Here is a 113303-nt window from a genome sequence, read left to right on the forward strand (position 1 = left end):
TCTCTCTCGCCGTTTGAAGAACCCAACAAAAAAGACCTTCTCCCTCGGGGCCTCCCCCCCCCCCCCCCCCCCCCCCCCAACCCCCGGCGAGGCTGGATTCGCGCCGGCCCAGGTACGTGGGACCGCCTCAACGCCGGCGAGGGGCCCGCGCCGGGCGGGGAAATACACCCGAACCGGTGAGCCCCGCGCCGCGCCCCGGCTCAGGCCTCGACTTCGGCGGCCAGATTGGCGAGCAGGGTGTCATAGATCCGCCCGAGGCCCTTCGGCGCGAAGGTGCGCTCGAAGAAGCCCCCGATCCCGCCGGCCCCGTTCCAGACGGTGGTGACCACGGCCCTGGACTTGCCCTCACCGGCAGGGGTGACCACCCAGGTGGTGACCATGGAGGAGTTGCGGTCCTTCTCCACCAGCTGCCCGTCGGTGGGCTCGGTCACCTCCAGCAGGCAGTCGCGCACGCGCTTGCTGGTGGCCTGGAGCTTCCAGTGCACCAGGGTGCCCTCGCCGTCGCCGCCCTCGCGCACCTCGTACTCGCTGAAGTGCTCGGGCAGCAGCTTCCCGCGGGTCCCGGTGTAGTCCGCCAGCGCGTCGAACACGGTCTCCGCGTCGGCCGCGATGATCCGCTCCGTGGTGGCCTCGACCTGCGCCATAGCTGTTCCTCCAGCAGTTGTGTCCGCTCGTCACGGCGAAGCCAACCACCTCCGGCCCGGCCGCCCAAATCGGCCCCCGCGGCGGGCTGCGGGCGGGCGGGCCGCGAGCGCGTTCAGCCGGCGAGATATCCACCGCGCACGATCATGGGAACGTTTGTTCTATTCTCGGGCCAGAGCTACCGAGGGAGGCGCTCATGCGCTGGGACAACCTGACCGAGGGCCCCACGGGGCCGGCCGCGCTCTTCGGGGCCGACGCCGTCGTGACGCGGACCTTCGACACTCCCGAGTTCCGTGGGATCACCTTCCACGAGGTGCGGGCCCGGTCGATCGTCAACCGGGTGCCCGGCGCCTCGCGCATGCCGTTCGAATGGACCGTCAACCCCTACCGGGGCTGCAGTCACGCCTGCGTGTACTGCTTCGCCCGCAAGACCCACAGCTACCTGGACCTCGACACCGGCCTCGGCTTCGACTCGCAGATCGTCGTCAAGACCAACGCCCCCGAGCTGCTGCGCCGCGAGCTCGGCTCCCCCCGCTGGACCGGCGCGCACATCGCCATGGGCACCAACGTCGACTGCTACCAGCGCGCCGAGGGCCGCTACCGGCTGATGCCCGGGATCATCGAGGCGCTGCGCGACCGCGCCAACCCCTTCTCCATCCTCACCAAGGGCACGCTGATCCTGCGCGACCTCCCGCTCCTGAAGGAGGCCGCCGAGGTCACCGAGGTCGGGATCTCCGTCTCCGTGGGCTTCACCGACACCGCGCTCTGGCGCACCGTCGAGCCCGGCACCCCCTCCCCCGCAGCCCGGCTGAGCGCCGTACGGGACCTCACCGACGCCGGCATCGAGTGCGGGGTGCTGATGGCCCCGGTGATCCCCTTCCTGGGGGACGCGCCGGAGCAGCTGCGGGCGACCGTACGCGCCGTCGCGGAGTCCGGTGCGACCTCCGTGACACCCCTGGTACTCCATCTGCGGCCCGGGGCGCGCGAGTGGTTCATGGCCTGGCTGGGCGCACACCATCCCCACCTGGTCCCGCGGTACGAGCGGATGTACGCGGGCGGGTCGTACGCGCCCACCTGGTACCAGCGCCGGATCACCCGCCAAGTCCACGAACTGGCGGCGGAATTCGGCATCGGCCCCTCCCGGCGGGGCGCGGCACGCAAGATCGTCACCCCCGAGCGCCCGGCCGCCTCCGCGCCCGCCGGGGCGACACAGCTCAGCCTGCTCTGACGTCCGACTCCCCCTGAACGGTCATCACATCGGGCCAAAAAGCAGCCCAATCCCGTCTTCCAGCCGCGGTTTCCGGGACGATTCCGCCCAGAACCCTCGGCTGGGAGGCCCCATGCTGCACCCCTTGAAGAAGCGCACCGCTGTCCTGCTGTCGATCTCCACCGTCGCCGCCACCGTCGCCGCGGCCCTCGCGAGCCCGGTCACGGCCGCCCCGGCCGCCGCGGCGCCCGGGCAGGCCCCGCTGCGCTGGACCGGCTGCGCCACCCCGCGGTACCCCACGCTGCAGTGCGCGTCCCTCAAGGTGCCCCTCGACCACGCCCGGCCGGGCGGCCGGCAGATCACGCTCGCCCTGACCCGGGTCCCCCACACCGCCGCCACCTCCGCCGGCCCGCTGCTGGTCAATCCCGGCGGCCCGGGCGGCAGCGGCCGCGGCCTGGCCGGGTTCGTCGCCTCCGCCCTGCCCAAGGACGTGGCCGCCCAGTACGACGTGATCGGCTTCGATCCCCGGGGCGTCGGCAAGAGCGAGCCCGCCCTCGACTGCGGGGCCGGTCACTTCACGCCCGTCCGGCCGGACTCCGTACCCCGCGACGCGGCGACCGAGCGGGCCAACCTGGACCGGGTGCGCTCCTTCGCCGAGTCCTGCCGGTCCCGGCACGGGGACGTGCTTCCGCACATCGGCACCGTCTCGGCCGCCCGTGACATCGAGGTGCTGCGCGGCGCCCTCGGCGCGGAGCGGATCAGCTACTTCGGCTACTCGTACGGGACCTACCTGGGCGCGGTGTACGCCAAGCTCCACCCGGGCCGGGTGCACCGGCTCGTCCTGGACTCCGTGGTCGACCCGGGCGGGGTCTGGTACGAGGACAACCTCGCCCAGGACCGCGCCTTCGACGCCCGCCACAAGGCGTTCACGGCCTGGGTCGCGACGCACGACGCCACCTACAAGCTGGGCACCGTCCCGGAGGCGGTCGAGGAGCGCTGGTACGCGATGCGCGAGGCGCTGCGCGAGACCCCCGCGGGCGGCAAGGTGGGCCCGTCGGAGCTGGAGGACACCTTCATGCCGGGCGCCTACTACAACGGCTACTGGCCGAACCTCGCCGAAGCCTTCGCGGCGTACGCGGTGCGCAAGGACCCGAAGCCGCTGGTGTCGGCCTACGAGCGGTTCGGCGCGGTGGAACCCTCCGCGGGCAACGGCTACAGCGTCTACACGGCGGTGCAGTGCCGGGACTCGGCCTGGCCGAAGGACTGGAACCAGTGGCGCGCGGACATGTGGCGGACGCATGCCGCGGCGCCGTTCATGACCTGGAACAACGCCTGGTACAACGCCCCGTGCGCGTTCTGGCCGACGAAGCCGCTCCAGGCCCCGGACGTGACCAACGCGGACCTCCCGCCCGCCCTCCTCCTGCAGTCGACGGAGGACGCGGCGACCCCCTTCGCGGGGGCGCTCAGCATGCGGGACAAGCTGAAGGGCGCGGCCCTGGTGGTCGAGGAGGGCGGCGGCAACCACGGCATCTCGCTGAGCGGCAACAAGTGCCTGGACGAGAAGGTGTCGGCGTACCTGAGGACGGGCAAGGCCGCGGACGCCACCTGCCCCGCCCAGGCGGCCCCGAAGCCGACCACGGCGACCCGCGCCGTCCCGCCCTCGGCGGGCGGCGCGGCCCTGCACGGCCTGCTGGGCTTCCGGGGCTGAGCGGGCGCGGGCCGGCCGGGCCCGCGCCGGGAAGCCGGGAAGCCGGGAAGCCGGAAGCAGGGAAGCCGGGAAGCCGGGAAGTTCACGCTCTTCCCACCCCCGAGCCGGTCCCGCTGTCAGCCGAGGCTGCGCAGCGCGGCCGTCGCAGCCACCGCGAGGCGGGGGTGGGACTGGGCGCGGGTGAGCAGTTCCCGCGCGCGGGGGTCGGCGAGGGCGCCGAGGCCCTCGACGCAGGCCAGGGCCACCCGCCAGTACGGGTCGTTCGGCGACAGGAGCCGCGACAGGGTGGTCAGCAGCGCCGGTACGGACTCGGGGGCGCGCAGGGCCGTGAGCAGCCGCACGGGCTGGAGGGCGTAGGCGGTGCGCAAGCCGTTGGTGGCGAGGGCCGCCGCCGCCCGGGCGGTGCGCGGGTCGCCCAGGACGGCCAGTGCCTCGGCCGCGGCCGCGCAGCGGGGCGGGTCGCGGTGGTTGAGCAGCAGCACCAGAGACTCGAAGGCGCGGCGGTCTCCGGCGAGGCCCAGCCGGTACGCGGCCAGTTCACGGGCCCATAGGGGCAGCCCGGCCGAGGTCAGGGAGGCCGCCAGGTCATCGGGGCCGGCCGCGAGCAGCACTTCGTAGTCGGGTGACTGCCCCGCTTCCGCCCGCAGGCGTTCCAGCACGTCGTTCACCCGGCCACCCTAGTGCTGTGGCCGGGAAGGTTTGCCGGGTCGCGGCGTTCGGTGCGGTGCATCGCAAGGCGGAGGATCGCGGCTCGTACTGGACGTACTTGCGCGGTCCGACAACGCGGCGAGGTGCCGTGCCGGGCGTCGCGACCCGGTGAACCTTCCCGGTCACAGCACTAGGGCGACGGGGCGGTCGGCACGCCGCGTTCGAGGAGATGCGTAGGCCGCTTGATCGATGATCGATGATCGGTACATTTGGGCGGTACAGGTCACATCTCCCTGCTCTGGCGGAGGAGTTACCGCCGAGTTACTGTCCTTACAACACGTACGAGGGCGGCCTGGTGACGCAGCCGCCTCGTGCCGGTCGGTTCGTTCGTATGCACGGCGTGACCCCGGGACAGGGTTCCGCCGCTTGCGCCCTGTGGGTTCGTTCCCGGGGGTTCTTCCCTCGGGACTCACTTCCCTCTGAGCTCGTTCCCTCAGGGCTTTCTTCCCCTCGGGCCCTCACGCTCCCTCCGGGCCCTTCACCGCACGGCTCTCCCGTACGGCAGCCGCGCGCGCTGTGCGCCGCGCGCCCCCTCAGTCGTCACCCTCTTCCACTGGAGTCCCTCGATGGACCGTCAGTCCAGTCAGCCCACCCTCCAGACCATCGCCGTCGTCGGCCTCGGCACGATGGGCACCGGCATCGCCGAGGTCCTCGCCCGGGCCGGCCGCGAGGTCATCGGCATCGACATCAGCGAGGCCGCCGCCCGCCGGGCCGCGGCCGCCCTCGCCGCGGCCACGGCGCGCTCCGTCGCCCGGGAGCGCCTCACCGAGCAGGAGCGGGCGGACGTGCTCGCCCGCTTCCGCACCTTCACCGACCTCGCGGCCGCCGCCGAGGCCGATCTCGTCATCGAGGTCGTGCCCGAGTCGTACGAGGTCAAGCAGCAGGTGTTCCGCGAGCTCGACGCGGTCGTCCGCCCCGACACCATCCTGGCCACGGGCACCAACGCCCTTTCGGTGACCCGGCTCGCCGCCGAGTCCCAGCGCCCGGAGCGTGTGCTGGGCCTGCACTTCTTCAACCCGGCCCCGGCGATGAAGCTGGTCGAGATCGTCTCCTGCGTCCTCACCGCCCCGCCGGCCGTGGAGGCGGTCACCGAGCTGGCCCGCGAGCTCGGCAAGGAGCCCGTCTCGGTCGGCGACCGGCCCGGTTTCGTCGCCGACGGCCTGCTCTTCGGCTACCTCAACCAGGCCGCCGCCATGTACGAGGCGAAGTACGCCTCCCGCGAAGACATCGACGCGGCGATGCGGCTCGGCTGCGGTCTGCCCATGGGCCCGCTCGCGCTGCTCGACCTGATCGGCGTGGACACCGCCCGCACCGTCCTGGAGGCCATGTACGCCTCCTCCGGCGACCGGCTGCACGCCCCGGCCCCGATCCTGGGGCAGCTCGCCCAGGCCGGCCTGACCGGTCAGAAGTCCGGCCGCGGCTTCTACACGTACGAGGCACCCGGCAGCTCGACCGTCGTCCGTGACGCGCAGACCCCGCCGGACGGCGCCCGGCTCGGCGAGGGCCGCCCCGTCAGCTCCGTCGGCGTGGCCGGCTCCGGCACCATGGCGAGCGGGATCGCGCAGGTCTTCGCGCAGGCCGGCTTCGACGTGGTGCTGGCGGCCCGCAGCCAGGAGAAGGCGGAGGCCGCGAAGGCCGCGATCGGGAAGTCCTTGGGCCGTGCGGTGTCCAAGGGCCGCCTGACCGAGGAGGGCGCCGCGCAGACCCTGGAGCGGATCACACCGGCCGGTTCGCTGGACGCCTTCGCCGAGGTGGACCTGGCCGTGGAGGCGGTCGCCGAGGACCTGGGGGTCAAGCAGGAGCTGTTCGCGGCCCTGGACAAGGTCTGCAAGCCGGGCGCGGTGCTGGCCACCACCACCTCCTCGCTGCCGGTGATCGCGGTGGCCCGCGTGACCTCGCGCCCGCAGGACGTGATCGGCATGCACTTCTTCAACCCGGCCCCGGCGATGAAGCTGGTCGAGGTGGTCCGGACCGTCCTGACGGCCGACGACGTGCACGCCACGGTCCGCGAGATCTGCGTCAAGGTGCGCAAGCACCCGGTGGACTGCGGGGACCGGGCCGGCTTCATCGTGAACGCGCTGCTGTTCCCGTACCTCAACAACGCGATCAAGATGGTCGAGCAGCATTACGCCAGTCTCGACCAGATCGACGCGGCGATGAAGCTGGGCGGCGGCTACCCGATGGGGCCGTTCGAACTCCTCGACGTGGTCGGCCTCGATGTGTCGCTGGCCATCGAGAAGGTCCTCCACGAGGAGTTCCGCGACCCGGGCCTGGCCCCGTCCCCGCTGCTGGAGCACCTGGTGGCGGCGGGCTGCCTGGGCCGGAAGACCGGCCGCGGATTCCGTGAGTACGCCGCCCGCCGGTAACCGGTCGGGCCACGAGCCGGATGCGTGGGGAGGGCTGCTCGGGTCCGCCGGACCCTCACGGCGGACTGACCCTCCCGAGCCCAGTGCGGGCTCTCCCCCGCATCCACCCCTCTCCCACCCCCCGCAGGCGCGCTCCCCTGCACGAATGAAGTACTTTCGCTCTATGTCCCAGCCCGCCAAGACCTCGCCCCGCGCCTCCTCGGCCCCCGACGCCCCGGAGAGCGCGGCCGGCACGCGGGCGGCCGCCCAGCGGCTCAAAATGCGCCGTGAGCTCGCCGCCGCGGCCATGGAGCTCTTCGCGACCAAGGGGTACGAGGCGACGACGGTCGACGAGATCGCCGCGACCGCCGGAGTGGCGCGCCGGACCTTCTTCCGGCACTTCCGGTCCAAGGAAGAGGCGATCTTCCCGGACCACGACGACACCCTGACCCGCGCGGAAGCGGTGCTCGACGTGGCCCCGGCGCACGAGCACCCGCTCGACACGGTGTGCCGCGGGATCAAGGAAGTCATGAAGATGTACGCCGCCTCGCCGGCGGTATCGGTGGAGCGCTACCGGCTGACCCGCGAGGTGCCGGCCCTGCGGGAGCGGGAGATCGCCTCGGTGGCCCGGTACGAGCGGCTGTTCACGCGCTACCTGCTGGCCCACTTCGACGAGCACGAGCCGCACGACGGCAACGACGACCCGCTGCTGGCCGAGGTGGCCGCCTCCGCGGTGGTGACCGCCCACAACCACGTACTGCGGCGCTGGCTGCGGGCGGGCGGCCAGGGGGACGTGGAGGCGCAGCTGGACCACGCCTTCTCGATCGTCCGGAAGACCTTCGGCACGGGGATCGGCGCGGGCCGCACCCTGAGCAGCACGGCGCCGGCCGCGCCGGCGGCGGTCCGCACGCAGGGCGAGGTGCTGGTGGCGGTGGCCCGCACGGACGCCCCGCTGGACGAGGTCATGCGGACCATCGAAGAGGCACTGAAGAACAAGTAGGCGACCCTCGTCACAGTGGCCGCCCCCGTTTCGGGGGCGGCCGCTTTCGTTTGTCCGGCTTGCCCCTACTCGCCGGTAACTCTGATCGATCATCGCTCATCGGTGCAGGTCAATCGGCAAATGAGAGAAAGTTTTGGCACGCGGTGCCTTGCCGGGTGACACGGGGTGCCATACGTTGAATCTGTCCGGATGTCCCCGCGACCCACGCCCACACGGCACGGAACGCGCCCCGGATGCCTGCGTCACCAGGCACCGCACGCCCCACCACGGGCGTCGCCCCGCACCACCGCACCAGCCGGACCGACGGCACACCACAGCTGCTCCACGCACCCCTTTACCTCAGCGCACCCTCATCAGCGCTAGCCGGAGGCTCTACCGTGAAGGACATCCTGGACGCGATTCAGTCGCAGTCCGCCACCGCCGCAGACTTCGCGGCCCTGCCGCTGCCCGACTCGTACCGCGCGATCACCGTGCACAAGGACGAGACGGAGATGTTCGCGGGGCTGACGACACGCGAGAAGGACCCGCGCAAGTCCCTTCACCTGGACCAGGTCCCGGTGCCGGAACTGGGCCCGGGCGAGGCCCTCGTGGCCGTCATGGCCTCCTCGGTCAACTACAACTCCGTGTGGACCTCGATCTTCGAGCCCGTGTCCACCTTCAGCTTCCTGGAGCGCTACGGGCGCCTGTCGGAGCTCACCAAGCGCCACGACCTCCCGTACCACATCATCGGCTCCGACCTCGCGGGCGTCGTGCTGCGCACCGGCCCCGGCGTGAACGCCTGGAAGCCGGGCGACGAGGTCGTCGCGCACTGCCTGTCGGTCGAACTGGAGTCCTCCGACGGCCACAACGACACGATGCTGGACCCCGAGCAGCGCATCTGGGGCTTCGAGACCAACTTCGGCGGCCTGGCGGAGATCGCCCTCGTCAAGTCGAACCAGCTGATGCCCAAGCCCGGCCACCTGAGCTGGGAGGAGGCCGCCTCCCCCGGCCTGGTGAACTCCACCGCCTACCGCCAGCTCGTCTCCCGCAACGGCGCCGGCATGAAGCAGGGCGACAACGTCCTGATCTGGGGCGCGAGCGGCGGCCTGGGCTCGTACGCCACCCAGTTCGCCCTCGCCGGCGGCGCCAACCCGATCTGCGTGGTCTCCAGCCCCGAGAAGGCCGACATCTGCCGCGCCATGGGCGCCGAGGCGGTCATCGACCGCAACGCCGAGGGCTACAAGTTCTGGAAGGACGAGCACACCCAGGACCCCAAGGAGTGGAAGCGCTTCGGCAAGCGCATCCGCGAGCTGACCGGCGGCGAGGACATCGACATCGTCTTCGAGCACCCGGGCCGCGAGACCTTCGGCGCCTCGGTCTACGTCACCCGCAAGGGCGGCACGATCACCACCTGCGCCTCCACCTCGGGCTACATGCACGAGTACGACAACCGCTACCTGTGGATGTCCCTCAAGCGCATCATCGGCTCGCACTTCGCCAACTACCGCGAGGCGTGGGAGGCCAACCGCCTGATCGCCAAGGGCAAGATCCACCCCACCCTGTCGAAGGTCTACTCCCTGGAGGAGACCGGCCAGGCGGCCTACGACGTCCACCGCAACCTCCACCAGGGCAAGGTCGGCGTCCTCGCGCTGGCCCCCGAGGAGGGCCTGGGTGTGCGTGACCACGAGCTGCGTGCGACGCACCTCGACGCCATCAACCGCTTCCGCAACGTCTGAGACGCCTCAAAGGCCAAAGGGACAGCCTGAGATGACAGAGCGCCAGAAGGACCGTCCGTGGCTCATGCGGACGTACGCCGGCCACTCCACGGCCGAGGCGTCCAACGAGCTGTACCGCCGCAACCTCGCCAAGGGCCAGACCGGCCTGTCGGTCGCGTTCGACCTGCCGACCCAGACCGGCTACGACCCCGACCACATCCTCGCCCGCGGCGAGGTCGGCCGGGTCGGGGTCCCGGTCTCCCATCTGGGCGACATGCGGCGGCTGTTCCAGGACATACCCCTGGAGCAGATGAACACCTCGATGACGATCAACGCCACCGCCATGTGGCTGCTGGCGCTCTACCAGGTGGCCGCCGAGGAGCAGGGCGCGGACGTCTCCCAGCTCCAGGGCACCACCCAGAACGACATCGTCAAGGAGTACCTCTCGCGCGGGACGCACGTCTTCCCGCCGGGGCCGTCCCTGCGGCTGACGACGGACATGATCGCGTACACGGTCAACCACATCCCGAAGTGGAACCCGATCAACATCTGCTCGTACCACCTCCAGGAGGCCGGGGCCACCCCGGTCCAGGAGATCTCGTACGCGATGTCCACGGCGATCGCGGTCCTCGACTCGGTGCGCGACTCGGGGCAGGTGCCCGAGGAGCGCTTCGGCGAGGTCGTCGCCCGGATCTCGTTCTTCGTGAACGCGGGCGTCCGCTTCATCGAGGAGATGTGCAAGATGCGCGCCTTCGGCCGCATCTGGGACAAGGTCACCCGCGAGCGCTACGGCATCGAGAACGAAAAGCAGCGCCGCTTCCGGTACGGGGTCCAGGTCAACTCCCTGGGCCTGACCGAGGCGCAGCCGGAGAACAACGTCCAGCGCATCGTGCTGGAGATGCTCGCGGTCACCCTCTCCAAGGACGCCCGCGCCCGCGCGGTGCAGCTGCCCGCCTGGAACGAGGCGCTGGGCCTGCCCCGGCCCTGGGACCAGCAGTGGTCGCTGCGCATCCAGCAGGTCCTCGCCCACGAGAGCGACCTGCTGGAGTACGAGGACATCTTCGCCGGGTCCCACGTCATCGAGGCCAAAGTCGACTCCCTGGTCGCCGACTGCCTGGCCGAGATCGACCGGATCCAGGAGATGGGCGGCGCCATGGCCGCCGTCGAGTCCGGGTACCTGAAGTCCCAGCTGGTCTCCTCGCACGCCGAGCGGCGGGCCCGGATCGAGGCCGGCGAGGACAAGATCGTCGGCGTCAACTGCTTCCAGCAGACCGAGGAGAACCCGCTCACCGCCGACCTGGACGGCGCCATCATGACGGTGGACCCGGCGGTGGAGGCGCTCACCGTCGAGCGCATCGGCCGCTGGCGGGCCGAACGGCAGGAGGCCTCCGACCGTCAGGGCGGCGGCGACCCGTTCGTCTTCCCGTCCGTCGGGCAGGCCCTGGACCGCCTCAAGGAAGCGGCGGCCGGGACCGAGAACCTGATGGAGGCCACCCTGGAGTGCGCCCGGGCCGGTGTCACCACCGGCGAGTGGTCGAGCGCGCTGCGCGAGGTGTTCGGCGAGTTCCGCGCCCCGACCGGGGTCTCCTCGGCCCCGGTGGCCGTCACCGCCGAGCCGGGCACGCCGATGCACGAGGTACGCGAGAAGGTGGCCCGTACGGCCGAGGAGCTCGGCTCGGGCCGGCTGCGCCTGCTGGTCGGCAAGCCCGGCCTGGACGGGCACTCCAACGGCGCCGAGCAGATCGCCGTCCGGGCCCGTGACGCGGGCTTCGAGGTGGTCTACCAGGGCATCAGGCTGACGCCGGAGGAGATCTCCTCGGCGGCGCTGGCCGAGGACGTGCACTGCGTGGGACTGTCCATCCTGTCCGGCTCGCACAGCGCTCTCGTCCCGGACGTCCTGGAGCGGCTGCGCGCGGCGGGGGCGGGTGACATTCCCGTCATCGTCGGAGGCATCATTCCGAACGCGGATGCCGTGACACTCAAGGCGGCCGGGGTCGCGGCCGTCTTCACGCCGAAGGACTTCGGCATCACGGAGATCATCGGACGTATCGTCGACGAGATCCGCAAGGCCAACAAGCTCCAGCCCGTCACCACCACTGACACCATCGCAAACGTTGCAAGCACGGAGGTCCCCGCATGACCACGCCAGTCCACCCGGTGAACCGCCTTCGCCCGCGTCGCTCCTGCCTCGCGGTGCCGGGCTCCAACCCGCGGTTCCTGGAGAAGGCCCAGGGCCTGCCGGCCGACCAGGTCTTCCTGGACCTGGAGGACGCCTGCGCGCCGCTCGCCAAGGAAGGCGCCCGCCACACGATCGTGGACGCGCTGAACAACGGTGACTGGACCGGCAAGACCCGGGTCGTGCGCGTCAACGACTGGACCACGCACTGGACGTACCGCGACGTCATCACGGTGGTCGAGGGCGCCGGCCAGAACCTCGACTGCATCATGCTGCCGAAGGTCCAGGACGCCCAGCAGGTCGTGGCCCTGGACCTGCTGCTGACCCAGATCGAGAAGACGATGGGCTTCGAGGTCGGCAAGATCGGCATCGAGGCGCAGATCGAGAACGCCAAAGGCCTGGTGAACGTCGACGAGATCGCCGCCGCCTCGCCGCGCCTGGAGACCATCATCTTCGGCCCGGCGGACTTCATGGCCTCCATCAACATGAAGTCGCTGGTCGTGGGCATGCAGCCGCCCGGCTACGGCGCGGACGCCTACCACTACATCCTGATGCGGATCCTGATGGCGGCCCGCATGCACAACCTCCAGGCGATCGACGGCCCCTTCCTCCAGATCCGCGACGTGGACGCCTACCGCGAGGTCGCCGGCCGGGCGGCGGCGCTGGGCTTCGACGGCAAGTGGGTGCTGCACCCGGGCCAGGTCGACGCGGCCAACGAGGTCTTCTCCCCCTCGCAGGAGGACTACGACCACGCCGAGCTGATCCTCGACGCGTACGACTGGTGCACCTCCGAGGCGGGCGGCAAGAAGGGCTCGGCGATGCTCGGCGACGAGATGATCGACGAGGCCAGCCGCAAGATGGCCCTGGTCATCGCCGGCAAGGGCCGGGCGGCAGGCATGCAGCGCACCAGCAAGTTCGAGATCCCCGCCAACTAGAAAGGTCCTGATCCCGATGCAGTTCGGACGCACGTACGAAGAGTTCGAGGTCGGGGCGGTCTACAAGCACTGGCCCGGGAAGACGGTCACCGAGTACGACGACCACCTCTTCTGTCTGCTGACCATGAACCACCACCCGCTGCACATGGACAGCAACTACGCCGAGAACACGACCGACTTCGGCAAGAACGTGGTCGTGGGCAACTACATCTACTCGCTGCTGCTCGGCATGTCCGTGCCGGACGTCTCCGGGAAGGCCATCGCCAACCTGGAGATCGAGTCCCTGCGGCACGTGGCGCCGACCTTCCACGGCGACACGATCTACGGCGAGACCACGGTCCTCGACAAGACCCCGTCGAAGTCGAAGAACGACCGCGGCATCGTCTACGTCGAGACCAAGGGCTACAAGCAGGACGGAACCCTCGTCTGCGTCTTCCGGCGCAAGGTGATGGTCCCGACCGAGACGTACATCAAGGAGCGCGGCGGCGAGCAGCCCGGCCGCCCCCAGCTGAAGACCCAGGAGAAGTAGCCATGGCCCGACTCGCCCAGACCGCCGGGCTCACGGACGTCCAGCGGGAGATCCTCAAGACCGTCCGCGAGTTCGTCGACAAGGAGATCATCCCGGTCGCGACCGAGCTGGAGCACCGCGACGAGTACCCGCAAGCGATCGTCGACGGCCTCAAGGAGCTCGGCCTCTTCGGGCTGATGATCCCGGAGGAGTACGGCGGCCTGGGTGAGTCGCTCCTCACCTACGCCCTGTGCGTCGAGGAGATCGCGCGGGGCTGGATGTCCGTCTCGGGCATCATCAACACGCACTTCATCGTGGCGTACATGCTCAAGCAGCACGGCACGCAGGAGCAGAAGGACCACTTCCTGCCGCGCATGGCGCTGGGCGAGGTGCGCGGCGCGTTCTCGATGTCCGAGCCGGCGCTGGGCTCCGATGTGTCGGCCATCACCTCCAAGGCGGTGAAGGACGGCGACGAGTACGTCCTGAACGGCCAGAAGATGTGGCTGACGAACGGCGGCAGCTCCACCCTGGTGGCCGTTCTCGTCCGAAGTGACGAAGGACACCCCGAGGGAACGGCGCCCCACAAGTCGATGACGACCTTCCTCGTCGAGAAGGAGCCGGGCTTCGGTGAGGTCCGTCCGGGCCTGACCATCCCCGGCAAGATCGACAAGATGGGCTACAAGGGCGTCGACACGACCGAGCTCATCATGGACGGACTGCGCATTCCGGCCAATCGGGTGCTCGGCGGCCAGACCGGCCGAGGGTTTTACCAAATGATGGACGGGGTCGAGGTCGGCCGCGTGAACGTGGCGGCGCGTGGCTGCGGCGTCGCTCAGCGTGCGTTCGAACTGGGTGTCTCTTATGCCCAGCAACGTCACACTTTCGGCAAGCCGATCGCCGAACACCAGGCGATCCAGTTCAAGCTCGCCGAGATGGCTACCAAGGTCGAAGCCGCCCATGCGATGATGGTCAACGCAGCACGCAAAAAGGACTCAGGGGAACGAAACGACCTCGAAGCAGGGATGGCGAAGTACCTCGCCTCCGAGTACTGCAAGGAGGTGGTCGAGGACGCCTTCCGCATTCACGGCGGATACGGGTTCTCGAAGGAGTACGAGATCGAGCGCCTCTACCGCGAGGCTCCGATGTTGCTGATCGGTGAAGGTACCGCCGAGATCCAGAAAATGATCATTGGGCGACGCCTGCTCGAGGAGTACCGACTCCAGGGCTGAAAGTCCCTTTTGCGGCGAATCATCCATGGGTTCGTCGCGAAAGGATCACTACCAGTCACTGGCCGACGGTCATCGACTCGGCTTCTGGCTTGCCCAGTTGTTGCGCGCAACCGATAGCATTCCAGTAAAGCCGCCGTCCCGTCCCCCTGTTTGCGGCGCGGCAATCACCCGCTACGAAGGTCATCCATGCCCCACAGCCAAACCTCTGCACCTCGCGACAGCCTCCTTGGCGTACGCCTCGCGCGCGGAGCATCGCCGTGGCTTCTGCCGACCGTCGCCACCGCGGCGCTCAGCCTCACCCGGGCCCGCAAGTCCGGACGCTGGGCCGCGGCGGCCGTGCCCGCCACCGCGCTCGCCGCGGGCATGCTGTGGTTCTTCCGCGACCCCGAGCGTGAGATCGCTCAGGGCCGTGTCATCTCGCCCGCCGACGGTGTGGTGCAGAGCATCATGCCGTGGAAGGACGGAAGGACCCGGGTCGCGATCTTCATGAGCCCGCTGAACGTCCACGTCAACCGCGCGCCCCTGGCGGGCACGGTGACGTCCGTGGAGCACATCCCCGGCGGATTCGTCCCGGCGTTCAACAAGGAGAGCGAGAACAACGAGCGCGTTGTCTGGCACTTCGACACCGAGCTCGGTGACATCGAGATGGTGCAGATCGCCGGCGCCGTCGCCCGTCGCATCGTCCCGTACCTGCCGGCCGGCACCAAGGTGGAGCAGGGCGAACGCATCGGTCTGATCCGCTTCGGTTCCCGCGTCGACATCTACCTCCCCGAGGGTGTCGAGGTCGCGGTCGAGGTCGGTCAGGCCACCACCGCGGGGGTGACACGAATTGACCGTGACTGACCCTGAGACTCCGGCAGCCGGCTGGGTGCCCGAGTCCGTCGAGGAGGAGTCCGCCGAGGACGACATGCCGCTCTCGCTGCGGCTGTCGATAGCGGACACCCTCACCCTCGGCAACGCCACGTGCGGATTCATGGCGGTGTACTTCACCACCACCGGGATCCTCATCCCGCACCTCACCGGCAGTGGCGAATCGGGCATGGCCCGCAACAGCGCCGCGACGGCAGTGATACTGATGCTGCTCGCCGCGGTCTTCGACCTCTTCGACGGCATCGTGGCCCGCAAGCTGCGCAGCTCGCCGATGGGTGCCGAGCTGGACAACCTGTCCGACCTGATCAGCTTCGGGCTGGCTCCGGCGTACTTCGTGCTCGTCTACGGCATGGTCGCCGTCGACGCGATCCAGAAGATGTCGGCGCTGGCCGCGATCGTGGTGCTGCTCGCCGTGGTGCTCAGACTCGCGAGATTCAGCTGCGTGACGATGAAGGACGGCATGTTCCAGGGCATGCCGAGCCCCTTCGGCGCGCTGACGGTCGTCTCGATCGTGCTGCTGGAGCTGCCGTTCATCCCGACGCTGCTGGCGATCATCGGGGTGGCGTGGCTGATGGTGAGCCGGGTCGAGTACCCGAAGCCGCGGGGCGTTCTCGCGGTGGCGATGCTCTGCTGGATCATCGGCGCGATGGGGCTGCTGGCGGCTTGGGCGTTCGACGCTCCGGGCGGTCAGCTGCTGCTCCAGACGGGTTGCGCGCTGCAGATCGCGATGGCGGCGACCATTCCGCTGTTCGCGACGACGCGGAGGGCGAACACGTTCCGGCACAATCGCCGGGAGGCGCGAGCCGCGACGCTGCGCTAGCTGTGCGTGAGAGAGGGCCCCGGATGCCTTGGCATCCGGGGCCCTCTCGTCGTTTCGGCTGCCGGCCCGGCCTCCTGTGGCTCCGCCCCAGACCCCGCGCCTCAAACGCCGGCGAGGCTGGATTGGCTTCGGCGGGGCTGGATTGATGGGGCTCAGTGAGGGGTGTAGGTCTCGGCCGCCGGGGTGGTGGAGGCTTCCTTGATCACCTTCAGGCCGCCGGGGGTCTGCTCGTCCGGCTTCATGATCACGCTCTGCCGGGTGGAGGGGGACTTCGGGTCGGAGAAGTCGTGCGTGATCCCGAAGCCGCTGTCGTAGGCCTTCAGGGTGAGCAGGGCCTTGCCGACGCCCTCGCGGGTGAGGTCCTTGTCGGCGCAGGCCTTCTTCAGGGCCTCCCCGTAGACCGCCGCGGCCGTGTAACCGGCCACCACGCCGTTGTCGAGCCCGGCGCCCGGGTACGCGGCCTTGTAGGCGGTGGCCAGGGCCGCCGGGCCGGGCGCGGTGGAGCCGATGGGCAGGGTGGACGCGGCGACGTAGTAGTCCTTCTGCAGGGCAGCGCCCGCCGGGGTGGCGAGCAGCTGGGGTGCGAAGGCGGAGTTGTTGCCGACCACGGGGACGTTCCAGCCGCCGGCCGCGGCGACCCCGACCAGCGAGGCCGCCTGCTTGGGCCCGGCGCTGATCACCACGGCCTTGACCCCCGCCTGCTTGAGGGCCGCGACCTGCGCCGACATATCGCTGTCGGTGGGCTTGATCTTCTGCTCGACGACCGTGAGCCCGGCCTCCTTGGCCGCGTGCTTCGCCCCGGCGAGGGCGTTCTCGCCGTAGTCCCCCTCGAAGTACACGTGCCCGATCTTGTCGCCGGAGGCGATGCGCTTCTGGTCGAGGAGGTAACCGACGGCGTTGACCGTCTCGATGTCGTACGTCGCCCCCACCGTACGGATGGACGCGCTGCCCAGCAGCGAGGCCGACCAGGCCTGCGGAATGACCAGGCCCTTGTCCTGGCCGTCGATGCGGTCCTTGGCCGCGGCGACGAACGGGGAGCCGATGAACTGGGCGAAGCCCAGCACGTCGGGCTCCAGCTCGGTGTAGCCAGCGAGGGCCTTCTGCGGGTCGTAGCCGTGGTCGCGGACGGTCAGCTCGAGCTGGCGGCCGCAGATGCCGCCCGCGTCGTTCGTCTGCTTGATCCAGAGCTGCTGGGCCTGGGTGACGCTCTTGCCGAGCGAGGCGTAGACGCCGGTCATGTCGGTGAGGGCGCCGAGCCGGATGGCCGTGGCGCTGACCCCTTTGCCGGTCTTGACCCCGCCTTCGGCCTGCTTGTCCTCGGCGCCGCCGCCCGCCTTCGCACTGCAGCCGGCGGCGCCGGTGAGGACGAGCGCGGCGGCGAGGGCCGCCGTACCGATGCGCGCGCTCTTGTTCGCACTGGGTCTGATCACGCTGGCTCCTTCGGGGGACGGATCCGGGCGAGGCCGCCCGGGAGGAACAGGACGACGGCGACGACGGCCGCGCCGTACAGGTAGCGGGACGCCTCGCCCGGGGAGACCCCGCCGGTGCCCGGGGCGGAGACGAGCGGGAGGGCGTCGCTGTAACGGGTGAGCAGCTGGGGCAGCAGGGAGACGAAGGCGGCGCCGATGACGGAGCCCGCGACCGTGCCCAGGCCGCCGATCACGATCATGGCGAGGTATTCGAGGGACAGGACCATGCCGAAGTAGTCGGGCACGGTGCGCTGGAAGACGAGGGCGAGCAGGACCCCGGCCAGGCCCGCGTACATGGAGGACAGGACGAAGACGGCGGCGCGGTAGCGGGCGACCGGGACGCCCATGACGCCGGCGGCGATGTTGTGGTCGCGGATGGCGTTCATGGCACGGCCGGGACGCCCGCGCAGGATGCCGCGGGCGAGGAGGGCGCCGGCCAGGAGGGCGGCGAGGGCGACGTACCAGAGCTTCTCGGCGGACTGGAAGGGGACGGCTGCGATCACGGTCTCGGTGTCGTCGAAGGTGATGCCGAAGAGGGAGAGCGGTTCGACGGCGCGTCCGTTGAAGCCGCCGGTGAGCGGGGTGGCGTTGAACAGGACGTGCTGCCCGATGAAGATCAGCGCGAGGGTGGCGATGCCGAGGTACGCGCCGCGCAGGCGGCCGGCGATCGGGCTGAAGAGCCCGCCGGCCGCTCCCGCGAGGGCGACGGCGAGGACAGCCGCGAGCCAGCTGGGCAGGCCGAGCCCGAAGAGCTCCCCCGTGCCGTCCCCGGCGAGCGCGCAGTACCCGTACGCCCCGACGGCGAGGAAGAAGGCGTGCCCCATGGACAGCTGCCCGGTGGCCCCGGTGAGCAGGTTCAGCCCGATGGCCCCGATGCCGGCGGCGATCGCGAACAGCCCGGCCTGGAGCCAGAACCGCTCCAGGTAGAAGGGCAGCGCCAGGAGCAGCACGGCGGCGGCGGTCCATGCCGCGTAGCGCAGCCGGAAGCGGGCGGGCCGGCCTGCGCCGGGCTCGGCGGGCGCGGGCGCGGGCGATTCCAGCCTCGCCTGCGTTTGAGGCGCGGGCGCGGAGCGCCGTGGGGGTCGGGGCGGAGCCCCGGTCTTCGGCGGGCGCCCCGCAGGGGAGACGTCAGACACGGGCGAGCTCCTTCGTGCCGAAGAGACCCGCCGGGCGCAGGAGCAGGACCACGACCATCACCACGTACGGGGCGAGGTCGCCGATGCCGCGGCCGAGGAAGGCGAGCTGGCTCTGGTAACCGGTGGCCATGGCCTCGGTGACGCCGACGATCAGGCCGCCCGCCAGCGCTCCGGTGGTGGAGTCGAGGCCGCCGAGGATGGCCGCCGGGAAGGCCTTGAGGGCGGCCAGCGAGGTGGCCCGTTCCAGTCCGGGGGTGGGGAAGACGGTGAGGAAGAGCGCCGCCACCGCGGCGAGGGCTCCGGCGACCGCCCACGCGGCCAGCGACACCCGGCCCAGCCGGACGCCCATCAGCGCGGCGGTCTCCGGTTTCTCGGCGGCGGCCCGCATGGCCACGCCCCAGGCGGTGTACCGGAAGGCGAGGAGGAAGGCCGTGATCAGCAGGGTGGCGGCGATCAGGGCCGCGATCCGGGTCTGCGGCACGGTGACCGGCCCGAGGTGGAGCACGGCCGCGCCCCACGGGTCGCCGAGCGCGAGTACGTCCGTACCGATGCGACGGGTGAGGTCGGTGATGAGCAGGATGTCCACGCCGATGGTGACGATGGCGAGGACGCTCGGGTCCTGACCCCGGTAGCGCCGCATCACGAGGAACTCCACCCCCGCTCCCACCGCGACGGCCGCGCCGGTGCCCACCGCCAGGGCGGGCCAGAATCCGATGTCGTCGTGCAGGACGGCGGTGACGTACCCGCCCGCCAGGAGGAGGGAGGCGTGGGCGAAGTTGACGACCTCCGTGGCCTTGAAGATGACCACGAAGCCGAGGGCGATCAGCGCGTACACGGAGCCCATGGAGAGGCCGCCGAGCAGGAGTTCCAGGAAGGTGGTCACGCGGCCGGGTCCTCCTCGCCGAGATAGGCGCGGACGACCGCGGGGTCGCTCTGCACCTGGGCGGGGGTCCCGCCGCCGATCCGTTTTCCGAAGTCGAGTACGGTCACCGCGTCCGCGAGCCGCATCACCACCCCCATGTCGTGTTCGACCAGCACGATCGAGATGCCGAGGCCGTCGCGCACGCCCGCGATGACGGCCGCGGTGCGCCGGCGTTCGTCGGCGGTCATTCCGGCGACGGGTTCGTCGAGGAGCAGCAGCCGCGGCTCCATGCACAGGGCCCGGGCCAGCTCGACGAGTTTCTGCTTGCCGTACGGGAGGGAGCCCGCGGGGGCCGCCAGGTCGGCCTCCAGACCGACGAAGGCGGCGATCTCCCGGACCCGTTCGCGGTGCAGCCGTTCCTCGCGGACGGCGGCCGGCAGCCGGAGCCCGGTGGAGAGGAAGCCGGACCGCATCAGCCGGTGGCGGCCGAGCAGCAGGCTGTCGGCGACCGTGGTGTGCGGGGGCAGCGCCAGGTTCTGGAAGGTGCGGGCGATGCCGAGGGCGGCGACGGCGTGCGGGGCGAGCCCGGTGAGCTCGGTGGCGCCGAAACGCACGCTGCCGGAAGCGGCCCGGTAGACCCCGGAGAGCACGTTGAAGCAGGTGGACTTACCGGCTCCGTTGGGCCCGATGACGGCGTGCACGCTGCCGGGTTCGACGGTGAGGGAGACGGAGTCGAGGGCGGTGAGGCCGGCGAAGCGGACGGTGACGTCGGTGACGGTGAGCGCCGGGGGACCGTCGTGGCCGTGGTGGCCGTCGTGGCCGTGGTGGCCGTCGTGGCCGGTGGTGTTCCGACTGGTGGTGTTCCGGCTGGTGGTGTTCGGGCCACGGGTGTTCAGGCGGACCACCTCCCCAGGGTGCGCGTCGCCCGCGGGGCGGGCGCGTCCTCGTCGGTGATGCCGAGGTAGCGGCGGCGTACCTCGTCGGAGGCCGCCAGCTCGGCGGCCGGGCCCGACAGGGTGAGCTCGCCGACTTCCAGGACGTACGCGTACGAGGCCAGCCGCAGGGCGAGCGCCGCGTTCTGTTCCACCAGCAGCACCGAGGTGCCCGAGGCGTTGATCTCGGTGATCGTCTCGGCGATGGTGGCGGCCATCTTCGGCGCCAGGCCCAGCGAGGGTTCGTCCAGGAGCAGCAGCCGGGGGCGGGCCATCAGCGCCCGGCCCAGCGCCAGCATCTGCTGTTCGCCGCCGGAGAGCAGGCCCGCCCGCTGCCGCGCCCGGCGGGCCAGGACCGGGAACAGCTCGTGGACGCGGGCCAGCGAGCGGGCGGTGTCGGCGCGGGAGCCGGCGCGGGCGCCGAGGGCGCCGGCCCGCAGGTTGTCCGCGACGGTCATCCGGGCGAACACCTGCCGGCCCTCGGGGACCTGGACCACCCCGGCGGCGACCGCCCGGGCCGGGCCGAGTCCGTCCAGCGACCGGCCGTCGAAGCTGACGGTCCCGCCGGTGGCGGCGCCCCGGTGGAAGGCGAGCGTCCGGGACACCGCCCGCAGCAGGGTCGTTTTTCCTGCGCCGTTCCCGCCGAGTACGACGACCACGGCGCCGGCGGGTACGTCGAGCGAGACGGCGCGCAGTGCCCGTACCGGCCCGTAGCCGACGGACAGCGCGCGCACCTGGAGCGAGGCCACATCCCCTCCCACTGGTAGGCCCTTTCGGGGCGTTGTGCTGGCGCACAGACCAGCACCGGGCGGGGCGGGCGTCCACGGCCCGAAGCGGAATCGCTGCCGATGACCAGCCCGGGGTGGGGTGCGGTTGTGCAGCGGCACAGACCTGCCGACGGGGCCTCTTACGCCGACCGGCCACGGATGACATCCTCTGCGGCCATGGGCGGACGCAGGGCGCGGACGGAAGCGGAATGGTCGGTGCTGCTGACGGCGGCCGAGGTGCTGATGGAGCGCGTCCCCGCGCTCACGGAGCAGCTGATCGTCGATCTGGCGAAGCACTCGCCGCTGTTCGACCTGGCGGTACCGCGGGACGAGCACTGGCAGCAGGTCAGCGAGGCGATGCGGTACGGCATCGAGGCCTTCGCCGCGCGCCGCTCGGACCTGCGCAAGGATCTGGCGTACGCGGAGGAGCTGGGGCGGCGCAGGGCCGAACAGGGTCTGCCGCTGGACCTGTTGCTCTACGCCTACCGGCGGGCGGGGCGGCTGACGTGGGACGCGCTGCTGGACATCGTCACGGAGGAGGACCCGGACGCCCTGCCGGTCCTGGCCCGGACGGCGGGCGCGATGTGGGCCGGGATCGAACAGCAGGCCGCCGCGACGGCCGAGGCCTATCGGGCGGGCGAGCGGGAGATGCGCCGGCGCAGCGACGAGCGGGTGCAGGCGCTGCTGGACGCGCTGCTGGAGGGGGACGCGGCGCCGGGCCTGGCGGCGCGGGCGGCGGCGGGCCTGGACCTGCCGGAGCAGGGGCGGTACGCGGTGGTCGTGCTCCCGGTGGACCGGCGGGACTCGGTGCACCGGGTGACGTCGGCGGGCGGGATGCGGCTGTTCTGGCGGATGCGGGCGGAGCAGGAACTGGCGGTGGTGGCCCTCGGTTCGTCCTCGCTGGACGAGCTGGTGGCGGAGCTGGCCGACCGCTGCCCCGGCCCGGGCGGGATCGGCCCGGTGGTGGACGGGCTGGCGGAGCTGGGCCGGGCGCGGCGGCTGGCGGAGACGGCGCTGGCCACGTGCGGTGCGGAGGAGCGTTCGCTGGTCCGCCTCTCGCAGCGGCTGCCCACGGCCCTGGTCGTACGCCAGCCCGAGCTCGCCGCGGAGCTGGTCCAGGCGGTCCTGGGCCCCCTCCTGGAACTGGACCCGGCGGACCGGGCGGTGCTGCTGGAGACCCTGGACGCGTGGCTCACGTCGGAGGGCTCCGCCGGGCGGGCGGCGACGCGTCTCTACTGTCACCGGAACACGGTCTTCAACCGGCTGCGGCGGCTGGAGCACCTGACGGCGCGCTCCTTGTCCCGCCCGCGCGACCTGATCGCCCTGACCCTGGCGCTGGACGCCCACCGCCTGGCCGGCGCACCGGGCGCGGCGACCTGAGCGGGGGCGGTCGCGCTGGGTACGGGGCTACGCCCGGCGTCCCAAGTCCCCGCCTGTTGGCTGGCCGGAAGGTGGGGCGTGCAGGCCCCGAGGTGGCGGTCGGGGGCCGACCTGGGCGGCGTGGGCTCACTTAGTTCCTTGAGTACCCGTAGCGGCCGTGTGTGTTCTCGTCATGGTGTTCACGCTGCCTGGGTGTCGGATGTGGGTTCGCGGGTCGAATGGGTGACCTTTCATCGGCGGTGTCGTTGATCGGATGACAGCACCGGTAGCAGGGGAGGGTGGACGTTGAGGCGGAAGTTGCCGCTCGCCGAGGGCGAGACCACCCGGACCGTCTGTGCCCGTGGCCTGCTGCGGACGGGTGTGGATGAGAAGACCGGTGAACTGCTGGCGGTCTCGGTGCTGGCGGAGCGTGTCGGCTGGGCTGCCGATCTTGTGCACGGCATGGCCATTGGGCTGCTGGCCGCCCAGTGGAACGGCGCCGATGTGGACGTGCTCGCCTCCGGGGAGGACGGCGGGGGCAGGAAGCTACCGTCGAATGCGTGGATGGCGCTGCGGCGTCTGGGCTGGACTACCGCGCCACCCGAAGGAATCCGTGTCAATGACCGAATCGTTCGGATGGCGCAGGAGCAGGCCGGGCGCGTCCTGCGCTCGGTGAAGTGGCGTGCCGATCTGACCGCCGGAGTCCTCGCGACCTGGCCCGCCGACCCCGCCAAGCGCGGTGTGCAGGAGTGGGATGCGGTGCGTTCCGCGGTACCGGGAGGGCAGCATCTGCCCTCCAGCGTCATCGCAGCCCGCACCAGGCAGATCTCCGCGTTCATCAGAGAGCATGACCGGATGCCCGCTGATCTGTTCGCGCTGGAGAGTGCGCCCAGGGTGGCGCGGATGCTGCTGTTGTCGGCGTGTGACGGGCAGCAGGCCACCATCGAACGGGCGGATGAGCCGGGCCGGGCGCTGTTGCGCTTGCAGCTCCCTACCCGGCCCGACCCGCAGTCGTACCACGACTGGGCGTGGGTGGCCTGCCCCATCAAGCTGCCCCCTACGATCCCCGCCGGTGCGGTGCTGCACCTGCCCACGCTCCGCCCGCACCAGGGCCGCGTCCGCACCGACCTCGCCTACACCCACCCGGTGCCGAAACCGGCTCGCATTGGGCACACGGTCGCGCTCGGTGTGGACTGGGGCCTGAACACCCTGCTGAGCGCAGGCGCGACCCGGCTCCATGACGACGGGCGGATCACCGCCCTCGGGGCCGGGGCCATGTTCCGGGCGGCCGGCGTCCTCGCCAAGCAGCACCGGCTGCGCCGACTCTCCGAGTATCTGCACAGCAAGATCAGCCAGTACCAGCGGCTCATCGCCGGAGACGAACAGCACTCCCTGACCGCCAAACACACCCTCCTGGGCGGCGAGATGCGCCGAGTCTGCACACGCCGGTCGAACCTCAACGAGGCATTGGCCTGGGCCGCCGCCCGCTGGGCGGTCGATCAGGCCATCATGGCCGGGGCGAGCGTCATCTACGTCGAAGACCTCCGCTCCATGGAAGCCCGCGGCATGGGCCGCACCACCAACACCCGCCTCTCCCAGCAGGTACGTGGGCAGATCGTGGACCGCATGCGTCATCTGGCGGCCGAGACGGGCATCGCCCTCGTCACCGTCCCGGCGCGCAACACCTCCAAGCACTGCCCGCAATGCCTCACCCCGCTACAGCACCGCAAAGCCCCAGACCGGCCCACCACACCAGGCTGGAAATGGGCCGTCTGCCCCACCTGTTCCTGGCAGGGCGACCGCGACCAGGGCGCCTGGCAGCGCATCGCATCCCGCGGTCTCGCCCACCAGACCAAGACCGTTGTCGACCGCACCACCGGCGCCATGGCCATCCAAAAATACGGTCGTGAACACACTCGAAGCGGCCGCGGTCATCACACCGACCGAACAAAAGACCAGCCAGCGGGACCGGTCCAAGACCGGACCCACCCGGCACAAGACAACACGTCCGACGCCCAGGCGACGCCGGACACCCTCCCCTGCCAGACCCTCGGGCCCAGCAGGCCAGCGTCCGGAGGGACACGCTCACACGGACCGGCACCGACTGCCCCGCGCAGTACACCGGCACCAGGACGTGACAACGATCAGCAAACCCACCACCAGCCGACACCGGCCACGAGGAGCAGCACTGGGCGCGGGGTTCCACCTCCACGTCCACGCGACGCCTCCACGATGGGCGCCCGTCCACGAACCGGACACAGTCCGGCTCGGGATCACCGGGCTGATCTGAGACGCTTGATGTCGGAAAACCGCCAGCCGTGGTGGGTTCCGACCCGGATCCTGGAGCCATGCACACCGACACCGAGCGCTGCGTAAGGGCCGTGCAGTCGAAGGACGCCCGCTTCGACGGCTGGTTCTTCACCGCGGTGCTGACCACCCGGATCTACTGCCGGCCCAGCTGCCCCGCCGTGCCCCCGAAGGTCGAGAACATGACCTTCCTGCCCAGCGCCGCCGCCTGCCAGCAGGCCGGGTTCCGGGCGTGCAAGCGGTGCCGGCCCGATACGAGCCCCGGTTCGCCCGAGTGGAACGCCCGGGCCGACGCCGTCGCACGGGCGATGCGGCTGATCCGGGACGGGGTGGTGGACCGGGAGGGGGTCCCCGGCCTGGCCGTCCGCCTGGGCTACTCCACCCGCCAGGTGGAGCGGCAGCTCAACGCCGAGCTCGGGGCCGGCCCGCTCGCCCTCGCGAGGGCCCAGCGCGCCCAGACCGCCCGGCTCCTCATCGAGACCTCCGAGCTGCCGATGGGCGACGTGGCCTTCGCCGCCGGGTTCGCCTCCATCCGAACCTTCAACGACACGGTCCGCGAGGTCTTCGCCGTGTCCCCGAGCGAGCTGCGGGAGCGGGCCGTCAGGGCCAGCCACCACAAGAACGCCCCGCCCAGGATCCCCGGGACGATCAGCCTGCGACTGCCGTTCCGGACCCCCCTCAACCCCGACAACCTCTTCGGGCACCTCGCCGCGACCGCCGTCCCCGGCGTCGAGGAGTGGCGGGACGGCGCCTACCGCCGCACCCTGCGCCTCCCCTACGGCACCGGTGTCGTCGCCCTGACCCCGCAGCCCGACCACATCGGCTGCCGCCTCGCCCTGACCGACCTGCGCGACCTCACCATCGCCATCAGCCGCTGCCGCTGGATGCTCGACCTCGACGCCGACCCGGAGGCGATCGACGAGCAGCTGCGCTCCGACCCGCTGCTGGCCCCGCTCGTGGACAAGGCTCCCGGGCGCCGGGTTCCCCGTACGGTCGACGCGGCGGAGTTCGCCGTACGGGCGGTCCTGGGCCAGCAGGTCTCCACCGCGGCCGCGCGCACGCACGCGGCCCGGCTGGTCACCGCGTACGGCGAGCGGATCGAGGACCCCCTGGGCGGGCTGACGCACCTCTTCCCCTCGCCGCAGGCGCTCGCCGGGCTGGACCCGGAGTCCCTGGCCCTGCCGCGCAGCCGGCGCGGCACGCTCGCCACGCTGGTCGCGGCGCTCGCCGACGGTTCGCTGCCGCTCGGCATCGACAGTGACTGGGACGCGGCGCGGGCGCAGCTCACGGCGCTGCCCGGCTTCGGCCCCTGGACCACCGAGGTGATCGCGATGCGGGCGCTCGGCGATCCGGACGCGTTCCTGCCGTCCGATCTGGGGGTCCGGCGGGCGGCGCGGGGGCTGGGTCTGCCGTCCACCCCCTCGGCGCTGACGGCGCGGGCGGCCGGGTGGCGGCCCTGGCGCGCGTACGCCGTCCAGTACTTGTGGGCCACGGACGCCCACCCCATCAACCACCTGCCCGTCTGAGGAGCACCAGCCATGCGAGACATCGTGAGCAGCGGCAAGCAGCACGCCGTCGTCGAGAGCCCCTGCGGTCCGCTGACCCTGGTCGCCACGGACGGCGTCCTCAGCGGCCTCTACATGACCGGGCAGCGCCACCGGCCCGCCGAGGAGTCCTTCGGGGAGCGGGTCGCCGCCACCGAGGAGCCCTTCCCCGAAGTGGTGCGCCAGCTGACCGCGTACTTCGCCGGGGAACTCACCGAGTTCGACCTCCCCCTCCGGCTGGAGGGCACCGACTTCCAGCGCAGCGTCTGGGACCAGCTCGTACGCATCCCGTACGGCGAGACGTGGTCGTACGGTGAGCTCGCGGCCCGGCTGGGCAAGCCGAACGCCTCGCGCGCGGTGGGTCTGGCGAACGGGAAGAACCCGGTCGGCATCATCGTCCCGTGCCACCGGGTGATCGGCGCCTCGGGCGGCATGACCGGATACGGCGGCGGGCTCGAACGCAAGGAGCGGCTGCTGACCTTCGAGTCCGGGAACCGTCCCGGGGGTCAGACGACGAGGAGCGGGACGAGCAGGGCGAAGGCCGCGCCCGCCTCCACGGCGTAGCCGTAGAGCGAGGGGTGCTGGACGGGCGCGGCGAGCAGGACCACGCTCTGCTGGGTGGCGGCCGCCGTCACCCAGTCGGCGTCGGCGCCGAGGTTGCCCTGGTACCAGCCTTCGCAGGTGCCCGGACCGGTGACGGCGAGGAGGTCGTCCTCGCGGCGGTAGAAGGCCTGCCAGCCGGCGGCGGGCGCGGACCAGCCCTCGAAATCGGTGAACTGGGCCCAGCCGCCCTCGCGTATCGCGGTGTCGAACAGCCAGACCGGTGTCCCCTCGGGCGTGACCTCACCACCGGCCTGCTGGTCGGTGGTGAAGTGGACCATGGGAAGGGCATCGGGCCCGTCGGCGGTGCTGGGCCAGGCGTACATCGTGATCATCTGCTGATTCTGTCCTGATCGGAGTAAGCCCGGCGTCACGAGCCCGGCGTCGCGAGCCCGGCGTCACGAGCCCGGCGTCGCGAGCCCGGCGTCGCGAGCCCGGCGTCGCGAGCCCGGCGTCGCGAGCGCGGTGGTACGAGCCCGGTGGTACGAGCCCGTGTTACGAGGAGACCGCGCGCCGGCCGTTCTCCAGTTCCACGGCTCCCTCGCCCGACTGCAGGACCCGGTACGCCTCCTGGGTGCGCAGCCCGAGCGATCCGGGCAGGTACGCGGCGAGTTCGGCGGGCTCGACCAGCCGCCACGAGAGCAGTTCCTCCTCCTGGAGCGTGATCGAGGCGAGCTGGCCGGCGTCGAGCACCCCGCCGTCGTAGACGTACGCGACGATCGGCGGCCGCTCAGTGCCGAGGACCCAGTCGACGGCGAGCAGCCGGCCGAGCGGGACGTCGATGCCGATCTCCTCGGCGCTCTCGCGGCGGGCGGCGATGCGCGGCGACTCGCCCTGGTCCGACTCGATGGTGCCGCCCGGCAGGGCCCATCCCTCGCGGTAGTTGGGCTCGACGAGCAGGACCCTGCCCCCGGCGTCCCGGTAGAGGGCGGCCGCGCCGGCCAGCACCCGGGGCAGGCTCGCGATGTACGTGGCGTAGTCATCCGTGGTGGTCACCCGGCCACCCTACCCAGGGGGTGCCGGGGGCCCGTCCGGCCCGTGCTCGCGGTCTCGGCCCTTGGACCGCGCGACGCGCCGCAGCCGGGGGTGGCGGGCCCGTTCCTGTTCGGGGACGGCGTCGCCGACCAGGGCCCGGACCGCGTCCCGCATCCCGTGCGGGGCGTGCCGGGCGGGTCCGGCGCCGGGGTCCTCGCGCAGTTCCTTCACCAGGGCCCAGCAGAGCAGCAGCATGACGATGACGAAGGGCAGCGCGACCAGGATGGTGGCGGTCTGCAGGGACTTCAGGCCGCCCGCGACGAGCAGCACGGCGGCGACGGCGGCCATCAGCACGCCCCAGGTGACGACGAGCCAGGTGGGCGGGTGCAGGGAGCCGCGGCTGGTGAGGGAGCCCATGACCAAGGAGGCGGAGTCGGCGCTGGTGACGAAGTAGGTCATGACCAGGACCATGGCGACCCACGAGGTGAGCGTGGACAGCGGCAGCGCGTCCAGCATCGCGAAGAGCGAGGCCTCCGTACCGTCCTTGAGCGTGGCGGCGAAGTCCACGGCGCCGGTGGAGTCGAGGCGGATGGCGGTGCCGCCCATCACGCAGAACCAGATGACGGTGGCTCCGCTGGGGACGAGCAGCACGCCGATGAGGAACTCGCGGATGGTGCGGCCGCGCGAGATGCGGGCGATGAAGGTGCCGACGAAGGGGGCCCAGGAGAGCCACCACGCCCAGTAGAAGATCGTCCACGCGCCGAGCCAGGCGCTGTCGGTGAAGGCCCCGGTGCGACTGGCCATGGGCAGCAGCTCGTGCAGGTAGCCGCCGACGCTGGAGGGGATCACGTCGAGGACGTAGACGGTGGGTCCGAGTACGAAGACGAAGAGCATCAGGGTGGCGGCGAGCACGATGTTGATGGTGCTGAGCCACTTCACCCCCTTGTGCAGGCCGGAGAAGGCGGAGAGCACGAAGGCCGCCGAGAGGGAGCCGATGATGATCAGCTCGACGGTGATGGAGTCCTCTACCCCGGTGGTGAGGTTCAGCCCCTTGGCCACCTGGAGCGCGCCGAGCCCGAGGCTGGTCGCGGTGCCGAAGACGGTGGCGAAAACGGCGAGCAGATCGATGGCCTTGCCGGCCCGTCCGTTGGCGCGCGCTTCGCCCATCAGGGGGACGAAGGCGGAGCTGAGGCGGTTGCCGCGGCCCTTGCGGAAGGTCGCGTAGGCGAGGGCGAGGCCGGCGATGCCGTAGATGGCCCAGGGGGTGAGGGTCCAGTGGAAGAAGGAGTACTCCATGGCCACGAGGGCGGCGCCACCCGTACCGGGGGCCGCCCCGGAGGCCGGGGGCGGGTTCAGGTAGTGGGTGAGCGGCTCCCCCACTCCGAAGAACATCAGGCCGATGCCCATGCCGGCGCTGAACATCATCGCGATCCACGCCAGGTTGGTGAACTCGGGCTCGGAGTCGTCGGCGCCGAGGCGGATCCGGCCGAAGCGGCTGATCGCGAGCACGACGCACAGCACGAGGAAGAGGTCGGCGGCGATCACGAAGAGCCAGGCGAAGTTGTTCAGCACCCAGGCGAGCGCGGCGCTCGACGCGGTGTCGAAGGAGTCCTTGGCGAGGGCCGCCCAAGCGACGACGGCCAGCACGGCGATCACGCCCACGGCGACGACGGCGTGGTCGGGGGCGTGGTCGGGGGCGCCGTCCGCGGGGCCGCCGGAACCCCCGCCCGGGGGGCCCGGACCGGCCTCTTCCAGCGAATCCGTGCTCATGCGGCCACACTATGCAGGCATATATCCCCATTTAGGGTCATGGCACGCCGCATGTGGCCCAGGCCACTCATGGGCATAGGAGGATCCTCCGGATAAGCTCATGGCGGCGCGACTGCACTGTTCGATAGCAAGGGAATAGCAAGGTGACGGACGGAGCAGTAACTGAGGCCGCGCGCGTGCTCATCGCCGCGGACAAATTCAAGGGCTCGCTCACGGCCGTTCAGGTCGCGGAGCGGGTGACGGCCGGCCTTCGCAAGGCCGTCCCGGGCGTGGAGATCGAGACCCTCCCCGTCGCGGACGGCGGCGACGGTACGGTCGCGGCCGCCGTCGCGGCCGGTTTCGAACGCCGGGAGGTACGGGTCACCGGACCCCTCGGCGACCAGGTCACGGCCGCCTTCGCGCTGCGCGACGGCACCGCGGTGGTCGAGATGGCGGAGGCCTCCGGGCTCCAGCTCCTGCCGGCGGGCACCTTCGCCCCGCTGACCGCGACCACGTACGGCTCGGGCGAGCTGCTGAAGGCCGCGCTGGACGCGGGCGCGCGCTCCATCGTCTTCGGTGTGGGCGGCAGCGCCACCACCGACGGCGGCGCCGGCATGCTGGCCGCGCTGGGCGCGGTGTTCCTGGACGCGAACGGCGAACCGGTCGGTCCGGGCGGCGGCGCGCTGGCCGACCTGGCCTCGGCCGACCTGTCCGGCGTCGACCCGCGCTTCGCGGACGTGGAGTTCGTCCTGGCGAGCGACGTGGACAACCCGCTGACCGGCCCGAAGGGCGCCCCGGCGGTCTACGGGCCGCAGAAGGGGGCGTCGCCCGAGGACGTGGCCACGCTGGACGCGGCGCTGGCGCACTTCGCGGTGGTGCTGGAGAAGTCGATCGGCGCGAAGGCCGCCGAGTGCGCGGTGCTCCCGGGTGCGGGCGGCGCGGGCGGCATCGGCTACGGGGCCCTGCTGCTCGGCGCGACGTTCCGTCCCGGCATCGAGCTGATGCTGGAGGTGCTCGGCTTCGCCCCGGCGCTGGAGCGGGCCACGCTGGTCATCACCGGTGAGGGCTCGCTGGACGAGCAGACCCTGCACGGCAAGGCCCCGGCGGGTGTCGCGGCCGCGGCGCGTGCGGCGGGCAAGCCGGTCGTGGCGGTCTGCGGCCGTCTGCTGCTGAGCCAGGAGGCCCTGGAGGCGGCCGGCATCCGCAAGGCGTACCCGCTCACGGACCTGGAGCCCGACCCGGCCAAGTCCATCCCGAACGCGGGTCCCCTGCTGGAGCGGGTCGCGGCCAACATCGCCGCCGACGTTCTCTGACCCCGCCAGACCCGTGAGGCCCGGAGCCCCTCGGGGCTCCGGGCCTGCGTACTTCCAGCCCGGCCGGGCTGGAAAACGCCGTGCGCGTGGGTGGGCGGCCGGAGCACGGCGCGAGCGCGGTGGACGGCGGCGCCGACCGGGAGAGCCTCGCCTCCCACCGGGTCATGGCCGCGGCCGGGATGCGGTTCGCCGGGGAGGACGAGCGGCTGCGGTACTACGCGGTGAGCTGGGCTCCGCAGGCCCCGAGCGGCTGAGCCGTCGGGACGGCGCGGGCGCAGCCGCCGCCCTGGAGGTTCACGGCGGTGGCGGTGGCGAGGTCGTCCGCCGTCAGGCTCGGGCGCGGCCCCCTGGCGTACCGTGCGGCCGCAGTGGCCCCGGCAGCCACCGCCAAACGCCCCGGACAGTGTTAGAAAGGGCTCATGACCGGACGTTTTGGTCGCCAGCCGACCGGGTGGGGCTCGCGCCTGTTCGCACGCCTGTCCCGGTGGGGGCACAGCGTCGCCGGTCAGGTCTTCGCCCTCCAGGCGGTGATCGTGGTGCTGCTGATCAGCGCTGCCGTGGTGGCCCTGGTGGTCCAGGCCCGGTACGACAGCCAACGCGACGCGCGCAACCGCTCGCTCGCGGCCGCCGAGGCCTTCGCGCACGCCCCCGGTCTCCCGGAGGCGCTGAAGTCGGCGGATCCGACCGCCGAGCTCCAACCCCTGGCCGAGGCCGCCCGCCAGGCCTCGGGCGTCGACTTCATCGCCGTCATGACCACCGACGGGATCCGCTACACCGACTCGCGGCCCGAGCTGATCGGACAGCGGGCCACCGGGAACCTCTCCCGCGCCGCCGCCGGGGAGTCCTTCACCGAGACCTTCACGGGCGAGCCGAGCGACGCCGTCCGGGCCATCGTCCCCGTACGGGACGCCGACGGCGCGGTCGTCGGCCTGGTCGGCACCGGCATCGACGTGCAGAACGTCGCGAAGGTCGTCGAGGGCCAGCTCCCGCTGCTCCTCGGCGCCGCGGCGGGCGCCCTGCTGCTCGGCACCGGCGGCGCCGCCCTGGTCAGCCACCGCCTGCGGCTCCAGACCCGCGGCCTGGGCGCCGCCGAGATGACCCGGATGAACGAGCACCACGAGGCCGTCCTGCACGCCGTGCGCGAGGGCGTGCTCATCATCGGCGCCGACCAGCGGCTCGTGCTGGCCAACGACGAGGCCCGCCGGCTCCTCGACCTGCCGCCCGAGGCGGAGGGGCGCCGCGTCGCCGACCTCGGCCTCGACCCGCGCACCACGGAGCTGCTGGGCTCCGGCCGGGTCGTCACGGACCACGTGCACCTGGCGGGGGACCGGCTGCTCGCGGTCAACGTACGGCCCACCAAGCCGTACGACGGCCTGGTCACGGGCCACGTCGTGACCCTGCGCGACTCCACCGAGCTCGCCGCGCTCTCCGGCCGGGCCGAGGTGGCCCGCAGCCGGCTCCAGCTGCTGTACGACGCCGGGGTGCGGATCGGTACGACCCTGGACGTGGTGCGGACCGCCGAGGAGCTGTCGGAGGTCGCCGTCCCCCGCTTCGCGGACTTCGTGACGGTGGAGCTGCTGGAGCCGGTGCTGCACGGTGAGGAGCCCGCGCTGGCCGCCGGCATGTACACCGAGATGCGCAGGGCGGCCATCAGCGGGGTCCGCACCGACTCGCCACTCCAGCCGGTCGGCGACATCATCCGGTTCGACGTGCCCACGGCCCCAATGGCGGCGGCCCTGGACGCCGGGCGCGCGGTGCTCGCGGCCGATCTGAACGCGGCCATGGGCTGGCGGGCCCAGGACGGGACCGCGACCCGCGAGGCCCTCGACTACGGGCTCCACTCGCTGATCTCGGCACCGCTCCAGGCGCGGGGCGTGGTCCTGGGCATGGCCAACTTCTGGCGGGCAGACACCCCGGAGCCCTTCGGTGAGGAGGACCTCTCCTTCGCCGAGGAGCTCGCGGCGCGCGCGGCCGTCTCCATCGACAACGCCCGCCGCTTCACCCGCGAGCACGCGGTGGCCGTAACGCTCCAGCGCAGCCTGCTGCCCCGGGTGCTGCCCGACCAGAGCGCCGTGGACGTGGCCTTCCGCTACCTGCCCGCGATGGCGGGGGTGGGCGGGGACTGGTTCGACGTGATCCCGCTGCCGGGCGCCCGGGTGGCGCTGGTCGTCGGCGATGTCGTCGGGCACGGGGTGCACGCCGCGGCCACCATGGGCCGGCTGCGGACCGCCGTGCACAACTTCTCCACCCTGGACCTGCCGCCCGACGAACTGCTCGGACACCTCGACGAGCTGATCAACCGGATCGACCAGGACGAGAGCGGGGGCGGGGAGGTCGAGGACGACGGCGACGGTGTGGGGAAGCCGGCCGCAATCACGGGTGCCACGTGCCTCTACGCGGTCTACGACCCGGTCTCCGGACGGTGTGTGATGGCCAGCGCGGGGCACCCCGGGCCCGCGCTGATCCGCCCCGACGGGCACGTGGAGTTCCCCGAACTGCCGACCGGGCTCCCGCTCGGTGTGGGCGGCATGCCCTTCGAGGCCACCGAGTTCCGGCTTCCGGAGGGGAGCCGGCTCGTGCTGTTCACCGACGGCCTGGTGGAGGACCGGGACCGGGACTTCGACACCGGCCTGCGCCTGCTGGGCGACACGCTGTCGGTGCCCGGCCGCAGCCCCGAGCAGGCCTGTGCGGACGTGCTCGCCGCGATGCTGTTCCCGGTGCCGAGCGACGACATCGCCCTGCTGATCGCCGACACCCGCCGGCTGGAGGCGGACCAGATCGCGGAATGGGAGGTACCGGTCGACCCCTCGGCCGTCTCGCGGGTGCGCAACGCGGGCTCGGCGCAGCTCGCCGAGTGGGGCCTGGAGGAGGTCGCCTTCACCACCGAGCTGATCCTCAGCGAGCTGATCACCAACGCCATCCGGTACGGCAGCCCGCCCGTCCGGGTCCGTCTGCTGCGCGACCGCAGCCTGATCTGCGAGGTCGCCGACGGCAGCAGCACCTCCCCGCACCTGCGGTACGCGGCCACCACCGACGAGGGCGGGCGCGGGCTGTTCCTCGTCGCGCAGTACGCCGACCGGTGGGGCACCCGCTACACCGAGCGCGGCAAGGTCATCTGGGCCGAGCTGCCACTGACCGGGGGTGCCGAGCCGCAGCCGCCGGCCCCGCTGGACCTGGACGCGCTGGAGGACATGGCCTGGTGACCCCCGAGGGGGGAACGGTCGTACGGGTACCGGCCGAGCGACCGGTCGTACGGGTTCCGGCCGGGCGGCCGGTCGTACGGGTTCCGGCCGGGCGCCCGCTCACACGGCCCGGGCCCGGGCCAGCAGCACCGCGACGTCGTCCTGCTGGGCGCGCGGCAGCAGCCGCCGCAGGATCCCGTCGCACAGTTCCTCCAGCGGCTCTCCCACCCTCAGCAGTGCCTGCGCCAGCTGCTCCATGCCCTGGTCGAGGTCCCGGTCCCGGGCCTCGATGAGGCCGTCGGTGTAGAGCACGAGCAGGCCTCCCGGGGACAGCCGTACCTCCTCGGTGCGGAAGTCCCGCCCGCCCGCGCCCAGCGGAGTCCCCGGGGGCCCGTCGAGGAAGGTGATGGTCCCTTCGGGGGTGACCACGGCCGGCGGCGGGTGGCCGGCGCGGGCGATCACACAGCCGCCGGAGGCCGGGTCGTGCACGGCGTACACGCAGGTCGCCATCTCGTCCTCGCCCAGGTCGGCCACCACGGCATCGAGCGAGCGGAGCATCTGCGCCGGGGGCACGTCGTGGCGCGCGAGGGTCCGTACGGCCGTACGCAGCTGCCCCATGACGGCCGCCGCGTGGACCCCGTGGCCCATGACGTCCCCGATGACCAGCCCGGTGCGGCCGCCGGGCAGCGGGATGGCGTCGAACCAGTCCCCGCCGACGTCGTGGTCGCTGGCGGGCAGGTAGCGGCCGGTGAGTTCCAGGCCGGGGACCTCGGGCAGCGCGCTGTTGGTGAGGCTGCGCTGGAGCGTCAGGGCGGCCTGGCGCTGGCGGGTGTACATCCGGGCGTTGTCGATGTTGAGGGCGGCGCGGGCGACCAGCTCGTCGACGAGTACGCAGTCCTGCTCGTCGAAGGGCTCCCGGTCGCGGGTCCGCGTCACGGCGACCGCGCCGAGCACCGTGCCGCGCGCGACCAGCGGGACCAGGCGCGCCGAGCCCAGTGTGGCGAGGTAGGTGCGCAGCTCGTCGGCGCGCGGGGAGGTGATCAGTGCCGGGATGTCGGAGACGTAGAGGTTCATGGGCCGCCCCTCGGCGATGACCTGCTCGTAGACGGTGCCCACCGGGATCTGGAAGGTCTGGCCGGCGACGAGTCGCGCGGTGGGCGCGGTCGGGTCGGGGAACTGGGCCGCCAGACGGCGCAGGACACCGCGCGTGGAGGCCGCCGGCAGCGCGGCCTCGTCGGGGCCGAGTACCGCTTCGAGCACCTGTACGTCGGCGGAGTCCGCGAGCTGCGGTACCAGTACCTCCACGATCTCCCGGGCGGTCTGGTGGAGGTCCAGGGTGGTGCCGATGCGGGTGCCCGCCTCCGCCAGCAGGGCGAACCGGTGCTGGGCCCGTTCGGCATCGGCCTGGGCCTGCTGGCCTTCGGTGATGTCGATGAGGGAGGCGATCAGGCCGAGGGGCCGCCCGGAGCCGTCCAGCAGCGGGGCGTACGAGCACGACCAGGTCCGGTCGTGCTCGGGGTCCGCGGGGGTCCGCCCGGTGCGGCGGACGTCGACGACGGCGGCGCCCTGGTCGAGGACCTGGCGCATCGTCGCCTCCAGCGCGACGGCGTTGACCCCGGGCACCACCTCGGTGAGCCGTTTGCCGAGGTGCTCGGCGGCGGAGACGCCGTTCATCCGGGCCAGCGCGTCGTTGACCCGGAGGAACCGCAGGTCGGGGCCGAGGGTGGCGAGGCCGATGGGCGACTGTGTGAAGAGGCTCTGGAGGGCGGCGAGCGAGTCCCGCATGTGGAGGACCTCGGAGGTCTCCACGGCGATGAGCATGGCCCCCGTCCGGCCCTGCGGGTCGACGGCGGGGACGATCCACATCTCCATCGGGACGCGGTGGCCGTCGCGGTGGCGCACGGGCAGGGTGCCGACGACGGTCTCGCCGGCCTGGACGCGCCGGGTCAGCTGATCGGCGAGCTCCCGGTTGGCCTCGGGCACGAGCACGGCGGTGCCGGGAAGGCCGATGATGTCCTCGGGACGGTGCCCGAGCAGGTCCTGGGCTGCCAGCGACCACTCCACGACGCGCCCGTCGGCGTCCTCCCGCCACAGGGCGATCGGCAGCAGCTCGCGGAGCACGCCCGCGTACCCGACAGCCGCCACGGGCGGGTCCGGCACCTCGCTCGTCGACTGGTAAGTGTCCAATGCACCGACCTCACCCCGGGGGGCCTGATTCCTACCGATTCACCCTATCCGAGGCCTGGACGCGGGGCTCTGTGTCCGGCACAACGCCCGACGCTCCGCAGGCCGAGCAGGCCCGCCGCCACGCTCGCCCGCGGCGCAGATCGAGTCGGGCAGGTGGGCCGCGGCGAAGGCCGCCCGGTCGCGCCCGTCGACGATCTGCGGGCCGCCGTCCTCGTTCTGGGCGGCGGTCAGCGCGGGATCGCGGCGCCGTTCGGTGCCGACGGTGGTGGTGCGCTCCCCCGGCACCGGCCCGGCCGCGCGGGAATGCGTCCGGAACGGGGCCCGGGCGAGTCGCTCCGTACGGTCGCCGCCGGACAGGTCGGGCCGGCCGGCGTTGGCGACGAGGAGACCGCCCCCGGTGAGGACGGCCGACGGCTCTCCTGGCGCGGGCCGTCGAAGACGCGGTCCGCGCGCGGGGTCAGGCCCCCACGCGCTCGTCCGCACGCGCCGCGTCCGGCCGCCGCGGCGCGCCGGGCGCGCCGAGGACCGCCGCGATGCCCTGCGCGAGGCAGGGGATCCGGTGCGCCGGGATGCCCGCGATGTTGATCCGCCCCGAGGTCGTGCCGTAGATGGCGAACTCCCTGCGCAGGCGGAGCATCTGGGGCGAGGTCAGCGGCAGCATCGAGAACATCCCCTTCTGCCGTGCGAGCGACCGCGCCTGCTCGGCACAGCCCAGGGTGCTCAAGTGCGCGGTCAGGTCGGCCCGGTTGGCCATGATCCGGCCCCGCATGACGTCCAGCTCCGCCCGCCAGGCGGCCCGCAGACCCGCGTCCTCCAGGATCGTGGTCACGACGGCCGCGCCGTGCTCGGGCGGCATCGAGTACAGCGTCCGGGCGGCGTTCTGCAAGGCCGTCTCGGCGTGCCGCACGGCCTGGCCCGAGGCGCCGAGGACGATGGCGCAGCCCACGCGGTCGCTGTAGAGGCCGAAGTTCTTCGAGCAGCTGACGGCGATCAGCATCTCCGGAACGCGCGCCGCCAGCATCCGCGTGGCCAGCAGGTCGGCCTCCAGACCGTCGCCGAGCCCGTGATAGGCCAGGTCGACGAAGGGCACCCAGCCGCCGCGCAGGGCCGACTCGGCCAGCGCCTCCCAGTCGTCCAGCAGGGGGTCCACGCCCGTGGGGTTGTGGCAGCAGCCCTGGAGCAGGACGACGTCGTCGCGCCGCGCCTCGCGCAGTTCCCGCAGCACCCCGGCCGTGTCGAAGCCGCCCTCGGCGTCGCGCCAGCCGTACGTGCGCACCTTCAGACCGGCGGCCTCCAGGATGGGCCGGTGGTTGACGTAGGCCGGATCGCTGATCCACACCGTGGTGCCCGGGCGGGTCCGGCAGATCAGATCGGCCAGCAGCCGCAGCGCGCCCGAGCCCGCGACGGTCTGGACGGCCGCGGCCCGGTCGGCCGGTCCGTCGGGGCCCAGGACCAGGTTCAGCAGGGACCGGTTGAAGGCGGCGTTGCCGGAGAGCCCGCGGTACTCCTTGGACTCGGAGCGCTCCGCCAGGCGGATCTCGGCCTCGCGGACGGCGGCCATGACGGGCGTGGTTCCCGTCTGGTCCCGGTAGACGCCGAGGACGAGGTTCAGGCGTTCGGGCCGCTCGTCACTGCCGTACTCGTAGGTGAGGTCCCACAGCGGGTCGGTGGGCGGCGGGGGGAGGAGCTCAAGCATCTGCGGAAACCTTGGGTCGTGGGCGGCGGTTGGCGAGGACGACGCCGGCGGTGATGAGGGGGACGCCGACGAGCACGGCGAGGGTCGGTGACTCACCGAGCAGGGGGATGGCGAGCAGGACGACGGCGACGGGACTGAGGCTGCCGACGACCGAACTGCGCTCGGCGCCCAGCCTGCGGATGGCGAAGGCGTACAGCAGGCCGGCGCACAGTCCGACTCCGAGCCCCTGCACCACCAGGAACAGCGCGATGTCGCTTCCGGCCGCGTGCGCGATGCCCGTGGGGAGCACCCCGGTCAGGACCAGCAGCCCGATCACCGCGAAGGAGGGCAGGCAGAGCAGGCCGATCGATCCGACGGGATCGAGGTCGACCTCCCGCAGGCCCACGGTGTAGAGGGCCCACAGCCCGCTGGCCACCAGGAGCGTGCCGGCGCCGGCGAGCACGTCCGTGTCCACCGGGACGACGTGGCGCCAGACGAGGGCGACCACACCGGCCGCGATCAGCGCGAGCCCGGCCGCCTGCGTCCCCCGGGGCGCGCCGTGGCCGCGGCCGACCATGATCGCGGAGACGAAGAGCGGGACCATGCCGGGGACGATCGAGCCGACGAAGGCCGCGGACGTCAGCGCGCCGCCGTGCATCGCCGCCAGGAAGAAGGGCACCCCCGCACCGCAGATGATCTTGGCCGCGGCGCCCGGTCGCACCGCGGCGATACGGCGGCGGCGGCGCCACAGGGCGGGGAACAGGACGACGAGGGGCACACCGAAGCGCAGCAGGGCCGCGTCGGCGGGCAGGAGGGAGGAGGCGCTCAGGGCGCGGGCGCTGAGCGCGAAGGCCGCCCAGATCGCCACGGTCACCAGCAGGGCCAGCATGCCCTGGGCCTGCGGGGAGAGCCCGCGCCGGCCGGGGTGTCCGGCACGCGGGCCCGCCGCATCAGCAGGCAGGGTCGCCCGGGTGGTGTGCGTCGCGACCAAGGAAATTGCTCCAGCCTCTGGGTCCCGGACCGATCCGGTCCGTCTCTGGCAACGCTAGGGCTTCCGGCGGGGCAGCCGATTGCCAGTTCTGCCTCTCGGACATACGTTTGGGGCAGAATCTGCCAAGGAGTGACCATGGACGCAGTCGATCTGCAGATCATCCGGGAATTGCAGGCCGATGGCCGCCTGTCCAACCAGGACCTCGCCGACCGCGTCCGGCTGTCCCCGTCACCCTGCCTGCGCCGGGTCCGGCGGCTGGAGGAGGCCGGCCTCATCCGCGGCTACACGGCCATGGTCGACCAGGTCGCCTTCGGCCTCCCGGTCACCGTCTTCGTCCGGATCCGCCTGGAACGCCACACCGCGCAGGCGGTGAGGCTGTTCGAAGAACACGTCGCGGTCATCGAGCACATCCAGGACTGCTACCTGATGGCGGGCAGCAGCGACTACCTGCTCCGGGTCGTGATCGAGGACCTGGAAGCCTACGAAGCCCTGGTGCGCCACCGGATCCACGCCATCCCCGGCATCGCCTCGATCGAATCGAGCTTCGCGTACGGCAGCGTCAAGCAGTCCAGGACGTACCCGCGGCCCGCCCCGGGCGGATCGAAGCGGCGGCTGTGACGGAGCCCCGTACGGCCTGACGCCCCGTACGGCCCAAAAGGGCCCCGTACGGCCTACCGGGAGGCTTCCACCGCCGCCTCGAAGGCCGCGAAGGCGGCGGCGTCGAAGAGGACGAACCGCACCTCCTGAACCTCGGTCCGGGCCGCCCGCACCGTCTCCACCGCGATCCGCGCCCCGTCGTCCATCGGCCAGCCGTAGACGCCGGTGGAGATGGCCGGGAAGGCGACCGTACGGGCCCCCAGGTCGTCGGCGACCCGCAGCGATTCGCGGTAACAGGAGGCCAGCAGCTCCGACCGGTCCTCATCGCGCGACCAGACCGGGCCCACCGTGTGGATGACGTGCCCGGCGGGGAGCCGGCCGGCCGTGGTGGCGACGGCCCGGCCCGTCGGCAGGCCCTTGCCGTAGTGCGAACGCCGCAGGTCCTCGCAGGCCGCGAGGATCTCCGGCCCGCCGCGCCGGTGGATGGCGCCGTCGACCCCGCCGCCGCCGAGCAGCGAGGAGTTCGCCGCGTTGACGATGGCGTCGGCCTTCTCGGCGGTGATGTCGCCGAGGACCAGGGTGATGCGCACCATCAGGAGTCCTTTCTCAGGTGGCGCCAGACCGCCTTGGCGGCGTTGTGGCCGGACATGCCGTGCACGCCCGGGCCCGGCGGGGTCGCCGAGGAGCACAGGAAGACCGCGGGGTGCGCCGTCGTGTACGGGGAGAGGGAGAGCTTGGGGCGCAGCAGGAGCTGGAGTCCCGAGGCGGCTCCGCAGGCGATGTCCCCTCCGACGTAGTTGGGGTTGCGGGCGGCGAGCTGGGGCGGGCCGGCCGTGGCGCGGGCCAGGACCAGGTCGCGGAAGCCCGGGGCGAAGCGCTCCAGTTGGCGTTCGACGGCGTCGGTGAGATCGCCGTCCCAGCCCGCGGGGACGTGTCCGTACGCCCAGAACACGTGCTTGCCCCCGGGGGCCCGGCCGGGGTCGACCAGGCTGGGCTGCGCCGTGATGAGGAAGGGGTTGCGGGGGGCCCGGCCGCCCGAGGCGAGCTGGAGGGCGGCGTCGATGTCGCGGGCGCGCGGGCCGATCTGGACGGTGCCGGCGCGGCGCGGCTCCTCGGCGGTCCACGGGACCGGGCCGTCCAGCGCGTAGTCGATCTTGAACACGGAGGCGCCGTACCGGTAGCCCTCGTACGCGCGCCCCAGGCGGGCGATCCGGGCCAGCGCGGTCGGCGAGGTGTCGAAGACGTAGGCGCGGGCCGGAGGGAGGTCGTCGAGCCGCTTGACCTCGAAGCCGGTGTGGACGGCGGCGCCGAGGTCGCGCAGGTACGCGGCGAGCGCGTTGGAGACGGACTGCGAGCCGCCCCGCGGCATCGGCCAGCCGTTCGCGTGCGCGGCCAGGGCGAAGACCAGGCCGACGGCGCCGGTGGCGATCCCGTCGAGCGGTGCGATCACGTGCGCGACGAGCCCCGCGAACAGCGCCCGTGCCCGTTCGTCACGGAAGCGGCGCAGGAGCCAGGTGGCGGGCGGCAGCCCGGTGAGCCCGAAGCGGGCGAGGGTGACGGGATCCCGGGGCAGAGCGGTGTTCGGCAGGGACATGAAGTCCCGGGCCAGGGTGTCCCACTTGCCGAGGAACGGCCCGACCAGGCGCCGGTACGCACCCGCGTCACGCGGCCCGAAGGACGCCGCCGTCTCCGCGACCGACCGGGAGAGGACGGCGGCCGTGCCGTCGTCGAAGGGGTGCGCCATGGGCAGCGGGGGGTGCAGCCATTCCAGCCCGTAGCGCTTCAGCGGCATCGTGGCGAAGACCGGGGAGCCGGCGCCGAGCGGATGCACCGCCGAGCAGGGGTCGTGCCGGAAGCCGGGGAGGGTGAGCTCCTCGGTCCGGGCTCCGCCGCCGACCGTGTCGGCGGCTTCGAAGACGGCCACCGAGAAGCCGCGCCGGGCCAGTTCGACGGCGGCCGTCAGCCCGTTGGGCCCGGCCCCCACCACGACCACATCGAGAATCGACGGCACTTGCGACTCCTTCGTTTCCGGCGGGCCTGCGCCCCCAGGATATTGCGCCGCACGCGGCGGGCCGGATACCCCCGGACACCCCCTGAGGCTCAGGCGCCCCGGAGCAGGTCCCGGATGCGTACGGCCGTGGCCTCGTCCCGCCCGACGGCGAACGGCAGCGCGTTGTCCCGGTCCACCCGGAAGGGGACCCCGTCGACCGTGCTCTGGGCCCCGCCGGCCTCGGCGACCAGCAGCAGCCCGGCCGCGTGGTCCCAGGCCGAGGGCCAGGTGAAGGCCAGGCCGTCCATCTCGCCGCGGGCCACCTTCAGGTACTCCAGGCCCGCCGAACCGCAGGGCCTGGCCGCGACCCCGGGCACGTCCAGCCGGGCCAGCGTCCGCTTGTTCTCGTCGGAGGTGTAGAGCGGGTGGGCGATGGCGACCCGCAGCGGCGCGCCGCGCTCCGGCGAACCGCTGTGGATGCGCTCGCCGTTGACGTACGAGCCCTGCCCGCGCACGGCGGTCGCCAGTTCCTCCAGCGCGGGGGCGAAGGTCCAGGAGGCGAGGATCTCCCCGCGCACGGCCAGCGCGACCAGGGTGCAGAAGGCCGGATCGCCGTTCACGAACTGGCGGGTGCCGTCGACCGGGTCGACGATCCACACCGGGGCGTCCGCGCGCAGCGCCGCGTACACCGTGGGATCGGCGTGCACGGCCTCCTCGCCGACCACGGCCGAGCCGGGCAGCAGCCGCGTCAGTGCGGCCGTGAGGTGCTCCTCGGCCCTGCGGTCGGCGACGGTCACGAGGTCGTGGGGGCCGGTCTTCTCGTCGACCTCGTGCTCGGCGAGCTGCCTGAATCTCGGCATGATCTCGATCGCCGCCGCCTTGCGGACGGCCTCTTCCACCTCGGACAGGCCATGGGCCAGGAACTCATCGATCATGCCCCCAGCAAAGCACGCCCGACCGGCAAACCCCACCGCCAATCCCGGACGGACGCCCGGACACCGGGTGGCCGCCGGGTGAACCGCCCGCGGGGCCCGGCCCGGCCGCCCGGCGACAGCGCGTTAGCCGCAGCCGTACGCGGGCAGGTGCCGGGGGTGAGCTACGTGACCCCCGGCAAGGAATACTCCCGCGACAGCCGGTACATCACCACGCGGATCACCGCTGACGGGCGGGACGGCTACGAGGTGCGGCCGGGCCGCTACCGCCTGGTGGTGAGCCGGGCCTGTCCGTGGGCGAGCCGGGCCGTGATCGTGCGGCGGCTGCTCGGGCTGGAGCAGGCCCTGCCGATGGCCATCGCCGGGCCCGTGCACGACGAGCGCAGCTGGACCTTCGACCTCGATCCGGGCGGCCGTGACCCGGTCCTCGGCATCGAGCGGCTCCAGGAGGCCTACCTCGCCCGCGACCCCGGCTACGACCGGGGCATCACGGTGCCGGCGATCGTGGACGTCCCGACCGGCCGGGTCGTGACCAACGACTTCGCGCAGATCACGATCGACATGTCGCTGGAGTGGGCCGCCCACCACCGCGACGGAGCACCCGCGCTCTACCCGCCCGCGCTGCGGCCGCAGATCGACGCGGTGAACGACATGGTCTACCGGGACGTGAACAACGGCGTCTACCGGGCCGGCTTCGCCGGGTCCCAGGAGGCGTACGCCGACGCGTACGCGCGGTTGTTCACCCGGCTCGACTGGCTCTGCGCCCGGCTCGCGCGGTCCCGTTACCTCGTCGGCGACACGATCACCGAGGCGGACGTGCGGCTGTTCACCACGCTCGTGCGCTTCGACGCGGTGTACCACGGCCACTTCAAATGCAACCGGAACAAGCTCACCGAGATGCCGGTGCTGTGGGCGTACGCGCGGGACCTGTTCCAGACACCCGGTTTCGGCGACACCGTCGACTTCACGCACATCAAGCGGCACTACTACCTGGTGCACTCGGACATCAACCCCAGCGGGATCGTGCCGACGGGACCCGACCTGTCGGGATGGCTCGCACCGCACGACCGCGCCGCCCTGGGCGGCCGGCCCTTCGGCCACGGCACCCCGCCCGGACCGGTTCCCGCGGACGAAGCGGTACCGGCCGACCACACCCCACTCTCGCCACGTCACCCGACCGCTCGGTAACGGTCGCGTGCGATGATCCCGAACGTCGTCCTCAGGCCCAGCTTCTCGCCCGCCTGCTGCAGGAGGGGATTCTGCGTCGACCAGTAGCGCTCCACGTCAACGGTCCGGAACACCGGTCGTAGGGTCGCCTGGAGGGCCTGCTCGTCCACGCCTTGGCGTACCACGTGGTACTCGACCATGTCGGACGGGCGGGCCTCGTCGTAGATGCCGCGCATGCGTCGCGCCCTCGTGCCCAGGCCCCGACGCCATTCTCCCTGCCTGGCCCGCCAGCAGAAGTACGCGCCCCTGTCCACGGCGAGCGAGAGGGCGGAGCGACGGGGGTACCACAGGGGGTCCTGCATGCTCAGGAACACGCCGCCAGGGGCGACACGACAGAGAAGATGCCTGATGCCGTCCAGGTAGTCGGGGATGTGGTGCAGGACGGAGATGCAGACCACCGCGTCGACCGGGTCGCCCGTGAAGGGTGCTTCGCCGGTCGGATCGTGGGTTACGGTCACTTTCTTGTTGTGCCGGAAGCGGTATCGGAGGAAATCCGCACTCGGCGCGCTCATCTCGGTGACCTCGACGTCCGCCCCGGCGGCCACCAGATGATCGGTGAACGTCCCGTGTCCCGCACCGATTTCAATGACACGGCAGGCACCTTTACGGTCGGCGATCTCTCCGACCAACTGGTGAATGTGACCCACGATGCGGCCTCGGATGCCATGGTGGAGGATGTGCGGCGACCCTTTGGCGTAATCGTGGCTGATGTCGTGGCCGCGCTGCTGGAGTTCACCCATGGAAGGCCTGTCGGTGATACTGGTCATCAGCCGAAGGTAGGTGGTGGGCACATATCCTGATGGAACGTCACCGCCGTCCAATCGGGTGGGTTTCGTGTGGAACGACCGGCGGCACTGACCTTCTGCCATAGTTGGTTTCCCGACTGCGCTCTCCATGGCGAGGTGAGATGTCAGATCTTTCTGACGCGTTCCGGTGCTTGGCCACTGCCCAGAAATCCCCGAAAGGGGTGTCCCTTTACAGTCGGTTCGTCAATCGGCCCGCGGGCAGAATGCTCGCGACCGTGGCCTACCGGACGGGTGTCACTCCGAACCAGGTGACCGTGCTGGGCGCTCTCTTCACCTTCTCGGGAATGACGGTCGTGGCCTTGCTGCCGCCCGGACCGGTGATGGCGTGCTGCGTGTTCGCGGCGCTGGCACTGGGCTTCGCACTGGACTCGGCGGATGGGCAACTGGCACGGATCCAGGGCAGGGCGAGCGCTTCCGGTGAGTTGCTGGACCACGCGATCGACGCCGCCAAGATCATGGGCGTCCACACGGTGGTCCTGGTGTCGTTCTACCGTTTCTTCGACCTGCCCAGCGAGGGGTTCCTCCTGGCGCCGTTGGTCTTCCAGCTCGCGGCCACTGTCATTCTCTTCGCGGGGATGCTGACCGAGCAGCTGAAGCGGCAGGCGGGGAGGGGCGCCGGCTCGGCGCCACCCTCCGGTCCGAGATCCGTCGCCCTCCTCTCCGTCGACTACGGGACGATCTGCGCGAGCTTTCTGCTCCTACCGCGCGAGGACCTCTTCCTCGGCGTGTACTCGGCGCTGCTGGTGGCCCACGTCCTCTTCATGGTCGCCTTCCTCGTGAAGTGGTTCCGCGAGCTCTCCTGAAGCGGCCGTCAGCAGACCTCGAACCACAAGGACGAGGGGAAGTGTCCGTCACCCGCACGAAGACCGTCCTCGTGGCGAGCCGGCCGGTAGTCGGGGAACACCGCGCGCAGCCGGTCGGTCCGCTCGTAGTGGAGATGGGACAGGCACGCGAGCACCCGCGCCCGGTCGTTGTGCGTCAGGAAGGCACGGACGAGCGAGGTTTCCGCCCAGTGCAGCACGCTGTCCAGCAGATCACACTGGTAGTCGTACGGCAGGTACATGTCGTGGAGATGGACGATGACCCCGGGCGCCAGCCGCGGAAACACCTCCAGGACGAGGAAGTTCACGTCCGAGCCGGGCTTGACCACGTGGGACGAGTCGATGAACAGGACGTCCCCCGCGGCGAGAGAGGTGAACGTCTCCATCTCGACGGCCTGAACCGGCATGCGGTGCAGGGTGACGCGGGCGTCAGAGGTCAGCCAGTCGCGCGGGTACGGTTCGATGCAGGTCACCGTGCCCGGCCGGCCGTCCTCGGCATTGCGCGCGAGCGCCCGCAACGCGATGTGAGTGGAGACGCCGCTGCCCACTTCAAGATAGCGTCGCGGCGCCGTGGAGCGAAGAATTCCGTGCAGGGCCTGGGCTTCGATGTAGCCGTATCCGGGACCGAGCGGACCCGATTCCTCGAAGACCGCGTTCCCGCGATATTCGTCGACGAAGGGATGGCATTTCTCTTCGAGCCAGGCAATCTGCTCATCGAGTTCGACCCGCATGCCGGGAAGCCGGGAAGGGGCGCGCCACAGGTCGCTGGTCTCCGCGAGACCGCGCAGATCCGGAGCGGAGGAGTAATAGTGGCGCGGGGCCACCAGGATCCCCACTCGGGAGAACAGCTTGTTCGCGACGACCGCCTGCCGCTTGACCGCGCGCTTCACGTGCCGCTGAAGGACTGAGGTGACCCGATCATTTCCCATGGCCACCAGGGTATTTCGTTTCGGAGAATGCCGCCGGAAACGGGCGCAGGACACGCCGAATTCTGGGCCTGATGTCCGGCCTCGGCGTGCCCTGCGACAACGGAGGTGTCAACTCCGCCCGGGAGCGGGTGTCGTCACCCCGAACCACCGCTCCACGGCGGCTCCGGCTCAGCCCCTGGGCTTCGCCTGCTTGATCTGCTTCATGTGGTTGACCGGCTTCGCCTGCTTGATCGTCTTGGCCGGCTTGGCCTGCTTGGCCGGCTTGGCCGGCTTCGCGGTGGAGGTGGGCGGGACGTAGCCGTTCTCACCGATGCAGAAGGTGATGTGGCTGATGCCGAAGAAGTCCCCGGTGTTGTCGTTGACCGGCGCGTGCAGCTGGTTGTCGGCCGCGACGCCATCGGGCGTGTAGATGTAGGCGTTGCCCGGCTGGCCGCCCTTCACGATGGCGGCGAGCACGACGAACTCGCTGTCCTCGGGGTCGACGTTGAAGTCGACCAGCTGGCCCTGGGGGTCCGGCGGCGGGAAGACGGTGTCGTAGATCTCGAACTCGATCTCGGAGTCGCCGGGCAGGTCGACGGCACCCTCGCCCTCGAAGTCGTCCGGGAAGTCGTCCGTGTCGACCTGGAAGTCGAACTCGATGCCGAGGTCGTCGCAGTTGGGGTTGACGATGGGGTCGCCTCCGCCGTCGACCGGGATCACGGGCGCCACCTCCGCTCCGTACTGCGGCCCCGGGGTCTGCGCGAAGGCGGGGGTGGCGAAGGCGATCGCCAGCGCCGACGTCAGGCCGATACCGACGACCTGCACTCCGATGCGCTTTCGCAGCTTCGACGACTTGCGTTGAGTGGTGACTCGCATGAAGAGTTTTCTCCTTGTGTGGGGTGGGCCGAACTCCGCGCCGGCAGACCGTTGTGTGGCGTATGCGACTGCTCCACCTGTTCGGTGTCGTCCGCCGCCGAGCGACCTCATCGTTTGCCCGGCCGACCGCGAGCCACACTCCACCCCTCCGTTCCTAGGCCATCCGGACTGCGTTTAGCACTGGAAAGGCCCAGCGGCGGTGCACCGCGCGAGGTGCGTTCCCGCCGTCCCGCAGGGGTCGTGGGCGGTCCCCCGGCGAAGGCGCACACGGATGGCAGAGCACCGTCGTCAACACGCACGGATGTCCCGCATTGCAGAGAAGTTGTGAACACACTGATATTCGGACATTTCACACACCTCAGGAAGGATCACGCCATGGAGCGTGCCCTGCGGGGTTTCACCGGAGCCGGTTACGACAAGGGACGTCCTCTGCTTGTGCAGGCGACGTGGTTCGCCGTCCTCAATCTCGCCTTCGCCAGATGGTGGTTCCCGGCCCGCTGGCGGCCTGCCGTGTTGCGAGCCTTCGGGGCACGCATCGGACAGCGTGTCCTCATCCGACACAGGGTGCGCGTGCACTGGCCCTGGCGGCTGGAAGTCGGCGACGACGTGTGGATCGGAGAAGGCGCCTGGCTGCTGAACCTGGAGCCGATCACGATCGGCAGCGATGTGTGCGTCTCCCAGGACGCGCTGCTCTGCACCGGGAGCCATCAACGGCGCAGCAGGACCATGGAGTTCGACAACGGGCCCATCCGGCTGGAGCCCGGGGCCTGGGTCGCGGCGCGGGCCGTTGTGCTGCGTGGTGTGACCGTCGGCCGCGGAGCGGTGGTCGGCGCCTCGGCGGTCGCGCACCGCGACGTCGCTCCGGGTCAGGTCGTCACGACGGGGGTCGCGGCATGAGACTGGTGCACGTGGTGACGCTCGTCAGTGACGACGGAGCGTACGGCGGCCCGACGAGCGTCGCCGTCGGCCAACTCCAGGAGTGCGCCGCACGCGGGCACGAGGTCATGTTGCTGTCGCTCTGGCGGGGCAGGACGCATGCGCCCGCGCGGATGGGGCCGGTGCCGTTGCGTACGCGCCCTGCCCGCTCCATGCTGCCGGGGCGCTTCGCGGGGCTCATGCACCCGCTGCTCGCCCGGGACATGTGGCACTCCATGGGCCGGGCGGACGTGGTGCACGTCCACGCCGGCCGTGACCTGGTCTCCCTTGTCGCCCTCGGCGTGGCCGTGCTGCGGCGCAAGCCGTTCTTCGCGCAGACGCACGGGATGGTGGAGCCCCGGCGCAGAGCCGTCGTCAGGTTGTTCGACCGCGTGTACGTGCCGCTCCTGCGCCGCGCGCGCGCCTGCCTGGTCCTCACCGAACGGGAGCGGCGTGCCGTGGCGCAGGTCGTGGGCCCGGAAGGTCCACCGCTGCTGGTGCTGCCCAACGGGGTGCGGCCGGAGGGTGTCGACGCCGCCGGCGGCGGGCGAAAGGACCGGGAGGTGCTGTTCCTCGCCCGGCTGCACCCGCGCAAGCGCCCCGACGCGTTCGTGGAGATGGCCGCGCTAGTCCACGCGAAGATGCCCGAGGCGCGGTTCAGGATGTACGGCGCGGACGAGGGGACGCTGGCGGGAGTACGCCGGCTCATCGCCTCCCACGGTTTGGAAGAGGTCGTCACCTACGGCGGGGCCCTGGACTACTCGGACGCGGTACGGACCTACGCGACGGCGGCCGTATACGTGCTGCCCAGCAGGGACGAGCCGTTCGGCATGACCGTGATCGAGGCCCTGGCGGCAGGGACCCCGGTGGTGTGCACCGACACCTGCGGCCTGGCGGAGGAACTGGCGCGCCGCGGGGCGGCGGTCGTCACCGACGGCACTCCGCGGGCCATGGCCGATGCGGTATGCGCACTGCTGACCGACGAGGCGCGGCGGGGGAAACTGGTCGAGGCCGGCCGGCTCGCGGTCGAAGAGGCCTTCTCCATCCATGCCGTGGGGGAGCGGCTGGAAGAGATCTACCGCTCACTCAATACCGAGGCTGCGGGCGCCCATAGGGAGGCACTAGAGGTATAGAACATAAGAAACACGAGAAATATCGGACAAAATTAGACAAACGACGATTACCCTACCAGGCGAGTCCCTGTGATGCAGATGTTCGGCGGCGAGCAGAGCTGCTGACTCCACATCGGACCCCAGACCCTGGAGGAGCTGTCATGAGCAAACAGGTCGACGTCATTGTTGCTGGAGGAGGGGGCTTCATCGGTGGGCACCTCGTGGCCGACCTGCTGTCCCAGGGACTGACGGTCCGCAGTGTCGACATCAAGCCGAAGCGCGAGTGGCAGCAGGTGCACCCGGCCGCCGAGAACGTCGTCGCCGACCTGTCGCTGCGCGAGAACGCCCGCGCCGCCGTACGCGATGCCGCTCAGGTCTACATGCTGGCAGCCGACATGGGCGGCATGGGCTTCATCGAGAACAACAAGGCCGCCTGCATGCTCACGGTGCTCACCAGCACCCACATGCTCCAAGCCGCACACGAAGCCCGAGTGGAGCGCTACTTCTACTCCTCGTCCGCCTGCGTGTACGCCGCCGGCAAGCAGACCGACCCGAACGTCACCGCGCTCAAGGAGGAGGACGCGTACCCCGCCCAAGCCGAGGACGGCTACGGCTGGGAGAAGCTCTTCTCGGAGCGCATGTGCCGCCACTTCGAGGAGGACTTCGGCTTCACCACCCGTGTCGCCCGCTACCACAACGTATACGGCCCCGAGGGGACCTGGACCGGCGGACGCGAGAAGGCTCCCGCCGCCGTGTGCCGCAAGATCGCGGAGGCGGCCCTCTCCGGTGATCACCGGATCGACATCTGGGGTGATGGCCTGCAGACACGTTCCTTCATGTACATCGACGACTGCCTCCACGGCACGCAGATGATCATGAGGGGCGGCAGCAGCCTGCCGGTGAACCTGGGTTCCTCGGAGCTGGTCACCATCAACCAACTGGTCGACATCGTCGAGGAGATCGCGGGCATCCGCTGCCGGCGCACGTACCAGCCTGACGCGCCACAGGGTGTGCGGGGCCGCAACTCCGACAACCGCCTGATCCGGGAGCTCTACGACTGGGAGCCGTCGGTGGAACTGGGTGATGGCCTGGAGAAGACCTATGCCTGGGTCTACGACCAGGTCAAGCGCGCCCAGTACTGACCCGCGACCCGGTCGGGAGAGCAGCCATGAAGATCCTCGTCCATGACTACAGCGGCCACCCGTTCCAGGCCCAGCTCAGTCGTGAGCTCGCGGGCCGCGGTCACGAGGTCGTGCATTCCACGTGTGAGGCCTACGTCTCCGGGAAAGGCAACCTTGCCGGAGAGGCGGCAGGCGGCCTCCGATTCGTCACCATCGGCGACGGCATCGCGCTGAAGAAGAACGCGTTCGTCCGCCGCCTCTTCACCGAGACACGGCTCGGTTTCCAGCTGGCCCGTCAGGTACACCGGCACCGTCCCGATGTGGTCATGCTGGCGAACATGCCGATCCCGGCCCTGGTCGTGGCCTCGCTGACACTGAAAGCGCTGGGCATTCCGTGGGTGCTGTGGCATCAGGACGTCACCGCTGTCGCACTCAAGGGCTTTGCTGCCGCAGGCGTGTCGAAGTTGATGGGCGTCGCCGCCAGAGTGATCGAACGAGGCGAGAAGTGGTCGGCACGGTGCGCCTCGGCGATCGTGGTGATCGCCGACTCCTTCGTGGAGGTCCATCGGGAGTGGGGCACCGCCGACAAGGTCACCGTCATCCCGAACTGGGCACCCCTGGACGAGATCTTCCCCGTGGACCGTGCCAACGCATGGTCCGCCGAGCACGGCCTCACCGGCGTCACGACCTTGTTGTACTCCGGCACCCTGGGCCTCAAGCACAACCCCGTCCTGCTTGTGCAGCTCGCCGAACGGCTGCGCGAGCAGGGCGAGAACGTCCGCCTCGTCGTCGTCAACGAGGGCCCGGCCGTGCCCGTCGTCAGGCAGGCCGCCGCCGACCGCGGCGTCGACCTGACCCTGCTGCCCTTCCAGCCCTACGACAGGCTCCCCGAGGTGCTGAGCGCGGGCGATGTGCTCGTCGTACTCCTGACATCGGACGCCGGGGCATTCTCCGTGCCCTCCAAGACCCTTTCCTATCTCTGCGCCGGACGGCCCGTCCTGGGCCTGATGCCGGCGGAGAACCTCGCCGCGAAACTGCTCCGTCAGGCCGGCTCGGCGGTGTTCCCACCGGAGGAATCGTCGCTGGACAGTGCGGCCGGATGGGTCCGCGAGATCCTGGCCGATCCGGCACGCGCCGAATCGCTGGGCAAGGAGAGCCGGGCGCTGGCCGAGCGGGAATTCGCCCTGGAAGGGTGCGCCTCGCGGTTCGAGGACATTCTCAGGACCGCGGGCCGCGCCCGCGCCGGCCGCTGATCGGTCTCTTCTGCCGAGTGAGCCCGGATGGTGGGGGCCATTCGGCGAAACACCCCCTCGTGAGTCCGTTGAGTACCCATCATGTCTCGAATGCGGGCTATAACTCATTAGCGCACATTAGTCCCGTTTTACTCACCTCCATGAGGGAGTGCAGGTGCAGGGCAGTCAGAACCGCTCCGCGGCCGCGGTCTGCGGCTGGGTCATCGTCCTCGTCGGCGTGCTGCCGGCCCTGCTCCTGCAGATCTCCGACGTACGCCTCAGTGCGGCGCTCGTCCTCCAGGCTGTCGTGGTGGCCCACGCCGGTGGCGCGTTGGGCCGGGTGCTCACCGGCACGTCGGTGCGGCTCGTCGCCCTCGGTTTCTGGCTCTTCACCTATGTGTGGCTCGGTCTGGCCCCGCTGGCCATGCTCACGGCGGACGTCTACCCGCTCTCCTACCACGCCAGTGACTCCACGGCTTTCGCCGCCGCGGCCGTGACCGAGATCGGGCTGATCGCCTACAGCGTCGGGGCGGCTTTCGCCGCACGGCGCGCGGAGCGCCCGTCGGCCGTCCTCGAACCGGTCCTGTCCCGCAGGCTCGCGCCCGTGCCCGTCCTGCTGTTGTGCGGGCTGTCGCTGGCCATCGCCGTCGTACTCATCCCCCAGCAAGGTGACCTCGGCGACTACTTCACGAGCAGGCAGGCGGTGCGGGCGACGGGCCACGCGGCGGACACCGAGCGGGCACTGCAGACCTGGCTCCTCGCGGTCCCTGCCTTCTGGGCGCTGGTGGCGCTGGTCCACTTGCCACGCCGAGCGGGCGGCGACCGGCTGGTGCGGCGCATCGCCTGGTTGCTCCTGCCCCTCCTGCTCGCGCTCAACGTGGTGGTCAACAACCCCATCAGCAAACCGCGGTTCTGGGCGGGAACCGTCCTGCTGGTCCTGCTCTTCTCCTGGCGTCGGCTCACCCGCCCTCGCGCGTTCCGCCTGGCCGCCGCGGCACTGGTGGTCACGGTTCTGCTGGTCTTCCCCTACGCCGACTACTTCCGTTACGACAAACGGGAGGACCTCGACATGGTGACCCTGAGCGAACAGTTCTCCACGAGCATGGACTACGACGCGTTCCAGCAGATGCAGACAGGCATCGACTACGCGGAGGAGAAGGGCTTCTCTCCCTCACTCGCGCTGGGTCCGGCGCTGTTCATGGTGCCGCGTGCGGTGTGGCCCGAGAAACCGGAAGCCACGGGCATCACCTTCGCCCGGTTCGCGGGCTATCAGTTCAAGAACCTCTCGGCGCCCCTGTGGATCGAGAGCTACCTGTGGGCCGGCCCGACCTCCGTGGTCGCCGTGTTCTTCCTGCTGGGTGCCGCCGGTCGCCGCATGGACGACATCCGCCGACGGCTGGGGGACGCGAAGGCCACGCTGGCGCTGCTGCTGGTCCCGGCCTTCGCCTTTTACCAGATGATCCTCCTGCGCGGCAGCCTGATGGCGATCGCGGGGCCGTTGCTGCTGCTGATCGTCATTCCGCTGTTCATCACCGCCCCCGCCGCCCGGTCATCCCGGTCCCCCTCACCGGCCCCGTGGGCCCCGCCCTCCGGACATGCACCGACCCCCTCGACAGGAGGCTTCCGTGACCAGCTCCACCAGCTTCGATGACCGGTACGACGAACGTGACCAGCTCCGCGACCAGCTGCGGCGCTTGCTGAGGTACCGGGGGACCATCGCGCTGGGCATCCTCCTGGGCCTGCTGGGCGGTCTGCTGCTGGTGCTGCTGCGCGCCGGCAACTACACCTCCACCGGTGAAGTCCTCGTCCGCTCGACAACGGATCCGTTCAGCCCGTTCGGCGTGTCCGTCGACCATCAGGTGAGCATGGGCACGGAGCGGCAGATCTCGTTGAGCGCCACTGTCGCCGCCCGTGCGGCGCGGGCCCTGGGCGAGCCGTCCCGTGCCGACGGGCTGCTGGAGGGCCTGCGCGTCTCCAACCCGGCGGACACCCAGGTCCTCAGGTTCGAGTACACCGCCGGCACCGCCAAGCGGGCCGCCCGGGTGACCAACGCGTTCGTGGACGCCTACCTCGCCGACCGCAAGGAGCGGACGGACGGTGTGGTGACCAGGATGACAAGAGCGCTGGAGCAGCAGGTGGCCCTGTTGGGCAAGCAGGCCGCGGCCATGCCGCAAACGCCCCAGAGTGCGGCTCTCGGGGACCAGATCAACGTGCTGCAGAAGCGGATCTCGGACATCAAGGCCCGTGACACCACCGGTGGTGAGGCGGTCCGCAGGGGTGAGCCCCCGGCGCACCCCTCGGGGCCGGGGGCGGCCGCGCTGATCGCCCTCGGCCTGATGACCGGCCTGGCCTCGGGCATCGTGCTCGCGTGGCTGCGCTCGGCCCTGGACCTGCGGGTCCACTCGGTCGGCGACGTCCAGGCCGCCCTGGGGGTACCGGTGCTCGGGATCCTGCCCAAGGCCAGCGGTGTCGACGACGCGCTGCTGGAGCTCGGCCGAGGCGGCGGCAGCCGCGCCGAGGCGTACCGGGCACTCGCCTTCCGCCTGCGCAACAGCGAGGCCGCCGCCCCCGGCGGCAGCCTGCTGGTCGTGGCGCCGAAGCAGGACGGCGACGCCGCGGTCACCGCGGTCAACCTCGCTGCCGCGTTGGCCGAGTCCGGTGAGCAGGTGCTGCTGGTGGATGCCACCGCCGGCACACCGGGCCTCGCCGGGAGGCTGCCGCTGGTGACCGACGACGGCGTCGACGACGACGTACTGCCCGCACTCATCGACGGCAGGGTCGTCATCGACGCGGGCTCGGCGGGGCGGTTCCTGCTCGCCCCCGACAGGCGCGGCGCCACCACCGGCGACACCCCGGCCTCCCCCATGGTGACGCGCGTCCTGTCGGTGGCCGCCTCCGGCAGGTCCACCGTCGTCGTCACCCGCCCCCTGCTCGAACACGCCGACGGCCTCGCCGTCGCCCAACGCGTGGACGGCATCCTCGTGGTGGGTGACCTGGGCCGCACCAGGCGCGACGACCTCATGCGCATCCGGGAGCTCGTCAGCTGCTCCGGCGCGCGGATCGTGGGCGCGGTGCTCGACACCGGCACCCGGCGCGGCCGGCTCAGTACAACCGTGGACAACTCGCCGGTCCGTGGCCCGCGGGCGTCCGTGGTGCCGCCCGTCCACGTCGACGCAGTCGCGAAGCTGCCCGCGCCCGCGGACCACCTGGACGGCGCGGCGCAGGAGAAGAGGCCTTCGACGCCGGCGCCGCCCACGCAGGCGAAGAAGCCCTCGAAGCTGGCGCCGCCCGCCCAGGCGAAGACATCCTCGAAGCAGGCGCCGCCCGCCCAGGCGAAGAAGCCCCCGAAGCCGGCGCCGCCCGCCCAGGCGAAGAAAACCTCCAAGCCGGCGCCGCCCGCCCAGGACGCCACGGTCACCGCTTCCCAAGGATGAGCGCCTCCGGCACGGCCGTTTCCGCCACCGGCGCAGCGGCCGCCCGGAACGGAGTCGCCGCCACCGCACGCGGTGGATGGTGGGGCTTCCTCGGTTCCGTGGTCAACGCCGCCTTCGGCTACATCCTCGTCGCCCTGGTCACCCGTTCCCTCGGTTCCCATGGCTCTGGAGCGGTGTTCACCGGGATCGCGGTGTTCACCATCCTCAGCAACACGTGCAAGCTCGGGGCCGACACAGGGCTGGTGCGTTTCGTGTCCCGCGATGTGGCCGTGGGCGGCGGCCGGCAGGTGGGCGCGCTGCTGCGCGCCGCCTTGGCGCCCGCGGCCATGGCGAGCACCGCCGCGGCCGTTCTGCTCTTCCTCTCCCCCTCGACGGCCACCGTGCTGCTTCCGGACCTCACCCCTGATGACGCGACGACCCTCGTTCGTCTCTTCGCGTTGTTCCTGCCGCTGGCGACGATCACGCTGATCCTGCTCGGCGCCACTCTGGGCTACGGCACCGTGGTTCCGTTCGTAGGGGTCGAGCAGATCGGCAAACCGGTCCTTCGTGTGCTGATCGCCGTACCGATCGTCCTGTTGGCCCCGCAGGCGCTGAACCTGGCCGCCGCCTGGCTCGTCCCCTCGTTCGCCGGCGTCCTGGTCGCCTGGGCGGCGCTGCGCCGGTGCAGGGCGAAGGCCAGGGAGACGGCGGACGGCGTAACAGCCGTCGACCGGCGGGGGTTCTGGGTCTACGCCGCACCACGGGCCGTCTCGTCCGTGTTCGACATCAGCGCCGCCTGGGCAGGCGTCATTCTGCTGTCGAGCCTGGCGACGAGTGAGGAGGCCGGCGTCTACACCGCAGTGAGCCGCGTCGTCATCGCCGTCACACTCCTGCAGCTCGCCATCCGGCTCGCCGTCGCTCCGGAGATCAGCCGGCTCCTCGCCCTGGACGAGTTCGGGCAGGCATGCCAGCTGCACCGCGTCTCCACCCGCTGGATCGTGCTGTTCTCCTGGCCCCTGTTGGTGTTCACCGCCGGCTTTCCCGCCACCGTGCTCTCCTTGTTCGGGCCCGAGTTCGGCCAGGGGCAAGCAGCCTTGCTGCTGCTGTTGGCCGCCTCCGCGTTCAACGTGGGCGTGGGCAACGCGCAGACGGTGCTCCTCATGGCCGGCAAGAGTTCGTGGCATCTGGCGGTGACCGGAACCGCATTCGCGGTGCAGATGGCCGTCGGCTTCCTGACCGTGCCTCGTATGGGAATCCTGGGAGCCGCCCTGTCGTGGGCGGTGGCGATCGTCCTGGAGAACGTCATGTCCGCGGCCCTGGTACGGCGATATCCGGGCTTCACGACCGTCGATCGGGGCTACCTCGCCGCGACCGGCGCCGGCCTCGGCGTCACGGCGGCTGTCGTCCTCCCCGTCCGGCTGCTGGTCGGTGACACACCCGCCGGACTCGCCGCCGGAATTGCCCTGGGGTTTTGTGCGTTCAGTGTAGGTTTGTGCCGGTTTCGCGGCATGCTTGGGCTGCCTGAACTGGTCGGCGTGCTCCGCAAACGAGTCATGTGAGGGATGGCCCCCGCCTCGGCCGACCTGTGAGGCCGCCGCTCTGCCCCCCTCTTCACCCCCCTCATCTCCGAGACTGGGATGCTGCATGCGCCTGAGAAAACACCCGACAAGGCTGGTCACCACGGCTTCCGCCGTGATCCTCGCCGCGGCCGCTTCACTCATGACCGCCCACGCCACGTCGGCCGCGGATGAAGGCACCCTGACCGCCGACCCTTTGCCGACGTGGCAGACGGACGGCATCGTCTGGTCACTTGAGTACGCACAGGGTGTCGTGTACGCGGGCGGCGAATTCGGCAAGGTTCGACCGCCGGGCGCGAAGCCGGGCGAGAAGGAGGTCGTGCGCAAGAACTTCGCCGCGTTCGACGCGGTCACCGGCGCCCTCCTGCCCTGCGCCCCTTCCTTCACGGGCGGCCCGCGACCCGTCACCGCGCTGAAGGCCTCACCGGACGGCCGGGTCCTCTACGTCGGAGGCTCCTTCGGGAAGGCCTCGGACGCCTCCGTGGCCCGCGCGGTCGCCCTCGACACGGCCGACTGCACCCTGCGTCGAGACTTCCGGCCCGTAATGTCCGCGCCCGTGCTGGCCATTGAAACCACGGATGACACGGTGTACCTGGGCGGCGACTTCACGCTGGTGAACGGCCAGGCGAGGAAGCGTCTCGCGGCCTTCACCCCCGACGGATCGCTCCTCCCGTTCAGCGCCGACATCGACCGGCCGGTACGGGCCGTCTCTCACGCGCCCGAGCACGGAAAGCTCATGGTCGGCGGCGACTTCGACCATGTGAACGGGAAGCCGGTCCACGCGCTGGTCGCCCTGCACCCCTCCCGGGGCTCGACCGTGTCCTCCTACCCCTACTGGCTCCCGGAACGCTCCGTGGTGAAGTCGCTGGCCCATGACGGCACGAACTTCTACCTCGCGGCGGAGGGCAGGGGAGCGGGCATCTTCGACGGCCGGATCGCCGGCAGGCTGTCCGACGACACGATGGTGTGGAAGGACAACTGCAAGGGAGCCACCCAGGACCTCGTCGTCCGCGGCGGCGTCCTGTACAGCGCCTCCCACGCCCACAATTGCTCGGCCACACCCGGAGGGTTTCCCGAGCACCGAAGGCGGCAGCACTTCCTGGCGCAGTCGACCGACGACGCTCGCATCCTCCACTGGTACCCCAACACCAACGAAGGCATCGGTGAAGGCATCGGTCCCCGCTCCTTGGCGCTGGCCGGGGACATCCTGTGGGCAGGCGGCGAATTCACCTCGGTCAACGAGCAACCGCAGCAGAGTCTGACCCGCTTCGCGGCGGAACCCGACACCGGAACCCCGCAGCCGGTCCCCCGGCTCACCGCCACTCCCGCCGGCCCCGGCCAGATCACTCTCTCCTGGCAGGCGGCCTGGGACCGGGACGACTCCGAGCTCACCTATCTGATCCACCGTGACGGCGTCCTCGTGGCCTCGCCGTCGCGGCGGTCCACGTGGTACGACCGCCCGACGATGACCTACACGGACTCCGTCACTCCGGGCTCCCGCCACCAGTACACGATCACCGTCACCGACGGCAAGAACGCTTCACCCCCTTCCGCGCCACTCGAGGTCACCTCCGCCGACGAGCAACCGGCGGGTTGACGATGAGGAGAAAGCGACTCGGATACGCGCCGGGGGTCTTCGACCTGTTCCATGTGGGTCACCTCAACGTCCTGCGCCGGGCCCGGGAACAGTGCGACATCCTCGTCGCCGGTGTCTGCTCGGACGATCTCGTGGTTCGCCTCAAGGGCAGACCGCCCGTCGTGCCGCTCCCCGAGCGGCTGGAAGTCCTGCGCAGCGTGCGCTACGTCGACGATACGTTCGTCGCGACCGTGGACGACAAGGTCGAGATCTGGAGACAGCTCGGGTTCGACGTCATCTTCAAGGGGGACGACTGGCTCGGCACGGACCTCTGGACCTCCCTGGAGAGCGAATTCGCGAAGGTCGGTGTGCAGGTCGTCTACTTCCCGCACACCGCGCACACGTCCAGCACGATCCTCCGCCGGGCGCTCGACCTCCTGAGCCCCGCTGAGGCCGGCGCAGGGCCGTCGTTCAGGAGTTGACCTCCGGGATGATCCGTTCCCCGTAGGCGTCGATCGTGGCCTCGGCGATGTGGGCCTCCGGGAGGCCCAGCAGGCAGAAGCGGTCGACGATCTCGTCGGGGACGAAGTCGGTGGAGGGGTTCCCGGCGCGGCCGTGGTGGCTGTAGTCGTAGCCCTGGCGGGCCTTGATGTACTCGGTGAGGTCCTCGGGGACCATCGAGGAGTGCTCGCCGTAGCGGGAGACGAGGTCGGCGACGTGGTTGCCGACCATGCCGCCGAACCACCTGCACTGGTCACGGGCGTGCGCGAGGTCCTCGCTCTCGTACGCCGGGGCCGCCACGCAGATGGTGATCGAGTCCGGGTCGCGGCCGGCCGCCACGGCGGCCCCCCGCCACCGAATTTCGGTGGCGGGGGGCCGCTGTCGTCCCAGCACACCGACAACCCCGGATCAGACATTTCAATCGTAGGCGTTCCCAGCCATCTTGTGCTTGAAGTCATCGCTGTGCTGGACGTACTCGACGATCGTTCCGTCCGGACTCATGGCGCGCAAGTTGCGCCCTGAGGGAACCACTTTGATATCGTCGATGATCTTGACGCCGGTTTGGATGAAGTATGCGCCCACGGCGTCCAGGTCATCCACCAGGCAGGTCAACTTGGTGGTCTCGAACCGCTCGGTGTCGGCCTTGTCTCCCGCGAGCAGCAGGAAACCTCCGATCCCCACGATATCGAGCCTGAATTCCTCGTAATAAAATTCGTGGTGCGGACGGTCCACTCCCTGGAGCGCCATGTAGAACTTTTTACATGCTTCGAGTTCCGCCTTTCGAAGGTATACCCTGTAAAAAGATTTGACGATCTTCACGGCTGCTCCCGCCTCCCCTACCGCCGCTCCGTCAGGAAATGGAACGCCTTACCGTTGACGGTAATGGTCATGTACATTCCCGATCCCTCCGTGGCCGCACCCTGCGAGACGGTGTACGGCATGTGCCACTGGTACTGCACGAGGGTTCCCTTTTCCGGAAGGAAGTCCGACCCGTCGTACCGCGAGACGTCGCCGTAGTTGTTGACGCCGAATCGACGGGGGTGCGTGCCTATCCACGGAAACACGGCTGCGCCGGTTCGCGCGAAGTCCTCCGGCGTCTCCAGCTCCACGACGGCTTTCTCCGCTTCGATCGCCAGCTCCTTGTAGTAGTCGCGAATCTGACTACCATCGCTCCGATCGACCACCTCGCGCGGAACGAACAGGAACATGAGGTGGTTTCCGAAGGGAAGGCTTGCGCCGTACGAGGCGTTCTTCATCACGAGAAGGTTCTCACTGGACCTCTTCTGGAACTCCGCCTTGACCGAGTCGAGAAACGAACCGATCTTCGCAGCCGGCTCGACGGTCTCGCGAACCGTCCAGGGCATGATCCGCACGGTTTCGTTCTCGTCGACGGACGGCTTCCTCTCGGGGAGGTACTGGTTCAGGTCAGCGGTCTGCAGTTGAAGCTCCGCTATCGCCTCCGCGATGCGGAACCGGTCTTCGCCCGCCTTCATGGTGCTCATCAACGCCTGATGGAAGCGGAAGCACCTGTAGCCGTCCTGCATCGACATCGGGAAGGCCGTGAAGATCCCCTGGATGTTGGGGTTCGACCTGTACGTGACGGACATCAACAGGAAGCCGTCGTAGTAGTGGGGGTACTCGTCGAGCACGATCCCCTGAAATGATTCGATCGGGAATTCTTCCGGACTTTCGAACTCCCGCTCAATCAAATGACACTTCGAGAAGAGCGGGTTCTGGTCGAAGAAGTGACCGGCCGCGGCTCGAAAATCTTCGAGCGAAAAAGGCCGCTCGACGCTGTATGTCGAAAGCGCCGGGTAGAACTGCGCCACGTTGAGGGGGCGCGGGAAAGACATCAGGTTGAGACGGATCATCTTGTCGGCCATCGACAAAGGCATGCCTGATCACTCCAAGAGACGGGTGCGAGAAGGGCTGGAGGACGTTTCGGCCGGTCCGGTCACCCGGCCGCGTCCTCCTCCACAGCGTGAGCGGATTCCGCACGCCAGGTGCACCCGTCGCCCGCCTGCTCGCACGACACCGTGACGTCCGGTTCCACGTAGCGGGTGGCGATGGCGGTCTGGAGTTTCTGGCAGTACCCGCACGGTGACTTGAACGTCAGCACGACGCCGGCGCGGGCTGCCTTCTTGCGGTACCGCAGGATCCCGCAGTCGGCATTACGCAGGACGGTCCCCGAGGGCTGGGCCTCGGTGGACACCGCCGAGTCGTACAGCAGGAGCTGACGTTGCAGCCGGGCCACGAAGTGATCGGCGGCCGACACCCCTTCGGGCCGTTGCGCCCGCAGCAGGTCCGCGGTGATACGGGAGTTCGCCTCGATCCATCCGTCCAGGCCTTCTTCGCCGTGCTCTCCCAGGACGAACTCCTCCGCGGCCGCCTGGGCCTCGAAGTACCGCTGGCGCCACAGGTCGACCTTCTCCTCCGGGTCGAGAGGAATCGTTTCAACGGTCATGGTCCGCCTCCTTCCCGGTGACGTTGTCCAACTCGGCGAAGACCTCCTGGGCCACGCGCAGTCCGTTGTTGGCGACCGGCCAGCCGCCGTAGTAGGCGAGCTGAATGATGACTTCGACGATCTTCTCTCGCGACATGCCGAGGTTCAGGGAGGCACCGATGTGGCCCCTCAACTCCCAATCGGTCCGCGCCATCGCGACCGCGGTCAGTGCGACCAGTTCGCGCTCCTCCAGGCTCAGTTGCGGGCGGGCCCAGATCTCGCCGAACAGGTGGTCGACGGTGATCTGCAGGAACTCCGGGTAGGAACCCGGGCGTGGTTCGCGGCCGAAGACCTCCTTGAAGATGACTTCACCCCGCTCGCGCCGGGCAGACTGCTGATTCATCGATCAACTCCTCCGTACGGGGACGAACGTTCGCGTCAAGGCGAACAGGCGACGATCGCTCGGACCCGGGCGGGTCCGACAACGGCCCATCACAGGACGATGCTGAGCTTGCCGTGCTCGTACAACGTCTCGTGGTCGAGCACCACGACCCTTCTCCGGATCCGGAACGACTCGCCCTCGGCGACGAGTTCGCACCGATACTTTCCGACGTAGGCGTCGGAGCGCCCGTGCCCGAAGCGGTATGCGACGACATTCGCCGTCACCTCGAGGTGGCTGCCCTGATCAGCCAGGATCTCCACGTTGCTGATCACGCGATTCGTTCGCGACCGCGGGTCCTCGCACCACACCTCACCATTGAGGATCTGCTCGATCCGCTGGCGAAGCCGGGCGGCATCGTCGTCGATGAGCCCGAGCGCGCCGGCCGGCTCGCCGCGGACGTCGGTAGCCGGTACCACGTAGCGGATGTCGTCGGTCAGCATCTCGTCGTACCACTCGGTCAGACGCCACTCGTCGAGCAGCCGGGCCTCACGGAAAAGGAACTGGCTCACCCGATGCCACAGCCTCAACTGGGCCGCATCGTCGACTATCAGTTCGCTGGTCATTCCTGTTCCGCCCCTTGCAGCTCGGCCTGGCGAGGGACTTCGAAGTGACCGTCGTCGCCGTGCATCATCCGGTCCCACTGCCGCCAGAATTCGCGGGCGGGAAGCTCGTCGGTCGTCTCGGGGATCTCCTTGTCCATACCGCGTGACAGGTCCGAGTAGCGCACCGTGCTGTTGCGATAACCGCGCTGGCACGACTCGATGATCTCGATGTCGTCGGGAGTGGCGAAGCCGGCGGGGCCGAGGAACGTCAGGTAGTGGCTCTTGCGGAGTTCCCGGATCTCCGGATCTTCGTCCTTGGGGGCCAGCGCAACCGAGGTGATGGCCATCCGGTCGGCGCCGACCGGGTCGATCTTGCGGATCGTGAGCGCAATCGCGTCGATGATCATCAGGTTGGGGAAGATCATCAACGCGCGGTTCATGCCGGTGATCCGTTGGGCGCGTTCGGCACCGAACTTCTCGACGAACCGTGCGGCGGTCGCCTCCATGCGCGGCCGGAGCTCGGGGTCGAACATCGGCGTCCAGTGGGCGAGCGGGCGGGCCGCGGCCGGCGGCAGCTCGTTGGCTCCATGGCCCAGGCCGAGGGCGCGGGCGAAGCCACCCCGTCGTCGTGGTGGCACCGACCCGAGCGACTGCATGTAGCTTACGTACCGCTTGTGCAGGGCTCGGAAGTGGTAGATGTCGACACTGTTCTCCATCATCAGCTTCCAGTTGGCCTGAGCCCCGTGGAGTTGCGCGCCTTGGATCACCTCCATCCCGGTCTCGGACTGGTCGGCTACCAGATCGATGTATTCCGTGGCTCCCGCCAGGTACTCGGTCAGGGTGCGCGGCTGCTCCGGATCGAAGGTGACGAAGACAAAGCCGCGGTAACTGTCACTACGGTGCTCCGCCAGGCCGAAGTCCGCCTTCCGGAAGCCCGGCCCGTACCCGTCCGGAATGGGAACCCCGGTCAATTCGCCCTTGTTGGAGAACGTCCAGTCGTGATAGGGACACCGGAAGGATTTGACCTTCCCGGCCGGCTGCGAGCAGAGCAGGGCCCCGCGGTGAGTGCAGCTGTTGGCGAACACCCGGATCACCCCGTCGGACCCGTGCACCATGAACACCGGGCGCCCGCCGACATCGCGCGACACGTAGGAGCCCGGCTCGGGCACCTCCGATTCGTGCCCTACGTACAACCAGCAGCGATCGAAGATCCTGGCCATCTCCCGTGCGGCCACGTCGTCGTCGGTGTAGGCGCGGCGGTCCACCCGGAACGAGAGGCGCTCCAGATCATCGACGACGATCGGTTCGTCCTCCAGCCGCTGCAGTTCGATCGTCACTGCTCCCTCTTTCGCTGTAGTTTCTGAACGGTTCAGACCACCACCTCGGCCGTGCGTGCGGCAGCATCGCCACAGGATTCCGCGGCCCTGCCAAGTGGTGGATCACAACCACGGGCAGGCTGTCAGACCGCCCAGTCGGTCGTACATAGGACCTAAGTCCCTGGGACTTAAGTCCCTGGGCCTTAAGTCCCATCGCACCCGGTCCGGGGGCCGTCGAAGGCCAGGTCAGGGCGCACATTGAGGTAGCGTCTCGGGCCTGAGGAACGGCGGACACGGAACCGCTCAGCGACTGACCCTCAATTCGTGCACGATGCACCCCATGTCCTGTATGAAAGCCCGAGGGACACCTATGCCCAGGTTCAACAGCCCCATCATCGGGACGAGTTCCCCCATCGCCGGCGAGATGGCCCATTCTTTGATCCGGATTCACCGGGACGTGCCCAGCGGAGGAGGCATCGATGAATGACAGGCCGTTCCATGTCCTGCTCGGCCCGGACGGTGCCGGCAAGTCCTCGGTCATGGCGGAGGTTGAGCGCCGGCTGCCGTCGTGGCGGGCGCTTTCCACTGACGATGCATTCGTCAGACCTGAACACGGCCTCGTCACCCGACTGCGACACGACGTGGTCGGGGAAATCCTGCCAAATCTCGGAACGGCGTATTCCGTTGATTTCATGGCCAGTCTCCTCCAGGCGGCCGTGGTCCATCTGAAGGACGAGATCCAGCGTCAGGACGACGACGTTCCCGTGGTGGTGGACTCCTACTACTACAAGATCCTCGCGAAGTGTCGACTGGCCGGTATCGAGGAGAACCCCATGTACAGCTGGTGGCGCTCATTCCCGCAGCCGTGCGCCGTGGTCTACCTGGACGTCTCACCCAGGTCCGCGTGGCGGCGTTCGGGCAATGGGGCGCGGCTCAACGCTCTGGAGCACTTTGGCGATTTCCCCGAATGGCCGGGCTTTGAGGAGTACCAAGAGAGCCTTCGCAAACTGATGCTGGAAGAGGTAAGGGAATTACCGGTGACGATCATCGAAGAACAGCCCAGTGCGGCCCGCACGGCCGACGCGGTGGTGGAGGTGCTCACCTCGTGACCTCACACAGGGGCTGGGCAGCCACCGGGCATCTGGATCGCTACCGGCAGCGGGTGTTTTCCGAACGCGCTCGGCTCGGCGACGCGCTCACCGATCTGCGCGGGCAGCAGCAGCGCGTTCTTGCCGACCTCGTCGAATTCAACTCGGGAACCGAGTTCGGCAAGCGGCATGGTTTTGACCGCATACGCGACATCGACGACTTGCGCCAGGCCGTTCCCATTCAGGACTACGCCGCCCACGCGCCGCTGATCGAGCGCACGGCAGCGGGTGAGCCGAACCTGCTGACGGCCGACCGGCCGGTCGTGTACTTCACCAGCAGTGGCAGCACCGGCGCACACAAGAAGATCCCCGTCACCCCGCGGTTCATGAGCACCACCTTCTTCCCGTTCTACTACGCGGCCTGGGCGCCCCTGATCGAGAACTTTCCCGAGGTCGGGCAGCGGCCCGACGCGGTTCTCAACCTCAAGCACGACCCGCTCTCCGCACCTCCCACGACGGCTGCCGGGCAGCCTCATGTCGGCGCCAGCCAGGTCGACTTCGGTGAGAAGTTCGGTGAGCCGCTCTCGGCCGAACTCGGCACCGCGGCCCCCTGGGCCACTCTCCCCGTGGACGTCGCGCCCGACGACCATCTGGAGAAGATGTACTTGAGACTGCGGCTGGCGGTGCAGAGCGATGTCCGCTGTCTCATCGGGATCAATCCGGCCATGATCGCGGCCGTCCCGTATCAGCTCAATCTGTGGTGGGACCGGATCGTCCGAGAGGTGCGGGACGGGACCCTGGGGGGCGGCCCCCACGGCAGCCCCGATCCGCGCCGAGCGGCCGAACTGGAACAGCTCGCCTCCTACTTCGGTACCGTGGATCCGGCCCACGTATGGCCCCGGATCCGTGCGCTGTTCGGCTGGACGACGGGTGTCGCATCCCTCTACCTGCCGGCACTGCGTGAGCGGTTCGGTACCGGTGTGACGGCCCTGCCCGCGCCCGTCGCGGCGTCCGAGGGGCCGGTCGGGGTGCCACTGGACCGCCACGGCTCCGCCGGGAGTCTCGTCGTGTCGGCGGCGGTGTACGAGTTCGTGGACGCCGATGCCGATCTCGCGCCCGACGCCCGGACCCAGCTGCCGCACGAACTGGAGGCCGGACGCGAGTACCACGTGGTCTTCAGCCACGTCGGCGGGCTGTACCGGTACGCCGTCGGCGACGTCATCCGCGTCGAGGACCTGGTCGACGGAGTGCCGCGGGTGACGTACGCGGGCCGGGCCAACCGTTCCGACGTGGCCGGAGAGCGGCTGCGCGAGTCCCAGGTCGTCCGGGCCTTGCGAACTGCCCTCGAAGCCACCGGCCTTGGCATCTCCAACGTCGCCTGCCGGGTCGAACGCCAGAAGACGGCCCCGCACTACGTCTTCGCCCTGGCTCCGCACACCCCCTGGCAGGAGGCCGAGTCCAGCCGCTTCGCAGTTCTGCTGGACGCCGCCCTGCAGGGGGAATCCGCCGACTACCGGCGAGCCCGTACGGACCGTCGCCTCTCCGCCCCCGTACTCCAGCTCCTCGACCCCCATGCGTTCCACCAGGACTGGCACGCCGCAGTAGGGAGCGGGATCCGACCGACTCAGGTCAAGGACCGGCTCTTCAGGCAGGACGACCTCCTGTGGCAGCGCCTGACCAGTACGACACCGGCCAGCCCCTCACCGAGAAACGAGGCACTTCGATGACCGACCTCCTGGACCCGGTGGAGCGGACCGCGCTGCTCACTGCCGCCCTGCGTGCCGCTGAAACCCTGCGTGAGGACCGCCTGTACGAGGACCCCTACGCGGCCAGGCTCGCCGGAGAGGCCGGCCCGCAGCTGCTTTCCGAGGTGCACGCGGCAACCTTCCCGCCCGACCGGCCCCGGTCCCTTCCGAGTACGCCCGACTACAACGCGATCCGCACTCGGTTCTTCGACGGCTTCCTCGCGGACGCGGCGCGGGACCGGCAGATGAGCCAGATCGTGCTGGCTCCCTCGGGCATGGACTCCCGGGCTTACCGGATGTCCTGGCCCGACCACATACGCTACTTCGAGGTCGACCGGCCGGCCGTCCTGGACTTCAAGCGCGGGCGGCTCCAGGGAGTCGCCCCGCGCGTGGCCCACCGGTCGGTGGCCGTGGACCTCACTGCCGGCGACTGGGAGAGCCAGTTGATCGACGCCGGATACGACCCGACGCTGCCGTCGACCTGGCTGCTCGAAGGGCTCCTCTATTACATCCCCGAACCGGACACACACCGCATGCTGGAGCGGGTTGCCGCCATCACGGCGCCCGGAAGCCGGATCGCGGCCGATCTGGTCAACGCCGCCGCCCTGAGCCTGCCGCACATGCGGGGACTGCTCGACGTCTTCGCCAACTGGGGCTGCCCATGGCTCTTCGGCACCGATGAGCCCGAGGACCTCTTCGACCGCTACGGGTTCAGCGTCGAGGCCACGCAGCCCGGCGAGCCGGATGCGGACTTCGGCCGCTGGCCAGACCCGGTTCCGCCGCGCGACGTCAAGGATGTCCGCCGGGTCTTCCTCGTCCACGGGACACGCCGGTGACCAGGCCGGCCGTGGTCGTGGGCGGCAGTGTCGCTGGTCTCGCCACGGCTCTGGCGCTCGCCGAACGAGGCTTTCCGGTACGCGTCCTGGAGCGCTCGGCTCCTCCACCGGAAGGCCCGGTCGACAAAGCCGCCGAGCTCTGGCAGCGTCCCGCCGTGCCGCAAAGCGGCCACTCGCACATTCTTACGTCGCTCGGGGTGCGTGTGTTGCGCCAACGGGCCCCCCACCTGCTGGATGCCGCCCAAGAGGAAGGAGCACGGCTCCTCGACCTCACCGAGGCGGCGCCCACGGAGGCATTCGACAAGGCGGCGGACGACCACGAGCTGGTTGCTCTGGCCGTCCGACGTCCCCTTCTCGAACTGCTGCTCCACCGCGCTGTGCGTGCCCTTCCGGGGGTGGCCTTCGGCCACGGAACCGCGGTGCGTGGGCTGCTCCTGAACCCGGCCCGGTCCCGCGTCGCCGGTGTGGTGACGGATCGGGGCGAACGAGTGCCCGCGCGGTTCGTCGTGGACGCCACCGGCTGGAAAGCGGCGGCCCAGACCTGGCTCAGGAAATCAAGAGCTCCGATCGGCGAAGACCTGGTCGGCACCACGCAACTGCGCTGTTTCAGCCGGTTCTACCGGCTGAACGCGCCAGGAGACGACTGGCCGGGTCCGCTCAACCGGGGCAACGCGGCAGGAGGTATCTGGGACCACTACGCGGCGGTCGTGCACCCTGCCGACAACGGCACCTTCGCCATCTCCGTAGGGGCTCTGACCTCTGACCCGGCCACCACGATCCTGCGCGAACCCGCCGCCTTCACCGCCGCTGCTCGGCTGTCCCCCTACGTGGCGGCATGGATCGAGGAGGGAACTGCGACGCCGTTGACGGACGTACACGCCATCACCATGCCGCCCAACATCATGAGGTCCACGGCGCGCCCCGGTCAGCGACAGATCGCTGGGCTGTTCGCCGTCGGTGATGCTGCCTGCGTCACCGACCCGCTCTTTGGTCGCGGTATGTCGCTCTCCTTGCAGCACGCCTTCCAGCTGGCCGATCTCCTCGATGCCCATCCGACCGTAGGGGAGCACCAGAGTGAGAACGCCGTGCGACTGGCCGAGGAGGTCCATCGCCCGTGGTACGAGCAGGCCGTCCACGACAGCCGGGCGTACGGCGGGCTGTGGCGGGCCCGCGCCGAGGGACTCGCACCGTCTCCGGTGCCGCCCGCCGTTCAGGGCCGCCCCTCCATGGCGGACGTGGCTCGAGCCGCCGCAGTTGACGCCGTGGTCTGGCGCGGTTTCGTGCGCGTCCTGATGGGCCTCGACACCCCCGCGGAGATTCTCGACAGTGCCGGATTCCAGGACAGGGTGCGTACCGCCCCCGCCGACCGTGCCCCGATCAGCGCCCGGCCGCCGACCCGGCAGGAGCTACTGGAGGCCATCACCGCCAGGAGGGAGGGCTGATGGGCGGCACCCGCCGGAGGGTACTGCTGGCTCCGATCACCGTCACGCCGTCCAAGCCGTTGACTCCGAGCCATCTCAAGGGCTTGCTCTGGGCAGATGTGATGTACCGCGCCACGGCGCAAGTAGCCGACGTGACCTACCGCTACAGCCACACGACGTACCACCCGACCGAGCAGACACTGGGCTTCTGGGAGTTCCTCGACCGAACCCGGGGTGATACCGACTACTCCTGCCGGTCGGAGGAGGAGATCGGTGAGCTGTACGTGCGCTACCGGGCCGAGGGGCCGGTGCCCACGGCCAAGCTGGCCCCCTACGCCGAGGCCGTCGAGCGCACCGACTACGTCCACCCGGCGGGGGCCCGCGTCCTTCGTCTGTGGGCCGGCCACTACGAACGGCTCGGACTGCACGATCCCGGACTGCTGGCACACCAGCCGCCCGGACTCGGTCTCGACGAGATGGTCGACGAACTGGTCGCGGAGGAGCTGGGCCTGGACCAGCGGGATCTGGGCGGCCCGGTCTATCTCGACGCCACCCGTTTCGGCCTGCCCCTGCGGCAGATGATCGCTGCTGACGGGCGCCCCAACTACCTTGCCTGCGCGTTGCGCGAACTGCTGCCGCTCGCACCCGAGTACGACGAAGTCGTGCTGCTCTACGACCGTGAGCTCGACCCCGACTATCAGCTCCTGGAGCGGGTTCTGACCCACAAGGGAACCCTCGTGCATCGGGTGCCCCTAGGCAGGGTGCCGATCGACGGGAAGATCACCTCTGCCCGGCAGGGTGGCTGGCACGACCACACGATGAGCGCGATCCTGCGCTCCGTCGGCGACAACCACGATCCTGCCGCGCTCCGGCTCGGCATGCGCCTGTACTTCATCGCCGGACTCGGACCCGGACAGCAGCAGTCCTTCCGGTCCGATCTGCTCCGCAAGAGCCTGCGCCGCGCCGAGAAGCTGCTGAGCTCGGCGGAAGCGGCACCGATGGACGACCACGACGCCCTGTTCGGGCTGTTGGACAGGCATCGGCGCGGCCACACCCACATCGACCCGTACCGACTCACCTCGTCTCTGCTCGGCCGGCAAAACCACGCTCCCGGCCGAGCCCTGCTCAGCACGGTGTTCCTATGACGCTCAGCCCTGATCTCCTGCTCACCGTGGCCGCCGAGCGGCTGCTGGTGACCCGGCCCGAGTTGGCCGGGCACCTCGACCTGTCCACCTCCGAGGCGCTGCGCAAGGCCAAGGCCACCCTCGCGGGCGGGGAAGCGGACGGACCGCACAACGGTGCTGCCGTTGTCATGGTCGTCGGCCGCTTCTCGCTTCCGCACTGGGTGCAGGAGACCTGCCGCTTCGCCCTGTCGGTGCCGACGGACCGGACCGGACCGTGGCATCGCTCGTTCACCCGCACCCTCTTCCTGGCGGGCCGGCCGAACAACCTCAAGGAGAGATTCGCCTTCGACCACATTGCCGACGACGGGTCGACGGCCTGGATCGGGCCCGCTCCGGACGAGGCCACCGCCGCACTGCGCCGGTTGCTCAAGTCGTTCGACGGCACACGGGAGTTGCCCGCTTGGGCTCCGACCACCGTGGCGATACCGGCGCCCGTCGGTGAAAGCTCCGCCGGTTCCCGGCCGGTCTGCCGCGACCTGTACATCGCCACCGCGGGGGTGTCCGTCTCCGACGTACTCATCCAGGTCAACCACCTACTCGCCGAAGCCGTGTTGGACGGGCTGATCCAGCCGGGTGACCGGCTGACCCTGCGTTCCGTGCCCCGTCTGGCCGGCCTTGCCATGCGGTTCGCCGCACTGCGCGTCGACACCGATACCCGCCGGCCCCACGAGCTCCGTGCCTACGCCGGACTGACCGAGGAGATCTGAAGATGCCCGCCCCCCGTACCGCTGCGACACCCGACGCCACGCGGCCCGTGCGTTTCGGCATCCACGGCTCGCCGCACCTGGCCATCCGCATCATCACCGCTGCGGGCCATGAGCCGCAGGAGGTCGAGTTCGTCCCGTACGACGTCGCCGACCCGTTCGGCCCGCTGCGGGACCGTTCCATGGAGATCATGATCGTCAAATACGGGCTGCAGGAACCGGACATCGCCGTCAGCCGGCCCGTGAGCTTCGACGGCCGAGCTCTGATCGTCTCCGCCGACCACCCGCTCGCCGGGCGAAGGGCCGTGTCGGTCGAGGAGGCCGCGCACTACGACGCCTTCCGCTGCCCGGGGGACTTTCCTCCGTACGTCTGGGACGAGGTGGTGCCGCCACGCACCCCCGGCGGAGCTCTGATCCGCCGCGTCCACCCCATGACGACGGTGGAGGCGATGACCGACGTACTCACCCGCACCGAGGCCGTCCATGTGTCGTTCCAGTCACTGGAAGCGATCCTGCCACCCCACATCAGGGCCGTTCCGGTCCACGATCTGCCGCCCGCGCCCGTGACGCTCGCCTGGCTGCGTGATGCGGCGCTGTCCCCACGGGCAGCCACCCTTGTCGCCGATGCGGAGCGGAGTGCGGTCGACGAGGGGGCCGGGCGATGAGGCGGAGCCAAGACGTTCCCGTCGTCCTGCTGCACGCCCTGCCGCTGAGCTCTGCCATGTGGCATGATCAAGCAGCGGCGCTGCGAGCACGCGGGCACACGGTCATCACCCCCGACCAGCGCGGATTCGGCACCGTGCCGCTGGGAACCGCGCGGCCCTCCCTCGATACCGTGGCCGACGACCTCGCCGTGCTCCTCGATGAGCGCGGCATCGACCAGGTGACGCTCGTCGGATGCTCCATGGGCGGCTACGCGGCGATGGCCTTCCTGCGACGCCGTCCCCACCGCGTCCGTGCCCTCGCGTTGTTCGCCGCCCGAGCCGGCGCCGACAGCCCCCGAGCAGCCGCTGAACGCCTGAAGTTCGCCGATCTGATGCTCGACGACGCCACCCGCGATCACATCGTGGCGCGCACCACACCGCTCCTCCTCGGCGCCACCACCAGGGCTCGGCGCCCCGACCTGGTCGACCAGATCATGACGATGACGAAGGCTGCCACGCCCGAGGCCGTGGCCTGGGCGCAGCGTGCCATCGCGGCACGTCCCGACTCGCTCCCCGTCCTGCGGAGCACCGACGTGCCTGCCGTGGTCGTCACCGGCGAGGAGGACGAACTCGTCGCCATGGAGGAGGCGATGAGCACGGCCGACGCTCTGCCGAGGGGGCGGCTCGTCACCGTACCGGGTGCCGGGCATCTCCAGCCGCTGGAGGCACCGGACTACGTCACGGACCTGCTCACCACACTGCTCGACGACGCCGCGACAGCGGACCGGAAGAGGTAACGCGCATGCCGACGAAAGACCACGCCTCTTGGGGGTACGCCGCATCGACCGGACTGGGTTTCACTCATGAGGAGATCGTCGAAGCCCACTTCAAGGCCTGCGAGGTCCAGTACCGGGCGGCACTGGAGCAGGCCGACATCCGAGCCGGATGGCGCGTGCTGGACGCCGGCTGCGGCAGCGGCGCCTTCCTGCCCTGGCTGGCCGACCTGGTCGGCCCCCGTGGCCACGTGACCGCCATCGACCTCGCTGAGGAGAACGCATCGCTCGCCGCCGAGCGCATGCGCGGCAGCCGGTCCGGCTGCTCCTTCGATGCCCGGCAGGGGGACCTGCGCAACCTGCCGTACGAGGACGACACCTTCGACGCGGTCTGGTGCGCGAACACCACGCAGTACCTCGATGACGAGGAACTGGACGTGGTCCTGAGGGAGTTCGGTCGCGTGGTCCGACCGGGAGGGGTCGTGGCGATCAAGGATCTCGATGCCTCCCTGATCACCGCGCGTCCCGCGGACCCCTTCTTGTTCACGGACTTCTTCCGGCACGCATCCAGCGAGCCCGGCTACGCCCGCCAGCTGCTGCGCACTCGCGATCTGCACCGCCGGCTCGACGGGGCCGGCCTGGTTTCGGTACGGCAGAAGACGATGCTGATCGAACACCATGCGCCGCTGCGGCCCGCTGCCCAGCGGTTCTACGCACTGGCCTGCGCTCGCATCGCTCAGCAGGCCGTCGACATGGGGCTCCAGGGAAACTGGCAGCCCTTCCTGGACCCGGACGGCGCGGACAACCCCCTGAACCACCAAGACGGTTACATCAGCGAGGGGAACACGGTGGCCGTGGGCCTGGTCCCGCCGGCCGAGTGATGCCCCTCCCCTTGACAGCGACAGCCCCGGCCACTCGATCGATCCAGGAGCCCGCCGATGCCCGACTCCACGTACTGCCCACCTGCCCCCGGGCGGATCTCCCTCCTCGGCCACGGCCCCGCCCTGCTGCGGAGACCCTTGTCGTTCTTCGAAGCGACACGGACCGCAGACCCGCTGGTCCGTGTCGAGTTCGGGCCGGTCGGCTTGTTCCTTGCCAACGAACCCGCCCTGGTCCACCGCATCCAGGTGGACACCGACACCTTCGAACGCGGCCGCTTCTTCGAAGCGCTGGCCGGTAACTTCGGCAATCCGCTCATCGCGGCAAGCGGCCCGCCGCACCGGCACCAGCGGCGTACCCTCAAACCCACCTTCAGCCGTCGTAGCGTCCGCGCCTACACCGAGGTCATCACCGACGAGACCGAGGCGCGCATCGGCCGTTGGCAGCCGGGGCGGGCAGTAGCCGCCGACCAGGAGATTTCCGACCTGGTCGCGGCCGTGGTCCTGCGCTGTCTGTTCAGCACCGAACTGAGTCATGCCACTGTGCGCGACGTGCGCGAAACGATGTACGCGATCTCCCGACGGCTCCTCCCGCAGACCATCCTGCCGGCAGTCCTCGGCACCCTCCCCACCCCCAGAAACCGGCGCTTCACCGCGGCGGTGAACCGGTTCCATGCCACCGTCGACCATCTGATCCGCGAGCGTCGTGCCGCCCCCGGGCAGCACCATGACGCCCTGAGCGCCCTCCTCGACACCCGGCACCCCGATACTGGCGCTCCCCTCGACGACGTCCAGATCCGCAGCGAATTCCTCATCCTGCTCTTCGCCGCCCTTGAAACCACCAGCACATCGCTGAGCTGGGCGGTCTTCGAGTCCGTCGTGCACCCCAAGGTGCTGCGGCGTCTCCAGGACGAGGCCGACAGTGTGCTGCGGGGCGGCCCGGCGACGTACGACAGACTCACCGACCTGGTGTTCACCCGGAAGGTCATTGACGAGACGCTTCGACTGCACGCCCCGATGCTCTTCACCCGCCGCGCCAAACGCCCCGTCACCTTGGCCGGGGTCGCCATACCCAAGGGCGCCGAGGTCGGCTACAGCCCGCGCGCCATGCACCGGGCCGCCGACCTCTACGAGGCCCCGAGCGTGTTCGATCCGGACCGGAACGGGCCCGACGACGGGACCGACCGCCCACGTGGCGCCTACTTCCCTTTCGGTACCGGACCGCACCGGTGCCTCGGAGAACACCTAGCCCTGACCACCATGACGGTGGCCCTCGCCTCCCTGGCTGCCCGCTGGGACCTTCGGATAGCGCCGGGCACCCGCCGGATCAGCGAAGTCAACAGCTCCCTGCCTCACCTCAGCAGCCTGCCGCTGCTCCCCACCCCTCGCATCTGACCACGGGGACGGGCCGCTGCTGCCCGGCGCGGCGCGGTGTGACGGCCGGGCAGCAGCCGTCACGCCGCTCGATCGTGCCGGAGGGCGTAGATCGCGGCCTGGGTCCGATCGGAAACGTCGAGCCTGGCGAAGATCGCATGCAGGTGGTTCTTGACGGTCTTCTCCGTGATACCGAGCGCCCGAGCTATGTGACGGTTCGTCATGCCATGTGTCAGCAGGGCGAGTACCTCAAGCTGACGTGGCGTCAGGGCCCTGGAGGGAGTTTTCTCGTCGGTCGGTTCACCGCCGCGATCGCTCGGCCCCCTCCCCTGGCAAGTGCGGGTGCTCCAAGCCTCTACTCGCCGCGGAGGCGGGCAGGTCGCCATCGCGTCATGAGCGACGGGGATATCCGCCTGCTGGTCGGTCAAAGGGTGTGTGCGATCGCTGTTCAACGTAGCCATCCGTGTCTCCTTGCCTCGTGGGTCAATGTGAATGGAGGGGTCCCGCGCCCGGCCGGCTCCGACAGGATCCCTGTCGTGCTCCATGTGCGCGACGAAGCCCGCACACTCGCCGCGATCTCAGCACGACGTGGTGGGGGCGAGGATCTCGGTCCTCTCCAGGGCGATGCGCGGTGTGGAGGTCTCCGACGCCCCGTCGTGGCGCAGCGTCTCCTCCAGCAGCCCCGCTGCCTGCTCCGGCGAATCGGCCGGTACGGCCACCAGCCGCTCAAGGTTCGCGAGGAGCGCGCGACTTGCGTTGCCGCCCTGGTCGACCGTGGAGGGCGCCGAGCAGGTGGTCCCGGGGCAATCGCGCCTGGCGACGATGAGCCCCGTGAGATACGGCACGACCTGCCCGTACCCTCCTTCTCCGCCTCGGGGCTGGTGGGCGGGAGGGTCTCGCTGGACCAAGCGCCGAAGGCGGCGCGGTCCGGGCCCGGGACACCGGGCGGTTCTCAGATGAAGGTCATGGGGAGTGGGGAGGCGGACGTGTCGATGAGGTCGGCGCGGCGCGCTCCGTCCACCGGCATGCGGTTCAGCAGCTCTTCGATGATCTCCTGGATGCGGCCCCGCATCCTTTCGACCCGGCGGGCCGTGAACTCCCGCGCCACCAGAGTCCGCAGTCAGGTGTGGCGGGGCGGTTCGGTGAGCAGCATGCTGGAGTTGTCGAGCACGTTCAGGGAGTACGGCGGGCGCCTGCCGGCCTGTCGCCACCAGCGCTGCCAATCCCGGTCGAGCAACGGGAAGTTGAAGACATCGCGTGCGGCCCCGTACCCGACCAAGAGTCACCCCGGACCCCTGTCGGGCGGGTCGGTTCTGCCGGATGTCGCCGGATCGGCGGCGGCCTTCTCGGTCTCGGTCACGATGGAATTCCCTTCTCTCATGAGGCGGGCTTTCCGGACACTAGACGGTGATCACTTCCTGGTGCCATTGGTGCAACGTCCGATTCGGTGACGCCTGGTTGGCTCAAATCAACAAGAGAGCACGCTTTTTGATGGTCTATCAGGTATTAAGGCCGATGGACCGCCGGACCCGGCGTGCGGAGCGCGCAGTGCGGAGGCTATCGGGTGACCGCTTCACCCGTCGCCACCCTGTCCCATTTCGGGCTCCATGAGCTCGCCGAAACCCTCCGGGCCCCTGAGGAGCGCGTGCGCGGTCGGCGGTGGCGCGTCGAGATCTTGATCACACCGGGCCCTCCTCCAGTCGCGCGAACGGCCCCGGCGAGAGCCTTTCGACCGCCGGCGCCCGGTGGCACGCATCGCTCCACCCCGTCGGGCGCGACCTCACGTCTCCGTGGGCTCCTGGTCGCCGCGCTCCTGCTCCTGCTCCTGCTCCTGCTCCCAGGCGATCGACCATGCGTCGAGTGGACGGAGGGCATCACGCAGTGCCGTCCCCAGCCGGGTCAGCTCGTAGCCGTCGGCCGAGGGCGCGATGATTCCGCTCGATACGAGTTCGCGGAGCCGCTGGTAGAGGACGCTGGACGACAGCCCTTCGCACCGTGCCAGCAGCGCGCGGGCACCGAGCGGACCCGCTCGCAGTTCCCAGAGGATGCGCAGCGCCCACCGACGGCCGAACAGGTCCATCGCGGCCATGAGAGGACGGCCGGTCGTCGATCCGCGAACCGGTTTTCCTGGGCGCGGTGTCGACATGACGCTCCCTTGCGTTTCGTTATTCGAAACACTAGCATTCATTCGCGGTGTTTCTAATTTCGAAACAAACTCGACGGGAGAGCCGATGTCGCGGATAGCCCTGCTGGAACCACCTTTCACCGACCAGGCCAGCGCCATGCATGGGTGGGGTCGCTACGAGTTGGGCCGCCGGCCGACGCCTCTGGACGGAGGTCGTCATGCATAAGCTCGTTGTCCTGTATCCCCCGCCCGCCGACCCTGACCACTTCCGCGATCACTACGTGACCAAGCACCTTCCGCTGGTCAAGAATTGGCCCGGCCCGCTTGCGTGGCGCTACAGCTTCGACGTGGCGGCGCTCGAGGGAGATGCGCCCTATTTCGCGGTCTTCGAAGCCGACTTCGCTGACGCCCCCGCCATGCACGCGGCGCTGGGGTCGCCGGACGGCCAGCTGCTGGCCGCCGATGTCGCGAACTACGCCACCGGCGGTGTGGTCATCATTCACTACCCGATGCCGGACATCACCGAATGACAAATCCCGCGTTCGCACCGCCCGGTCTGGCGGTGCGAACGCGGGATCTGGGGCGGAGGGGTCAGGAGACCACCTGGACCTGGTACCGCCGCAACCAGGCATCGATCAAAAGGACCCGAGGAAGCATGGGCGCCGGGCTGAAGGTGCCCGATCCCTCCGCGGCTTCGACCATGCCGCGTACGGCAGCCGCGTCGACGAGCTGCCACACCGGGGCGCCTGGGTCGTCCAGCAGGGCCCGGGCTCGCTCACGGGTCGCCTTGAGGTAGGCCGAGCCGGCTCCGGAGGGGAAGGCGCTCTTCTTCCTGTACGCGATGGAGTCCGGGATCAAACCGGCCGCCGCCTTGCGCAGAACGCTCTTCTGCATGCCTTCGGCGGCCTGCAGGCTCCACGGGATGTTCCATGCGTACTCGACCAGGCGGTGGTCGCAGAAGGGTACGCGTACCTCCAGCCCGACGGCCATGCTCATCCGGTCCTTGCGATCGAGCAGGAACGGCAGAAAGCGGGTGAGGTTCAGGTAGGAGACCTCCCGCATGCGACGCTGCTGCGCGTCTTCGCCCGCCAGCGTGGGTGCTTCCGCCACCGCCGCGGCATACCGATCGGCCGCGTACGCGTTGAGGTCGAGCTTGGCCCGTAGGTCCGGAGCGAGTACGGCGTTGATGTCGTCGGCCCAGGCCGCCCACGGAAAGCCCCCGGTGGGCCGGGTGGCTTCCGCCTGGAACCAGGGGTATCCGCCGAACACCTCGTCAGCGGCCTCGCCTGACAGAGCCACCGTGGAGTGTTTGCGCACCTCGCGGAAGAGCATCAGCAACGAAGCGTCCTGATCGCCCATCCCGGGGAGGTCCCGCGCTGCGATCGCTTGGTCCTGGGTGTCGTAGAGCGTGCCCGCGTCCAGCAGGATCTCTCGGTGAGAGGTGCCGATGAAGTCGGCCGCCTCCCTGGCGAACGGAGAGTCCCGACTCGAATGCAGAGCGCCTGCGGCGAACTGCGCCTCGTGAGTGAAGTCCACGGAGAACGTGGCGACCTTGCCCCGGTCCGCGGCTTCGAGGTGCGAGGCGGCGAGTGCCGTCACGATGCTCGAGTCCAGGCCACCGGACAGCAGGCTGCAGATGGGGACGTCCGCCACCAATTGACGTTCCACGATGTCGGTGAGCAGCTCGCGCACCGTGGAGACAGTGGTGTCAGGGTCGTCCTCGTGGGGATGGGCCTCCAACTCCCAGTAGCGTTCGATCCGCACGCTCTCGCGCGTACACCGGACGATCGTCCCGGGAGCCACTTCGGAGAGGTCTCGGTAGACCGCGTCACCTGGCTGCTTGGCCGCGATAACGAAGAGATCGGCTATGCCGTCCAAGTCGACACGCGGCCGAACAAGGGGGTTGGCGAAGAGTGCTTTGGGCTCGGACCCGAAGAGCAGGGCGGAGCCCTGCCGGGTGTAGTAGAGCGGTTTGACTCCCAGGCGATCACGCACAAGCACCAGCTCCTGCGCACGCTCGTCCCACACCGCGAAGGCGTACATGCCGTTCAAGCGGCGGGCCAGGCCGGTCCCCCACTCGAGATACGCGCGCAGCACGACCTCGGTGTCGGAGTCCGTCCTGAAGGGATGTCCCAGGCCCTTCAACTGCGCCCGCAGCTCTTTGAAGTTGTACACCTCGCCGCTGTAACTGAGTACCACGGCGTCGTCGCCGACCCGGGCGGTCATCGGCTGGGCCCCGCCGTCGAGGTCGATGACGGACAGCCGTCGGTGCCCGATGCCGGCGCGCGGGGATATCCACGTTCCCGACGCGTCAGGACCGCGGCACCCCATCGTCGCGGTCATGGCTTCCACGGTGGTGCGCTGTCTGCTTATATCGCGTTCCCAGTCGACCCACCCGGCGATTCCGCACATGTCCTTCTCCTCTGAACTGCATTGCCACGTCGTCCGTGCTGCGCGCCGCGTAAATAGGTCGCCTCGTTCAATTGAACAAAAGATTCTCACTCAGCTCATGCGAGACGCCGGCACCCAAATTCCGTGTAGCCCCAGCGGGATTATCCCAGCTGCCCCAGTACCTCCTGGGATTCGATCAGCCCGTCGTCACTGGCCGCGCCACCCTCGCCGAACACCCGAGCAGCCTGCCGCTCCCGCCACTCCACGTGCGCCTCCGCCGGCCGCGCATACCCGTACCGCTCCCGCGCCTCCGCCGGGGTCAACACCTCCTCCGTGCGAGCCGCGATCCCGAGCTTCACCGGCGCGATCACCTTCAGCGTGTTCGGTGTCAGTGCCCCCATCAGATTCAGCTGAAGCTGCGGCCGCCGATGCATCACCGCGAAGGCCACCTTCATCACCGGCACGATCAGGACATCCGACACCCGCGACTGCCGAAGCCCCGCCATCTCCCTCATCCACCGCGGCATCGCCGCCAACGTCGCCACCCGCAAGGACTTCGCGGCCGCCAACGCCAGCGGCCGAGCCCACCACGACATCTCCGGCGGCACCACCATCTCCGTGTGCAGCAGATGCTGCATCGCCCGCAGCGCGATCGGACTCGCCTGCAGCTTCGGCCGCATCGCCGCGAAGTACCCCCGGACCCCCTCCCGCGTCCGCGGCACGTCATCCGGGGAGCAGGTCTGCAGTTCGGCCGCGACCGCGCAGGATTCCCAGTACTCCGCCTCCTCCGCCGCCGGCAGCTTCCCGGGCCCGTACTTCTCGTAGACGTAGAGGATCGAGTGCCACGCGACCAGGTGGGTCCAAAGCTGCGACTCGGGGTCGTTGGCGTCGTACGTACCCTCCCCGTACGGCAGCTTCCCGATCGCCTTGGAGTGCACCTTCACGAGGATGTCCGCCACCTTGCAGACGTCCCGCGAGCCGCCGAAAGCCACCATCGCGAAGTAGCGCAGGGTGCGGTCGTAACGCGTCGCGGGCCGGTTGTAGAGGTCCTGCGTCCCGTCCAAGGCCGCGACGAGCGGCGGATCGAGCGGCTCCACGACCACCGCACGCTGAAAGCCCACGGTCGAGGCGCTGGGATACCCCCACACCTTCCAGACCACGGACCCCGGACCGAAGAAGCCGTAGTCCTCGTGCGGCTCGACCTCGGAATGCCGGATCCGCCCGGCCGCGGCCCCACGCTGACCCTGCCTCTTTGTCGTCTCACCCTGCATCTCAGCGATCCCATCCTGCCGCTCAGCGACACACCTATGAAACTGATGTAATTAAGTCACGTCCGTCGCTGATCATTTAGTCATGCCCGTCGTAAGACGACAAGATATTGACCCGTGGGCCCTTGGTCCTATTGATATGCCGAGAGTTCACCGCGCACGCACCGCAATCCCGGCGCGACATAGCGGGGCGCCAAGGAATTCCGGCACGGTGTTCCGCTCCTCGCGGTCGCCCCCGATGGAGGGATCGGCTTCGCGTCGCAACCCGTCCGCGAACGCCCGATCAGCCCTCTTCGTCCCGATGCTGTCCGGTCTGCGCCCCGGTCCGGCGGGACGTCCGGTCGCGCTTCCACAGCTTGTAGGCGGTCAGAGTCAGCGCACTTGAGATCAGGACCCACGCCATCTGGTACCAGTAGAAGAAGGGGACCCCGCCGAGCATGGGTTCGACCTTCGCGTACGAACCGACCCAGAACATCGCCCCGAACGGCGCGAACAGGCACAAGCCGATGATCACTCGGACCGGTGTCACCGCCGCTGGCTTCGTCTCAGGCGCCCCTGGGTCTGTCGCCATGGGTATGCCCCGTCCTGCATGTGGTTCTGGTGATCGGCCGTCTGTGTGATCCCAGTTTTACTCCGACATCCGCGCGTTCACCAACGGTGTTCCGTTCCTTGGGACATACCGTCGGCCTGCACGTTTTCGGGGGCGTGGAACGACGGCTGTCAGCGTGCCGGGTGTCCGTTCCCCGCGGCCAGGAGGTCGAAGCCGATCTCCTCGGGCGAACGGGCGCCCACGAGGGCCATGGCTTCGGCGAGTTCGGTCCGGTAGGAGTCGAGCAGGGACCGTACGCCCGCCCGGCCCTGGACGGCCAGGGCCCAAAGAATCGGGCGGCCGATCAGGACCGCGTCGGCACCGAGCGCCAGGGCCGTCAGTACGTCCGTACCGGCGCGTACGCCTCCGTCGACCAGGACCGGTACGTCCCCGGCCAGGGCCTCCACCACCGGGCGCAGGGCGTGCGCGGTGGGCAGGGCCCGGTCGAGCTGGCGGCCGCCGTGGTTGGACACGATGATCCCGGCCGCGCCCGCGTCCCGGCAGGCGAGCGCGTCATCGGCCCGCAGTACGCCCTTGACCAGGACCGGGAGGCCGGACTCCGCCCTGAGCCAGGCGATGGTCCCCGGGCCGATCGACGGATCCTGCTCCCAGTCCGCTGTCCGGGTGTCCACGCCCACGTCGAGCGCGTGGGGGTCCCGGGGCAGGGGCAGGGGCCTGGTCACGCGCGGCTTGGTCGCCACGTACGGGGCGTCGACCGTGAGGACCAGGGCCCGCGCTCCGGCCGACACCGCGCGCTGTACCTGCCGTGCGGTGATCTCCCGGTCCCGCAGGACGTAGACCTGGAACCACCAGGGTCCCGCCGCTGCCGCGACCGCTTCCACGGTGGACGTGGACCGGGAGGAGAGGACCATCAGCTGGCCCGCGTCCCTGATGCCTTCGGCGGTGGCGATCTCGCCTTCGGGATGCGCCATGGCGTGGAAGGCGGTCGGTGCGGCGAGCACCGGTGAATTCACCCGCTCTCCCAGCAGTTCGATTCCGGTGTCGATCCGTGAGACGTCACGCAGGACCCGCGGGAGAAAGCGGTACGAGCGCCAGGCGTCGGCCGCCTCGTCGCGGCTGAGCTCCTCTCCCGCTCCAGCCGCGTAGAAGTCGTAGGCGCCCGGCGGAAGCACCGCGCGCGCGGATTCCTCCAGAGCCGATCCCAACAGTGCCATGCTGCTCACCCTTTCCCCTTGCCACCGATCCGACCCACCCCGGCGGGCCCTGACGCACCGTCGGGCACTCGCCCTCTCCGACGACGTGACAGTGCCGGGAGCCTCACCGGGGCCCCGCCAGAGGCGCGTTACAGGCCTCCGGCGACCCGCAGCACCGCCCCCGTGGCGTACGCGGCATCGTCGGACAGCAGCCACGCCACGGCTCCGGCGATCTCGTCCGGCCGGCCCGCCCGCCCCATCGGTATGTTCCCGGCGACCTTGGCGGGCCGCTGCGGGTCCTCGTGGAAGTCCGTCCACACCGTGCCTGGTGCCACGCAGTTGACCCGGATGCCGTCGGCGGCGACCTCCTTCGACAGGCCCACCGTGAAGGCGTCCACGGCAGCCTTCGCGGCGGCGTAGTGCACGTACTGCCCCGGGGAGCCGAGCGTCGCCGCGGCCGAGGAGACGTTGACGACGCAGCCGCCACCGGTGGCACTCATCGCACGGACGGCCTGGCGTGCGCAGAGCAGATAGCCGAGCAGGTTGACGTCCAGAGCCGCCCGCATCCCGGCGGGGTCGGCATCGACGAGGCGCCCGTTGGGGCCGCTCACTCCCGCGTTGTTCACCAAGCCGGTGACCGGCCCGAGCACGGCGGCCGCGGCCTCGAAGAGCGCGGCGACGCCGTGCTCGTCGGCGGTGTCCACGGCGACGGCAAGGGCCCGTCGGCCGGCCGCCTCCACATCGGCCGCGACGGCGTGGGCGGCCGCTTCGTTCGACCGGTAGCCGACCACCACGTCATGGCCCTCGGCCGCCAGCCGTCGGCAGACCGCGGCCCCGATGCCCCGGCCGCCACCCGTGACAACGGTGACTTTCCGTCGTCCTCGCATCTTCGTCCTCCGATTGGTCTGAGCCCGGTCACCGCACGACGATCTTGCGCAGTCCCTCCCGCAGTCGGGGCGCCGGGAGCTGCGCTGCTACGTCGCCGCCGGGGCCAGTGCAGGGGTGTCCGGGCGGGAGCGTTCGGCCCAGCGAGCCACGGCCGGTGCGGCCAGGCCCGCCGTGGCCATGACGGCGGCCAGCACGGCCCAGCCGACCCAGCCGTAACGGACGATCAGTACCGCCGTGATCGCGGGGGTGATCGCGATGCCCAGCTGCGAGGTCAGGCCGAACATGCCCTGGTACTGGCCCTGCGCGTGGTCGGGGGCCAGTTCGTAGGAGAGGGCCCAGGTACCGGCGCTGTAGAGCAGCTCGCCCATGGTGTGCAGGACGACGCCGACCGCGAGGAAGGCCAGCGCCACCCAGGGCGAGCGGCCTGCCGCCAGCGCGATGACCATGCAGCACGAGGCCAGCCACAGGCCCGACCGGAGCAGAGCGCGCGCCCCTCCCCGTACGTCCTCCGCACCCTTGCTCATGGGTACCTGGAAGAGCACCACGAGCACAGTGTTGACCAGCAGGAGCGCCGCGAAGGCCGAGGCCGGGGCGTTGGTCTCCTCCACGATCCAGATCGGCAGGGCGATGTTGAGGATCCCCGCGTTCATGATGAGCACGGCGTTGATCAGGCCCACGACGGCGAAGGGTCGGTCGCGCAGCACGAGCCACCGCGAAGCGCTGGGAGGCTTCGGCACCCGGGCGGGGTCCGCCAGCCAGAAGTAGGCGAAGCCCGAGACCATGAACATGCAGCCGGCACCCAGCAGTTCGGCGGCGTACACCGCCGATGAGTCGTGGCTCAGCGCCAGTCCGCCCAGCACGGTGCCGATCGAGAAGCCCACGTTGGTGACCGACCTCAGGTAGGCACGGGTACGGACCCGTTCCTTCGCGGGGATCGCGCCCGCGATCAGTGCTCCACGGGAGGCGTTGGACGCCGATTCCGCGACCGCGACCAGGCCGGCCGCGATCAGCATCCCGGTGAACCCGCCGACCAGGGCGTACCCCCACAGGGTCAGGCCCTGGAGCAGGACGAACGCGATCGACGCCTTCCGCGCCCCGAGCGCGTCCGCGAGATGACCGGCGGGAACACTGACGGCCATGCCCACGACGGCGGCGATCGTCAGCCCGAGGCCCACCTCGGCGGCCGGGATCTCCACTGCCCTGGTGAAGTAGAGGACCGAGATGGTGACCACGGTTCCGTGCCCGATGCTGGACGTCAGGGTCGTGAGGGCCAGCACCCACACCGACCTGGACCTCGGCAGTACGGCCCGGGCGGCCGCAGCCAGCCTTCCGCCGCTCAACCCGTCCCCTCCCCCGTCACGGTCCCTGGCGCGATCTCCGTCGACTCCTCGAACCACTGGCCGGCCGCGGCGAGCGTCGCCTCGACCTCGACGCGCGAGGATCCGGTGGCCAGGACCGCGCCGATCTTCTCCACACTCGCCTGCGCGGCCACGAGGACCGTCCCCGGCTCCGCGTGCCGCTGGTACGCGACCACGCCCGGGACCGGACAGTCCTCCGGGATCCGTACGAGCGTTCCCGCGCGTGGCGGGAAGAGGGACAGGCCGGCACTCGTCAGGGGCGAGGGGGGCACCGGGGCCGGCTCGTTGTCCGCCAGGGATCTGACCAGGACCTCGGGCATGGTGATGCCGAACCCCAGCGTCACCATCTGGTCGATGAGCCCTCCGCCCATGCGGCTGGCGACCTCGTTGAAGAAGAGCTCGCCGTCCGGGGTGAGGAAGACCTCCGCGTGGAACAGGAAGCTGTCGGGCATCGGAAGCGCGGTCAGAGCGCGGCGCGTGAGGTCGAGCAGCGGATCAAGCAGCGGGTCCTCGGCGTCCAGCAGGGCGCTGTGCAGCGAGAGCCCCGCGATGATGTCCAGACACGAGCTGTCGCCCTGGGACGACGGCCACATCAGCTTCGCCTCGCCGTTCACGAAGATGCCGTCCACGTGGAACAGCTCGTGCTTGACGTACCGCTCGCACATCAGCTGGGCGCCGTCGTCGGTGCCCAGCTCCGGGCAGGCACCGAGCAGGTCCTGCAAGTCCTCCGGGTTCTCCAGGACGTGGACGCCCACTGAGCCGCCGCCCCTACGGGGTTTCACCACCACCGGGTAGCCCTGCTCCTCGACGAAGCCGTACACGTCCGCGAAGCTCGCCGCGGCGGCGTGGTCGACCACGGGTATGTCCGAGGCCCGCAGGAGCTCCTTCATGCGCACCTTGTCGCGGAACGCGGTGGCGCTGCGCACGTCCTGCCCGGGAACGCCGAACAGGCCCCGCAGCCTGGCGGCGCGGAGCAGGTCGAACTCGGACAGGGCGATCACCCGGTCGAAGGGGGATCCGGCGTGCAGGGCGAGGGCTTGGAGCTCGACCAGCGGGTTGAAGTGGTAGTTCTGCACCACCTCCACGTGGGCGTACCCGGCGAGCTGTGCGGCTCGCTCACCTGGATCCGCCGACAGAGCGGCGGCATCGGTGAGGAGCACGGCTTCGTGGGCCGGGCCCAGCCAGTCGGGATATCGGAGTCCGGACAGGGGCAGCCGATTGAGGATCAGGAATCTCATGTCTGTCTCTCGGTCAGAGGGGGCGCCGGGGGCACCGCGGCCCCAAGTGCCCCCGGCAGGTCGGCGGTCGCGGGCTAGATGTCGCCGTTCGACTGCTCGATGAACTGACCGGCCCACTTGCGCTTGAGGCGCAGGCTCAGGCGGTTGACGAGGTCCGGGACCAGCCCCATGGGGCGCCGGATGTCGACGATCAGCATGACCCGGTCGCCGTCGCTCTCGTTGTACACCTCGTGCTCGAAGGTGTCGTCGATGAGGATCGCTTCACCCTCCTTCCAGGTATGGATCTCCTTGTCCACCCGCAGGCGCGGGGGGTTGTTCCTGGGCACGGTGAGCGGAAGGTGGTAGCGCAGGATGCCGGCGAACGGCCCCTTGTGCGCCTTCAGCGTCACGCCGGGTTCGAGGATGGCGATGATCGCGTTCACCACGCGGGGGGTGCGCTCGGCGAAGTCGATGAAGGTCGGGCAGTCCCGGTACGCCTCGGGGTTGGTCTCACCGAGCATGTAGGCGTAGTAGAGACGCCAGTTCTCCGATACCTCAGCCGCCCGCAGGGGGTCGATGTCGCCGTAGGGGCGGACGTCGCGCGCCTGGATGAGCTTGTCGACTTCGGCCTTGATCTGATCGAACTGGTAATCGAGCTTCCTGGATTCCGGGAAGAGTGCGTACGGCGACATGATCCGGAAGCGGCTGTCTCCTCCGCTGCGCTTCAGGAAGTACCGGTTGATCAGATTGCGAACGGCAGGCTGATTGATGCTCAGCGAACCCTTCATGAGCTCCTCCTAATGTTCGTTCTCTTGTTCCGCAAACGGGTCGATGAAGGGAGGGGACTCAACTGCCGGACGGGCGGCAGGACGCGTAGAGGAATCCCGGGTGGATCTCGTCGATCTCGCACGACCAACCCAGCGCCGTCAGTCGCCTCGTCAGCTCGGCCGGGTCGCGGAACACCTTGACGATGCGGAAGGTGCGTCCGTCCGCCAGGGAACGGCGGACCGCGACCTCGGGCTCGCTGTGGTCCTGCTGCTCCAGCTCGCGGTGGCGGGCGGTCACGTCGACGAACTCGACGACGCCGCCGGGCCGGACGGCCTTGCGCACCGAGGCCCAGAAGGCGTCGAAGTTCTCGTCGGGCACGTGGGCCAGCCAGTGCGCGAAGAACACGCTGTCGAACTCCTCCTCCGGATCCCAGTCGAAGAGGTCCTGCTGCCGGAACGAGACGTTCGCCAGCCCGTGCCGCTCCGCCTCGGCGATCATCTCCGGGGAGCCGTCCAGGCACGTGACGGAGGTTCCCGCCTCTGCCAGGTACGGGGTCCAGTAGCCCGTACCGCAGGCCAGTTCCAGCACCTCGCCCCGGATGTTCCCGGAGCGCAGCCGGGCGAGGGCACTGGGGAGGCCGGGATCCATGTACGGCACGAACGTGGCGTCGTATTCCGTGGCCCGCGCACGGTAGTAGCCGAGCTGGCTGTCGATCAGGGGTTCCTGCGTCGATTCCATGTCAATTCTCCTTGGTCAGGTTTTCGTCCGGAGACGGGCCGATCATCGCCACCAGCTCCTGCGGCACCAGGAGCATCTTTTCCTTGAAGGTTTCGTTCAGCCGCCCGCATTCGATCGTTGCGACTCCGGACTGCCACATGAGTTCCACGATTTCCCACCACAGTGCGTAGTAGGGACTGAATTTGAGGTCCTCGCGCCCTCGGATGTAGCCGCCGGCCCAGGCCTGGAGTCTGTTTTCCTCCAGGAAGCAGATGCCGACGGCCAGGGTCTCGCCCTCATGGCTGCGGACCTCCACCACGCGCACCGGTCCGTCGAGTTCCCGCAGGAACTCGGCGAGCTTCAGCGGGTCGTAGTACTTCGGGGACCCGGTCCGGGCGGCGCTCGCCGCCACGAGTTCCAGCAGCGGAACCAGCCCGTCGTAATCCGCCCGGTGCACGAGGCCGAACGCCCGCTCCTCGTAGCGCCGCAACTGACGCTTGTAGTCGTGCGAGGTCGATTTCCGCATCCCCGCCAGATAGCTCTGCCGGTCGGGAGCGTCCTCGCGCCGCAGGGTCCAGCGGGGGACCAGGGTCTTGCGCCGGAACCCCCTGCTCTCCAGGACCTTCACCAGGTCCGCGTCGGCGCTGACGTTGACGAACCCCCACAGCGGGGCGTCCAGTTCCGCCGCCCGCGCTCCGAACGCCCGTTGCAGCGCGTCGAGCGCTTCCTCGTCGGTCGCCAGCAGCCGGGTGTCGGGGCTGTGCCACATCGGGGAGAGCAGCGCCTGTTCCCCCTCGGCCAGGCCGAGGAGTCCCAGCGGATCGCCCTGCCGGTACGTGGGCGCCACGGCCACCAGTTCGCCCGTGTCCCGGCGGATCTCCAGGTACTGCGGATCGGTGATCCGCTGCACCGGGTGGTGCTCGTACGCGCGCAGGAATGCCCGGGTGTTGAACACGGGGGCGTCCAACTCCGCGACCAGGCCGTCCCATTCGGGACCCAGCTCGTCCGCGGAAGCGACGCTCCCGCTGATCAGCGTGCGTGCCCCGGCGCCCGTCGGCGCGGGGCAGGCCGGCTCGTGCGGGCCCCGTACCGTACGCAGCGCCGCGCCGATGGCGGTGACACACGCGTCCACCTCCGCCGGCTCCGCCGGGCCCATGTGGCCGATCCGCAGGACCCCGTTCTTCCACGGCCCGCGCCCGGAGGACACCCACACGTCGTGCTCGGCCGCCAGGACCTCGCGCACCGCCTCCGCCTCGGGAACCGGCAGCCGTACCGCCGTGACCGTCGGCGAACAGTGGGCCTCGGCCGGGATCACGGCCAGTCCCTGCGACCGGGCCCGGGCCCTGCACCTCTCGGCGGTGCGGGCATGGCGCTGCCACACCCGTTCGACGCCCTCGCGCTCGATGTCGGCGACGGCTGCCTCCAGCGCGTAGACCACCGACAGGGCGGGGGTGTACGTGGTGGTGCCCTGCTCCGCGTGCTGGGCGGCGCGGGCCAGGCTCAGGTAGTAGCCGCCCGCACCGGGAGCCGCGGCGCGCGCGAGCGCACGCTCCGAGGCCACCACGAGCGAGAGCCCCGGCGGACAGGCCAGTGCCTTCTGCGTGACGCCCACCGCCACGTCGAGCCCGAGCTCGTCGAAGGCGATCTCGGCCGCGCCGAGGCTGCTGACCACGTCCACGAGGATCAGGCAGTCGCTCGTCGCCCGGATCGCTCGCGCCCATTCCCGCAGCGGGGCGAGCACTCCGGTGGACGTCTCGCTGTGGGTCAGCAGGACGGCGTCGTACCCCTGCGCGATCCGCGTGGCGAGCTCCGCCGTGCCGGGCACCTGGCCCCAGGGTGCGGCCAGGACGTCCACCACGGCGCCGTGGTGCTCCGCGATCTCGGCGAACCGCTCGCCGAAGTAGCCCAGTTGCACGGAGAGCACCCGGTCGCCCGGCCGCAGCACGGACGCGGCGGCGGCCTCCAGGCCTCCGGTCCCCGAGCAGGTCAGGGCCAGTACCGGCTGCCGGGTTCCGAACAGCGGCCCGAGCCGGCGCGTGACCTCGGCCAGCCGGACCCGGAACTCCGCGGAACGGTGACTGATCATCCGCTCGGTCATCCGCCGGAGCGTGGACTCCGGGACCTCGACCGGCCCCGTCACCCGGTAGTTGCGCATGCGCCGCCCTCCACTCCGGGAATGTGGGCGGCGAGCGTCCGCCGCAGGCCCTCGTAAGCCTGCTCCGGCTCCAGCCGGACGGGCATGCCGCCCATCCGGTTCGAGGCCAGCCCCTCCGTGACGAGGAGCCCGAGGAGGTCCTCCGAGGGCTGTTCCGCCAGCCGGACCCCGATCGAAGCGACCCGACGGGCAACCAAGTCACCCAGGAGGTGGCCCACTTCGCCCGGAGCGCAGCCGAAGAGCGAGCCGAGGACGGACACCGCACCGCGCACCGCGTCCGGACCGCGTTCGTCGAGCACGTCCTGCGGTCCGGCCCGCTCCACCAGCGGCGTCAACCAGACCAGATTGAGGGCGCAGGCCAGCCCGTGCGAGATGTCCAGACGGGCCGTCAGCGGGTACGACAGCGCATGGGCGGCCGTGGTCCGCGTGATGTTGATGGCCTGCCCCGCCAGGGTGGCCGCCTCACTGAGCGCGTCGCGTTCGCCGCGGCTCGGCGTCTCGTCCGCCTCGTGCAGGATCGCGACGATGCGCCGCAGCGCCTCCCGCGCGTGGGCACGGGAGAGCTCGGTGGACCGTACGGACCACAGGGACTCCACCGCGTGTGCCAGCGCGTCGAAGGCACAGCTCCAGGTCACCGAGGGCGGGCAGGAATCGGTCAGTGCCGGGTCCACCACGGCCACGCCGGCCTGGGCCCGCCAGGTGTCCAGCGAGACCTTGCGCCGCCCCTGGTAGAGGGTGGCGAACCGCGTGACCTCACTGCCCGTCCCCGCCGTGGTCGGGACCAGCAGCAGCTCCGTTCCGTTCCCGGCCACCGGGCGCCGGCCGAGGACCGTCTCCTCGGCCTGGTGGGCGTCGGCCGGAAGCAGTGCGGCGGCCTTGGCCACGTCGAGGGCCGAGCCCCCGCCGATCCCCATGACCAGATCGGCGCCCCACTCGGAGCGGCGCCGCGCCGCCCGCACCGCGTGCTCCACACTGGGGTTCGGGTAGAACCCGGTGAACACCTCCGCCTCGGGCGGCAGCCAGCGCTCGGCTTGCGTACGGTGCAGCGTCCCCTTGCTGGCGACCACCAGCACCCGGCGGGCCGTCAGCAGCTCCGGGACCCCGGCGAAGGAGCCCCGCCCGGCGAGCAGGGTCGTCGCCCGCTCCCTCATCCGTGCGGTCATGAGCCGACCAGGGAGCCGGGCGCCGCGGCCTGCCGGAACCGCTTGACGATGTCCAGGGGCCCCGTGGAAGCCGTCGCCCGCGGGTGTACCTCGCCCGGCGTCGGGACGACCGTCAGCGCGCAGAACACCGGCCCCGGCGTGGCGAGCGCGGTGCGCAGCGTCCCGGCCAGCTCGGAGGGGTCCTCACAGGTCAGCACCGACCGGTAGCCGAGGCCATGCCCCAGGGCCGCCCAGTCCATCGCACCGGTGGTGGTCGTCTGGCAGCCCGTCGACTCGTAACAGCCGTTGTCGACCACGATGTGTACGAGGTTCTCCGCGCCCGAGGCTCCGATGGTGGATCCGGTGCCCAGGTGCATCAGGAAGGCGCCGTCGCCGTCCAGGACGACCACCCGGCGCGCCGGGTCGGCGGTCGCGAGAGCGATGCCGATGGCGGAGGCGTGGCCCATCGAGCCCTGCATGTAGAAGGTTCCCGGACGGTCCCGCTCGTGGTGTGCCTGGCGCGAGAGGTATCCGGTGGTGGTCACCAGCAGCTCGTCGGTGAGCTCCGCCATCAGGGCCGACACCGCCAGGGGGCGGGTGAGGCGTCCCGTCACCGGCTCCGCGGCCGGTGCCGTGGCGGTGTCCGCGCGCCCGATGGCGCCCCGGGGCACCAGGAGGAAGAACGGGCGGTCGTGCGCGCGGGCTTCGGCCGCCCGCGCCAGCACGTCCTCCAGCGTGGACTCTCCCAGGACCGCGTACGGCACGTCGTACGTCTCCAGCATGCCGACCGTGGAGGTGCCCATGGCCGCGTGCTGCGGCTCGTCGTCCGCGGGGTCCGGCCAGCCGCGCATCGTCATCACCACCAGCACCGGTATCCGGTACGGCAGCACCAGCGAGGTGAGCGGATTGACCAGGTTGCCGAAGCCGGAGTTCTGGCACAGCACCACGGAGGTCTGCCCGGCCAGCTCCCAGCCGGCCGCGATCGACAGCGCCGCACCCTCGGAGGCCGCCGGGGTCAGCAGTCCGGCTTCGTCGAACAGGGTCCAGGGCCCGGCGAGATGGCCGCACGGCACGCCGGTGACCTTGCGGACCCCGTAGGCGTGCAGCGCGGACACGAACGCGTCGGCGGATACGGTCGTGGCGGTCATCGGTCCTCACCGAGCCACTGGTCGATGCCGGACAGGGCGAAGATGTCCTTCACCGTGGCGATGTGCGGCTCGACCGCGACCGTCGACCCGTCCGCGATCACGGTGGCCCACGTGTCCCGTACGGCCTTGACCATGGAGCGCATGCCCTGGTTCGCGTAGATCACCATGGAGATCCCGGCCGCCTTGGCCTCGTCGGCCGAGAACCTCGAATAGGTGGTCGGTACGACGACCACCGGTGCCCGGTGGTCCCACTCCTTCATGAAGGAAACGATCTCGCTCGAATCCGCCTTCTTCGAATGGACGAGCACGGCGTCCGCGCCCGAATCCACGTAGGAGTGGCAGCGGCGCAGCGCCTCGTCGAGGCCCAGTCCGCAGATGAACGCCTCGGTCCTGGCGATCAGGACGGTCTCGGAGAGGGTCTGCGCGCGCTTCGCGGCCTCCAGCTTCCGGCCGAACTCGTCCGCGTCGAGCAGTTCCTGACCGGCCTCCAGGAAGCTGTTGCGCTTGGGGAAGATCTTGTCCTCGATGCACACTCCGGCGATGCCCGCGGCCTCGTACCGCATCATCGTGAACGCGGCGTTCAGGCTGCCGCCGAAGCCGGTGTCACAGTCCGCGACCACCGGAACCGAGACCGCGTTGTGCATCGCGGCGGCGCCGGCGAGGTACTCTGACATGCCGAGCAGGCTGACGTCGGGTAGGCCGTGCGCCGCCGAGATCTCCAGTCCGGAGGCCCACACGGCGTTGAACCCGGCCTCTTCGGCCAGCCGCGCGGACATCCCGTCGTGGCCCCCGGCGACCTTGATCAGCCGCTTGTCCTCGAAGGCCTCGCGCAGGGCGAACGCCCGGGAAGCGGTCGCCGTGGCGCCGTGAGCAGTGGCAATGGTCATGATGTGCTCCTCAGTGGAGAAAGTCCGTTGACAACTACGTGCAGGCGTCCTGCGAGCCGGCCTGCGGCATCGGTGATCACCCGTGGCGGCTCGGCCACGCACAGCCTCAGGAATCCGGGCATGCCGAAGGTCGATCCGGCGCGCAGACGTACTCCGGCGCGCCGCTCCAGCGCACGGCACAGCCCTACGTCGTCCGTGGCTCCGTAAACGCCGTGCCGCAGCGCCTCGGTGGCATCCAGACACAGGTAGATGCCCCCCGCCGGAGGGACCGGAGTGAGCAGCGGGATGCCGGACATGGCCCGCACGGCATGGCTCCGCATCTCCGCCAGGGCCGCAGCCCGGGCGACGACCGCCCGCGCGTCCCCGAGTACGGCAGCGACGACGGACTGCGAGAGACCCGACACGGGCCCGGTGGTGTACTCGACGGCCTCGCGGATCGGCGCCAGGTACTCCGGATCCGCCCACACCCAGCCGACGCGCAGCCCGGCCATGGCATGGACCTTGGAGGCGCCGCCGACCACGATCTCCCGGGCCGACGCGCCCACCTGGTCGTCGACGGAGTCCGCGTACGCCCAGTAGACGTCGTCGACGATGAGCCGGACGTCGCGCTCCGCGGCCCATTCCCGCAGGGCCCGCATCTGCGACCGGCTGTAGCAGGCGCCGGACGGGTTGACCGGGCTGTTGATCAGGAGGGCCCGGGTCCGGGAGGTCAGGGCCCGGTCGAGCCGCCGGGGGTCGACCAGCAGGCCGCGCTCCGGATCACCCGCCACCGGCACCGCCGTGGCACCCGCGCTCCTGATCACACCGGGGTAGTGGCTCCAGTGCGGCTGCGGGACCAGGATCTCCCCGCCCGCCGCGACCGCGGCGAACGCGGCGAACAGCCCGTGGCGGGCCCCCGCCGTCACCGTCACCTGCTCCGGGTCCACCTCGGCACCGGTTCGCCGCGCGTAGTGCCCGGCGACGGCCTCCCGCAGGTCGGCGTTCCCGTACGAGGGCGCGTACGCGGTCACCCTCTCCGCGGCCATCGCCTCGCGCAGGGCTCGGACCGCGCCGTCCGGCAGCGATTCGGTGATCTGCCCGGAGGACAGGTCGATCAGCCCGATGCCTGGTGGGTGGCTCACGCGGCCGCTCCGGCCGGGGCGACCGGTCCGGGGCCGACCGGTCCGGGGCCGATCGGTTCGAGGCCGATGAGCGCCGCGATCTCCGCCAGGTCGGCGAGGACCGGCGGGAGCAGTGGAATGCCGTGCGCCCTGCGCTCCGTGGCCGACCGGCGGCGGCGGTCACCCGGCAGCCGTACGGGGACCTCCGCGTCGGCCCGGCGCGCACCTCGGATCTCGTCCGCCATGGCACCGACGCGGCCCGTGATGGCATCCGGGTCGCCCAGGGCCCGCAGATCCACGCAGAGGACGAACTGGCCCAGGTCGCCGCCCTGACCGCCGTACGTGTGCCGGCTCCAGCTGGCCCCGGTCAGCGGCCCGCACAACAGCTCGGCGAGCAGGCCGATGCCCGATCCCTTGTGCCCCCCGAACTCCTCGCCGAGGCCGCCGACGGGCAGGAGGGCGTACCCCTCGCGCGCCTTGAGCCCCTCGACCACCTTCGGGATGTCCGTGACGGTGTCCCCGTCCGGGCCGACCGCCCAGCCCGCCCGCATCGGCCGGCCCTCTCGGTGCAGACGCTCCAGCTTTCCGCGCGGGACGATGCTGGTCGCCGCGTCGTAGCAGATGGGTTCTCCGGAGGTCGGTACGGCGTAACTCACCGGATCGGTGCCGAACATCGGCTCGGCCGCCCCGGTGGGTGCCACCTGTGGGGTGGCGTTGGTGGTGACCATGGCGAACGCACCGGCCCGAGCGGCCCGTTCGGCGTACCAGCCGGCGATCCCGATGTGGTTGGACCGGCGTACGGCCACCGCCGACACCCCGTGCTCCGCGGCCCTCTCCACGGCCAGGTCGAGCGCGAAGCACAGGGCGGGCTGGCCCAGTCCGTTGTGCGCGTCCACGACGGTGACCCCGCCCTGCTCGCGGACGATCTCGGGCCGTGCCGTACCGCTGATGGTGCCGCGGCGCAGACCCTCCACGTAGCGGCGGAGCCGGGCCACCCCGTGGCTGTCGACCCCGGCGAGGTCCGCGGAGACCAGAACCTCCGCCGTGAGCTCGGCATCGTCCCGCCGCGCACCCGCGGAGACGAGCGCCTCGATCGTGAAACGGGTCAGGACCTTCTCGTCAATCAAAGTCATGCGCGCTCCAGTCGTCGTTCTCGAAGCCATTTCCGGCATGCTTGCTCCGCCGCGTCCGCCAGGCCCTCCCACAGGGCGGGCCCCGTGACGGCCTGCGGCGGCGGTGTGTCCTCAGAAATCAGATGTGCGCTGACGAACCGGTCCGGAAGCGGTGCCTCGAAGCGGACCGCCACGACGGCCGTCGGCCGTTCACGGATACGGCGCCGGTCGGCGACGGCACCCGGCAACTTGCCGTGCCACGTCGCGGCGTCGACCACGCCCTCCGCGGTGATGGCCAGCGCGGCCGAATCCACCGCGCCTTCGGGGTCGACGACCGCCAGCAGCCCCTCGGAACCGCTCCCCGCAGTGGTCCGCGCCACGGAGGCGAGGCCGAAGCCGATGCCCCCGCCTGCGCCGTACCAGGGCTCCTGGAACCGGGCCCGGGCGCCCTGCGCGGGCGGCGTGCCCGACCGGCCCGGCCCACCCGGTGCGCCAGGCGCGTCCAGTGGGCCGGCGGACTCCAGGAGTTCCGCCAGGTGCCCCAGGGCGCGCACCGCGGTGGGCCTGTTGTGGGCGGTGAGTCCCTTCTGCGCGCCGAACGAGGCGAGGTTCCCCGAGAGCGGGGTCCGTACGTCCGAGAGCAGCCGCAGGGTCACGCCCGCCAGGAGCGTCCGTACCGGCGAGAGGTCCACCCGGGCGACCGCGTCCAGGTGGGCGGGGACGGGAGTCACCAGCCGTTCCCGGTCGTCGAGGAAGCGTGCGCCCAGAGCGGCCAGCGCTCCGGCCCCGCCGTCCACGACCGCCGTACCGCCGAGCCCGACCAGGATGTTCGTGGCTCCGGCGGACACCGCGGCCGCGATGGCCCGGCCCACCCCGGCCGAGCTCGCCCGCAAGGGGTCCAGCTCGTCCGGCCGCAGGGCCCCCAGCCCGCACAGGCTCGCGGTTTCGACGGCTGCCGTGGACTCGTCCAGTGCCAGCCACGAGGTCCGCCGGGTTCGGCCCAGCGCGTCCGTCGCGTCCAGGGGGTGCCGCACGCCGCCGACCGCGTCGGACAGGGCGTCCAGCGTGCCGTCGCCGCCGTCGGCGACGGACCGGACGACGAGGCCGGCGGCGGGCCGGGCCCGCCGTACGCCGACCGCCAGGGCGGCGGCGACCTCGGCGGAACTCGCGTACCCCCGGAGGGAATTGGGCACCAGGACCACGCTCGGTCCGGGCGCGGGGCCACGCGAGGCGCCACCCCGTGGCGCGTCACCTCGAAACGAGGTGGTCATCACGCGGCGCCGGTGTCGCGCCGCACCCAGGTGCGCAGGAGCAACCGCGTGTGGTCGCTGTCGTCCTGGAACTCCGTACGGCCGTGCAGCAGCGAGAGGTTGTCGAACAGCGCCAGCTCGCCCTCCTTCAGCTTGCCGGTCACGATGCCGGGGCTCGCGCCGATGGCGGAGTCGAATGCGTCGAGGGACGCGCGCTGCGCGTCCGTGAGCGCGGGCACCTCCGGATGGTCGTGACCCTGGTCGATGTAGCTGCGCAGGTAGGTGACGGCCGGTCGGTTCCGCTGGGTGAACAGCACGGGCTTGGTCACCGTGCGGGCGCCGCCCTCCTGCTGGTCGCCCCGGCGGTCGAAGTGGAAGGGCTCGCGCAGCGTCCGCAGGACGTCCGGCGACAGGGTCTTCTCCAGGTCGCGGATGTGGAGGCAGGCGAGCGCGCCGCCGTCCGCGGACTGCCGTACGCAGAAGAGGGTGAAGATGTCCGGGGCCGGCAGCGCGGCCTCGGCCCCGTCGGTGTGCAGATCGCCGCCGAACCGGGTGTCGGAGTAACGGACGCGCCCGCGCTGGCTGATGCTCGCGCCCCGGTCCCGCACCTCACGGATGAGGGTGCCTTCGCGGTTCTGCGGGAGCGGAGTGCCGAGCAGCCGGGTGGCGCGCAGCACCGCGCGCTCTCCGTGTTCCTGGTCCGCGGGCAGGCCCGTGAGGACGAGCACTCCGGTGCCGGCGTCCACGTACCCGAGCACCAGCTCTTCCAGCTGCGCCCTGGCCGCGTCCGCGTCGGCGGTGGACTCGTCGGGCGCGGTGAGGTACTCCTTCAGCCGGCCGGTGACCGCCACGCGCACCGCGTCGAACCCGTCGTCCGCTCGGCCATCGGCCGCCTCGGGCCGCGCTTCTCCACGCATCCAAGAACTCACGTATTCAGTCCCCCAAATGAGAATGTCAGATTTCGCCCCGCAGCCCCTTCGCCAATGCGGGGGCCGGGATCCGCAGCAATGCGGTGTCGACTGCACGGATCGCTTGATGCGGCTCGAAATCTCGCGCAGGCCGTTGGACGGCGACTCAATGTCGCCGCCTCACAGAATCATTGGCGCGAAGCGAATGTCAATAGAGAATTCACATGCCGGAAGGCTGCGATCCATTCATGCGGTTCACGATGGCCGCCCGTCGAACGGGCAGCCGTGACCTGCGTGTTCACCGTCGCACAACGCGGACCCGCAGACCCCGTACCCCCTGGCCAGACTCCTGGACCACGGCACGGACCTTGCGAGAAGACAGCCCGGAAAATACAGCTCCGCCCACCATGGAAGACGGGTTCGGAAAATGTGGATCCATCGAGCGGTTCAATGGAAATAGGGCCTCCAGAAAGTACCGTGCACGCATTTTCATGGGACGCCGACCCCTCGTAAGACGAACGGGAAGGACGCCTCCTCGGAGGCGCGCGGAACAGTGTCCGGCGACCCCTTCACCCACACAGTTGCCTGACGGGGCCGTGAGGGTTACGCGCGGCTCCGAAAAGTTGATGTGACCTGGGTCACCGGCACCGGCTCGTCACGCGAGTGCGCACGGCACACCGCTCGGCGGAGGTTCTGGACAGGCGCCGCAGCAAGGCGGTGACCGCCGCGCTCAACAGGCAGACGGCGAAGTGCAGGACGTAGAAGAGGGGGATCCCGAACAGCCAGGGACGGTCGGGCGGCAGAGCGAGCGTCACCGCGGCGGCGGCCACCGGCAGGAGCAGCAGGGCACACCGGGCCGCGAGCCGCGATGACCGCCGCCCGCTCCCGGCGGACCCGTCTCCCGCAGCCTCCAGTGCCACAACCGCACCCTCCATGTCGTCGACGAGTCCGGCACGACGGCCCGAGGCGGACGGAACGTGGCCGGCGAAGAAGGCGGGAGTACGCGAAGAGGCGGTCCGGCACAGTGCGGCGCGTGGGCGCGGACTCCCGCCGAGCGCGGCGGCGGGGGCGATCCTGCGCTCCGGCCGACGGCTACGGGGGTTGGTTGCGCGCCTCGGCCGGAGGGTTTACGCCGACGCCGGTTCGGGCGGGTGGCGTGGGTCACATCAGCCCCGCCGAGCCCGATATTTCATCAGGTAGCACGCATGTCCAGGGATCGGTGATCTTGCGGTGCGGGACGTGACAGTGATCCTTGACCCTCCTTGGAGCGACACCTAAAGTACCGCTCAGCAGAATTTGTTTTCCGGAATGTGGAATTAACAAGCGAGGGGCGCTTCAGGCGGAGCGGCTTCGGGCGCAGGTCCCGGGTGCAGGCTCCGGGCCCATCACGCGGCGCACGGCCCGGACGGACCGTCCCGGGCGCACGGCCCACCGGCCGGCGCGGCCCGCTGCGACTCCCCGCCCTGAACCGAGGGGGCACCATCAGACACGCGATCGCCGCGGGATTCATCCTCGTCGTCGGATGCGCCCTTCTGGCCGGGGCCCGCCGCCCGCCGTCCGACGAACTGCCGCACCCCGCCCACTGGGCACTGGGCGGCCGTGGCCTCGGCACCGCGTCCACCTGCCTGCTGTTGGGCGGCACCATCTACACGTCGTACACCTACATCGCCGTGCCCGGCCTCATGTTCGGCACCGGCGGGCTGGCACTGTACGCCCTCGTCTACACCATGCTGCTCTCGCCCCTGATCATGATCCTGCTGCCCCGACTGCGCGAGGTCGGCGCGAAGCACGGCCTGATCACCGCCGCTGATTTCGTGCGCCTCCGGCACGGCTCCCACCCCCTGGCCCTCGCGACGGCCCTGACCTGCATCCTGGCGACGATGCCCTACCTGGGGCTCCAGGTCGTGGGCATGACCGCCATGCTGCGGGCCGTCGGCCTGGCCCCCGACTCGATCGGGGGCTGCGCCGTCCTCGTCCTGCTGTTCCTGTCCTTCGCCCTGGTGACCCAGCCCGGGGGGCTGCGCGCCTGCGCGCGGATCTCGCTGGTCAAGGCCGTTCTCATGGGCGCCGCCGTCGTCGTGCTGCTCGCGCTCGTCCTCGCCCGGCTCGGTCCACCGGGGCAGATCTTCCAGCTCGCGGGCGGGCGCAGCGCGGCGATGGGCGAGTCCTTCGGCGTACCGCCCCAGAACTTCACCGCGTACGCCACCCTCGCTCTCGGATCCGCGCTCGCCCAGCTCATGTACCCCCAGGTCCTCCTGGTCGCCATGGCCAGCAAGTCGAAGGACACCCTCCGGGCCGCCACCACTTTCCTGCCCGCGTGGAGCATGACGCTCGGCGTCTGGGCCTTCTTCGGGGTCGCCGCGTTCGCCGCGGGGATACGGACGGCGGCCGGGCACGGCGAACTGGCCGTGCCCGCCCTCATTCGCGAACTCGCCCCGGACTGGCTGGCCGGGCTGCTCTTCGGCGCGCTCGCCGTGGCCGGGTTGCTGCCCGCCGTGGTCATGGTGATGAGCATGGCGATGCTGTTCGTGCGCAACATCTATGTCGAGTACCTCAACCCCACCGCCACCCCCAAGCACGAGGTGCGCGCCGCCCTCGGGCCCGCTCTCGCGATCATGGCGGGGGCCATCGCCTTCGCGTTGCTCATGAAGCCGCAGGACGCCATCAACCTCCATCTGCTCGGCGGCGTCTGGATCCTGCAGCTCCTGCCCGCCGTCGCGGTGTCGCTGTTCACCCGCTGGTTCCACCGCCGTGCGCTGTTCCTCGGCTGGGCGGCGGGCATGGTCTCCGGCACCGGCCTGCTGGGGCTGCGGGGCTTCTCCACCGTGGTCGACATCGGCGTCGGAGCGGTGCACGCGCCGGTGTACGTCGCCGTGATCGCCCTCGCGCTCAACCTCGCCGTCTCCGCCGTGCTCACGCCTCTCCTCGACGCACTCAACGTGCCGCGGGGCGCGGACGGCACAGCCGACGGGGCAGCGTTTGAACGCCGCGGCTCCAAATACGCCTTCGTCGTCGAATGAGTGAGGAACCGACTCCGTGAAACCGCTCCTGCCGCGACATAGCCACCCCCGCCCTTCCCTCGCGGCCGCCGACCAGCGGCCCCGGGACCTCGTGGTCCCGCCGCTCGCCCCTCCGGAGGTGCTCGACGAGGGCGCCACCCTCGACCTGCGCGACGCCGACCGCGACGTGGCGATCGCCCACATCTTCGACCAGCACTACACCCGGCTGCTGCGCCTCGCGGTGCTGCTCGGCGCCGAACAGGACGCCGAGGACCTGGTCTCGGAGGCGTTCTACCAGCTGCACCGCCGATGGGAGAAGCTGAAGACACCCGAGGCCGCCGCCGGCTACCTCCGCTCCATCGTCTGCAACCTGGCCCGGATGCGGATACGCCGCATCAAGGTCATCCGCCGGCACACCTACCAGGTACCGGACGAACTGGCCCGTTCCGCCGAGCAACAGGTACTGCTCAACCACGATCAGCGCGAACTCGTCGCGGCATTACGTACGCTGTCGTCGCGACAGCGACAGGTCTTAGTGCTGAAGTTCTGGATGGACCTCAAGGAGACCGAGATCGCCGAGACGATGAAGATCTCCGTCGGAGCAGTGAAGTCGCACACGGCCAGGGGCATGACCAAGCTGACGAGTCTCGTGAAGGGTGCGGACCGATGATCACCGATACGGAAGATCTGCTGCGCAGCACACTGAGCGACCTCGCGGCATCGGTGCCGGGCGGCTCGGCGACGTCGTACCGCCAGGAACAGGCCCGCTGGCGCCGCCGGGAGTACCGGCGCCGGTGCGTCGTCGCGGTTCTGGTGCTCCTCATCGTGGCCGTGGTCTGTGCGATCGGCCTGATGACCCTCTCCAACGCGTCGCCCGACACTCATGTGATCTTCAACAACGCCGCAGAGGCCTCGGCGGCCGGCCCCGGAGGCTGACCGCCCGGCTCGGCCCGCGGCGCGCACTGACGACGTTCTGGCCGCAGCCTATTGAGGTCAGACGCCCTCTCGCACCGGCTCGAGAATGGCGACGCACTCCACGTGGTGGGTCATCCGGAACAGGCCTAGCGTCGATGCAGTGGACCGTTACGTGTTGAGTGCGGGGATGATGTGCTGGCCGTACGCGTCGATGGTCGCTTCCCGGGCGTCGTGCATGTCGTAGACGGCGAACTGGTCGACGCCGAGGGCCCGCAGGGCCTCGAGCTTCTCGATGTGGGCCTCCGCCGGGCCCAGCAGGCAGAAGCGGTCGACAATCTCGTCCGGGACGAAATCGGTGGACGGGTTCCCCGCCCGGCCGTGGTGGCTGTAGTCGTAGCCCTGGCGGGTCTTGACGTACTCGGTGAGCTCGTCGGGGACCATCGAGGAGTGCTCGCCGTAGCGGGTGACCAGGTCAGCGACGTGGTTGCCGACCATGCCGCCGAACCAGCGGCACTGGTCGCGGGCGTGCGCGAGGTCCTCGCTCACGTACGCCGGGGCCGCCACGCAGATGGTGATCGACGCGGGATCGCGGCCGGCCTCCACAGCAGCCTGACGGACCGCCTTGACCATCCACTCCGTGAGGTAGACGTCCGCGAGCTGGAGGATGAAACCGTCCGCCTTCTGCCCGGCCAGGGCCAGAGCCTTCGGCCCGTACGCCGCCATCCAGATCGGGAGCTTCCCGCCCTTGATCCAGGGAATCCGAATGGCCTTGCCGTCGACCTCGGCTTCACGGCCCTCGGCGAGGTCCCGGATGACGTCGATGGCCTCGCCGAGCCGGGCCAAGGTGTTGGGCTTGCGCCCGGCGACGCGCATCGCGGAGTCGCCGCGTCCGATCCCGCAGACGGTGCGGTTGCCGTACATGTCGTTGAGGGTGGCGAAGGTGGAGGCGGTCACCTCCCAGGTGCGGGTGCCCGGGTTGGTGACCATCGGGCCGACGTGCAGCTTCTGGGTGTTGGCGAGGATCTGGCTGTAGATGACGAACGGCTCCTGCCACAGGACCGCCGAGTCGAAGGTCCAGCCGTAGCGGAAGCCGTTGCGTTCGGCACGCTTCATGAGGCTGACGACCTGGGAGGCGGGCGGGTCGGTCTGCAGGACGAGGCCGAAGTCCATGGGCGGCTGCTCCTTGCTGGGTAGTACGGGCGCCGGGGCGTGCGGGCCCCTGGACACCCTCTAGAGGTACTGGCAGGTGGAGCGGTGGACGAAGGCCCCGTGGCCGGCCCGGCCGGTGAACTCGCGCCGGTCGATGACGAGTTCGCCGCGCGAGAGGACGGTGTCGACGCGTCCGGTGATCTGCTTGCCCTCGTACGCCGAGTAGTCCACGTTCATGTGGTGGGTCTCGGCGGAGATGACCTGCTCGGCGTGCGGATCGTAGAGGACGATGTCGGCGTCGGAGCCCGGCGCGATGGTGCCCTTCTGCGGGTAGAGGCCGAACATCCGGGCCGGGGTCGCGCAGGCGATCTCGATCCAGCGGCGGCGGCTGATGTGCCCGTCCAGGACCGCCTGGTGCAGGAGGTCCATGCGGTTCTCCACCCCCGGCAGCCCGTTCGGGATCTTCGAGAAGTCGCCGCGGCCCAGCTCCTTCTGGCCGCGGAAGCAGAAGGGGCAGTGGTCGGTGGAGACCACCTGGAGGTCATTCGTCCGCAGGCCGCGCCAGAGCGCCGCCTGGTGCTCGCGCGGCCGCAACGGGGTGGAGCAGACGTACTTGGCGCCCTGGAAGTCGGGCTCGGCGAGGTTGTCGGTGGACAGGAACAGGTACTGCGGACAGGTCTCCCCGAAGACCGGCAGCCCCTTGTCCCGGGCCGCGGCCAGCTCGGCCACCGCCTCCTGCGCCGACACGTGGACCACGTACAGGGGCGCCCCTGCGACCCGGGCGAGCTGGATCGCCCGGTGGGTGGCCTCGGCCTCCAGCAGCACCTTGCGGACCTCGCCGTGGTGGCGCGGGTCGGTCTCCCCGCGGGCCAGGGCCTGCTCGATGAGCACGTCGATCGCGATGCCGTTCTCGGCGTGCATCATGATCAGCCCGCCGTTGCCGGAGGCCCGCTGCATGGCGCGCAGGATCTGGCCGTCGTCCGAGTAGAAGACGCCCGGATACGCCATGAACAGCTTAAACGAGCTCACCCCTTCCTCGACGAGTGCGTCCATCTCCTTGAGGGTGTGCTCGTTGACGTCCGACACGATCATGTGGAAGGCGTAGTCGATCGCACATCTGCCGTCGGCCTTCGCGTACCAGGCGTCCAGGCCCGCCCGCAGTGACCCGCCCATCGACTGCACCGCGAAATCGATGATCGTGGTCGTCCCGCCCCAGGCCGCGGCCCTCGTCCCGGTCTCGAAGGTGTCCGAGGCGGAGGTGCCGCCGAAGGGGAGTTCCATGTGGGTGTGCGCGTCGACCCCGCCCGGGATGACGTACTTCCCGGTCGCGTCGATCGTACGGTCGGCCGTCCAGGCCCCGGCGGCCGCCGAACCGTGCGCGGCGAGGGCCGCCACGCGGCCGTCCTCGATGAGGACGTCCGCGTGCACTTCGTCGGCGGCGGTGACGACGAGGCCGCCGCGGATCAGGGTGCGGATGTTCATGTGATCCCCCTACTCGATGCTGCGCAACGCCTGTTCGAGGATCTCGGCGCCCTCTTCCGCCTCCGCGACGGTGAGGGAGAGCGGCGGCGCGATGCGCAGCACGCTGGTGTTGTACCCGCCGCCCTTGCCGAGGAGCAGGCCGCCTTCGCGGGCCGCCTCCAGGACGGCGGAGGCCGCGTCCGGGTCGGCCTCGTCCGTGCCCGGCTTCGTCAGTTCCAGGCCGGCCATCAGGCCCCGGCCGCGGACCTCCCGTACGGCGGGCACGGTGGCGGCGATCGCGCGCAGCCGCTCCAGGAGCAGACCGCCGACGCGGCGGGCGTTGCCCTGGAGGTCGTGCTCCAGCAGGTACGCGAGGTTGGCGACACCGGCCGCCATGGTGACCGGGGAACCGCCGAAGGTGGAGATGGAGTTGGCGTCCAGGCAGTTCATCACCTCGGCTCGGGCGACGACGCCGCCGATGGACATGCCGTTGCCGATGCCCTTGGCGAAGGTGAGGATGTCCGGCGGGCCGTTCTGGGCGTGCGCCTGCCAGCCCCAGAAGTGCTCGCCGGTACGGCCCCAGCCGGTCTGCACCTCGTCGCTGATCCACAGGATGCCGTGGCGGTCCAGGACCTCGCGGAAGGCCCCGTACAGGCCGTCGGGCGGGGAGGTGAACCCGCCGACGCCCTGGATGGGTTCGGCGATGAGGGCGGCCACTCCCCCGCGGGCCTGGCCGAGGACGTCCTCCAGGTCCGCGACGGCGGCGGCGGTGAAGGCGGCGTCGTCCAGCTGCGCGAAGGGGCCGCGGCCGCGGACCGCGCCGTGCACGTAGTACGTCTGGAGCGGCGAGAGGCTGGTCGGGGACCAGCCCCGGTTGCCGGTGATCGAGACGGTGGAGAAGGACCGGCCGTGGTAACTGTTGCGCATCGCGAGGATCTGGTTGGAGCGGCGGTACGTCGTCGCGAGCAGCAGGGCGGTGTCGTTGGCCTCGGTGCCGGAGGTGGTGAAGAAGACCCGGGCGTCGGGGATGCCGGACAGCGCGGCGACCCGCTCGGCCAGTTCGATCATCGGCCGGTTGAGGTACAGGGTGGAGGAGTGGATGATCCGCCCGGCCTGCTCGGAGACGGCCTTGGTGACCTCGGGCAGGGCGTGGGCGGTCATCGTGGTGAGGATGCCGCCGAAGAAGTCGAGGTAGCGGTTGCCGTCCGCGTCCCAGACGTGGCGGCCCTCGCCGTGGGTGAGTTCGATGGGGTGCTCGTAGTAGAGCGCGAGCCAGTCCGGCATGACGGTGCGGTGGCGGCTGTGCAGCGGGGTCGGGTTGGTCACGGCTGTACGAGCCCTCCGTAGGCGTCGGGGCGGCGGTCGCGGTAGAAGGCCCACTGGTCGCGGACCTCCTTGATCAGGTCGAAGTCGAGGTCGCGGATGAGGAGTTCCTCCTCCTTGTCGCTGGCCACCTCCCCGACGAACTGGCCCCGCGGGTCCACGAAGTAGCTGGTGCCGTAGAAGTCGTTGTCGCCGTACTCCTCCTGGCCGATGCGGTTGATGGCGGCGATGAAGTACTCGTTGGCGACGGCCGCGGCGGGCTGTTCCAGCTGCCAGAGGTGGCCGGACAGACCGCGGTGGGTGGCGGAGGGGTTGTAGACGAGCTGGGCTCCGGCCAGGCCCAGTTGGCGCCAGCCCTCGGGGAAGTGGCGGTCGTAGCAGATGTAGACGCCGATCCGGCCGACGGCGGTGTCGAAGACGGGCCAGCCGAGGTTCCCCGGGCGGAAGTAGTACTTCTCCCAGAAGCCCTTGACCTGGGGGATGTGGTGCTTGCGGTACTTGCCGAGGTAGCTGCCGTCGGCGTCGATCACGGCGGCGGTGTTGTAGTAGAAGCCCTCGGACTCCCGCTCGAAGACCGGTACGACGATCACCATGCCGGTCTCGCGGGCGAGGTCCTGCATGCGGCGGACGGTCGGGCCGTCGGGGACGGCCTCGGCCCAGCGGTAGTGCTCGGGTTCCTGGACCTGGCAGAAATAGGGGGAGTTGAACACCTCCTGGAATCCGATGATCTGCGCTCCCTGGGCGGCGGCCCGGCGGGCGTGCTCCTCATGTTTGGCGATCATCGATTCGGTGTCGCCGGTCCAGGTGGCCTGGACCAGCGCGGCGCGGACGACTTGGGCCATGAGCTGCTCCTCGCGACGGGAACGCCGGTTCTACGCACGTAGACGGTGTGCGTAGGGAGTAGAACGTAGGCCTCGTCACAGCGTGGGGCAAGACCGCCGTGCGCTGTTGGAGTAGTCGATCACGTTACGTCGCCCCGCGGTCGATTGCGGTCAGGAGACGGGCGGGTTAGGGGGTGCTTGTCCGATCTCCGTGGGAGAAGGAGCAGGTTCTGATGCGTGCGAGTGTGCGACTGTGCGTGCGTGCCGGGGCCGGCGAGGAGATCCGACCAGCACCCCCTACGCCGCGGCGATGCCCGCCACGCGCAGGGCGTGGACCAGGTCGCGGTGCCGGTTCCCGGGCAGGGCACCGGCTGCCTGGAGCAGGCGCGGGGCGAACCACTGGGGGTCGCGCCGGGCCAGGCCGGCCCCCTCCTCGGCGGTGCGGATCCGGACGAAGGCGCCGAGCAGGGCGTCGGCCTCCCGGGTCCGGCCGGCCCCGGCGAGGGCGAGCGCCGCGTCCGCGACCTCGGCGAGGGGACGGGCCACGCCCTGGCGCAGCAGGGCGTCGCAGTCGGCCTCCCGGCCCGCGTCGCCGAGGGCGGCGGCCGCCGCCGCGAGCTGCTCGGGCGGGAGCGAGGCCGCCTCCCACAGCAGGGTGGCCCAGTCGGCCGCGAGCCCGGCGCGGGCCAGCTCCGAGGCGAGCCCGGGCAACCGCTCGGCGGGCCAGGCCGCGGCCTCGCACAGCAGCGCGTGCGCCTCACCGCTGCGGCCCTGCGCGCGCAGCGCGAGCAGTTCGGCGGCGACGGCCCGCGGGTTCCCGCCCGTGGCCCCTGCCGTGGCCCCTGCCGTGGCCCCTGCGGGGTGCTCAGGGTGGAGCGGGGCCTCGGCACCTCCGGGCCACCCGTTCCCTGCGCGGTGCTCGGCGTGCAGCGGGGCCTCGGCGCTCCCGGGCCACCCCGTCCCGGTCCCGGTCCCCGTCCCGAACAAGGAACCGGGGGTCCCGTCGGCCCGGCCGGCGCCCGTATCGTCACCGGACGCCCGCTCTCCGGGGCGGCGGGCGTTGGTCTCGCCGGCGGACGGCTGGGCTGCGGGGCGTCGGGTGCCGTGCCCGCCGTCCGACGGCTGGGCCTCTCGGCGGCCGAAGCGGGCGCCGCGCGGGGCGGGCAGACCGGGCATCGTGGCGGCATCCGGCGTGCCGTCGCCGGCCGGGTGGCCGGGCGGCGGGGTGAAGGCCGGGGCGTCGGGGGCCGCCGAGCCCGCGTACCGGGCGCCCCCGGAGCGCCTCGACGCACCCCGCAGCCACCGCCCTTCGGCCCGCCCGACCGACGCTTCGGCCTCCGCCCGCTGCCGGGGGACGCCGGGCAGCGCCTCCGCGACCTCGGTCCGGACCTCGCTCTGGATCTCTGTCTGGATCTCTGTCTGGACCTGTGCCTCGACCTCGGTCTGGACCTCGGTCTGGACCTCGGTCCGGGCGGGCCACGGCGCGACGGGGCCGGCGCGCAGGGCCGTCAGGCGGGCCGCCAGGTCCTCGTGGCGGCCCGCGGCGCGCGCCACGTCGTCCTGGACCCACGAGAGCTCCCGGGCCAGGGCGTCCGTCTCCGCCCGGTCGGCGGCCCCGCCGAGCCGCGCCGTCAGACTCCGCAGGGCGGCCTCCGACTCGGCCCGCTGCGCAGCCGACGCCGCGAGCAGGGTCCGCAACTCCTCCTCGCCGCCCGGCAACCGGTCCCACGCCGCGACGGCCGCCGCCCGCAGGCGCGCCGCGTATACGGTCTCCCGCGCCGCGAACTCCGCGCCGCGCGCCCCGGCCAGGTCCCGCAGCAGCGATTCCACCACGTCCCACGGGGGCATCGCGGCCCCGTCGAGACAGGCCCGCAGGCCCTGCGGATCCCGGCGCAGGAACTCCCCGTACCAGCCTGCCCCGGGATCCAGCCTTTGAGTCAATCCCCGCAAGTAACCGGAGAGTTGACTGATCGCCAGTGAAGTCGCGGTCTCCATGACCGCATTGGACCCCACCCGTGTTACGGGCGGGCTACGGGAGTCTCAAAGCTTGACGGCGATCGCGGTGTGCGGCCGCTTGCCCCGCCGCACGAGAGCGGCGGGCACGTCCACCGCCCAGAACTGCCAGGTGTACTTGCGCGACATCAGCTTGCGCACGCGCCGCAGCCCCGCCTCGTCGAGCAGCCGGGCCTCGCCCTCCCGCACCGGCACCCCGTCCTCGACCCTCCCGCGCACGTCGCACGCGGTGACGGTGACCCGTCCGTCGTTGCGGATGCGCTTGACCTTCCAGGCATCGCTGCGCGTCCACACGTACAGCTCGCCCCCGTCCGCCACCGCCCACACCGGCGTCGCCACGGGCGTGCCGTCCTTGCGGAAGGTGGTGAGACTGACGTACCGCGCCCTGCCCAGCTCTTCGACGTCCATGGGTCGACCCTAAGGGCTGTCAGGTGGGACCGGTTCGGCCGGACCTCAGACGGGAACGGCGGCGCAGCGCCTCAGCAGGTCGTCCAGCGAGAGCCCGAGCGCCTCGGCGAGGGCGGCGACCGTGAAGAAAGCGGGGGTGGGCGCGCGACCCGTCTCGATCTTGCGGAGGGTCTCGGCGGAGAGCCCGGCGCCAGCCGCGATCTCGACCATGCTCCGGCCGCCGCGGGCCTCGCGCAACAGGGCGCCCAGCCGCTCGCCGCGCTCGCGCTCTTCGGGGGTGAGGGGGGTACGGACCATGCGCTCATCCTACCCCGCATGCCAATAACTATCCCGTTATTATTATACCGGTATAGTTATTGGCATGGTGAAACTGAAGACGGACCGAGAGATCGATGAGATGCGCGCCGCCGGCCGGGTGGTCGCGCACGCCCTGGCGGCCGTACGGGAGGCCGCGCGCGTCGGGGTGTCCCTGCTGGACCTGGACCGGGTGGCCCGCGCGGTGCTCCGCGAAGCCGGCGCGACCTCGCCCTTCCTGGGCTACCGGCCGCGGTTCGCGCCGGTGCCCTTCCCCGCCGTGGTGTGCGTCTCGGTGAACGACGCGATCGTGCACGGCATCCCCGACGGGTACCGGCTGCGCGACGGAGACCTGGTCAGCGTCGACTGCGGGGCGAAGCTCGGCGGCTGGGCCGGGGACGCCGCCGTCAGCTTCACCGTCGGCCGGGCCCGCCCCGCCGACCTGCGGCTGATCGAGGCCTCGGAGGCGGCCCTCGCGGCCGGGATCGCCGCCGCCGTGCCCGGCAACAGGATCGGCGACATCGCCCACGCCGTCGGCACGGTCTGCCGCGCCGCCGGGTACGGCGTCCCGGACGGCTTCGGCGGTCACGGCATCGGCCGCAGCATGCACGAGGACCCGGGCGTGCCCAACGAGGGCCCGCCGGGACGCGGCATGAAGCTGCGCCCCGGCATGGTCCTCGCGATCGAGCCCATGCTGATCGCCGGCGGTACGGACGACTACCGGTGCGACGGCGACGGCTGGACCCTGCGCACCGTCGACGGCAGCCGCGCCGCGCACGCGGAACACACGGTCGCGATCACCCCCGAGGGCCCGAGGATCCTGACCGCCCTGTAGGAGCCCTCGTACAAGCCCTACGGGGTAGCGTGCGGGCGGACGACCATGGCCGAGCCGCCGCCGCGGCGGGTGGTTTCGGCCGCCGCCAGCCAGCGGCCGTCCGGCAGGCGCTGGACGCCGGTGGCGGCGCCGATCTCCGGGTTCTGGCGGAAGCCCTGCCCGAGTGCCTCGAGCGAGGCGCGGACCGGGCTGTTCCACAGGCCCGGCTCCAGCTCGGTCGTGGCCTGGTTGCGCTGGCTGGCCCGTGGCGCGGCGATCGCGTCGACCAGTGGCAGACCCCGGTCCAGGTGGCCGGTCAGGGTCTGCAGGACGGTGGTGATGATGGTGGCGCCGCCCGGGGAGCCCACCGCGAGCACCGGCCGGCCGTGCTCCAGCACGATCGTCGGGGACATGGAGGAGCGCGGCCGCTTGCCGGGACCGGGCAGGTTCGGATCCGGGACTCCGGGCGCGGCCGGGGCGAAGGAGAAGTCGGTGAGCTCGTTGTTGAGGAGGAAGCCCCGGCCCGGGACGGTGATCGCGCTGCCGCCGGTGGACTCGATGGTCAGGGTGTAGGAGACCACGTTGCCCCAGCGGTCGGCGACCGTCAGGTGGGTGGTGTTCTCCCCCTCGTACGTGGTCGGGGCGGCCTGCCCGGTGGTGGCGCAGGGCGCCGGGCTGCGCGGGTCACCCGGGGCGAGCGGACTGGTCAGCGTCCGGTCCGGCTTGATCAGGCAGGCGCGCGAGTCGGCGAACCGCTGCGAGAGCAGCTCGCGCGTCGGCACGTCCACCGCCGCCGGGTCGCCCACCCAGCGGCCCCGGTCGGCGAAGGAGATCCGGGAGGCCTCGATGAAGTGGTGCAGGTACTGCGCCTCGGACAGCTGCGAGAGGTCGGTCCGCTCCAGGATGTTCAGGGCCTCGCCGACGGTGGTGCCGCCCGAGGAGGAGGGCGCCATGCTGTAGACGTCCAGGCCGCGGTAGTTCACCCGGGTCGGGTCCTGCCGTTTGGTCGCGTACGCGCGCAGGTCACCGGTGGTCAGGTCGCCGGGGCGGACCCTGCGGGTGGCCGCCGGGTCCACCGGGGGTGTGCGGACGGTCCGGACGATGTCCTCGGCGATGGGGCCCCGGTAGAGCGCGCCGGTCCCCTTGCGGCCGAGTTCGGCGTAGGTGGCGGCCAGGTCGGGGTTCTTGAAGGTGGAGCCGACCACCGGCAGGGCGCCGCCGGGCAGGAAGAGCTTCGAGGTGTCCGGGAAGTCCTTGAAGCGGGCCTCGTTGGCCTCGGTCTGGGCCCGGAAGGTGCTGTCCACCGTGAAGCCGTCGCGGGCCAGTTTCTCGGCGGGCTTGAGCAGGTGGCGCAGCGGCCGGCTGCCCCAGGCGTCGAGGGCGGAGGTCCAGGTGGCCGGCGTGCCGGGAACACCCACGCCGAGGCCGCTGGTCTGGCCCTCGGCGAAGGGGATGGGCAGGCCGTTCTCCTGGAACAGCGCGTCGGTTGCCGTGGCGGGGGCGGTCTCGCGCCCGTCGATGGTGTGCACGCGGCGGGAGCGGGCGTCGTAGTAGACGAAGTACCCGCCGCCGCCGATGCCCGCCGAGTAGGGCTCGGTGACCCCGAGCGCGGCGGCGGTGGCGATCGCCGCGTCCACGGCGTTGCCGCCGGAGCGCAGGACGGCGATGCCCGCGGCGGAGGCGTCGGCGTCGACACTGGCGACGGCCCCGCCGTAACCGGCGGCCACGGGCACCTTGGGCGGGGTCGCCGTTCCCGACGGCGGGGCGGTCGCGCCGGTGGACACGAGGGCTCCGGCGAGGGCGACGAGCGCTAACTGACGTGCGGTGGGACCACGCATCCGGTTCCTCCAGTCGACTGCCTGTCAGACCTGAGCGGTCTCGGGGAAGTGAGGTGCGTTCCCGCGGCGCGGGGGCGTGCCTCACTTCCCCGAGACCGCTCAGGAGCGGAGCCTAACTTCATGCGACCCCCCGCGTCAGGAAGGCCGGGTGAGGGCTACCATCCGCCGCATGAACGACGACGTGCGCAACATCGTGCTCGGAGTGATAGCCACCGCGCTCAGCGGAGGCTTCGGCTGGTTCGCCCGGACCTACCTGTGGCGCCGCGCCCTGCGCCGCAAGCAGGCCTTCTTCGGGCTGCCGACCGGTTCCGACTGCTTGTTCGTGGTCAACCGCCAGATGGGCGGCACGGATTCGTCGCTGCACCGCAACGACGCCTTCGCCCTGCTGGAGATCTCCTCCCTGATCAAGGACTGCGGGGCGACCGTGCAGATCGTCACCCACGACGGGTCCCGCCAGGGTTTCGGGGAGCGGGCCGAGTTCTGCGTGGGCGGCCCCGTCTCCAACACCCGTACGGCGGCGCACCTGATGTCCATGCTCCCGGGGGTGCGGGTCGACCTCACCAGTCCGCGTGGTCCCGAGCGGGGCTCGATCAGGGTCGGCGAGGAGGCGTACTACTGGGAGAAGGGCATGGTCGAGTACGTGCTGCTGGCCCGGCTGACGGCGGGGCCGGTGACCCGCCCGGTGTTCCTGCTGTCCGGCCAGACCGCCAACAGCAACCAGGCGGCGGCCCGTTATCTGGCCCGGCACCACGTGGAGCTGGCCCGCAAGTACGGCGCGAACTCCTTCTGCCTCGTGCTGAAGGTGGTCAACTCCGACGCCTACGGCCCGGACGTGACCGAGCTGGTGGCGGACGTCACCGCGGCGGCCCGGACACCCGTAGCGGCAGCCGCGTGATCCCGTTGATGAAGTTCGACACCAACCGGCGGGGCGGACCGGCGAGTTCGGGCGGGGGCATGGCCGCGCACCACTCCTCGTAGAAGGTGCGCAGCTGGAGGCGGGCGAAGTGGGCGCCGAGGCAGACGTGCGGTCCGTCCCCGAAGGAGACGTGCGGGTTGGGCGTGCGGCCGAGGTCGAGGCGGCCGGGGTCGGTGAAGACGCGCTCGTCGTGGTTGGCGGAGGCGTGGAAGACCACCACCTTGTCCCCGGCCCGGACCGGCCGCCCGGCCAGTTCGGTGTCGACGGCGGCGGTGCGGCGGAAGCTGAGCACCGGCGGGTGGACGCGCAGCAGTTCTTCGGCGGCCCGGTCCACCGGAACGCGGCCGTCGGCGAGCCGGCGGTAGGCGTCCGGGTCCCCGGCGAGGGCGAGCAGGCCACCGGGGGCCGCGCTGCGCACGGTGTCGTTGCCCGCGACGGTGAGCAGGAAGAAGAACATCTCCAGTTCGGCCGGGTCGAGCCCGGCCCCGGCGAGGGCGGTCATCACGTCGTCGCCGGGGTGCGCGCGCTTGTGGGCGGCCAGTTCGCGGGCGTACGCGAACATCTCGCCGAGCAGCGCCGGGGAGCGCGGGTTCAGCGGCTTGCCGTCCGGGCCGAGCAGGGGTACCGGCGCGTCCTCGGGGTCCTGGTAGCCGATGATCCGTACGGTCCACTCCAGCAGCAGGGCCCGGTCGGCGGCCGGGACGCCCAGCAGGTCGGTGAGGTTCAGCAGCGCGTATTCGTCGGTGACGGTGCGCACGAGGTCGGCGGCTCCGTCCTCGGCGCCTTCCCGGGCGGCGGCGAGCAGGGCGCGGGCGCGGTCCCGTACCCGCCCGGCGAAGGCGTCGACGCGGGCGGGGGTGAAGGCGCGGGCGACGAGCCGCCGCAGCCGGCCGTGGTCGCCGGCGGCCTTGGCCGGGTCCTGGTTGAGCATGGTGCGGCGCAGGAACGGCAGGTCGGCCGGGTCGGGGTCGCGGATCTGGGTGGCGCCCAGCCAGGAGGAGTACGTCCGGTGGTCGCGCAGGACCCGGACCACGTCGGCGTGCCGGGTGACGGCCCAGAAGCCGGGGCCGGCGGGCCAGCCCTGGATCTCCGGCTCGGCCTGCCAGGCCACCGGGTGCCGCTCGCGCAGCAGCCGGTAGCGCTCGTGGGGGACGCCGGCGGCGTAGATGCGGGGGTCGAAGACGTCGGGGACGTCCGCGGCGTGGTCCATGGGGCCACCGTGACGGGTGCGCGGCCCTGCCCGCAAGGGCGCGCGGCCGGCCGCGCACGTCAGCGCACCTCAGCGCACCTCAGCGCACCTCAGCGCACGTCAGCGCACCTCAGCGCCTCGGGACGCAGTCGGCGGACGGGAGGGTGGTGTCGGTGCCCTGCAGGATGACCGGGCTGAGGACGTCCGGCACGGCGGAGACGCCGACGGTGCACACCAGCTGGCTGCGGGCCAGTTCCGACAGGTCGCCCACGGCGAACGGCACACGGACCGTCATCCCCGCGTCCGGCGCGTACGCGCTCACCGTCACCCCGTCCGCCGGCCCGGCGGGCATCCGGGGCAGCGCCGTGGTGAGCCCGGCCTCCCGGGCCGTACCGCCGGGGCCGTCCAGCAGCAGCCGCACGAGCGCTCCGGGCGCGATGGTGTAGCCGTCGACCGCGAACGGGATCGGGACGAGCCGGTCGCCCTCCTTGGAGACGAAGTAGAGGACGGCGGCTCGGCCGTTGGGGCTCTTGACGGTGGCGGCATGGCCGCTCTCGATCACCCCGGTGGTTTTGATCCCGCATCCGGCGAGCAGGAGGGCGCAGCCCGCCAGCGCCGCCGCGGCCCGGGATCTCCTCTTCCGCCCTGTCATACGCGGGCCTCCAGCGGCATGTCGAGGGTGAAGAGGGCTCCCCCGGCGGGCCCGTTGCCCGCCCGGAGGGTGCCGCCGTGCAGGCGGACGTTCTCCAGGGTGATGGCGAGTCCGAGGCCGCTGCCGGCGGAGCGGGTCCTGGCCGCGTCGGCCTTGAAGAAGCGGTCGAAGATGTGCGGCAGCACCTCGGGGGCGATGCCGGGCCCGCTGTCGGCGACGTAGATCAGCAGCCGTTCGCCGTCCTGGCCAGGTGCGGTCCGTACGGTGACGCGTACAGGGGCGCCGCCGTGCCGCAGGGCGTTGCCGACGAGGTTGGCGAGGACCACGTCGAAGCGGCGCGGGTCGAGTCGGCCGCGCACCCGGTCCGGCAGCTCGGTGACGACGCGGTCGTCGTCCCAGTGGCGTCGTTCGAGGGTCTTGCGCACGGCTTCGGCGATGTCCACGTCGTCG

General features: G+C 70.8%; 104 protein-coding genes and 1 pseudogene (1 of these 105 cut by a window edge). 46 read left to right on the top strand and 59 right to left on the bottom strand.

Going from position 1 to position 113303, the window contains the following annotated elements; all coding sequences use genetic code 11:
• Positions 1-200: 200 nt before the first annotated feature.
• A complete protein-coding gene (locus tag ACZ4TV_RS04125) occupies positions 201-644 on the bottom strand; it encodes an SRPBCC family protein (protein ID WP_468130445.1) in 444 nt (147 codons plus the stop codon).
• A 194-nt stretch (positions 645-838) separates the two neighbouring features.
• Between ACZ4TV_RS04125 and ACZ4TV_RS04130 the strand changes: the two genes are divergently transcribed.
• Together ACZ4TV_RS04130 and ACZ4TV_RS04135 are read left to right on the top strand one after the other, a co-directional pair.
• Positions 839-1870: an Rv2578c family radical SAM protein gene (locus tag ACZ4TV_RS04130; protein ID WP_468130447.1), complete on the top strand. Its 1032-nt coding sequence runs from the start codon at positions 839-841 to the stop codon at positions 1868-1870.
• 112 nt (positions 1871-1982) lie between these two features.
• Entirely contained in the window at positions 1983-3557 is a 1575-nt protein-coding gene (locus ACZ4TV_RS04135; protein WP_468130450.1) for an alpha/beta hydrolase, read from the top strand.
• A 116-nt stretch (positions 3558-3673) separates the two neighbouring features.
• On the opposite strand, the gene ACZ4TV_RS04140 is transcribed toward ACZ4TV_RS04135, so the two are convergent.
• Positions 3674-4225: an adenylosuccinate lyase gene (locus ACZ4TV_RS04140; protein ID WP_468130452.1), complete on the bottom strand. Its 552-nt coding sequence runs from the start codon at positions 4223-4225 to the stop codon at positions 3674-3676.
• A 606-nt stretch (positions 4226-4831) separates the two neighbouring features.
• On the opposite strand from ACZ4TV_RS04140, the gene ACZ4TV_RS04145 reads away from it, so the two are divergent.
• The 9 genes from ACZ4TV_RS04145 (at position 4832) to pssA (ending at position 15842) form a co-directional block, all read left to right on the top strand.
• Entirely contained in the window at positions 4832-6631 is a 1800-nt protein-coding gene (locus tag ACZ4TV_RS04145; RefSeq protein ID WP_468130454.1) for a 3-hydroxyacyl-CoA dehydrogenase family protein, read from the top strand.
• 163 nt (positions 6632-6794) lie between these two features.
• The gene (locus ACZ4TV_RS04150) at positions 6795-7610 is read left to right on the top strand and encodes a TetR family transcriptional regulator (protein WP_468130455.1); all 816 of its coding nucleotides are present in this window, start codon (positions 6795-6797) and stop codon (positions 7608-7610) included.
• A 377-nt stretch (positions 7611-7987) separates the two neighbouring features.
• Positions 7988-9325: a crotonyl-CoA carboxylase/reductase gene (gene ccrA / locus ACZ4TV_RS04155; protein WP_468130456.1), complete on the top strand. Its 1338-nt coding sequence runs from the start codon at positions 7988-7990 to the stop codon at positions 9323-9325.
• Positions 9326-9356: 31 nt separating this feature from the next.
• Positions 9357-11444, top strand: coding sequence for a protein meaA (locus ACZ4TV_RS04160; protein ID WP_468130458.1), 2088 nt, complete (start codon positions 9357-9359; stop codon positions 11442-11444).
• Positions 11441-12415 (top strand): HpcH/HpaI aldolase/citrate lyase family protein, encoded by a 975-nt coding sequence (locus ACZ4TV_RS04165; protein WP_468130460.1) that lies wholly within the window; start codon positions 11441-11443, stop codon positions 12413-12415. The genes ACZ4TV_RS04160 and ACZ4TV_RS04165 overlap by 4 nt, the downstream gene beginning before the upstream one ends.
• A 16-nt stretch (positions 12416-12431) precedes the next feature.
• A complete protein-coding gene (locus ACZ4TV_RS04170) occupies positions 12432-12944 on the top strand; it encodes a MaoC family dehydratase (RefSeq protein WP_030715386.1) in 513 nt (170 codons plus the stop codon).
• A gap of 2 nt (positions 12945-12946) precedes the next feature.
• On the top strand, positions 12947-14152 hold the full coding sequence (locus tag ACZ4TV_RS04175) for an acyl-CoA dehydrogenase family protein (protein WP_362299657.1): 1206 nt from the start codon (positions 12947-12949) through the stop codon (positions 14150-14152).
• Positions 14153-14338: 186 nt separating this feature from the next.
• A complete protein-coding gene (locus ACZ4TV_RS04180; RefSeq protein ID WP_030010161.1) occupies positions 14339-14995 on the top strand; it encodes a phosphatidylserine decarboxylase in 657 nt (218 codons plus the stop codon).
• A 64-nt stretch (positions 14996-15059) separates the two neighbouring features.
• Positions 15060-15842 (top strand): CDP-diacylglycerol--serine O-phosphatidyltransferase, encoded by a 783-nt coding sequence (gene pssA / locus ACZ4TV_RS04185; protein ID WP_468130724.1) that lies wholly within the window; start codon positions 15060-15062, stop codon positions 15840-15842.
• 152 nt (positions 15843-15994) lie between these two features.
• On the opposite strand, the gene ACZ4TV_RS04190 is transcribed toward pssA, so the two are convergent.
• From ACZ4TV_RS04190 to ACZ4TV_RS04210, 5 genes are all read right to left on the bottom strand, one after another.
• Positions 15995-17272, bottom strand: a complete 1278-nt coding sequence (locus ACZ4TV_RS04190) for an ABC transporter substrate-binding protein (protein ID WP_468130463.1) — start codon at positions 17270-17272, stop codon at positions 15995-15997.
• Positions 17269-18291, bottom strand: a complete 1023-nt coding sequence (locus tag ACZ4TV_RS04195) for a branched-chain amino acid ABC transporter permease (RefSeq protein WP_468130726.1) — start codon at positions 18289-18291, stop codon at positions 17269-17271. Before ACZ4TV_RS04195 ends, ACZ4TV_RS04190 begins: the two co-directional genes overlap by 4 nt.
• A gap of 148 nt (positions 18292-18439) precedes the next feature.
• Entirely contained in the window at positions 18440-19330 is an 891-nt protein-coding gene (locus tag ACZ4TV_RS04200) for a branched-chain amino acid ABC transporter permease (protein ID WP_468130465.1), read from the bottom strand.
• Positions 19327-20214 (bottom strand): ABC transporter ATP-binding protein, encoded by an 888-nt coding sequence (locus ACZ4TV_RS04205; protein ID WP_468130467.1) that lies wholly within the window; start codon positions 20212-20214, stop codon positions 19327-19329. Before ACZ4TV_RS04205 ends, ACZ4TV_RS04200 begins: the two co-directional genes overlap by 4 nt.
• Entirely contained in the window at positions 20202-20990 is a 789-nt protein-coding gene (locus ACZ4TV_RS04210) for an ABC transporter ATP-binding protein (RefSeq protein ID WP_468130469.1), read from the bottom strand. Before ACZ4TV_RS04210 ends, ACZ4TV_RS04205 begins: the two co-directional genes overlap by 13 nt.
• 195 nt (positions 20991-21185) lie before the next feature.
• Between ACZ4TV_RS04210 and ACZ4TV_RS04215 the strand changes: the two genes are divergently transcribed.
• The 4 genes from ACZ4TV_RS04215 (at position 21186) to ACZ4TV_RS04230 (ending at position 26782) form a co-directional block, all read left to right on the top strand.
• Entirely contained in the window at positions 21186-22388 is a 1203-nt protein-coding gene (locus ACZ4TV_RS04215; RefSeq protein ID WP_468130471.1) for a PucR family transcriptional regulator, read from the top strand.
• A 297-nt stretch (positions 22389-22685) separates the two neighbouring features.
• Positions 22686-24743: a zinc ribbon domain-containing protein gene (locus ACZ4TV_RS04220; RefSeq protein ID WP_468130473.1), complete on the top strand. Its 2058-nt coding sequence runs from the start codon at positions 22686-22688 to the stop codon at positions 24741-24743.
• On the top strand, positions 24716-26200 hold the full coding sequence (locus tag ACZ4TV_RS04225; protein WP_468130475.1) for an AlkA N-terminal domain-containing protein: 1485 nt from the start codon (positions 24716-24718) through the stop codon (positions 26198-26200). The genes ACZ4TV_RS04220 and ACZ4TV_RS04225 overlap by 28 nt, the downstream gene beginning before the upstream one ends.
• Positions 26201-26212: 12 nt before the next feature.
• Complete coding sequence (locus ACZ4TV_RS04230; RefSeq protein WP_468130477.1) at positions 26213-26782, top strand: methylated-DNA--[protein]-cysteine S-methyltransferase; 570 nt, start codon at positions 26213-26215, stop codon at positions 26780-26782.
• Here the strand turns inward: ACZ4TV_RS04230 and ACZ4TV_RS04235 are convergent.
• The 3 genes from ACZ4TV_RS04235 to ACZ4TV_RS04245 all read right to left on the bottom strand — a co-directional run bounded on the left by ACZ4TV_RS04235 (position 26725) and on the right by ACZ4TV_RS04245 (position 29563).
• Positions 26725-27153 (bottom strand): hypothetical protein, encoded by a 429-nt coding sequence (locus ACZ4TV_RS04235; protein WP_468130479.1) that lies wholly within the window; start codon positions 27151-27153, stop codon positions 26725-26727. The genes ACZ4TV_RS04230 and ACZ4TV_RS04235 overlap by 58 nt on opposite strands.
• Positions 27154-27313: 160 nt before the next feature.
• The gene (locus ACZ4TV_RS04240; RefSeq protein WP_468130481.1) at positions 27314-27814 is read right to left on the bottom strand and encodes an NUDIX domain-containing protein; all 501 of its coding nucleotides are present in this window, start codon (positions 27812-27814) and stop codon (positions 27314-27316) included.
• 9 nt (positions 27815-27823) lie between these two features.
• Entirely contained in the window at positions 27824-29563 is a 1740-nt protein-coding gene (locus ACZ4TV_RS04245; RefSeq protein ID WP_468130483.1) for a BCCT family transporter, read from the bottom strand.
• A gap of 143 nt (positions 29564-29706) precedes the next feature.
• Between ACZ4TV_RS04245 and ACZ4TV_RS04250 the strand changes: the two genes are divergently transcribed.
• From ACZ4TV_RS04250 to ACZ4TV_RS04260, 3 genes are all read left to right on the top strand, one after another.
• Positions 29707-30855, top strand: a complete 1149-nt coding sequence (locus ACZ4TV_RS04250) for a glycerate kinase (RefSeq protein ID WP_468130485.1) — start codon at positions 29707-29709, stop codon at positions 30853-30855.
• Positions 30856-30935: 80 nt separating this feature from the next.
• On the top strand, positions 30936-31109 hold the full coding sequence (locus tag ACZ4TV_RS04255; protein WP_468130487.1) for a hypothetical protein: 174 nt from the start codon (positions 30936-30938) through the stop codon (positions 31107-31109).
• Positions 31110-31274: 165 nt separating this feature from the next.
• The gene (locus ACZ4TV_RS04260) at positions 31275-34058 is read left to right on the top strand and encodes a SpoIIE family protein phosphatase (RefSeq protein WP_468130489.1); all 2784 of its coding nucleotides are present in this window, start codon (positions 31275-31277) and stop codon (positions 34056-34058) included.
• A gap of 99 nt (positions 34059-34157) precedes the next feature.
• Here the strand turns inward: ACZ4TV_RS04260 and ACZ4TV_RS04265 are convergent, their stop codons facing one another.
• The 4 genes from ACZ4TV_RS04265 to ACZ4TV_RS04280 are packed head-to-tail and all read right to left on the bottom strand — an operon-like array spanning position 34158 to position 38890.
• Entirely contained in the window at positions 34158-36224 is a 2067-nt protein-coding gene (locus tag ACZ4TV_RS04265) for a SpoIIE family protein phosphatase (RefSeq protein WP_468130491.1), read from the bottom strand.
• 39 nt (positions 36225-36263) lie between these two features.
• Positions 36264-36707, bottom strand: coding sequence for a hypothetical protein (locus ACZ4TV_RS04270; protein ID WP_468130493.1), 444 nt, complete (start codon positions 36705-36707; stop codon positions 36264-36266).
• Complete coding sequence (locus tag ACZ4TV_RS04275) at positions 36682-37920, bottom strand: amino acid aminotransferase (protein ID WP_468130495.1); 1239 nt, start codon at positions 37918-37920, stop codon at positions 36682-36684. Before ACZ4TV_RS04275 ends, ACZ4TV_RS04270 begins: the two co-directional genes overlap by 26 nt.
• Complete coding sequence (locus ACZ4TV_RS04280; protein ID WP_468130497.1) at positions 37913-38890, bottom strand: DMT family transporter; 978 nt, start codon at positions 38888-38890, stop codon at positions 37913-37915. Before ACZ4TV_RS04280 ends, ACZ4TV_RS04275 begins: the two co-directional genes overlap by 8 nt.
• A gap of 135 nt (positions 38891-39025) precedes the next feature.
• Between ACZ4TV_RS04280 and ACZ4TV_RS04285 the strand changes: the two genes are divergently transcribed.
• A complete protein-coding gene (locus ACZ4TV_RS04285; protein WP_468130499.1) occupies positions 39026-39508 on the top strand; it encodes an Lrp/AsnC family transcriptional regulator in 483 nt (160 codons plus the stop codon).
• 53 nt (positions 39509-39561) lie between these two features.
• Here ACZ4TV_RS04285 and ACZ4TV_RS04290 read toward each other — a convergent pair whose 3' ends face one another.
• The 3 genes from ACZ4TV_RS04290 to ACZ4TV_RS04300 form a co-directional block, all read right to left on the bottom strand.
• Positions 39562-40080 carry an O-acetyl-ADP-ribose deacetylase gene (locus tag ACZ4TV_RS04290; RefSeq protein WP_468130501.1) on the bottom strand — a complete coding sequence of 173 codons (519 nt, stop codon included), beginning with the start codon at positions 40078-40080 and terminating at the stop codon, positions 39562-39564.
• Positions 40080-41498, bottom strand: a complete 1419-nt coding sequence (locus tag ACZ4TV_RS04295; protein ID WP_468130503.1) for a phytoene desaturase family protein — start codon at positions 41496-41498, stop codon at positions 40080-40082. Before ACZ4TV_RS04295 ends, ACZ4TV_RS04290 begins: the two co-directional genes overlap by 1 nt.
• 89 nt (positions 41499-41587) lie before the next feature.
• A complete protein-coding gene (locus tag ACZ4TV_RS04300; RefSeq protein WP_468130505.1) occupies positions 41588-42412 on the bottom strand; it encodes an inositol monophosphatase family protein in 825 nt (274 codons plus the stop codon).
• Between the two features lie 156 nt (positions 42413-42568).
• Here ACZ4TV_RS04300 and ACZ4TV_RS04305 point away from each other — a divergent pair, with 156 nt between their 5' ends.
• Positions 42569-43597 carry a glutathione S-transferase family protein gene (locus ACZ4TV_RS04305; RefSeq protein WP_468130507.1) on the top strand — a complete coding sequence of 343 codons (1029 nt, stop codon included), beginning with the start codon at positions 42569-42571 and terminating at the stop codon, positions 43595-43597.
• On the opposite strand, the gene ACZ4TV_RS04310 is transcribed toward ACZ4TV_RS04305, so the two are convergent.
• A complete protein-coding gene (locus ACZ4TV_RS04310; protein ID WP_468130510.1) occupies positions 43579-44403 on the bottom strand; it encodes a class I SAM-dependent methyltransferase in 825 nt (274 codons plus the stop codon). The two genes, ACZ4TV_RS04305 and ACZ4TV_RS04310, sit on opposite strands and share 19 nt — an antisense overlap.
• Before the next feature lie 140 nt (positions 44404-44543).
• Between ACZ4TV_RS04310 and ACZ4TV_RS04315 the strand changes: the two genes are divergently transcribed.
• On the top strand, positions 44544-45245 hold the full coding sequence (locus tag ACZ4TV_RS04315; RefSeq protein ID WP_468130512.1) for a CDP-alcohol phosphatidyltransferase family protein: 702 nt from the start codon (positions 44544-44546) through the stop codon (positions 45243-45245).
• 8 nt (positions 45246-45253) lie between these two features.
• Here ACZ4TV_RS04315 and ACZ4TV_RS04320 read toward each other — a convergent pair whose 3' ends face one another.
• Complete coding sequence (locus ACZ4TV_RS04320; RefSeq protein ID WP_468130514.1) at positions 45254-46192, bottom strand: class I SAM-dependent methyltransferase; 939 nt, start codon at positions 46190-46192, stop codon at positions 45254-45256.
• 168 nt (positions 46193-46360) lie between these two features.
• Positions 46361-47047 carry a hypothetical protein gene (locus ACZ4TV_RS04325; RefSeq protein WP_468130516.1) on the bottom strand — a complete coding sequence of 229 codons (687 nt, stop codon included), beginning with the start codon at positions 47045-47047 and terminating at the stop codon, positions 46361-46363.
• A gap of 375 nt (positions 47048-47422) precedes the next feature.
• Between ACZ4TV_RS04325 and ACZ4TV_RS04330 the strand changes: the two genes are divergently transcribed.
• The 9 genes from ACZ4TV_RS04330 to ACZ4TV_RS04370 all read left to right on the top strand — a co-directional run bounded on the left by ACZ4TV_RS04330 (position 47423) and on the right by ACZ4TV_RS04370 (position 58475).
• Positions 47423-47944 carry an LbetaH domain-containing protein gene (locus ACZ4TV_RS04330; RefSeq protein WP_468130518.1) on the top strand — a complete coding sequence of 174 codons (522 nt, stop codon included), beginning with the start codon at positions 47423-47425 and terminating at the stop codon, positions 47942-47944.
• Positions 47941-49095: a glycosyltransferase gene (locus ACZ4TV_RS04335; RefSeq protein WP_468130520.1), complete on the top strand. Its 1155-nt coding sequence runs from the start codon at positions 47941-47943 to the stop codon at positions 49093-49095. The genes ACZ4TV_RS04330 and ACZ4TV_RS04335 overlap by 4 nt, the downstream gene beginning before the upstream one ends.
• 140 nt (positions 49096-49235) lie before the next feature.
• Positions 49236-50216, top strand: a complete 981-nt coding sequence (locus tag ACZ4TV_RS04340) for an NAD-dependent epimerase/dehydratase family protein (protein ID WP_468130522.1) — start codon at positions 49236-49238, stop codon at positions 50214-50216.
• A gap of 26 nt (positions 50217-50242) precedes the next feature.
• The gene (locus tag ACZ4TV_RS04345; RefSeq protein WP_468130524.1) at positions 50243-51448 is read left to right on the top strand and encodes a glycosyltransferase family 4 protein; all 1206 of its coding nucleotides are present in this window, start codon (positions 50243-50245) and stop codon (positions 51446-51448) included.
• A gap of 154 nt (positions 51449-51602) precedes the next feature.
• Entirely contained in the window at positions 51603-53078 is a 1476-nt protein-coding gene (locus ACZ4TV_RS04350) for a hypothetical protein (protein WP_468130526.1), read from the top strand.
• Positions 53053-54861 (top strand): hypothetical protein, encoded by a 1809-nt coding sequence (locus tag ACZ4TV_RS04355; RefSeq protein ID WP_468130528.1) that lies wholly within the window; start codon positions 53053-53055, stop codon positions 54859-54861. Before ACZ4TV_RS04350 ends, ACZ4TV_RS04355 begins: the two co-directional genes overlap by 26 nt.
• A complete protein-coding gene (locus tag ACZ4TV_RS04360; protein ID WP_468130530.1) occupies positions 54858-56399 on the top strand; it encodes a lipopolysaccharide biosynthesis protein in 1542 nt (513 codons plus the stop codon). The genes ACZ4TV_RS04355 and ACZ4TV_RS04360 overlap by 4 nt, the downstream gene beginning before the upstream one ends.
• 85 nt (positions 56400-56484) lie before the next feature.
• The gene (locus ACZ4TV_RS04365) at positions 56485-58014 is read left to right on the top strand and encodes a delta-60 repeat domain-containing protein (RefSeq protein ID WP_468130532.1); all 1530 of its coding nucleotides are present in this window, start codon (positions 56485-56487) and stop codon (positions 58012-58014) included.
• A 2-nt stretch (positions 58015-58016) separates the two neighbouring features.
• Complete coding sequence (locus tag ACZ4TV_RS04370) at positions 58017-58475, top strand: FAD synthase family protein (protein WP_468130534.1); 459 nt, start codon at positions 58017-58019, stop codon at positions 58473-58475.
• Here ACZ4TV_RS04370 and ACZ4TV_RS04375 read toward each other — a convergent pair.
• The 7 genes and pseudogenes from ACZ4TV_RS04375 to ACZ4TV_RS04405 form a co-directional block, all read right to left on the bottom strand.
• Positions 58465-58845, bottom strand: a pseudogene (locus tag ACZ4TV_RS04375) (LLM class flavin-dependent oxidoreductase); the annotation flags it as partial. The gene ACZ4TV_RS04370 and the pseudogene ACZ4TV_RS04375 sit on opposite strands and share 11 nt — an antisense overlap.
• Before the next feature lie 66 nt (positions 58846-58911).
• Positions 58912-59313, bottom strand: coding sequence for a VOC family protein (locus ACZ4TV_RS04380; protein ID WP_468130535.1), 402 nt, complete (start codon positions 59311-59313; stop codon positions 58912-58914).
• Between the two features lie 17 nt (positions 59314-59330).
• Positions 59331-60377: a hypothetical protein gene (locus ACZ4TV_RS04385; RefSeq protein WP_468130537.1), complete on the bottom strand. Its 1047-nt coding sequence runs from the start codon at positions 60375-60377 to the stop codon at positions 59331-59333.
• A 71-nt stretch (positions 60378-60448) separates the two neighbouring features.
• Positions 60449-60958, bottom strand: coding sequence for a hypothetical protein (locus tag ACZ4TV_RS04390; protein WP_468130539.1), 510 nt, complete (start codon positions 60956-60958; stop codon positions 60449-60451).
• Entirely contained in the window at positions 60948-61340 is a 393-nt protein-coding gene (locus ACZ4TV_RS04395) for a carboxymuconolactone decarboxylase family protein (protein WP_468130541.1), read from the bottom strand. Before ACZ4TV_RS04395 ends, ACZ4TV_RS04390 begins: the two co-directional genes overlap by 11 nt.
• An 89-nt stretch (positions 61341-61429) precedes the next feature.
• Positions 61430-61942, bottom strand: a complete 513-nt coding sequence (locus ACZ4TV_RS04400) for an aromatic-ring-hydroxylating dioxygenase subunit beta (protein ID WP_468130543.1) — start codon at positions 61940-61942, stop codon at positions 61430-61432.
• Entirely contained in the window at positions 61939-63258 is a 1320-nt protein-coding gene (locus ACZ4TV_RS04405) for an aromatic ring-hydroxylating oxygenase subunit alpha (RefSeq protein WP_468130545.1), read from the bottom strand. The genes ACZ4TV_RS04400 and ACZ4TV_RS04405 overlap by 4 nt, the downstream gene beginning before the upstream one ends.
• A gap of 458 nt (positions 63259-63716) precedes the next feature.
• Here ACZ4TV_RS04405 and ACZ4TV_RS04410 point away from each other — a divergent pair, with 458 nt between their 5' ends.
• From ACZ4TV_RS04410 to ACZ4TV_RS04455, 10 genes are read left to right on the top strand one after another with little or no spacing between them, the layout of a single operon-like run.
• Positions 63717-64346, top strand: a complete 630-nt coding sequence (locus tag ACZ4TV_RS04410; RefSeq protein WP_468130547.1) for a nucleoside/nucleotide kinase family protein — start codon at positions 63717-63719, stop codon at positions 64344-64346.
• A complete protein-coding gene (locus ACZ4TV_RS04415) occupies positions 64343-66052 on the top strand; it encodes a GH3 auxin-responsive promoter family protein (protein WP_468130549.1) in 1710 nt (569 codons plus the stop codon). Before ACZ4TV_RS04410 ends, ACZ4TV_RS04415 begins: the two co-directional genes overlap by 4 nt.
• Positions 66049-66906, top strand: a complete 858-nt coding sequence (locus tag ACZ4TV_RS04420; RefSeq protein ID WP_468130551.1) for a class I SAM-dependent methyltransferase — start codon at positions 66049-66051, stop codon at positions 66904-66906. Before ACZ4TV_RS04415 ends, ACZ4TV_RS04420 begins: the two co-directional genes overlap by 4 nt.
• On the top strand, positions 66903-68348 hold the full coding sequence (locus ACZ4TV_RS04425; protein ID WP_468130553.1) for an FAD-dependent oxidoreductase: 1446 nt from the start codon (positions 66903-66905) through the stop codon (positions 68346-68348). Before ACZ4TV_RS04420 ends, ACZ4TV_RS04425 begins: the two co-directional genes overlap by 4 nt.
• Positions 68348-69472, top strand: a complete 1125-nt coding sequence (locus ACZ4TV_RS04430) for a hypothetical protein (protein ID WP_468130555.1) — start codon at positions 68348-68350, stop codon at positions 69470-69472. Before ACZ4TV_RS04425 ends, ACZ4TV_RS04430 begins: the two co-directional genes overlap by 1 nt.
• The gene (locus ACZ4TV_RS04435; RefSeq protein ID WP_468130557.1) at positions 69469-70218 is read left to right on the top strand and encodes a DUF6182 family protein; all 750 of its coding nucleotides are present in this window, start codon (positions 69469-69471) and stop codon (positions 70216-70218) included. Before ACZ4TV_RS04430 ends, ACZ4TV_RS04435 begins: the two co-directional genes overlap by 4 nt.
• Before the next feature lie 2 nt (positions 70219-70220).
• A complete protein-coding gene (locus ACZ4TV_RS04440; RefSeq protein WP_468130559.1) occupies positions 70221-70880 on the top strand; it encodes a LysR substrate-binding domain-containing protein in 660 nt (219 codons plus the stop codon).
• The gene (locus ACZ4TV_RS04445; RefSeq protein WP_468130561.1) at positions 70877-71656 is read left to right on the top strand and encodes an alpha/beta fold hydrolase; all 780 of its coding nucleotides are present in this window, start codon (positions 70877-70879) and stop codon (positions 71654-71656) included. Before ACZ4TV_RS04440 ends, ACZ4TV_RS04445 begins: the two co-directional genes overlap by 4 nt.
• 5 nt (positions 71657-71661) lie before the next feature.
• Positions 71662-72513: a class I SAM-dependent methyltransferase gene (locus ACZ4TV_RS04450; protein WP_468130563.1), complete on the top strand. Its 852-nt coding sequence runs from the start codon at positions 71662-71664 to the stop codon at positions 72511-72513.
• Positions 72514-72570: 57 nt separating this feature from the next.
• A complete protein-coding gene (locus ACZ4TV_RS04455; RefSeq protein ID WP_468130565.1) occupies positions 72571-73905 on the top strand; it encodes a cytochrome P450 in 1335 nt (444 codons plus the stop codon).
• A 59-nt stretch (positions 73906-73964) separates the two neighbouring features.
• Here the strand turns inward: ACZ4TV_RS04455 and ACZ4TV_RS04460 are convergent, their stop codons facing one another.
• The 3 genes from ACZ4TV_RS04460 to ACZ4TV_RS04470 form a co-directional block, all read right to left on the bottom strand.
• Complete coding sequence (locus ACZ4TV_RS04460; RefSeq protein WP_468130567.1) at positions 73965-74345, bottom strand: response regulator transcription factor; 381 nt, start codon at positions 74343-74345, stop codon at positions 73965-73967.
• Between the two features lie 117 nt (positions 74346-74462).
• Positions 74463-74729 carry a hypothetical protein gene (locus tag ACZ4TV_RS04465; RefSeq protein ID WP_468130569.1) on the bottom strand — a complete coding sequence of 89 codons (267 nt, stop codon included), beginning with the start codon at positions 74727-74729 and terminating at the stop codon, positions 74463-74465.
• A gap of 935 nt (positions 74730-75664) precedes the next feature.
• The gene (locus ACZ4TV_RS04470; protein ID WP_468130571.1) at positions 75665-75973 is read right to left on the bottom strand and encodes a winged helix-turn-helix transcriptional regulator; all 309 of its coding nucleotides are present in this window, start codon (positions 75971-75973) and stop codon (positions 75665-75667) included.
• A gap of 254 nt (positions 75974-76227) precedes the next feature.
• Between ACZ4TV_RS04470 and ACZ4TV_RS04475 the strand changes: the two genes are divergently transcribed.
• On the top strand, positions 76228-76539 hold the full coding sequence (locus ACZ4TV_RS04475; RefSeq protein WP_468130573.1) for an EthD family reductase: 312 nt from the start codon (positions 76228-76230) through the stop codon (positions 76537-76539).
• Positions 76540-76600: 61 nt separating this feature from the next.
• Here the strand turns inward: ACZ4TV_RS04475 and asnB are convergent, their stop codons facing one another.
• The 18 genes from asnB to ACZ4TV_RS04565 all read right to left on the bottom strand — a co-directional run bounded on the left by asnB (position 76601) and on the right by ACZ4TV_RS04565 (position 96981).
• Entirely contained in the window at positions 76601-78421 is a 1821-nt protein-coding gene (gene asnB, locus ACZ4TV_RS04480; protein WP_468130575.1) for an asparagine synthase (glutamine-hydrolyzing), read from the bottom strand.
• A gap of 140 nt (positions 78422-78561) precedes the next feature.
• Positions 78562-79671 (bottom strand): oxygenase MpaB family protein, encoded by a 1110-nt coding sequence (locus ACZ4TV_RS04485; protein WP_468130577.1) that lies wholly within the window; start codon positions 79669-79671, stop codon positions 78562-78564.
• Between the two features lie 280 nt (positions 79672-79951).
• Positions 79952-80239 carry a DUF3311 domain-containing protein gene (locus ACZ4TV_RS04490; protein ID WP_468130579.1) on the bottom strand — a complete coding sequence of 96 codons (288 nt, stop codon included), beginning with the start codon at positions 80237-80239 and terminating at the stop codon, positions 79952-79954.
• Between the two features lie 149 nt (positions 80240-80388).
• Entirely contained in the window at positions 80389-81432 is a 1044-nt protein-coding gene (locus tag ACZ4TV_RS04495; protein ID WP_468130581.1) for an alpha-hydroxy acid oxidase, read from the bottom strand.
• Between the two features lie 128 nt (positions 81433-81560).
• Positions 81561-82298 carry an SDR family NAD(P)-dependent oxidoreductase gene (locus ACZ4TV_RS04500; protein WP_468130583.1) on the bottom strand — a complete coding sequence of 246 codons (738 nt, stop codon included), beginning with the start codon at positions 82296-82298 and terminating at the stop codon, positions 81561-81563.
• 87 nt (positions 82299-82385) lie between these two features.
• Complete coding sequence (locus ACZ4TV_RS04505; protein ID WP_468130585.1) at positions 82386-83639, bottom strand: MFS transporter; 1254 nt, start codon at positions 83637-83639, stop codon at positions 82386-82388.
• Positions 83636-84895, bottom strand: a complete 1260-nt coding sequence (locus ACZ4TV_RS04510) for an ATP-grasp domain-containing protein (protein WP_468130587.1) — start codon at positions 84893-84895, stop codon at positions 83636-83638. Before ACZ4TV_RS04510 ends, ACZ4TV_RS04505 begins: the two co-directional genes overlap by 4 nt.
• A gap of 74 nt (positions 84896-84969) precedes the next feature.
• A complete protein-coding gene (locus ACZ4TV_RS04515) occupies positions 84970-85662 on the bottom strand; it encodes an aspartyl/asparaginyl beta-hydroxylase domain-containing protein (RefSeq protein WP_468130589.1) in 693 nt (230 codons plus the stop codon).
• Between the two features lie 58 nt (positions 85663-85720).
• On the bottom strand, positions 85721-86380 hold the full coding sequence (locus ACZ4TV_RS04520) for a methyltransferase domain-containing protein (RefSeq protein WP_468130591.1): 660 nt from the start codon (positions 86378-86380) through the stop codon (positions 85721-85723).
• Position 86381: 1 nt separating this feature from the next.
• Positions 86382-88514: an aminotransferase class V-fold PLP-dependent enzyme gene (locus ACZ4TV_RS04525; protein ID WP_468130593.1), complete on the bottom strand. Its 2133-nt coding sequence runs from the start codon at positions 88512-88514 to the stop codon at positions 86382-86384.
• On the bottom strand, positions 88496-89677 hold the full coding sequence (locus ACZ4TV_RS04530; RefSeq protein ID WP_468130595.1) for a phosphonoacetaldehyde reductase: 1182 nt from the start codon (positions 89675-89677) through the stop codon (positions 88496-88498). The genes ACZ4TV_RS04525 and ACZ4TV_RS04530 overlap by 19 nt, the downstream gene beginning before the upstream one ends.
• Positions 89674-90804: a thiamine pyrophosphate-dependent enzyme gene (locus tag ACZ4TV_RS04535; protein WP_468130597.1), complete on the bottom strand. Its 1131-nt coding sequence runs from the start codon at positions 90802-90804 to the stop codon at positions 89674-89676. Before ACZ4TV_RS04535 ends, ACZ4TV_RS04530 begins: the two co-directional genes overlap by 4 nt.
• Positions 90801-91691, bottom strand: a complete 891-nt coding sequence (locus ACZ4TV_RS04540; RefSeq protein WP_468130599.1) for an isocitrate lyase/phosphoenolpyruvate mutase family protein — start codon at positions 91689-91691, stop codon at positions 90801-90803. Before ACZ4TV_RS04540 ends, ACZ4TV_RS04535 begins: the two co-directional genes overlap by 4 nt.
• Positions 91688-92812, bottom strand: a complete 1125-nt coding sequence (locus ACZ4TV_RS04545; RefSeq protein WP_468130601.1) for a pyridoxal phosphate-dependent aminotransferase — start codon at positions 92810-92812, stop codon at positions 91688-91690. Before ACZ4TV_RS04545 ends, ACZ4TV_RS04540 begins: the two co-directional genes overlap by 4 nt.
• Entirely contained in the window at positions 92809-93924 is a 1116-nt protein-coding gene (locus ACZ4TV_RS04550; protein WP_468130603.1) for an Ldh family oxidoreductase, read from the bottom strand. The genes ACZ4TV_RS04545 and ACZ4TV_RS04550 overlap by 4 nt, the downstream gene beginning before the upstream one ends.
• Positions 93921-95096 carry a glycerate kinase gene (locus ACZ4TV_RS04555; RefSeq protein WP_468130605.1) on the bottom strand — a complete coding sequence of 392 codons (1176 nt, stop codon included), beginning with the start codon at positions 95094-95096 and terminating at the stop codon, positions 93921-93923. Before ACZ4TV_RS04555 ends, ACZ4TV_RS04550 begins: the two co-directional genes overlap by 4 nt.
• A gap of 77 nt (positions 95097-95173) precedes the next feature.
• A complete protein-coding gene (locus ACZ4TV_RS04560) occupies positions 95174-96070 on the bottom strand; it encodes a TauD/TfdA family dioxygenase (protein ID WP_468130607.1) in 897 nt (298 codons plus the stop codon).
• Positions 96071-96699: 629 nt separating this feature from the next.
• Positions 96700-96981 (bottom strand): hypothetical protein, encoded by a 282-nt coding sequence (locus ACZ4TV_RS04565; RefSeq protein ID WP_468130609.1) that lies wholly within the window; start codon positions 96979-96981, stop codon positions 96700-96702.
• Between the two features lie 447 nt (positions 96982-97428).
• Here ACZ4TV_RS04565 and ACZ4TV_RS04570 point away from each other — a divergent pair, with 447 nt between their 5' ends.
• The 3 genes from ACZ4TV_RS04570 to ACZ4TV_RS04580 are packed head-to-tail and all read left to right on the top strand — an operon-like array spanning position 97429 to position 99996.
• The gene (locus ACZ4TV_RS04570) at positions 97429-99081 is read left to right on the top strand and encodes a sodium:solute symporter family protein (RefSeq protein WP_468130611.1); all 1653 of its coding nucleotides are present in this window, start codon (positions 97429-97431) and stop codon (positions 99079-99081) included.
• Between the two features lie 16 nt (positions 99082-99097).
• Positions 99098-99730 (top strand): RNA polymerase sigma factor, encoded by a 633-nt coding sequence (locus ACZ4TV_RS04575; protein WP_468130613.1) that lies wholly within the window; start codon positions 99098-99100, stop codon positions 99728-99730.
• Positions 99727-99996, top strand: coding sequence for a hypothetical protein (locus tag ACZ4TV_RS04580; protein WP_468130615.1), 270 nt, complete (start codon positions 99727-99729; stop codon positions 99994-99996). The genes ACZ4TV_RS04575 and ACZ4TV_RS04580 overlap by 4 nt, the downstream gene beginning before the upstream one ends.
• 147 nt (positions 99997-100143) lie before the next feature.
• On the opposite strand, the gene ACZ4TV_RS04585 is transcribed toward ACZ4TV_RS04580, so the two are convergent.
• The 7 genes from ACZ4TV_RS04585 to ACZ4TV_RS04615 form a co-directional block, all read right to left on the bottom strand.
• A complete protein-coding gene (locus tag ACZ4TV_RS04585; protein ID WP_468130617.1) occupies positions 100144-101145 on the bottom strand; it encodes a TIGR03842 family LLM class F420-dependent oxidoreductase in 1002 nt (333 codons plus the stop codon).
• Positions 101146-101205: 60 nt separating this feature from the next.
• Entirely contained in the window at positions 101206-102606 is a 1401-nt protein-coding gene (gene hydA, locus ACZ4TV_RS04590; protein ID WP_468130619.1) for a dihydropyrimidinase, read from the bottom strand.
• Between the two features lie 9 nt (positions 102607-102615).
• Positions 102616-103869, bottom strand: a complete 1254-nt coding sequence (locus tag ACZ4TV_RS04595) for an aspartate aminotransferase family protein (protein WP_468130728.1) — start codon at positions 103867-103869, stop codon at positions 102616-102618.
• A gap of 38 nt (positions 103870-103907) precedes the next feature.
• Positions 103908-104750: a nitrilase-related carbon-nitrogen hydrolase gene (locus tag ACZ4TV_RS04600; RefSeq protein WP_468130621.1), complete on the bottom strand. Its 843-nt coding sequence runs from the start codon at positions 104748-104750 to the stop codon at positions 103908-103910.
• A gap of 276 nt (positions 104751-105026) precedes the next feature.
• A complete protein-coding gene (locus ACZ4TV_RS04605; RefSeq protein WP_468130623.1) occupies positions 105027-106670 on the bottom strand; it encodes a hypothetical protein in 1644 nt (547 codons plus the stop codon).
• A gap of 99 nt (positions 106671-106769) precedes the next feature.
• Positions 106770-107150 carry a PPOX class F420-dependent oxidoreductase gene (locus ACZ4TV_RS04610; RefSeq protein ID WP_468130625.1) on the bottom strand — a complete coding sequence of 127 codons (381 nt, stop codon included), beginning with the start codon at positions 107148-107150 and terminating at the stop codon, positions 106770-106772.
• A 45-nt stretch (positions 107151-107195) separates the two neighbouring features.
• Positions 107196-107447 (bottom strand): helix-turn-helix domain-containing protein, encoded by a 252-nt coding sequence (locus ACZ4TV_RS04615; protein WP_468130627.1) that lies wholly within the window; start codon positions 107445-107447, stop codon positions 107196-107198.
• 64 nt (positions 107448-107511) lie between these two features.
• On the opposite strand from ACZ4TV_RS04615, the gene map reads away from it, so the two are divergent.
• Entirely contained in the window at positions 107512-108279 is a 768-nt protein-coding gene (gene map / locus ACZ4TV_RS04620; protein WP_468130629.1) for a type I methionyl aminopeptidase, read from the top strand.
• A 17-nt stretch (positions 108280-108296) separates the two neighbouring features.
• Here map and ggt read toward each other — a convergent pair whose 3' ends face one another.
• Positions 108297-110096: a gamma-glutamyltransferase gene (ggt, locus tag ACZ4TV_RS04625; RefSeq protein ID WP_468130631.1), complete on the bottom strand. Its 1800-nt coding sequence runs from the start codon at positions 110094-110096 to the stop codon at positions 108297-108299.
• Positions 110097-110265: 169 nt separating this feature from the next.
• On the opposite strand from ggt, the gene ACZ4TV_RS04630 reads away from it, so the two are divergent.
• The gene (locus ACZ4TV_RS04630; RefSeq protein WP_468130633.1) at positions 110266-110991 is read left to right on the top strand and encodes a hypothetical protein; all 726 of its coding nucleotides are present in this window, start codon (positions 110266-110268) and stop codon (positions 110989-110991) included.
• On the opposite strand, the gene ACZ4TV_RS04635 is transcribed toward ACZ4TV_RS04630, so the two are convergent.
• From ACZ4TV_RS04635 to ACZ4TV_RS04645, 3 genes are all read right to left on the bottom strand, one after another.
• Complete coding sequence (locus ACZ4TV_RS04635) at positions 110951-112222, bottom strand: cytochrome P450 (RefSeq protein ID WP_468130636.1); 1272 nt, start codon at positions 112220-112222, stop codon at positions 110951-110953. The genes ACZ4TV_RS04630 and ACZ4TV_RS04635 overlap by 41 nt on opposite strands.
• Positions 112223-112331: 109 nt before the next feature.
• Positions 112332-112853, bottom strand: a complete 522-nt coding sequence (locus ACZ4TV_RS04640) for a GerMN domain-containing protein (RefSeq protein WP_468130638.1) — start codon at positions 112851-112853, stop codon at positions 112332-112334.
• On the bottom strand, positions 112850-113303 hold the 3' portion of the coding sequence (locus tag ACZ4TV_RS04645) for an ATP-binding protein (protein WP_468130640.1). 992 nt of this gene lie beyond the right edge of the window; 454 of the gene's 1446 nt are visible here — the last part of the coding sequence; its start codon lies beyond the right edge, outside the window; its stop codon occupies positions 112850-112852. Before ACZ4TV_RS04645 ends, ACZ4TV_RS04640 begins: the two co-directional genes overlap by 4 nt.

This window comes from Streptomyces sp. NPDC028910, assembly GCF_055564955.1.

Bases quoted from the DNA above. Each gene is read 5' to 3' on its own strand.
- ACZ4TV_RS04525 (WP_468130593.1), bottom strand. From the start codon at position 88,514: ATGCGCAACTACCGGGTGACGGGGCCGGTCGAGGTCCCGGAGTCCACG.
- ACZ4TV_RS04600 (WP_468130621.1), bottom strand. From the start codon at position 104,750: ATGGCCCAAGTCGTCCGCGCCGCGCTGGTCCAGGCCACCTGGACCGGC.
- ACZ4TV_RS04290 (WP_468130501.1), bottom strand. From the start codon at position 40,080: ATGGTGCGCATCACCCTGGTCCTCGGCGACATCACCGCCGAGAAGGCC.
- ACZ4TV_RS04275 (WP_468130495.1), bottom strand. From the start codon at position 37,920: ATGCTTGAGCTCCTCCCCCCGCCGCCCACCGACCCGCTGTGGGACCTC.
- ACZ4TV_RS04395 (WP_468130541.1), bottom strand. From the start codon at position 61,340: ATGAATCAGCAGTCTGCCCGGCGCGAGCGGGGTGAAGTCATCTTCAAG.
- ACZ4TV_RS04630 (WP_468130633.1), top strand. From the start codon at position 110,266: ATGAACGACGACGTGCGCAACATCGTGCTCGGAGTGATAGCCACCGCG.
- ACZ4TV_RS04175 (WP_362299657.1), top strand. From the start codon at position 12,947: ATGGCCCGACTCGCCCAGACCGCCGGGCTCACGGACGTCCAGCGGGAG.
- ACZ4TV_RS04550 (WP_468130603.1), bottom strand. From the start codon at position 93,924: ATGACTTTGATTGACGAGAAGGTCCTGACCCGTTTCACGATCGAGGCG.
- ACZ4TV_RS04180 (WP_030010161.1), top strand. From the start codon at position 14,339: ATGCCCCACAGCCAAACCTCTGCACCTCGCGACAGCCTCCTTGGCGTA.
- ACZ4TV_RS04485 (WP_468130577.1), bottom strand. From the start codon at position 79,671: ATGCAGGGTGAGACGACAAAGAGGCAGGGTCAGCGTGGGGCCGCGGCC.
- ACZ4TV_RS04370 (WP_468130534.1), top strand. From the start codon at position 58,017: ATGAGGAGAAAGCGACTCGGATACGCGCCGGGGGTCTTCGACCTGTTC.
- ACZ4TV_RS04330 (WP_468130518.1), top strand. From the start codon at position 47,423: ATGGAGCGTGCCCTGCGGGGTTTCACCGGAGCCGGTTACGACAAGGGA.
- ACZ4TV_RS04535 (WP_468130597.1), bottom strand. From the start codon at position 90,804: ATGACCGCCACGACCGTATCCGCCGACGCGTTCGTGTCCGCGCTGCAC.
- ACZ4TV_RS04245 (WP_468130483.1), bottom strand. From the start codon at position 29,563: ATGAGCACGGATTCGCTGGAAGAGGCCGGTCCGGGCCCCCCGGGCGGG.
- ACZ4TV_RS04300 (WP_468130505.1), bottom strand. From the start codon at position 42,412: ATGATCGATGAGTTCCTGGCCCATGGCCTGTCCGAGGTGGAAGAGGCC.
- ACZ4TV_RS04335 (WP_468130520.1), top strand. From the start codon at position 47,941: ATGAGACTGGTGCACGTGGTGACGCTCGTCAGTGACGACGGAGCGTAC.
- ACZ4TV_RS04610 (WP_468130625.1), bottom strand. From the start codon at position 107,150: ATGGACGTCGAAGAGCTGGGCAGGGCGCGGTACGTCAGTCTCACCACC.
- ACZ4TV_RS04635 (WP_468130636.1), bottom strand. From the start codon at position 112,222: ATGGACCACGCCGCGGACGTCCCCGACGTCTTCGACCCCCGCATCTAC.
- ACZ4TV_RS04455 (WP_468130565.1), top strand. From the start codon at position 72,571: ATGCCCGACTCCACGTACTGCCCACCTGCCCCCGGGCGGATCTCCCTC.
- ACZ4TV_RS04385 (WP_468130537.1), bottom strand. From the start codon at position 60,377: ATGGCCGACAAGATGATCCGTCTCAACCTGATGTCTTTCCCGCGCCCC.
- ACZ4TV_RS04135 (WP_468130450.1), top strand. From the start codon at position 1,983: ATGCTGCACCCCTTGAAGAAGCGCACCGCTGTCCTGCTGTCGATCTCC.
- ACZ4TV_RS04345 (WP_468130524.1), top strand. From the start codon at position 50,243: ATGAAGATCCTCGTCCATGACTACAGCGGCCACCCGTTCCAGGCCCAG.
- map (WP_468130629.1), top strand. From the start codon at position 107,512: ATGGTGAAACTGAAGACGGACCGAGAGATCGATGAGATGCGCGCCGCC.
- ACZ4TV_RS04410 (WP_468130547.1), top strand. From the start codon at position 63,717: ATGAATGACAGGCCGTTCCATGTCCTGCTCGGCCCGGACGGTGCCGGC.
- ACZ4TV_RS04160 (WP_468130458.1), top strand. From the start codon at position 9,357: ATGACAGAGCGCCAGAAGGACCGTCCGTGGCTCATGCGGACGTACGCC.
- ACZ4TV_RS04435 (WP_468130557.1), top strand. From the start codon at position 69,469: ATGACGCTCAGCCCTGATCTCCTGCTCACCGTGGCCGCCGAGCGGCTG.
- hydA (WP_468130619.1), bottom strand. From the start codon at position 102,606: ATGAACATCCGCACCCTGATCCGCGGCGGCCTCGTCGTCACCGCCGCC.
- ACZ4TV_RS04420 (WP_468130551.1), top strand. From the start codon at position 66,049: ATGACCGACCTCCTGGACCCGGTGGAGCGGACCGCGCTGCTCACTGCC.
- asnB (WP_468130575.1), bottom strand. From the start codon at position 78,421: ATGTGCGGAATCGCCGGGTGGGTCGACTGGGAACGCGATATAAGCAGA.
- pssA (WP_468130724.1), top strand. From the start codon at position 15,060: ATGCCGCTCTCGCTGCGGCTGTCGATAGCGGACACCCTCACCCTCGGC.
- ACZ4TV_RS04225 (WP_468130475.1), top strand. From the start codon at position 24,716: ATGCACACCGACACCGAGCGCTGCGTAAGGGCCGTGCAGTCGAAGGAC.
- ACZ4TV_RS04595 (WP_468130728.1), bottom strand. From the start codon at position 103,869: ATGCCGGACTGGCTCGCGCTCTACTACGAGCACCCCATCGAACTCACC.
- ACZ4TV_RS04470 (WP_468130571.1), bottom strand. From the start codon at position 75,973: ATGGCCGCGATGGACCTGTTCGGCCGTCGGTGGGCGCTGCGCATCCTC.
- ACZ4TV_RS04560 (WP_468130607.1), bottom strand. From the start codon at position 96,070: ATGCGTGGAGAAGCGCGGCCCGAGGCGGCCGATGGCCGAGCGGACGAC.
- ACZ4TV_RS04230 (WP_468130477.1), top strand. From the start codon at position 26,213: ATGCGAGACATCGTGAGCAGCGGCAAGCAGCACGCCGTCGTCGAGAGC.
- ACZ4TV_RS04150 (WP_468130455.1), top strand. From the start codon at position 6,795: ATGTCCCAGCCCGCCAAGACCTCGCCCCGCGCCTCCTCGGCCCCCGAC.
- ACZ4TV_RS04325 (WP_468130516.1), bottom strand. From the start codon at position 47,047: ATGCGAGTCACCACTCAACGCAAGTCGTCGAAGCTGCGAAAGCGCATC.
- ACZ4TV_RS04500 (WP_468130583.1), bottom strand. From the start codon at position 82,298: ATGCGAGGACGACGGAAAGTCACCGTTGTCACGGGTGGCGGCCGGGGC.
- ACZ4TV_RS04320 (WP_468130514.1), bottom strand. From the start codon at position 46,192: ATGGGAAATGATCGGGTCACCTCAGTCCTTCAGCGGCACGTGAAGCGC.
- ACZ4TV_RS04510 (WP_468130587.1), bottom strand. From the start codon at position 84,895: ATGAGATTCCTGATCCTCAATCGGCTGCCCCTGTCCGGACTCCGATAT.
- ACZ4TV_RS04315 (WP_468130512.1), top strand. From the start codon at position 44,544: ATGTCAGATCTTTCTGACGCGTTCCGGTGCTTGGCCACTGCCCAGAAA.
- ACZ4TV_RS04365 (WP_468130532.1), top strand. From the start codon at position 56,485: ATGCGCCTGAGAAAACACCCGACAAGGCTGGTCACCACGGCTTCCGCC.
- ACZ4TV_RS04285 (WP_468130499.1), top strand. From the start codon at position 39,026: ATGGACGCAGTCGATCTGCAGATCATCCGGGAATTGCAGGCCGATGGC.
- ACZ4TV_RS04580 (WP_468130615.1), top strand. From the start codon at position 99,727: ATGATCACCGATACGGAAGATCTGCTGCGCAGCACACTGAGCGACCTC.
- ACZ4TV_RS04130 (WP_468130447.1), top strand. From the start codon at position 839: ATGCGCTGGGACAACCTGACCGAGGGCCCCACGGGGCCGGCCGCGCTC.
- ACZ4TV_RS04585 (WP_468130617.1), bottom strand. From the start codon at position 101,145: ATGGACTTCGGCCTCGTCCTGCAGACCGACCCGCCCGCCTCCCAGGTC.
- ACZ4TV_RS04445 (WP_468130561.1), top strand. From the start codon at position 70,877: ATGAGGCGGAGCCAAGACGTTCCCGTCGTCCTGCTGCACGCCCTGCCG.
- ACZ4TV_RS04390 (WP_468130539.1), bottom strand. From the start codon at position 60,958: ATGACCGTTGAAACGATTCCTCTCGACCCGGAGGAGAAGGTCGACCTG.
- ACZ4TV_RS04215 (WP_468130471.1), top strand. From the start codon at position 21,186: ATGGGCGGACGCAGGGCGCGGACGGAAGCGGAATGGTCGGTGCTGCTG.
- ACZ4TV_RS04145 (WP_468130454.1), top strand. From the start codon at position 4,832: ATGGACCGTCAGTCCAGTCAGCCCACCCTCCAGACCATCGCCGTCGTC.
- ACZ4TV_RS04515 (WP_468130589.1), bottom strand. From the start codon at position 85,662: ATGAAGGGTTCGCTGAGCATCAATCAGCCTGCCGTTCGCAATCTGATC.
- ACZ4TV_RS04170 (WP_030715386.1), top strand. From the start codon at position 12,432: ATGCAGTTCGGACGCACGTACGAAGAGTTCGAGGTCGGGGCGGTCTAC.
- ACZ4TV_RS04430 (WP_468130555.1), top strand. From the start codon at position 68,348: ATGGGCGGCACCCGCCGGAGGGTACTGCTGGCTCCGATCACCGTCACG.
- ACZ4TV_RS04125 (WP_468130445.1), bottom strand. From the start codon at position 644: ATGGCGCAGGTCGAGGCCACCACGGAGCGGATCATCGCGGCCGACGCG.
- ACZ4TV_RS04165 (WP_468130460.1), top strand. From the start codon at position 11,441: ATGACCACGCCAGTCCACCCGGTGAACCGCCTTCGCCCGCGTCGCTCC.
- ACZ4TV_RS04360 (WP_468130530.1), top strand. From the start codon at position 54,858: ATGAGCGCCTCCGGCACGGCCGTTTCCGCCACCGGCGCAGCGGCCGCC.
- ACZ4TV_RS04640 (WP_468130638.1), bottom strand. From the start codon at position 112,853: ATGACAGGGCGGAAGAGGAGATCCCGGGCCGCGGCGGCGCTGGCGGGC.
- ACZ4TV_RS04440 (WP_468130559.1), top strand. From the start codon at position 70,221: ATGCCCGCCCCCCGTACCGCTGCGACACCCGACGCCACGCGGCCCGTG.
- ACZ4TV_RS04495 (WP_468130581.1), bottom strand. From the start codon at position 81,432: ATGGCACTGTTGGGATCGGCTCTGGAGGAATCCGCGCGCGCGGTGCTT.
- ACZ4TV_RS04450 (WP_468130563.1), top strand. From the start codon at position 71,662: ATGCCGACGAAAGACCACGCCTCTTGGGGGTACGCCGCATCGACCGGA.
- ACZ4TV_RS04540 (WP_468130599.1), bottom strand. From the start codon at position 91,691: ATGACCATTGCCACTGCTCACGGCGCCACGGCGACCGCTTCCCGGGCG.
- ACZ4TV_RS04340 (WP_468130522.1), top strand. From the start codon at position 49,236: ATGAGCAAACAGGTCGACGTCATTGTTGCTGGAGGAGGGGGCTTCATC.
- ggt (WP_468130631.1), bottom strand. From the start codon at position 110,096: ATGCGTGGTCCCACCGCACGTCAGTTAGCGCTCGTCGCCCTCGCCGGA.
- ACZ4TV_RS04460 (WP_468130567.1), bottom strand. From the start codon at position 74,345: ATGGCTACGTTGAACAGCGATCGCACACACCCTTTGACCGACCAGCAG.
- ACZ4TV_RS04530 (WP_468130595.1), bottom strand. From the start codon at position 89,677: ATGACCGCACGGATGAGGGAGCGGGCGACGACCCTGCTCGCCGGGCGG.
- ACZ4TV_RS04490 (WP_468130579.1), bottom strand. From the start codon at position 80,239: ATGGCGACAGACCCAGGGGCGCCTGAGACGAAGCCAGCGGCGGTGACA.
- ACZ4TV_RS04235 (WP_468130479.1), bottom strand. From the start codon at position 27,153: ATGATCACGATGTACGCCTGGCCCAGCACCGCCGACGGGCCCGATGCC.
- ACZ4TV_RS04615 (WP_468130627.1), bottom strand. From the start codon at position 107,447: ATGGTCCGTACCCCCCTCACCCCCGAAGAGCGCGAGCGCGGCGAGCGG.
- ACZ4TV_RS04520 (WP_468130591.1), bottom strand. From the start codon at position 86,380: ATGGAATCGACGCAGGAACCCCTGATCGACAGCCAGCTCGGCTACTAC.
- ACZ4TV_RS04310 (WP_468130510.1), bottom strand. From the start codon at position 44,403: ATGACCAGTATCACCGACAGGCCTTCCATGGGTGAACTCCAGCAGCGC.
- ACZ4TV_RS04475 (WP_468130573.1), top strand. From the start codon at position 76,228: ATGCATAAGCTCGTTGTCCTGTATCCCCCGCCCGCCGACCCTGACCAC.
- ACZ4TV_RS04400 (WP_468130543.1), bottom strand. From the start codon at position 61,942: ATGACCAGCGAACTGATAGTCGACGATGCGGCCCAGTTGAGGCTGTGG.
- ACZ4TV_RS04260 (WP_468130489.1), top strand. From the start codon at position 31,275: ATGACCGGACGTTTTGGTCGCCAGCCGACCGGGTGGGGCTCGCGCCTG.